General features: G+C 64.4%; 106 protein-coding genes, 3 tRNA genes and 1 pseudogene (1 of these 110 cut by a window edge). 33 read left to right on the top strand and 77 right to left on the bottom strand.

The features are described from left to right. Nucleotides 1-17 precede the first annotated feature (17 nt). The 5 genes from JQ591_RS22360 to JQ591_RS22340 form a co-directional block, all read right to left on the bottom strand. Nucleotides 18-2495: a caspase family protein gene (locus JQ591_RS22360; RefSeq protein ID WP_211398132.1), complete on the bottom strand. Its 2478-nt coding sequence runs from the start codon at nt 2493-2495 to the stop codon at nt 18-20. A 247-nt stretch (nt 2496-2742) separates the two neighbouring features. Further along, nucleotides 2743-3483 (bottom strand): carbonic anhydrase, encoded by a 741-nt coding sequence (locus JQ591_RS22355; protein ID WP_211398131.1) that lies wholly within the window; start codon nt 3481-3483, stop codon nt 2743-2745. 59 nt (nt 3484-3542) lie between these two features. Beyond that, a complete protein-coding gene (locus JQ591_RS22350) occupies nt 3543-4031 on the bottom strand; it encodes a DUF2846 domain-containing protein (RefSeq protein ID WP_283817879.1) in 489 nt (162 codons plus the stop codon). Between the two features lie 132 nt (nt 4032-4163). Further along, entirely contained in the window at nt 4164-7667 is a 3504-nt protein-coding gene (dnaE, locus tag JQ591_RS22345) for a DNA polymerase III subunit alpha (RefSeq protein ID WP_211398129.1), read from the bottom strand. A gap of 488 nt (nt 7668-8155) precedes the next feature. Next, nucleotides 8156-8878 carry an outer membrane protein gene (locus tag JQ591_RS22340; protein WP_211398128.1) on the bottom strand — a complete coding sequence of 241 codons (723 nt, stop codon included), beginning with the start codon at nt 8876-8878 and terminating at the stop codon, nt 8156-8158. A 252-nt stretch (nt 8879-9130) separates the two neighbouring features. Between JQ591_RS22340 and JQ591_RS22335 the strand changes: the two genes are divergently transcribed. The 3 genes from JQ591_RS22335 (at nt 9131) to JQ591_RS22325 (ending at nt 11238) form a co-directional block, all read left to right on the top strand. Continuing rightward, nucleotides 9131-9448: a DUF3551 domain-containing protein gene (locus JQ591_RS22335; RefSeq protein ID WP_211398127.1), complete on the top strand. Its 318-nt coding sequence runs from the start codon at nt 9131-9133 to the stop codon at nt 9446-9448. Between the two features lies 1 nt (nt 9449). Beyond that, nucleotides 9450-9698: a DUF3551 domain-containing protein gene (locus tag JQ591_RS22330; RefSeq protein ID WP_211398126.1), complete on the top strand. Its 249-nt coding sequence runs from the start codon at nt 9450-9452 to the stop codon at nt 9696-9698. Nucleotides 9699-9843: 145 nt separating this feature from the next. Next, nucleotides 9844-11238, top strand: coding sequence for an MFS transporter (locus JQ591_RS22325; protein ID WP_211398125.1), 1395 nt, complete (start codon nt 9844-9846; stop codon nt 11236-11238). Between the two features lie 9 nt (nt 11239-11247). On the opposite strand, the gene map is transcribed toward JQ591_RS22325, so the two are convergent. Both map and JQ591_RS22315 read right to left on the bottom strand, forming a co-directional pair. Then, nucleotides 11248-11997: a type I methionyl aminopeptidase gene (gene map / locus JQ591_RS22320; protein ID WP_211398124.1), complete on the bottom strand. Its 750-nt coding sequence runs from the start codon at nt 11995-11997 to the stop codon at nt 11248-11250. A gap of 80 nt (nt 11998-12077) precedes the next feature. Beyond that, entirely contained in the window at nt 12078-15227 is a 3150-nt protein-coding gene (locus tag JQ591_RS22315; protein ID WP_211398123.1) for a GAF domain-containing protein, read from the bottom strand. Nucleotides 15228-15557: 330 nt separating this feature from the next. Between JQ591_RS22315 and JQ591_RS22310 the strand changes: the two genes are divergently transcribed. After that, complete coding sequence (locus JQ591_RS22310; protein WP_211398122.1) at nt 15558-16859, top strand: hypothetical protein; 1302 nt, start codon at nt 15558-15560, stop codon at nt 16857-16859. Between the two features lie 106 nt (nt 16860-16965). On the opposite strand, the gene JQ591_RS22305 is transcribed toward JQ591_RS22310, so the two are convergent. Together JQ591_RS22305 and JQ591_RS22300 are read right to left on the bottom strand one after the other, a co-directional pair. Further along, nucleotides 16966-17208, bottom strand: coding sequence for a hypothetical protein (locus tag JQ591_RS22305; RefSeq protein WP_211398121.1), 243 nt, complete (start codon nt 17206-17208; stop codon nt 16966-16968). A gap of 388 nt (nt 17209-17596) precedes the next feature. Continuing rightward, nucleotides 17597-18394 carry a helix-turn-helix transcriptional regulator gene (locus tag JQ591_RS22300; protein ID WP_211398120.1) on the bottom strand — a complete coding sequence of 266 codons (798 nt, stop codon included), beginning with the start codon at nt 18392-18394 and terminating at the stop codon, nt 17597-17599. Nucleotides 18395-18502: 108 nt separating this feature from the next. On the opposite strand from JQ591_RS22300, the gene JQ591_RS22295 reads away from it, so the two are divergent. Then, nucleotides 18503-19582 (top strand): quinone oxidoreductase family protein, encoded by a 1080-nt coding sequence (locus tag JQ591_RS22295; RefSeq protein WP_211398119.1) that lies wholly within the window; start codon nt 18503-18505, stop codon nt 19580-19582. Nucleotides 19583-19708: 126 nt separating this feature from the next. On the opposite strand, the gene JQ591_RS22290 is transcribed toward JQ591_RS22295, so the two are convergent. The 10 genes from JQ591_RS22290 to JQ591_RS22245 all read right to left on the bottom strand — a co-directional run bounded on the left by JQ591_RS22290 (nt 19709) and on the right by JQ591_RS22245 (nt 30514). After that, complete coding sequence (locus JQ591_RS22290) at nt 19709-20410, bottom strand: ABC transporter ATP-binding protein (protein ID WP_211398118.1); 702 nt, start codon at nt 20408-20410, stop codon at nt 19709-19711. A 7-nt stretch (nt 20411-20417) separates the two neighbouring features. Beyond that, complete coding sequence (locus JQ591_RS22285) at nt 20418-21698, bottom strand: lipoprotein-releasing ABC transporter permease subunit (RefSeq protein WP_211398117.1); 1281 nt, start codon at nt 21696-21698, stop codon at nt 20418-20420. A gap of 72 nt (nt 21699-21770) precedes the next feature. Then, complete coding sequence (gene proS, locus JQ591_RS22280; RefSeq protein WP_211398116.1) at nt 21771-23090, bottom strand: proline--tRNA ligase; 1320 nt, start codon at nt 23088-23090, stop codon at nt 21771-21773. Between the two features lie 153 nt (nt 23091-23243). Then, nucleotides 23244-24812, bottom strand: coding sequence for a copper resistance CopC/CopD family protein (locus JQ591_RS22275; RefSeq protein ID WP_211398115.1), 1569 nt, complete (start codon nt 24810-24812; stop codon nt 23244-23246). Then, nucleotides 24812-25330 (bottom strand): YcnI family copper-binding membrane protein, encoded by a 519-nt coding sequence (locus JQ591_RS22270; RefSeq protein WP_211398114.1) that lies wholly within the window; start codon nt 25328-25330, stop codon nt 24812-24814. Before JQ591_RS22270 ends, JQ591_RS22275 begins: the two co-directional genes overlap by 1 nt. A 32-nt stretch (nt 25331-25362) precedes the next feature. After that, nucleotides 25363-25884, bottom strand: a complete 522-nt coding sequence (locus tag JQ591_RS22265) for a copper chaperone PCu(A)C (RefSeq protein WP_211398113.1) — start codon at nt 25882-25884, stop codon at nt 25363-25365. Nucleotides 25885-25911: 27 nt separating this feature from the next. Continuing rightward, complete coding sequence (locus tag JQ591_RS22260) at nt 25912-26409, bottom strand: TlpA disulfide reductase family protein (RefSeq protein WP_211398112.1); 498 nt, start codon at nt 26407-26409, stop codon at nt 25912-25914. Beyond that, nucleotides 26406-27617 (bottom strand): sialidase family protein, encoded by a 1212-nt coding sequence (locus JQ591_RS22255; RefSeq protein WP_211398111.1) that lies wholly within the window; start codon nt 27615-27617, stop codon nt 26406-26408. Before JQ591_RS22255 ends, JQ591_RS22260 begins: the two co-directional genes overlap by 4 nt. A 26-nt stretch (nt 27618-27643) precedes the next feature. Then, a complete protein-coding gene (locus JQ591_RS22250; RefSeq protein ID WP_211398110.1) occupies nt 27644-30043 on the bottom strand; it encodes a TonB-dependent receptor family protein in 2400 nt (799 codons plus the stop codon). 84 nt (nt 30044-30127) lie between these two features. After that, a complete protein-coding gene (locus JQ591_RS22245; RefSeq protein WP_211398109.1) occupies nt 30128-30514 on the bottom strand; it encodes a DUF2946 family protein in 387 nt (128 codons plus the stop codon). Between the two features lie 469 nt (nt 30515-30983). Between JQ591_RS22245 and JQ591_RS22240 the strand changes: the two genes are divergently transcribed. From JQ591_RS22240 to JQ591_RS22225, 4 genes are all read left to right on the top strand, one after another. Beyond that, nucleotides 30984-31388 (top strand): globin, encoded by a 405-nt coding sequence (locus JQ591_RS22240; RefSeq protein ID WP_211398108.1) that lies wholly within the window; start codon nt 30984-30986, stop codon nt 31386-31388. Between the two features lie 141 nt (nt 31389-31529). Beyond that, complete coding sequence (locus tag JQ591_RS22235; RefSeq protein WP_211398107.1) at nt 31530-32552, top strand: sugar ABC transporter substrate-binding protein; 1023 nt, start codon at nt 31530-31532, stop codon at nt 32550-32552. Nucleotides 32553-32558: 6 nt separating this feature from the next. Further along, complete coding sequence (locus JQ591_RS22230) at nt 32559-34061, top strand: sugar ABC transporter ATP-binding protein (RefSeq protein WP_211398106.1); 1503 nt, start codon at nt 32559-32561, stop codon at nt 34059-34061. A gap of 12 nt (nt 34062-34073) precedes the next feature. Continuing rightward, on the top strand, nt 34074-35102 hold the full coding sequence (locus JQ591_RS22225) for an ABC transporter permease (protein WP_211398105.1): 1029 nt from the start codon (nt 34074-34076) through the stop codon (nt 35100-35102). A gap of 321 nt (nt 35103-35423) precedes the next feature. On the opposite strand, the gene JQ591_RS22220 is transcribed toward JQ591_RS22225, so the two are convergent. Beyond that, on the bottom strand, nt 35424-36128 hold the full coding sequence (locus tag JQ591_RS22220; RefSeq protein ID WP_211398104.1) for an L-2-amino-thiazoline-4-carboxylic acid hydrolase: 705 nt from the start codon (nt 36126-36128) through the stop codon (nt 35424-35426). Between the two features lie 47 nt (nt 36129-36175). Further along, complete coding sequence (locus JQ591_RS22215; RefSeq protein ID WP_211398103.1) at nt 36176-36568, bottom strand: RidA family protein; 393 nt, start codon at nt 36566-36568, stop codon at nt 36176-36178. Between the two features lie 129 nt (nt 36569-36697). On the opposite strand from JQ591_RS22215, the gene JQ591_RS22210 reads away from it, so the two are divergent. Then, nucleotides 36698-37327: a LysR family transcriptional regulator gene (locus JQ591_RS22210; protein WP_211398102.1), complete on the top strand. Its 630-nt coding sequence runs from the start codon at nt 36698-36700 to the stop codon at nt 37325-37327. A gap of 270 nt (nt 37328-37597) precedes the next feature. Further along, nucleotides 37598-38725, top strand: a complete 1128-nt coding sequence (locus tag JQ591_RS22205; RefSeq protein WP_211398101.1) for a serine hydrolase domain-containing protein — start codon at nt 37598-37600, stop codon at nt 38723-38725. A 15-nt stretch (nt 38726-38740) separates the two neighbouring features. On the opposite strand, the gene JQ591_RS22200 is transcribed toward JQ591_RS22205, so the two are convergent. The 29 genes from JQ591_RS22200 to JQ591_RS22060 all read right to left on the bottom strand — a co-directional run bounded on the left by JQ591_RS22200 (nt 38741) and on the right by JQ591_RS22060 (nt 68397). After that, nucleotides 38741-39793: an ABC transporter ATP-binding protein gene (locus JQ591_RS22200; RefSeq protein ID WP_211398100.1), complete on the bottom strand. Its 1053-nt coding sequence runs from the start codon at nt 39791-39793 to the stop codon at nt 38741-38743. Then, nucleotides 39786-40766: an ABC transporter ATP-binding protein gene (locus JQ591_RS22195; RefSeq protein ID WP_211398099.1), complete on the bottom strand. Its 981-nt coding sequence runs from the start codon at nt 40764-40766 to the stop codon at nt 39786-39788. Before JQ591_RS22195 ends, JQ591_RS22200 begins: the two co-directional genes overlap by 8 nt. Next, nucleotides 40763-41584 carry an ABC transporter permease gene (locus JQ591_RS22190; RefSeq protein WP_211398098.1) on the bottom strand — a complete coding sequence of 274 codons (822 nt, stop codon included), beginning with the start codon at nt 41582-41584 and terminating at the stop codon, nt 40763-40765. The genes JQ591_RS22195 and JQ591_RS22190 overlap by 4 nt, the downstream gene beginning before the upstream one ends. Next, nucleotides 41581-42504 (bottom strand): ABC transporter permease, encoded by a 924-nt coding sequence (locus JQ591_RS22185; protein WP_211398204.1) that lies wholly within the window; start codon nt 42502-42504, stop codon nt 41581-41583. The genes JQ591_RS22190 and JQ591_RS22185 overlap by 4 nt, the downstream gene beginning before the upstream one ends. 60 nt (nt 42505-42564) lie before the next feature. Continuing rightward, complete coding sequence (locus JQ591_RS22180; RefSeq protein ID WP_211398097.1) at nt 42565-44154, bottom strand: ABC transporter substrate-binding protein; 1590 nt, start codon at nt 44152-44154, stop codon at nt 42565-42567. Between the two features lie 131 nt (nt 44155-44285). Next, nucleotides 44286-45575, bottom strand: coding sequence for an S-methyl-5-thioribose kinase (mtnK, locus tag JQ591_RS22175; RefSeq protein WP_211398096.1), 1290 nt, complete (start codon nt 45573-45575; stop codon nt 44286-44288). 65 nt (nt 45576-45640) lie between these two features. Further along, the gene (locus tag JQ591_RS22170) at nt 45641-45988 is read right to left on the bottom strand and encodes a hypothetical protein (protein WP_151649938.1); all 348 of its coding nucleotides are present in this window, start codon (nt 45986-45988) and stop codon (nt 45641-45643) included. Nucleotides 45989-46019: 31 nt separating this feature from the next. After that, entirely contained in the window at nt 46020-46295 is a 276-nt protein-coding gene (locus JQ591_RS22165) for a DUF1467 family protein (protein ID WP_211398095.1), read from the bottom strand. A gap of 10 nt (nt 46296-46305) precedes the next feature. Then, complete coding sequence (gene mce / locus JQ591_RS22160; protein WP_007603572.1) at nt 46306-46710, bottom strand: methylmalonyl-CoA epimerase; 405 nt, start codon at nt 46708-46710, stop codon at nt 46306-46308. A gap of 12 nt (nt 46711-46722) precedes the next feature. Continuing rightward, nucleotides 46723-48393, bottom strand: coding sequence for a ribonuclease J (locus JQ591_RS22155; RefSeq protein ID WP_211398094.1), 1671 nt, complete (start codon nt 48391-48393; stop codon nt 46723-46725). Then, a complete protein-coding gene (locus JQ591_RS22150) occupies nt 48393-49199 on the bottom strand; it encodes a biotin--[acetyl-CoA-carboxylase] ligase (protein ID WP_211398093.1) in 807 nt (268 codons plus the stop codon). The genes JQ591_RS22155 and JQ591_RS22150 overlap by 1 nt, the downstream gene beginning before the upstream one ends. A 1-nt stretch (nt 49200) precedes the next feature. Continuing rightward, nucleotides 49201-50637 carry an NADH-quinone oxidoreductase subunit NuoN gene (nuoN, locus tag JQ591_RS22145; RefSeq protein WP_211398092.1) on the bottom strand — a complete coding sequence of 479 codons (1437 nt, stop codon included), beginning with the start codon at nt 50635-50637 and terminating at the stop codon, nt 49201-49203. A 22-nt stretch (nt 50638-50659) separates the two neighbouring features. After that, nucleotides 50660-52168, bottom strand: a complete 1509-nt coding sequence (locus JQ591_RS22140; RefSeq protein WP_211398091.1) for an NADH-quinone oxidoreductase subunit M — start codon at nt 52166-52168, stop codon at nt 50660-50662. Continuing rightward, nucleotides 52169-54256 (bottom strand): NADH-quinone oxidoreductase subunit L, encoded by a 2088-nt coding sequence (gene nuoL, locus JQ591_RS22135; RefSeq protein WP_211398090.1) that lies wholly within the window; start codon nt 54254-54256, stop codon nt 52169-52171. 8 nt (nt 54257-54264) lie between these two features. Continuing rightward, nucleotides 54265-54573 (bottom strand): NADH-quinone oxidoreductase subunit NuoK, encoded by a 309-nt coding sequence (gene nuoK / locus JQ591_RS22130; RefSeq protein WP_008547737.1) that lies wholly within the window; start codon nt 54571-54573, stop codon nt 54265-54267. Then, nucleotides 54570-55208, bottom strand: a complete 639-nt coding sequence (locus JQ591_RS22125; RefSeq protein WP_211398089.1) for an NADH-quinone oxidoreductase subunit J — start codon at nt 55206-55208, stop codon at nt 54570-54572. The genes nuoK and JQ591_RS22125 overlap by 4 nt, the downstream gene beginning before the upstream one ends. A gap of 9 nt (nt 55209-55217) precedes the next feature. Then, nucleotides 55218-55706: an NADH-quinone oxidoreductase subunit NuoI gene (gene nuoI / locus JQ591_RS22120; RefSeq protein ID WP_026232873.1), complete on the bottom strand. Its 489-nt coding sequence runs from the start codon at nt 55704-55706 to the stop codon at nt 55218-55220. Nucleotides 55707-55720: 14 nt separating this feature from the next. Continuing rightward, nucleotides 55721-56788 carry an NADH-quinone oxidoreductase subunit NuoH gene (nuoH, locus tag JQ591_RS22115; RefSeq protein ID WP_106944955.1) on the bottom strand — a complete coding sequence of 356 codons (1068 nt, stop codon included), beginning with the start codon at nt 56786-56788 and terminating at the stop codon, nt 55721-55723. Between the two features lie 4 nt (nt 56789-56792). Then, entirely contained in the window at nt 56793-58868 is a 2076-nt protein-coding gene (gene nuoG, locus JQ591_RS22110; RefSeq protein ID WP_211398088.1) for an NADH-quinone oxidoreductase subunit NuoG, read from the bottom strand. Between the two features lie 5 nt (nt 58869-58873). Beyond that, the gene (nuoF, locus tag JQ591_RS22105; protein WP_211398087.1) at nt 58874-60199 is read right to left on the bottom strand and encodes an NADH-quinone oxidoreductase subunit NuoF; all 1326 of its coding nucleotides are present in this window, start codon (nt 60197-60199) and stop codon (nt 58874-58876) included. Between the two features lie 15 nt (nt 60200-60214). Next, the gene (locus JQ591_RS22100; protein ID WP_211398086.1) at nt 60215-60421 is read right to left on the bottom strand and encodes a hypothetical protein; all 207 of its coding nucleotides are present in this window, start codon (nt 60419-60421) and stop codon (nt 60215-60217) included. Then, a complete protein-coding gene (gene nuoE, locus JQ591_RS22095) occupies nt 60421-61032 on the bottom strand; it encodes an NADH-quinone oxidoreductase subunit NuoE (RefSeq protein ID WP_211398085.1) in 612 nt (203 codons plus the stop codon). The genes JQ591_RS22100 and nuoE overlap by 1 nt, the downstream gene beginning before the upstream one ends. A gap of 12 nt (nt 61033-61044) precedes the next feature. Then, on the bottom strand, nt 61045-62007 hold the full coding sequence (locus tag JQ591_RS22090) for an FkbM family methyltransferase (protein ID WP_211398084.1): 963 nt from the start codon (nt 62005-62007) through the stop codon (nt 61045-61047). After that, the gene (locus JQ591_RS22085; protein ID WP_211398083.1) at nt 62007-63203 is read right to left on the bottom strand and encodes an NADH-quinone oxidoreductase subunit D; all 1197 of its coding nucleotides are present in this window, start codon (nt 63201-63203) and stop codon (nt 62007-62009) included. Before JQ591_RS22085 ends, JQ591_RS22090 begins: the two co-directional genes overlap by 1 nt. Nucleotides 63204-63205: 2 nt before the next feature. Next, nucleotides 63206-63820: an NADH-quinone oxidoreductase subunit C gene (locus tag JQ591_RS22080; RefSeq protein WP_211398082.1), complete on the bottom strand. Its 615-nt coding sequence runs from the start codon at nt 63818-63820 to the stop codon at nt 63206-63208. A gap of 11 nt (nt 63821-63831) precedes the next feature. Then, nucleotides 63832-64419, bottom strand: a complete 588-nt coding sequence (locus JQ591_RS22075) for a NuoB/complex I 20 kDa subunit family protein (RefSeq protein ID WP_211398081.1) — start codon at nt 64417-64419, stop codon at nt 63832-63834. Further along, complete coding sequence (locus JQ591_RS22070; protein ID WP_008136158.1) at nt 64410-64775, bottom strand: NADH-quinone oxidoreductase subunit A; 366 nt, start codon at nt 64773-64775, stop codon at nt 64410-64412. The genes JQ591_RS22075 and JQ591_RS22070 overlap by 10 nt, the downstream gene beginning before the upstream one ends. Before the next feature lie 679 nt (nt 64776-65454). After that, nucleotides 65455-67704 carry a TonB-dependent siderophore receptor gene (locus JQ591_RS22065; protein ID WP_211398080.1) on the bottom strand — a complete coding sequence of 750 codons (2250 nt, stop codon included), beginning with the start codon at nt 67702-67704 and terminating at the stop codon, nt 65455-65457. Nucleotides 67705-67881: 177 nt separating this feature from the next. After that, nucleotides 67882-68397 carry a MarR family winged helix-turn-helix transcriptional regulator gene (locus tag JQ591_RS22060; protein ID WP_211398079.1) on the bottom strand — a complete coding sequence of 172 codons (516 nt, stop codon included), beginning with the start codon at nt 68395-68397 and terminating at the stop codon, nt 67882-67884. Nucleotides 68398-68641: 244 nt separating this feature from the next. On the opposite strand from JQ591_RS22060, the gene JQ591_RS22055 reads away from it, so the two are divergent. The 3 genes from JQ591_RS22055 to JQ591_RS22045 all read left to right on the top strand — a co-directional run bounded on the left by JQ591_RS22055 (nt 68642) and on the right by JQ591_RS22045 (nt 71536). Further along, entirely contained in the window at nt 68642-69832 is a 1191-nt protein-coding gene (locus tag JQ591_RS22055) for an aromatic ring-hydroxylating dioxygenase subunit alpha (RefSeq protein WP_211398078.1), read from the top strand. Between the two features lie 61 nt (nt 69833-69893). Further along, entirely contained in the window at nt 69894-71189 is a 1296-nt protein-coding gene (locus JQ591_RS22050; protein ID WP_211398077.1) for a spinster family MFS transporter, read from the top strand. Nucleotides 71190-71332: 143 nt separating this feature from the next. After that, nucleotides 71333-71536 (top strand): hypothetical protein, encoded by a 204-nt coding sequence (locus JQ591_RS22045; RefSeq protein ID WP_211398076.1) that lies wholly within the window; start codon nt 71333-71335, stop codon nt 71534-71536. A 169-nt stretch (nt 71537-71705) separates the two neighbouring features. Here the strand turns inward: JQ591_RS22045 and JQ591_RS22040 are convergent, their stop codons facing one another. Both JQ591_RS22040 and JQ591_RS22035 read right to left on the bottom strand, forming a co-directional pair. After that, a complete protein-coding gene (locus JQ591_RS22040; protein ID WP_211398075.1) occupies nt 71706-72539 on the bottom strand; it encodes an FkbM family methyltransferase in 834 nt (277 codons plus the stop codon). Between the two features lie 191 nt (nt 72540-72730). Continuing rightward, nucleotides 72731-72807 (bottom strand) — tRNA-Asp (locus JQ591_RS22035). 236 nt (nt 72808-73043) lie between these two features. Here JQ591_RS22035 and JQ591_RS22030 point away from each other — a divergent pair. Together JQ591_RS22030 and pepT are read left to right on the top strand one after the other, a co-directional pair. Continuing rightward, on the top strand, nt 73044-73373 hold the full coding sequence (locus JQ591_RS22030) for an HU family DNA-binding protein (RefSeq protein ID WP_211398074.1): 330 nt from the start codon (nt 73044-73046) through the stop codon (nt 73371-73373). Between the two features lie 102 nt (nt 73374-73475). Then, the gene (pepT, locus tag JQ591_RS22025; RefSeq protein ID WP_211398073.1) at nt 73476-74726 is read left to right on the top strand and encodes a peptidase T; all 1251 of its coding nucleotides are present in this window, start codon (nt 73476-73478) and stop codon (nt 74724-74726) included. A gap of 52 nt (nt 74727-74778) precedes the next feature. Here pepT and JQ591_RS22020 read toward each other — a convergent pair whose 3' ends face one another. Beyond that, a complete protein-coding gene (locus JQ591_RS22020) occupies nt 74779-75672 on the bottom strand; it encodes a hypothetical protein (protein ID WP_211398072.1) in 894 nt (297 codons plus the stop codon). A 354-nt stretch (nt 75673-76026) separates the two neighbouring features. On the opposite strand from JQ591_RS22020, the gene JQ591_RS22015 reads away from it, so the two are divergent. The 6 genes from JQ591_RS22015 to JQ591_RS21990 all read left to right on the top strand — a co-directional run bounded on the left by JQ591_RS22015 (nt 76027) and on the right by JQ591_RS21990 (nt 83221). Next, nucleotides 76027-76239 carry a hypothetical protein gene (locus JQ591_RS22015; RefSeq protein ID WP_249137455.1) on the top strand — a complete coding sequence of 71 codons (213 nt, stop codon included), beginning with the start codon at nt 76027-76029 and terminating at the stop codon, nt 76237-76239. A 140-nt stretch (nt 76240-76379) separates the two neighbouring features. Then, the gene (locus JQ591_RS22010) at nt 76380-76742 is read left to right on the top strand and encodes a hypothetical protein (protein WP_211398071.1); all 363 of its coding nucleotides are present in this window, start codon (nt 76380-76382) and stop codon (nt 76740-76742) included. 57 nt (nt 76743-76799) lie between these two features. Then, the gene (gene ihpA, locus JQ591_RS22005; protein WP_211398070.1) at nt 76800-78074 is read left to right on the top strand and encodes a divalent metal ion exporter subunit IhpA; all 1275 of its coding nucleotides are present in this window, start codon (nt 76800-76802) and stop codon (nt 78072-78074) included. Then, the gene (gene ihpB / locus JQ591_RS22000; RefSeq protein WP_211398069.1) at nt 78071-79048 is read left to right on the top strand and encodes a divalent metal ion exporter adaptor subunit IhpB; all 978 of its coding nucleotides are present in this window, start codon (nt 78071-78073) and stop codon (nt 79046-79048) included. The genes ihpA and ihpB overlap by 4 nt, the downstream gene beginning before the upstream one ends. Continuing rightward, nucleotides 79041-82250, top strand: coding sequence for a divalent metal ion exporter subunit IhpC (gene ihpC, locus JQ591_RS21995; protein WP_211398068.1), 3210 nt, complete (start codon nt 79041-79043; stop codon nt 82248-82250). The genes ihpB and ihpC overlap by 8 nt, the downstream gene beginning before the upstream one ends. A gap of 2 nt (nt 82251-82252) precedes the next feature. Continuing rightward, a complete protein-coding gene (locus JQ591_RS21990; protein ID WP_211398067.1) occupies nt 82253-83221 on the top strand; it encodes a cation diffusion facilitator family transporter in 969 nt (322 codons plus the stop codon). A 211-nt stretch (nt 83222-83432) separates the two neighbouring features. Here JQ591_RS21990 and JQ591_RS21985 read toward each other — a convergent pair whose 3' ends face one another. Then, nucleotides 83433-84293 (bottom strand): class I SAM-dependent methyltransferase, encoded by an 861-nt coding sequence (locus tag JQ591_RS21985; RefSeq protein WP_211398066.1) that lies wholly within the window; start codon nt 84291-84293, stop codon nt 83433-83435. A gap of 132 nt (nt 84294-84425) precedes the next feature. On the opposite strand from JQ591_RS21985, the gene JQ591_RS21980 reads away from it, so the two are divergent. Further along, nucleotides 84426-84502, top strand: a tRNA-Val gene (locus tag JQ591_RS21980). 91 nt (nt 84503-84593) lie between these two features. Here the strand turns inward: JQ591_RS21980 and JQ591_RS21975 are convergent. The 6 genes from JQ591_RS21975 to JQ591_RS21950 form a co-directional block, all read right to left on the bottom strand. Continuing rightward, nucleotides 84594-84998, bottom strand: a complete 405-nt coding sequence (locus tag JQ591_RS21975; RefSeq protein WP_211398065.1) for a GFA family protein — start codon at nt 84996-84998, stop codon at nt 84594-84596. A 73-nt stretch (nt 84999-85071) separates the two neighbouring features. Further along, nucleotides 85072-87495: an endopeptidase La gene (gene lon / locus JQ591_RS21970; RefSeq protein WP_211398064.1), complete on the bottom strand. Its 2424-nt coding sequence runs from the start codon at nt 87493-87495 to the stop codon at nt 85072-85074. 323 nt (nt 87496-87818) lie between these two features. Next, nucleotides 87819-89090, bottom strand: a complete 1272-nt coding sequence (gene clpX, locus JQ591_RS21965) for an ATP-dependent Clp protease ATP-binding subunit ClpX (protein WP_007603503.1) — start codon at nt 89088-89090, stop codon at nt 87819-87821. Nucleotides 89091-89532: 442 nt separating this feature from the next. Then, complete coding sequence (locus JQ591_RS21960; protein WP_211398063.1) at nt 89533-90168, bottom strand: ATP-dependent Clp protease proteolytic subunit; 636 nt, start codon at nt 90166-90168, stop codon at nt 89533-89535. Between the two features lie 306 nt (nt 90169-90474). Further along, nucleotides 90475-91836: a trigger factor gene (gene tig, locus JQ591_RS21955; protein WP_211398062.1), complete on the bottom strand. Its 1362-nt coding sequence runs from the start codon at nt 91834-91836 to the stop codon at nt 90475-90477. A 173-nt stretch (nt 91837-92009) separates the two neighbouring features. After that, nucleotides 92010-92094: transfer RNA gene (locus tag JQ591_RS21950), tRNA-Leu, on the bottom strand. A gap of 153 nt (nt 92095-92247) precedes the next feature. Between JQ591_RS21950 and JQ591_RS21945 the strand changes: the two genes are divergently transcribed. Beyond that, nucleotides 92248-93564, top strand: coding sequence for a multicopper oxidase family protein (locus JQ591_RS21945; RefSeq protein WP_211398061.1), 1317 nt, complete (start codon nt 92248-92250; stop codon nt 93562-93564). A gap of 7 nt (nt 93565-93571) precedes the next feature. Here JQ591_RS21945 and JQ591_RS21940 read toward each other — a convergent pair whose 3' ends face one another. The 4 genes and pseudogenes from JQ591_RS21940 to JQ591_RS21925 form a co-directional block, all read right to left on the bottom strand. Continuing rightward, a complete protein-coding gene (locus tag JQ591_RS21940; RefSeq protein WP_211398060.1) occupies nt 93572-93859 on the bottom strand; it encodes an addiction module antidote protein in 288 nt (95 codons plus the stop codon). A 1-nt stretch (nt 93860) separates the two neighbouring features. Beyond that, on the bottom strand, nt 93861-94157 hold the full coding sequence (locus JQ591_RS21935) for a type II toxin-antitoxin system RelE/ParE family toxin (RefSeq protein WP_211398059.1): 297 nt from the start codon (nt 94155-94157) through the stop codon (nt 93861-93863). 9 nt (nt 94158-94166) lie between these two features. Next, nucleotides 94167-94630 (bottom strand): annotated as a pseudogene (locus tag JQ591_RS21930) (GNAT family N-acetyltransferase). Next, on the bottom strand, nt 94630-96129 hold the full coding sequence (locus JQ591_RS21925) for an NAD(P)H-hydrate dehydratase (RefSeq protein WP_211398058.1): 1500 nt from the start codon (nt 96127-96129) through the stop codon (nt 94630-94632). The pseudogene JQ591_RS21930 and the gene JQ591_RS21925 overlap by 1 nt, the downstream one beginning before the upstream one ends. Before the next feature lie 381 nt (nt 96130-96510). On the opposite strand from JQ591_RS21925, the gene JQ591_RS21920 reads away from it, so the two are divergent. Both JQ591_RS21920 and glnA read left to right on the top strand, forming a co-directional pair. Then, nucleotides 96511-96849: a P-II family nitrogen regulator gene (locus JQ591_RS21920; RefSeq protein ID WP_007603495.1), complete on the top strand. Its 339-nt coding sequence runs from the start codon at nt 96511-96513 to the stop codon at nt 96847-96849. 149 nt (nt 96850-96998) lie between these two features. Beyond that, on the top strand, nt 96999-98408 hold the full coding sequence (glnA, locus tag JQ591_RS21915) for a type I glutamate--ammonia ligase (RefSeq protein WP_211398057.1): 1410 nt from the start codon (nt 96999-97001) through the stop codon (nt 98406-98408). A 127-nt stretch (nt 98409-98535) separates the two neighbouring features. On the opposite strand, the gene JQ591_RS21910 is transcribed toward glnA, so the two are convergent. The 3 genes from JQ591_RS21910 to JQ591_RS21900 are packed head-to-tail and all read right to left on the bottom strand — an operon-like array spanning nt 98536 to nt 99612. Further along, nucleotides 98536-98913 (bottom strand): helix-turn-helix domain-containing protein, encoded by a 378-nt coding sequence (locus JQ591_RS21910; protein ID WP_211398056.1) that lies wholly within the window; start codon nt 98911-98913, stop codon nt 98536-98538. Nucleotides 98914-98923: 10 nt separating this feature from the next. After that, the gene (locus JQ591_RS21905; protein WP_249137453.1) at nt 98924-99307 is read right to left on the bottom strand and encodes a type II toxin-antitoxin system HigB family toxin; all 384 of its coding nucleotides are present in this window, start codon (nt 99305-99307) and stop codon (nt 98924-98926) included. 41 nt (nt 99308-99348) lie between these two features. Beyond that, on the bottom strand, nt 99349-99612 hold the full coding sequence (locus JQ591_RS21900; protein ID WP_106944924.1) for a tautomerase family protein: 264 nt from the start codon (nt 99610-99612) through the stop codon (nt 99349-99351). A gap of 153 nt (nt 99613-99765) precedes the next feature. Between JQ591_RS21900 and JQ591_RS21895 the strand changes: the two genes are divergently transcribed. Next, a complete protein-coding gene (locus JQ591_RS21895) occupies nt 99766-100743 on the top strand; it encodes a GlxA family transcriptional regulator (RefSeq protein ID WP_211398055.1) in 978 nt (325 codons plus the stop codon). A gap of 36 nt (nt 100744-100779) precedes the next feature. Here the strand turns inward: JQ591_RS21895 and JQ591_RS21890 are convergent, their stop codons facing one another. Next, nucleotides 100780-101391, bottom strand: coding sequence for a hypothetical protein (locus JQ591_RS21890; RefSeq protein ID WP_211398054.1), 612 nt, complete (start codon nt 101389-101391; stop codon nt 100780-100782). A gap of 247 nt (nt 101392-101638) precedes the next feature. Then, nucleotides 101639-102412: a gamma-glutamyl-gamma-aminobutyrate hydrolase family protein gene (locus JQ591_RS21885; RefSeq protein WP_211398053.1), complete on the bottom strand. Its 774-nt coding sequence runs from the start codon at nt 102410-102412 to the stop codon at nt 101639-101641. A gap of 258 nt (nt 102413-102670) precedes the next feature. Between JQ591_RS21885 and JQ591_RS21880 the strand changes: the two genes are divergently transcribed. Then, nucleotides 102671-103804 (top strand): AI-2E family transporter, encoded by a 1134-nt coding sequence (locus JQ591_RS21880; protein WP_211398052.1) that lies wholly within the window; start codon nt 102671-102673, stop codon nt 103802-103804. A gap of 6 nt (nt 103805-103810) precedes the next feature. Here JQ591_RS21880 and JQ591_RS21875 read toward each other — a convergent pair whose 3' ends face one another. The 6 genes from JQ591_RS21875 to JQ591_RS21850 all read right to left on the bottom strand — a co-directional run bounded on the left by JQ591_RS21875 (nt 103811) and on the right by JQ591_RS21850 (nt 107498). Next, nucleotides 103811-104107 carry an antibiotic biosynthesis monooxygenase family protein gene (locus tag JQ591_RS21875; protein ID WP_211398051.1) on the bottom strand — a complete coding sequence of 99 codons (297 nt, stop codon included), beginning with the start codon at nt 104105-104107 and terminating at the stop codon, nt 103811-103813. A gap of 102 nt (nt 104108-104209) precedes the next feature. Continuing rightward, nucleotides 104210-104446, bottom strand: coding sequence for a hypothetical protein (locus JQ591_RS21870; RefSeq protein ID WP_211398050.1), 237 nt, complete (start codon nt 104444-104446; stop codon nt 104210-104212). A 57-nt stretch (nt 104447-104503) separates the two neighbouring features. Next, entirely contained in the window at nt 104504-105736 is a 1233-nt protein-coding gene (locus tag JQ591_RS21865; protein ID WP_211398049.1) for a GGDEF domain-containing protein, read from the bottom strand. 229 nt (nt 105737-105965) lie between these two features. Then, nucleotides 105966-106445, bottom strand: coding sequence for a 30S ribosomal protein S9 (gene rpsI / locus JQ591_RS21860; protein WP_007611021.1), 480 nt, complete (start codon nt 106443-106445; stop codon nt 105966-105968). A gap of 1 nt (nt 106446) precedes the next feature. Then, entirely contained in the window at nt 106447-106911 is a 465-nt protein-coding gene (gene rplM / locus JQ591_RS21855; protein ID WP_007603484.1) for a 50S ribosomal protein L13, read from the bottom strand. 158 nt (nt 106912-107069) lie between these two features. Further along, complete coding sequence (locus JQ591_RS21850) at nt 107070-107498, bottom strand: PaaI family thioesterase (protein ID WP_211398048.1); 429 nt, start codon at nt 107496-107498, stop codon at nt 107070-107072. A gap of 86 nt (nt 107499-107584) precedes the next feature. Here JQ591_RS21850 and JQ591_RS21845 point away from each other — a divergent pair, with 86 nt between their 5' ends. The 4 genes from JQ591_RS21845 to JQ591_RS21830 all read left to right on the top strand — a co-directional run bounded on the left by JQ591_RS21845 (nt 107585) and on the right by JQ591_RS21830 (nt 110987). Continuing rightward, a complete protein-coding gene (locus JQ591_RS21845; protein ID WP_211398047.1) occupies nt 107585-108409 on the top strand; it encodes an enoyl-CoA hydratase in 825 nt (274 codons plus the stop codon). Nucleotides 108410-108441: 32 nt separating this feature from the next. Continuing rightward, nucleotides 108442-109026 carry a CoA-binding protein gene (locus tag JQ591_RS21840; protein ID WP_211398046.1) on the top strand — a complete coding sequence of 195 codons (585 nt, stop codon included), beginning with the start codon at nt 108442-108444 and terminating at the stop codon, nt 109024-109026. Nucleotides 109027-109164: 138 nt separating this feature from the next. After that, nucleotides 109165-110445: an O-acetylhomoserine aminocarboxypropyltransferase gene (locus tag JQ591_RS21835; protein ID WP_211398045.1), complete on the top strand. Its 1281-nt coding sequence runs from the start codon at nt 109165-109167 to the stop codon at nt 110443-110445. A gap of 197 nt (nt 110446-110642) precedes the next feature. Further along, nucleotides 110643-110987, top strand: coding sequence for a hypothetical protein (locus tag JQ591_RS21830; protein WP_211398044.1), 345 nt, complete (start codon nt 110643-110645; stop codon nt 110985-110987). Nucleotides 110988-111006: 19 nt separating this feature from the next. Here the strand turns inward: JQ591_RS21830 and JQ591_RS21825 are convergent, their stop codons facing one another. Further along, nucleotides 111007-112089, bottom strand: a complete 1083-nt coding sequence (locus JQ591_RS21825; RefSeq protein ID WP_211398043.1) for a COX15/CtaA family protein — start codon at nt 112087-112089, stop codon at nt 111007-111009. 94 nt (nt 112090-112183) lie between these two features. Between JQ591_RS21825 and JQ591_RS21820 the strand changes: the two genes are divergently transcribed. After that, on the top strand, nt 112184-112405 hold the full coding sequence (locus JQ591_RS21820; protein WP_007603477.1) for a DUF2842 domain-containing protein: 222 nt from the start codon (nt 112184-112186) through the stop codon (nt 112403-112405). Between the two features lie 5 nt (nt 112406-112410). Here the strand turns inward: JQ591_RS21820 and JQ591_RS21815 are convergent, their stop codons facing one another. Next, a protein-coding gene (locus tag JQ591_RS21815) for a polysaccharide deacetylase family protein (RefSeq protein WP_211398042.1) crosses the window boundary here: on the bottom strand, nt 112411-112540 show its 3' portion. Its footprint extends 914 nt past the window's final position; the window shows 130 of its 1044 coding nt (coding positions 915-1044); the start codon falls outside the window, past its right edge; the stop codon is at nt 112411-112413.

The raw sequence follows: 112540 nt of genomic DNA, 5'->3' as shown, positions 1-112540 counted from the left end.
TGCGCCCTAGCACCTGCCTAGCATCTGGGCTGGTTCGGCGGGCACTTCTTTGCCGCCGGCGGCGGCGCCGCGGGACGCGGCGGAGGTGCTGCCGGGCGCGGCGGAGGCGGTGGCGCGACGGCCATCCGGGGCGGCGGCGGTGGCGCCGGCCGGGCTACCGGCGGCGGCGGCGCGGGTCGCGCCATTGGCGGCGGCGCCGGCCGAGCGACCGCGGCGGGCGGAGCCACCCGCGCCGGTGGCGGCGGTGCGATACGCGGCGGAGGCGGAGGGGTCGGCCTCGCCACGGCCTGAGGCCGCGGTGGTGGCGCCGACGGCCGGGCAGCCTGGGCGGGAGCAGCGGTCGGCTGATGCTGCGGCCTGATCGGCTCGCGCGCCGCCGAGGGCGGCGGCGTGACCGGTCGTCCAGCTGCGCCAGGAGGCGTGCGGGCAGCAGGCGGCGAGCCAGCCGGCTCGCGAGTCGCGGACTTGCCATGGTCCCCAGGCCCGGTCCCGGGCGGGGTCTGGGCCACCGGCGGCTTCGGCGGTTGGCCGGGCACACCGGCCGGGTTTGTTGCCGTGGGCGCGGTCGCCGGCGCGGCGGTGGTTGGCGCACCGGGACGAGCCGGCAGCGTGGTGCCGGGAGCAGCAGTCGTCGGCGCCCCCGGATGGGCCGGCGGCGGTGCGCCGGGTGCAGTGGCCGTCGGCAGCCCGGGTCTTCCGCCCGGCAGAGGCCCGGTCCCCGCTGGCGGTACAGGTGGACCGCCATGGGTGCCGGGAACCGGCAGCGTGTTGGCTTGGGGCAGCCTGGCCGGTGGCGTGCCAGGTGGCGTGGTCGTTGGCGTACCGGTCGGCGCGACATTGGCCGGCGTCGCCGGAAGCGTTCCTGGCCTCGCCGTCGGCTGCATCGTCGCGCTCGGCGGCATCGGCGCCTTGCCCTGCTGAATCAGGGCGGCGCGCTGCGCGACCGCCTGCGGCACGGCAGGACCGGCCGGATTGGCACGGCCGGCAACGGCCGGCGCGAGATTGCCCGGTCCAGGCCCCGGCCCCGCACCCGGCGGCGGCGCCGGCGGCCGGTTGATCACCGTGTTGATCACCGTCGTATTATGGATGTTCTGATAGATGATGTTGTTCGGCGGCGGTGCGACATAGACCGGCGGCCTGAAGAACACAGGGATCGGCACGAACATCGGCTGCGGCAGCACGAACAGGCCCACCACAGGCATCGGCGGCTCCAGCACGATGAAGTCCGGCGGCGGCGGCGGCAGATAGTAGACCGACGGCGGCGGTGGCGGCGCGAAGCCAAAATCCGGATCGCTGAAATACAACACGGGACGGTCGACATAGACCACCTCCTCCGGCGGCGGTGGCAGCACGTCGTAGTCGATCATCGCGAAGCTCGGCGGCGGCTCGGCAGGCGCGGTGAGAATCGCCAGGCGCCGGCGCGCATCCGCCCCGTGCGGACCGTGCGGATAGCGACGCAGATACGACCAATAGGCTTCCGGCGTGTCGGCGCGATAGGTCCGCCGCCAGGTGATGGCCTCGCGGCGCGCCGCGGCGATCACCATCACACGCTTCGACAGCGGGTCACCGGGATAGGCGGCGAGAAACTCTTCGTAGGCCGGCAGCGTGTCGCGCGTGAGCGCGGCGGCATAGGCATCCTGCACGCCGAGATCGCGGATCGGCTTGTTGCGGATCGCGGCGACCTGGTCCGGCGCGGTCTCCGGCGGCGGAGCGTCGGGCCCGCGCTCGAAGAACGAGAACTGCGCCGATATCTTCTGCTCGTTCCAGGGCACCTGCGCGCCCTTGCTGGCCTCGTTGACGCGCAGGCGAACGCGGTCGAACACATCAGGCAGCGGCAGGCCGCCGGTGCGGATCATCTCGGCCAGCGACTGCGCGTAGATACCGTAAGGTCCGGGCTCCTCGGAGGCCACCGTGCCGGGGGCGGCGTTGAACGCGATCAGCATGTTGGCGTCGGGCTCGACCAGCGCGAGTCCGCTCGCGATCTGCTGGCCGCCCTCCACGAAGGGCTGCGCCCGCGCGGCGTCGAGCACGATGATGTTGGCCTTGAGCGGAACGGAAGCGAGCTGGCGCGCATAGTCGCTGATGCGCAGGCCCTCGGTTGGAATGTCGGTGTCGCGGGTAATGTTGGAATCGACCGGGATGAAATAGTTCTCACCCGCAAGCTGCACGCCGTAGCCGGCGAGATAGATCATCGCGACGGTGCCGGGGCCGGAGGCCTGCGCCTTCTGGATGAAATCGCGAAAACTCTTGCGCAGCGTGTCGCCGTCGAGATCGCGGGCGCCGACGACGTCGAAGCCCGCCGCTTGCAGCGTCTGCGCGATCAGCCCGGCGTCGTTTGCGGTCGTCGCCAGCGGCGACTTGGCATAGGCGCCGTTGCCGACCACGAGCGCGATACGCTTTTCCTGCTGCTGCGCACGCGCCGGAACCGGCGCGCCCGCGGCAAGGACCGCGATCGGCAGGAGAAGGCAGATGAAGACTCTGAGCGTCCCACGCATGGCTTGCTTGCCCGCTTTTGTTGTTGAGGTGCCGCCACGCATCAGGCGCGCGGCCAGCTGAATGGCACTTGAACGAAAGGCTTCGACACGAAAGGGCCTGGATAACGAAAGGCTTGGATAACGAAGGCCTAAATAACGAAAGGCTCGGATTGAGGCGGTGGCATGGCGCCCGGCACCGACGCCAGACGCCTGCGTCAGACTCGCATCAGCCTCGCGACGACGGATCGGCGCGAGCCGATCCAGTTCGTCAGATCTGCGCGATCAGGTCGACCGTTCCCGTCGTGAGCCGGTAGATGCCGCCGACGACCTTCAGCTTGCCCTGCTCCGCGGCCGCATTGAGGATCGGCGCTGCCGACTTCAGCTTCGCGACGTTGTCGATCACATTCTGCCGGATCGCCTTGTCGAGGACATTCCCACCCTGCTGCATCGCAGTCCTGGCGGCGGGCGCGATCGCATCGACCAGCGAGGGGATATGGCCCGGCGGCGGCTTGTCGTCCTTGATCGCCTTCAGCGTCGCATCGACGGCACCGCAAGCATCATGGCCGAGCACGAGGATCAGCGGCGTATTCAGCACGGCCACCGCGTATTCCATGCTGGCGATGGTCTCGGTGCCGGCGAAATTTCCGGCGACGCGGCAGACGAACAGATCGCCGCGGCCGGTGTCGAAGGCATATTCCGGCGCGATGCGCGAATCGGCACAGCTCAGCACGGCCGCGAACGGATTCTGTCCGCCGGCCAGCGCCTCCCGCTCGTGCTTGAAATCGTGCCGCCGCGACACCCCGTCGACATAGCGCGCATTGCCTTCGGTCAGGCGCTTCAATGATGCGTCGGGCGACAGCACGTTCTGCGGCTTGGGCGGCGCCTTGGTCTCCTTGGCAAAGGCGGCTCCACCCAAGGCCAGCCCGAGCGCGGAGACAGACAAGTGGATGAGCGACCTCCGCGAAGGCCCGATGCGGGCACCGCGATCACTGACGCAATTCTCGCACATGCTTTGCTCCTCCGCACCCGGCCGCCGTCGTCGATGTCGCGGCAGCCTTGCCGCGCATCCTAGTCGATGGCTTGCAACTCGGCGAGCTTTGTTCGCGCGGTCGCCTCGTCCAGCGGGACAAGTTCGGCCGGCCCGGGATTCGCCTCGCCAGCGGTCGCGACGGAAACGATCGCAAGCCCGGCGAGGCCGCCGAGGACCGCTCCGCCCGTCGCTGCATCGTGCCTGGGACTGCTCTTGATGAGGTAAAAGTGCGTCCGGCCGGATTCCATCACGATCTCGCGCTTGGTGTCGCCGGGAAACATCAGCTCGGTCACAAGCACTTCGTGACGGCCGGCCGGACGATCGGCATAGGCATATTTTCCGGCGACGACCTTCCCGAGCGGCGCACCGTCAAGCTTCACCTCGCAGGCGCAGATTGCCATGCTCAGGCCCTGCCTCTTGTCCTGCAAGAAAACCGCGCGCGACTGCCCTGCACGCGGAGGACCGACCTTCCGTGACACAGAAGCAAAGTCGGTTCCGACCTGATCACTGACACACCCCGTCAGCATTGCACCAACGGCAAACAACAACGCGCCCCATCGCAGCATCACATGCCCCAGTCCATTCCCCGGGTGTATGCTAGCCAGAATCAGCGCAAGGTTGCAACGCTCTTCTGGCAATGATGATCGCCAGACCGGCGGTTAGAGCTGCTGCACGTCCACGACGCCCGCGACCGCCTTGATGGCGCCGGCGATCTGCGGCGAGACCTTGAAGCGGCCGGGCAGCTTCATCTCGACCTCGGTCTCGAGGTCGAGCATCATGACCAGCGAGACCTCGCCGTCGCCGTTGGAGCGCGGCGCGATGCCGGGACTGCCGACTTTCGGCGCGGCGCCGTTGGAAGCGGCCATGTCGGGGCCGGCGAGACGCTTGGCGATCGATTCAAGCGGCTTGGTGTCGCGCACGAAGATGCGCAGGCCCTTCTGCGTCTTGGCCGCGGCCTCGTCCAGCGGCTCGGCGTGGAGCACGCGCGCGCGGACGTCCTCGCCCTGGAGCTCGGCGCCGAGCTGGAGCAGCACCGCGGCGCCCGGCTCCAACACGTCGCGATATTGCGCGAGGCCTTCGGAGAACAGCACCGCCTCAAAGTGGCCCGTGGGATCAGAGAGCCCCATGATGCCCATCTTGTTGCCGGTCTTGGTGCGCCGCTCCATGCGCGACACCACGGTGGCAGCGACCTTGCCGGCGGTGGCGCCGGTCTTCACCGCGCGCGAGAACTCGGCCCAGGACTGTACGCGCAGCCGCTTCAGCACGGTTGCGTAATCGTCGAGCGGATGTCCCGACAGGAAGAAGCCGATCGCGTCATATTCGCGGCGCAGCCGCTCGGCCGGCAACCAGGGCTCGATCTGCGGCAGCATGATGGTCGGCGCGTCGGCCGAGCTGCCGAACATGTCGTTCTGGCCGATGGTTGCAGCTTCGTTCGCCCGCTGGCATGCGGCGAGAATCGAGTCCGCGCCGGCGAAGACCCGCGCCCTGTTCGGCTCCAGCGTGTCGAAGGCGCCCGCGGCGGCGAGGCTTTCGATGATGCGCTTGTTGATCGCGCGCGGCGACACCCGCGCGGCAAAGTCGGCGAGCGAGGTGAACAGGCCGTTTTTGGTCCGCTCCGCGATGATCTGCTCGACGGCCGCAATGCCGACGCCCTTCAGCGCCGCGAGCGCATAGTAGATGGTCTTGTCGCCGACCTCGAAAGTCGCGCCGGAGCGGTTGACGTTGGGCGGCTCGACCTTGATGCCGAGGCGCTGCGCCTCGGAGCGGAATTCGGAGAGCTTGTCGGTATTGTTGAGATCGAGCGTCATCGACGCCGCGATGAACTCCACCGGGTAGTGCGCCTTCATGTAGGCGGTGTGGTAGGACACCAGCGCATAGGCCGCCGCGTGGCTCTTGTTGAAGCCGTAGTCGGCGAATTTCGCCAGCAGCTCGAAGATGGTGTCGGCCTGCCCCTTCGGCACGCCGTTCTTCACCGCGCCCGCGACGAAGATCTCGCGCTGCTTCTCCATCTCGGCGCGGATCTTCTTGCCCATGGCGCGGCGCAGCAGGTCGGCGTCGCCGAGCGAATAGCCCGACATCACCTGCGCGATCTGCATCACCTGTTCCTGGTAGATGATGACGCCGAAGGTCTCTTTGAGAATCGGCTCCAGCACGGGGTGCAGATATTCCGGCTCCTCGTCGCCGTGCTTGCGCAAACAATAGGTCGGGATGTTCGCCATCGGACCCGGGCGATAGAGCGCGACCAGCGCGATGATGTCCTCGAAACGGTCGGGGCGCATGTCGACCAGCGCGCGCCGCATGCCCTGGCTTTCAACCTGGAACACGCCGACCACCTCGCCGCGCGCCAGCATCTGGTAGCTTTCGGCATCGTCGATCGGCAGCGTGGCGAGATCGACATGGATGTCGCGCGGCTTGAGCAGTTTGCACGCGACGTCGAGCACGGTCAGCGTCTTCAGACCGAGGAAGTCGAATTTGACGAGACCGGCCGGCTCGACCCATTTCATGTTGAACTGGGTCACCGGCATGTCCGACTTGGGATCGCGGTACATCGGCACGAGTTCGCTCAGGGGGCGATCGCCGATCACGATGCCGGCCGCGTGCGTCGAGGCGTGGCGTGTCAGGCCTTCGAGGCGCTGTGCGATGTCGAAGGCGCGCGCCACCACCGGGTCTTCATCGCGGAAGGCCTGAAGCTTCGGCTCGCTCTCGATCGCAGCCGCCAGCGTCACCGGTGCGGCCGGATTCTGCGGCACCAGTTTGGTCAGCTTGTCGACCTGGCCGTAGGGCATTTGCAGCACGCGCCCGACGTCGCGCAGCACGCCGCGCGCCTGCAGCGTACCGAAGGTGATGATCTGCGCGACCTGGTCGCGGCCGTAGCGCTCCTGGACGTATTTGATCACCTCGCCGCGGCGGTCCTGGCAGAAGTCGATGTCGAAGTCCGGCATCGAGACGCGTTCCGGATTGAGGAAGCGCTCGAACAGCAGGCCGAACTTGATCGGGTCGAGGTCGGTGATGGTCAGCGCCCACGCAACCAGCGAGCCTGCGCCGGAACCGCGGCCTGGGCCGACCGGGATGCCCTGCCCCTTCGCCCATTTGATGAAGTCGGAGACGATCAGGAAGTAGCCCGCGTATTTCATCCGCATGATGACGTCGAGCTCGAACGCAAGCCGGGCGTTGTAATCTTCTTCCGTCGTGCCTTGCGACAGTCCGTGCACGCGCAGGCGATTGGCAAGCCCCTCTTCCGCCTGCCGCTTCAATTCGGCCGCCTCGACCGCAGCGGCATCGGAGCTTGCGGCAGCGCCGACCGTGAAGAACGGCAGGATCGGCTTGCGCGTCATCGGCCGGAACGAGCAGCGCTCGGCGATCTCCACCGTCGAGGCCAGCGCCTCCGGAATGTCGGCGAACAGCACCGCCATTTCGGCGCGGGTCTTGAAGCGGTGATCGGGTGTGAGCTGCTCGCGCTCGGTCTCCGCGATCAGCCGCCCGCCGGCGATGCAGAGCAGCGCGTCATGGGCTTCGTAATCGTCCGTCGCGGCGAAATACGGCTCGTTGGTCGCAACCAGCGGCAGGCCCTTGGTGTAGGCAATGTCGATCAGGCCGCTTTCGACCCGCCGCTCCTTCTCGGTGTTGTGGCGCTGCAATTCGATGTAGAGGCGGTCCCCGAACAGGCTGGCCAGACGCTCGCAGCGCGCCGCCGCGAGCTCGGCATAACCGCCGGCAAGCGCCAGCGAGATCGGCCCGTCCGGACCGCCCGTCAGCGCGATCAGGCCTTCGGTCTCGCCTTCGAGCCAGTCGAACTTGATGTGGGGAGCATGGGTGTCGGGCGTCTCCAGGAACGCGCGCGAGTTCAGCCGCATCAGGCTGCGATAGCCGCGCTCCTGCGCAGCCAGCAGCACCACGCGCGAGGGCAGAAGCGCGTTGCGCGCATTGGGATCCTGGTCGCCGAAATCGATCGCGAGCTCGCAGCCGACGATCGGCTGGATGCCGGAGCCCGCCATCTTGTCGGAGAACTCCAGCGCACCGAACATGTTGTCGGTGTCGGTCAGCGCCAGCGCGGGCTGATGGTCTTTCTTCGCAAGCTCGGCGAGCTTGGCGATCTTGATCGAGCCCTTGAGCAGCGAATAGGCCGAGTGAACGTGAAGGTGGACAAATCCGGCGCTCGGCATGGTCGCGTGACGGCCTCTTGCAGATGAGATGGAGCGGTCACCGGCACCGCAGGCATCCTGCGCTCGCCCGGCCGACTCGCCTCACAATGGTGAGGCGTCACGCTGCCAGAGTCCACGCCGGAGCGGCCGATCGGCCGCGTCGTCCCGGTTTTCCCCAAGCACTGAAGATGGGCGCTGAAGGTGGGCACTGGGCCCCCTCGCGCCTAGAGCTGCGGGAGCACCTGGGCCCAGATCGCGATCATCCCGACAAACAGCGCGATCGACGCCAGTGCGGCGGCTTCTTCCACGAAAATCCTGAACATGGCTTACTCCATCGCTAGAACGTATGAAGAACATTGTTCTCATTTCGTTCTCAGGAGTCAAGCCATCTCCGCCATCTCGAAACGGAATGGTTAACCTGCTGAAGTCGAACAACAAAAAAGCCCCGGCCGATGGCCGGGGCTTTCGCCGACCGCTCGAAGTCGAGCGATCGATATCAGTCTTTTTACTCAGTAACGGCCGATCATCGGGCCGCCGAACTTGTAGTTCAGGCGGACGAGGCCCATGTCGACGTCCTGACGGATGCGGTCGGTCGAGGGCACCAGAGCGAAGGTGACGTCCTTGTCCTGCAGGAAGATGTGGTTGTACTCGACGCCAACCGACCAGTTCGGTGCGAAACCGTACTCGAGGCCGGCACCGATCGTGCCACCCCAACGGGTCTGGTCGTTCGAGGACAGCAGCGCGCCCGTGGCGGTGCTGGAGACGTCGTACTTGCCGCCGACCACTGCAGCGCCGCCCTTGGCGTAGACCAGGACGTTGTTCCAGGCGTAGCCGACCTGACCGGTGATCAGACCGAACGAATCGATCTTCGAGCGGTTGCGCGTCGCGAACAGCGCGCTGACGTTGTCGCCCGAGAAATCAGCCCAGTTGCCCTGACCTTCGATGCCGAACACCCATTGGCCCGACTGCATGCGGTAGCCGATCTGACCACCGACGGTGCCACCGGTGGCATCGTGCGAACCCTCGCGGCCACCGCCGACGAGATCCCAGGTCGAATGGGCGGAACCACCGCCGCCGTTGACGCCGATGTAGAAGCCGCTCCAGTCGTAGATCGCGGCAACCATCGCCGGCGCCTTGGTGTAAGGCCGCGCAGCGAGGTCAGCAGCCACCGCCGGTGCGGTCGCGCCGAGCGCGACAAGGCTCACAGCAGCAAGCAACAGATTCTTGTTCATTTGATTCCCGTTCCAGTTTCGTCGTTAGGCCCCCGGGCCGTGGCGTCGTCATACCAGCGCTCGACGGAATTGCTGTAACCTCGACGCCACAGTTCGCGCCAAAGGATCGCGCTTCATTAATGAAGATTTACCAGCGCGCGCTGGAAACCCTTTGAAACAAGTGTTTTCATGAGTTCCATTGTCGACTACACGACATATGCAGCATGCGCGCGTAACAACGTCGCGCGCACGTTCGCGTGATTGGAGAATCGAATGCGCAGACGAATTGCTCTCCCCATTATCGCCACATTTTCGCTCGCACTCGCCACATTTGCGCTCACGCTCGACGCAAGCACGCCGGCGCGCGCGTTCGGAACTCACCATGCCTTCTGTCTCACCGGCGATGAATGGCCGGGGCTCAGCAATTGCACCTTCGACAGTTACGCGCAGTGTCAGGCGAGCTCGTCGGGCCGCGCCCTCACCTGCATCGCCAATCCGTATTTCGCAGGCCAAAGCGATGATCCCTACGCCTATCAGAACAGGCCGCGCGCACAGACGCCCGGTTATCCGCCGGGCTATTTCCTGCGCTGAGATGCGCCGCGCTCGTCTCGCGCTTGTGGCGATCGGCCTGCTCCTGGCGGGCGCGCCCGCGCACGCGCAGACCTACGATCCGAGTTATCCGGTCTGCATGCAGATCTACGGCCCCGTCGGCTATTTCGATTGCCGCTACACCTCGCTCGAGCAGTGCAAATATTTAGCCGTCGGGCGTTCGGCGACGTGCGTCGCGAACCCGTATTTCGCGCAGACGAAGCCCCCTCACCGCTCGAGGCGCGTCAATTAGATCGGGACGCTGATATGCGGCCTGCCTTGCGTTGAGCTTCCGGTGTTGACGCCGACCGATCCGGGTTTAAGTACGACAGAGAAATCTTGCAGGGGTGGCGACGTTCGCTGGGCTGGTTCCCGTTGACGCCACCATTGCAGGACATATGACGACATCGCAGCCAGCGACCTCGCCCCGCGCGACCGCAGCCTCCGCGCCCCCTCATCTCGCCATCGTCCTGTTCTCGCTCGCGATGGGCGGCTTTGCGATCGGGACCACCGAATTCGCATCGATGAGCCTGTTGCCGTTCTTCGCCGCCGACCTCGGGATCGACGAGCCGACCGCGGGACATGCGATCAGCGCCTACGCGCTCGGCGTCGTGCTCGGCGCGCCGCTGATCACCGTGCTTGGCGCGCGGTTGGCGCGACGCACGCAGCTATTGGCCCTGATGGCCGTGTTCGCGCTCGGCAACGCCCTCACCGCGCTGGCGCCGGGCTTTGGCTCAATGATCGCGGCGCGTTTTCTCTCGGGATTGCCGCATGGCGCCTATTTCGGCATCGCCGCGCTGGTCGCGGCCTCCCTCGTTCCTCAACATCGTCGCTCGCAGGCGATCGGCCAGGTGATGCTCGGCCTGACCACTGCCACGATCATCGGCGTGCCCCTCGCCAATCTGATTGGGCAGGCGATCGGCTGGCGCGCGAGCTTCGGCCTCGTGTCGGTGCTGGCGTTGCTCACGGTGCTGCTGTGCGCCCTGTTCGCGCCGCGCGACCAGGCTGGCCGGTCCGATCCCCTGCGAGAGCTCGGAGCGCTGCGAAGCGGCCGCGTCTGGATCACGCTGGCGATCGGCGCCATCGGCTTCGGCGGCATGTTCGCTGTTTACACTTATCTGGCGACGACGCTGATGGAGGTGACCAAGGTCAGCCCCGCGGTCATTCCGTTTTTTCTGGCCGTGTTCGGCATCGGCGCCACGCTCGGCAATCTGTTCGTGCCGCGCTTTGCCGACCGTGCGCTGATGCCGACGGCGGGCGTCATCCTGCTGTTCTCAGCGGTCGCGCTGCTGGCGTTTCCGCTTGCCGCCGGCAATCCTTGGGCGCTGGCGGCGGACGTCTTCGCCATCGGCGCCAGCGTCTCGCTCGGCGCCATCCTCCAGACGCGGCTGATGGACGTCGCCGGAGATGCGCAGGCGCTCGCCGCCGCACTCAACCATTCGGCGTTCAATACCGCCAATGCGCTCGGCCCGTTCCTCGGCGGCCTCGCCATTCGCGAGGGGCTGGGGTGGACCTCCACGGGTCCCGTCGGCGCCGCGCTGGCGGTTCTGGGTTTCCTGATCTGGATCGTCGCCTATCGCGACGCCAAATCTGCTGACGCCAAGCCTGTTGACGCCAAGTCTGCTGACACCAGGTCTACTGAAGCCAAGTCTGCTGACGCCAGGTCTGCTCCGGTCGATGTCAGCTCAGCAACCAACGCAACTCAATTGGAGAATACGCCGGCGAGACCGGCGTCGCCGCTGGCGCCGGATGATCGAAGCCGTTCGGACGCTGCAAGAGATCCGGTGGCATGAGAACGCCTCTCAACCGGCCAGCGTAACGATCAAAGGTCCGCTTCGGGTGGCGATCACGGTGTGCTCGTATTGAACGGTCGGCGCTTCGGGGCTGCTGTAGAGCGTCCACGGGTCATCGCCATCCTGTGCCCATTCGGCGCCAAGGGACAGGAACGGCTCGACGGTGAACACGAGGCCTTCGCTCATGATACGGCGTTCGGAGCGGTCGGGCCATGTCGCGATCTCCGTCGGCTCCTCATGGAGCGACAGGCCGACGCCGTGACTGGCAAGGTTCCTGACCAGGCTGTAGCCGTTCTTCCGCGCAAACGTCCCGATGGCCTTGCCGATGCCGGCAATCGGCTTGCCGGCGCCGACCTGCTGCAGGCCAGTCCACATCGCGCGGCGGCCATCCCTGCAAAGACGTTCGACCGCGCGGGTGACGGGCGGAACGGCGAACGACGCTCCCGTATCGGCAAAGAACCCGTTCTTCTCGGCCGACACGTCGATGTTGACGAGGTCGCCGCCCGCGATCCGCCGATCGCCCGGGATGCCATGAGCGATCTCCTCGTTCACGCTGATGCAGGTCGCCCCGGGAAAGTCGTAGGCCAGCTCCGGCGCCGAACGTGCGCCGGCGGTCTCCAGCAGTGCTCGCCCGATCTGGTCGAGCTCGGAGGTGGTCATGCCCGGCTCGAGCGCCTTCCCCATGGCCTCCAGGGTATTGGCGACGATACGCCCGATCTCCTTCAGGCGCGCGAGGTCGTTGTCATCAGAGATCGTCATGTCAGGCTCTTCCGAAAGCCGGGACATAGCGCTTGTGAAGGCGGCTTGCAAACGGGAGAGGCCGTTTCCAAAAAATGCCTTCAGATCTCGTCGAGCAAGCTGCGGACTTTGGCAGCCAGGTCTTCGATAGCGAAGGGCTTGGGAAGCAGATGCTTGCCGGCATCGAGCATGCCATTGTGAACGATTGCACTGCGCGTGTAGCCGGTGGTGAACAGCACTTTCAGCTCCGGGTATCGTTTCGACAGCTCGGCCGCAAGCTCGGCGCCGGTCATGTCGGGCATGACGACATCCGTGAACAGCAGGTCTGGAACAAAACCATTTTCGATCGTCCTGATCGCCTCTTTGGCGCTGGCTGCTTCGACGACGGTGTAGCCAAGTTCGCGCAGGCTTTCGGAAGACATGCTGCGGACGCGCTCGTCGTCTTCTACGACGAGAATGGTCTCGTTCTGATGGCTTGCACCGCCAGGTATCTCTCCCTGCGACCGATCTGAGCTCGCCTCCTCGCCGGCGAAGCGTGGAAGGTAGATCTTCACGGTCGTGCCAACATCGACTTCCGAGTAGATTTTGACATGGCCGCCCGACTGCCGCACGAAACCGTAGACCTGACTGAGGCCGAGGCCGGTGCCCTTGCCCACGACCTTGGTCGTGAAAAACGGATCGAACACCTTGCCCAGCACATCGGCCGGAATTCCCGTGCCGTTGTCCGTCACGGCCACGAGAACGTACTGTCCGGGTGCCAGCGCGTACTCGCGAGCATACTTTCGATCTATCGAGGCGTTGCTGGTTTCTATCGTCAGCCTGCCGCCCTTTGGCATGGCATCGCGCGCGTTGACCGCGAGATTGATCACAGCGCTTTCCAGCTGGGCCGGGTCTGCCTTGACCCGCCAGAGGCCAGCCGCCAGCACCGTCTCGAGGCGGATCAGCTCGCCAAGTGATCGCTCGAGCAGCTCGCTCATCCCGCCGACCATCTTGTTGATGTCCACGACCTCAGGCGCGAGAGGCTGTTGGCGCGAGAACGCGAGCAGCCTCTGCGTCAACGTGGCCGCGCGATTTGCACCGTCGATGGCGCCCTCGATAAATCGGTCTATGCTGACCTCTCCCCTGCCGAGCCGCCGCTTGGCAAGGTTCAAGCTGCCGAGAATCACGGCCAGCATATTGTTGAAGTCGTGGGCAATACCTCCGGTCAATTGCCCGACGGCTTCCATCTTCTGGGATTGCCGGAGTTGCTCTTCAGCTTTCATGCGCTCGGCAATTTCGTCGGCAACACGTTGCTCCAATCCGGCATTGAGCGCCTCGAGCCGGGTCAAGAGCTGGGCGTTGTCGATAGCGGTGGCGGCATGGCCCGCAATGCCAAGCAATGCGGCCTCATGCTCTGCCTGGAATTTACCCGTCTCGGCGTGACCGAAGAAGAGTCCGCCGAGGACTTCGCCGGTTCGCGAGATCACAGGGACCGCCAGGTAGGATCGAACCGGAAGATGGCCCTCGGGCATGCCTTTCCGCGGCGCGTTCTTGCCATAGCGGGGGTCCTGCAGGATGTCGTCGGACCTCACCACGCCAGAGCCCTGGAAGGTCGGGCCAAAGACGGCGGTGTTGCGGGGCATCGGAAATTGTTCAAACGCGGATCGCGGCGCACCGGACAGCGAATACAGCATGTAGCTGCCGCCCTCCGGCGCCAGAACGTTGTAGAAAAAGGCACCGAATTGAGCACCCGAGAGTCCGACGCCGGCATCCGTCACGATCTGGACGATCTTCTCGAGGTCGCGTTCGCGAGAGACCGAAGCCCCGGTATCATTCAGTATTCTGAGATGACGTTCGGTTTTCTTTTGCGCGGTGATATCCAGAACCGTGCCGATGAACCGAACAGCCCGGCCGTTGGCAAAGATGGCTTGACCAGTCGCGGCGATCCAGCGTTCGACGCCGTCCTCGATGCCCACGGTTCGGTATTCCATACTGTAATTCGTCGGAGAATGCGGCGTCAGGGCTGCCGACACGGCCTCGTGGGCGCGCTGCCTGTCTTCGGGATGAAGGCCCTTCAGGAACGACCCTTCATAGCTTACGTCGGCGTCCGGCGACAAACCGAACACCGCTTTGCAGCGGCTGTCCCATCCAAGAACGTCGTTGACCGGGTCGTAGTCCCAGGTGCCGATGCCAGCCGCCTTGTTCGCAAGCGTCAGTCGTTCGGCAGCCTCCCGCGCTGCCTGTTCCGATCGGACGCGCTCGATGTGGGCCCACGATCGCTCCGTCACCTCGGTGAGCAAGGCGAGTTCGCGCGGCGTCCACTGGTGCGGGCCCCGGTGATGAATCGCCATCAAGGCCGTGAGCTGCCCTTCTTTGACCAAGGGCACGCAAATCGTCGAACCTATCCCGATGTTTTGGAAAGTGGCGGCTTCCTCAGGCGCCAGCTCCTTCAAATTGTCATTGATGATGAGGGGCCTGCCGGCGCCCAGCTCTCGCACCGCCTTTTTGCCGAAGTCAGCCAGGCTGTAGTGACCAAGGATATGCACCGCACCGGGCGCCGCCCAATCCCCGCGGATGGTGAAGCCGTCCTGGTCGGGATCCATGTCGGCATAGGCGCAGCTCGAGACGTCGAGATGCTCGCCAAGCATCCTGGTCGTGACCGCCATCACGCCGTCGGCATCGCGGGTCTTGGCCGTTTCCTTGTTGAGTGCGTCCAGGAAAAGAAGCCGGGCTTCGTTCTCCCGCACCGCCGTCTCCGCACGCCGACGCTCCACGGCGGTGCGCGTGCGCTCGGCAACATCGCGGATAAGCTCCAGCTCGTCGGGGCTCCATTCGCGCGACGCGGCATTGTTCAGATACAGCAGCGCGACAACTCCGCCGGGCTCCGAGATCGGCATGTTGACGAGCGCGCGCGCGGAGATCGCCTCGAGAGCCTCGGCACGATCGCCGACGCGAGGATCTTTTTCCGCATCGGCACAGATGACGGTCTCGCCCCGCTTTAGGTCTTCGATGTAGCTGCCATAGTCGCGGAAGCGCAGCACGCCTGCGAGGCTCAGGATGCCCGGTGCGTTCCAGTCGCGGACAATGGTGATGGTCTCGGCTGATGTGTCGACCGTGCCATAGCCTGCCCTGCTGACGTTCAGGCTGCGGCCAAGCAGCTCCGCCGCAGCATAGGCGAGATCGTCGGGATTGCTGATCTCGCGGATGTAGTCGCCGAGTGTGGCTAAGACGGAATTGCGATCGGCCGAGCGGACCCCGGTCGCTGTCGTCATTGGTCTTCCCCTGCCACTTCCCTATCTCCACGAGGAGCCAATCGGATTGATCGTCCCGCTGCCGTTCGCTTCGACCAGAGGTGAGCCCGCCTGACCTTCGCGTGATGCAGGCAGACGCAAGCTGTCTGCGCTTTAACCGCATGATGGCATTTAGGTTCCCGCTCGAAGCTCCGACTGAGACTCAGGCACTGCACCGGCATGTCGACCAGGAGCGCCGGTGCGGACGTCGGCGAAACAAAAGCTGCGCCGACATGCCACCGCAAGTTGTGGCCGCGCCGATCATCGTATAGCGTCCGTTCCGGCTTTTCACCGCGCCTGGTCGATCGCTTCATGCTCGCTCGGATTTTGTCTCTCGTAGCCTCGCTCTTGCTCTCCGGCGCATTGCATGCCGAAGGGACGCCGGCCGAGAAAGCCGGATTTGCGTCCAGGCTGACGATCTATCTTGCCAAGGGGTCACCTGACGCGTGCGGGCCGGGCTGCGACCGCTGGATCGCCATCGAGGGCGATATCGACCAGGACGCCGCGCCGCGCATTCGCCGCTTCCTTGCCGGCGTCAAGGACATGCAGCGTCCGATCTACCTCTATTCACCCGGCGGAAACATGGAGCAGTCCTATGTCATCGGGCGGCTGTTGCGCAGCCGCAAGGCGATCGCCCGGGTTGGCCGGACCATCGCGACGGCGTGCGCCGCGGGCACGCAGGTGGACGCCGCGTGCCAGAAAATCAAGAACGCCGGCGGCGAGGTGGAAGCCGAACTCACCACGTACCATGCGATGTGCAACTCGGCTTGCGGTTACCTGTTTCTCGGCGCGACATCGCGCGAGGTTGCCCCTGATGCCGCGCTGGCGGTCCATAACTCCAGGCTGGTCCTTGCCTTTCACGGGCACCCGGCTCCGGCGGCGGTCGCGGAATACAGACAGCGCCGGATGGCGACGGCCGATCGCGATCGTGCTGCGTTCATCGCGGCGATGGGGATCAGCCGCGAACTTGATGATCTGATCCGGACAGTGAAGTTCGAAAACCTGCACATGCTGACGCGAGCCGAGCTCCATCGTTTCGGCATCGACACCCGTTCGCTTGCCGAAACGGCGTGGAAACTGGAGAAGGAAACGCGCCCCTTCGTCCGCAAGATCGCGATGCTGAAGAAAGAGAACGGCGCTTCGTTCCGGCCCATGGAATGGCGCCTGTCCTGCGAAAGCGGGAAACGCGTGCCGCTGACATTCGCGGGCGAGATCGACGAGACAGCCGTCGGCAAGAGCACCATCCTGGTGACGGCGGACGCCGACACGGACAAGGCGGCCGAAGGGTCGGCGCTGCGGGCCGGAAAATACGAAGTCTGGCGCGGCAGCATCGATCCTGACATGGTCAAGGCGATCCTGGCGTCCCGCTCCCTGCATGTCCGCGAAACCACGCTGATGCCGGACGACAAGGCGGACATCACGAAATTCGACATCGACTTGACGGGCCTGACGTCAGTTTGGACACAGCTTGTCGCGGCATGCGCGTCGGTGGCATCGGCTCCGAAAAGCCCTTGGCCGGCGGTCCCCTGGCAATCGACTCCTTGGCGGGCGGGCCCCACAGCCGGCCCCCAGCCGAACGTCAGCGCAACGCCTTCGGCCGCGCCGTCGCCATAAGCGCAAGGGGCAGGCCCGTTGATCAACCTTCAGAGCTGACTCGGCCCGCCGCCAATCTCACGCTCTGGCCGGCATAGCCATCGGAAATCGCGAGCTGGGTCACGGATTACTTCAGCGCCAGGCTGGTGCAGTACCAGGTGATTTCGCGGCTTTGCCAGCCCAGCAACATTCCGGTGCCCGTGCACTCGGCGTAGGTCTTGAAATGGTAGATGTTCCTGCACGTTGACGACAACGCGGGCCAGCCGGAAGACGAGCATCCGCGCCAGGGCGCATTGCCGGTCCTGAAGCTCGTCTGGCAACCGTCGACACAACTGCCGGAGATGCTTTCGAGCTTTGCGAGCTTGGTCATGACCGACGTCGGCGCCGCCAATGTTGCGGTCAGCGACGTTTCAGTGGTCGGCGATGACTGGCGCGGCACGGCCCTGCGGGCAACAGCTGGGTGCCGGATCGGCTTGCTGCGCCTCGGTGTCTGGCTCGGTGCGTCCACCGTGACGGCGGGAAGCGTCGTGGAAGAACTGGTCGCCGACGTCGCAGCTTGCGAGGCGGCTATGCCGCCTGGGCCGCACGTCAACAGCGCAACGCAGGAGCAGGCAAGAGCCAGGCGAGACAAAGACCTCATGACGACGTCCTCGCAATACAGAGCCAACTCACCCTACCCGCCCGCTCTCAATTTACAAGAGTATCGCGGGCGCCGCACACGCGGAATTGTCGTCATGTCAGATTCGTGTCAGCCAAAGTTAAATCACGGGCGAGGCGACATCCTGCACCGGCGTGTAGATCACAAGCTTCAGCGCGGGATCGTCGTTGGCCTGGAAGCTCGTGTGCTCGAACCGGAGCACACCCTTGATCGGATGGTTCATGATCTTGAGGCCCGCGGCGGTGCTGCGGATCTCGTGCGCTTCCCACCATTTGACGAATTCCGGACTGCCCTGGCGCAGCCGCGTCAGCAATTCCGTGAAGGCAGGATCGCCGGCCCAGACGTCGTGGGTGGTGCGGAACATCGCGACCATGCGCTTGGCCACATCGGCCCAGCCCGCGCCGTAGGATTTTCGCGTGCGCTTGTTGGTCATCATCAAGAGCAGCGTGTTGCGATCCTCCTCGGGCAACCGGCCAAATGCGAAGACCTCCTCGGCGGCGGCGTTCCAGGCCAGCACGTCCCAGCGCCGCCCGGTGATGTAGGCCGGATGCGGCAGGCTCTCGACCAGGCGCCGTATCGGCGGCGGCACGATTTCGCGCGTAAACGCGCGCTTGTCGCCGTCGCGTGCCAGCGCCTTGAGATGGGCGTGCTCGGTCTTGCTGAGACGCAGTGCACGCGCCAGCGCATCGACGGTGGTCACCGACGGGCTGACGGTGCGGCCCTGCTCGAGGCGGATGTACCAGTCCACGCCGATGCCGGCGAGCTGGGCGACCTCCTCGCGGCGCAGGCCCGCGGTGCGGCGCCGGCGGCCGGCGGGCAGCCCGACGGTCTTCGGTGACAGCTTTTCGCGGCGGGACCTGAGGAAGTCGCCGAATTCGATGCGACGGGGATCGGCCATGGTGACGTGCCTCGATGGAGGGCCTAGGCAATACTAGGATAATACCAGGCCTTCTCGGGCCTGGAAAGGCGGCGCATATGGGCTTCACCCGAACATGAGGTGACCACCATGAAAGCCGCCGTACTCAAATCCTTCGGATCGCCGCTGGTGATCGAGAATGCCCCCGAACCGGTGCTCGGCACCGGCGAGGTCATCGTCGAAATCGTCGCCACGCGCGTGCTGTCCTACATGAACGAGGTCTTCAGCGGGATGCGCAACTATGCACTCGATTTGCCGATCATCCCGGGCCCCGGCGGCATCGGCCGGGTGCGTGCGATCGGCCCGGACGCGACCAAGCTTGCGATCGGCGACTGGGTGTTCTGCGACCCGACAGTGCGTTCGCGCGACGACGCCGTTGCGCCCGACATCGCCCTGCAAGGACTCACCGCCGCCGGTGCGGGCGGCATGCGCCTGCAAAAGCATTTTCGCCACGGCTCGTTCGCCGAGCAGATGCGGGTGCCGACGGAAAACGTCAAACGTCTCGGCCAGATCACGTCGGAGGAAGCAACGCGATGGTGCGCGCTGGGGACGCTGCTGGTGCCCTATGGCGGCTTCCTCGCCGCCGATCTGCAACCGGGCGAGACCGTGCTGGTGAGCGGAGCCACCGGCAACTTTGGTAGCGCGGCGGTGTCGGTTGCGCTGGCGATGGGTGCGGCCTGCGTGGTGACGCCCGGCCGCAACGAAAAGATCCTCGCCGACCTCGTCCGCCGCTTCGGCAGCCGCGTGAAGCCGGTCAAGCTCACCGGCAACGAGGACGACGATCGCGAAGCGATGAAGCGCGCGGCGCCCGGGCCGATCGACTGCGTGTTCGACATCATGCCGCCCTCGGTGAGCCCAAATGTGGTGCGCGCGGCGATCATGACGGTGCGCTCCTATGGCCGCGTCGTGCTGATGGGCGGTGTCGGCATGGCCGGCGGCGCGGGCCTTGAGCTGCCCTATCCCTGGATCATGCGCAACTGCATCAGCATCCACGGCGTCTGGATGTATCCGCCGGATGCCGCAGGCCGCCTGATCGGGCTGGTGCGCGCGGGACTGCTCAGGCTGGAGGAGTACGAGACCACCGCCTTCGACCTCGACCACGCCAATGAGGCGGTGGAACATGCCGCCGCCAATGCCGGACCGTTCAAATTGACGGTGATCCGGCCATAATCGGCCTCCGCTAGAGCGATGCGCCGCCGCGTCTGGTTTGCCTGATATGTCAGATAGCTGGGAGACGTCACCCCGATCGTAGCCGGCCCAGGCCGGCTACTGTGCATGGGGTTGTTTTCGCGTTTTTTATTCGAGCTCGATCACCTGGCCGTTCGACAACGACACGCGGCGGTCCATGCGGCCGGCGAGCTCCATGTTGTGGGTCGCGATCAGCATGGAGACCTTGGTCGCCTTGACGAGCTGCATCAGGGCCTGGAAGACGTGGTCCGCGGTGTGCGGATCGAGGTTGCCGGTCGGCTCGTCCGCAAACAGCACCCGCGGTGCATTCGCCACCGCGCGCGCGATCGCGACGCGCTGCTGCTCGCCGCCCGACAGCTCGGAGGGGCGGTGCGTGATGCGCTCGCCGAGGCCGAGATAGCCGAGAATCTCCTTGGCGCGCTTGACGCTCTCGGACTTCTTGAGGCCGCGGATCATCTGCGGCATCATCACGTTCTCCAGTGCCGAGAACTCCGGCAGCAGCCGGTGGGACTGGTAGACGAAGCCGATGTCGGTGCGGCGAAGCTGGGTGCGCTCGATGTCGGGCAGTTGCGAGGTCGGCGCGCCATTGACGTAGACCTCGCCGGAATCGGGCGCTTCCAACAGCCCCGCAATGTGCAGCAGCGTCGACTTGCCCGAACCGGATGGCGCCACCAGCGCGACGGACTGGCCCGCCCACAGCGCCAGCTTGGCGCCGTCGAGGATCGTCAGCGGCACCTCGCCCTGCAAGTACTGCCGCTTTATCTCGTGGAGATAAATGACCGGTACATCTTCCGCCCCCTGCTGCTCCATCAGCCCCTCACTCGTACCGCAGCGCTTCGACGGGATCGAGGCGTGCGGCGCGCCAGGACGGATACAGCGTCGCCAGGAACGACAGCGTCAGCGCCATGATGACGACGGCCGAGGTCTCGCCGATGTCGATCTCGGCGGGCAGCTTCGACAGGAAATAGAGCTCCGGCGAAAACAGCTCGGTGCTGGTCAGCCAGGACAGGAATTGCCTGATCGACTCGATGTTGAGGCAGATCACCAGCCCGACGAAGAAGCCGACCATCGTACCGACCACGCCGATCGAGGCGCCCGTGATCAGGAAGATGCGCATGATCGAGCCTTGCGAGGCCCCCATCGTGCGCAGGATCGCGATGTCGCTGCCCTTGTCCTTCACCAGCATGATCAGGCCGGAAACGATGTTGAGCGCAGCGACCAGCACGATCATGGTGAGGATCAGGAACATCACGTTGCGCTCGACCTGGAGCGCGTTGAAGAAGGTCGAGTTGCGCTGGCGCCAGTCCACCAGGAACACCGGCCGGCCCGCCGCCTCCGTCACCGCCTGACGGAACGCGACGATCTGATCCGGATTGGTGGTGAAGACCTCGATCGAGGTGACGTCGTTGCTGCGGTTGAAATAGGCCTGCGCCTCCGCGAGCGGCATGAACACGAAGCCGAGATCATACTCGGACATGCCGATCTCGAACACCGCCGCGATCTTGTACGGCTTGATGCGCGGCGTCGTGCCCATCGGCGTGACTGCGCCTTTCGGCGCCACCAGCGTGATGCTGTCGCCGGCGTGCAGCGACAGCTGGTCAGCGAGGCGCCGCCCGATCGCGACCCCCTGCCCGTCGTCAAAGCCCTCGAGCGAGCCCTGCTTGATGTTCTTGGCGATCGAGGTGAGGTTGTTGAGGTCGTCGGAGCGGATGCCGCGCACCAGGACACCGGAAGCGTTCCACGGCGATGACGCCAGCGCCTGGCCGTCCACCACGGGAGCTGCGAGCCGGATGCCCTGGACCTGGCTGAGGCGGTCGGCGACGTCCTTCCAGTCGGTCAGCGGCGATTCCAGCGGCTGGACCAGGATGTGGCCGTTGAGCCCGAGTATCTTGTCGAGCAGCTCCTTGCGGAAGCCGTTCATGACAGCCATGACGATGATCAGCGTCGCCACGCCCAGCATGATGCCGAGGAACGAGAACCCGGCGATGACCGAGATGAATCCCTCCTTGCGGCGCGCGCGCAGATAGCGCGCCGACAGCATCCACTCGAAGGGCGCAAAAGGCGCGGTTGGCTTGGTCTCGGTCATGGTTTCATCCATCGCTTGATAATCCCATGATTCGGGGTCAATTGTGGCCGGATTGCCGGCCCATTATCGCGCGATGAACACTATTCAGCCGACCAGCCGAGCAACCACGTCCGCAGGCGACAGATTCTCGCGCGAGCCGTCGGCGCGCCGCTTGAGCTCGATCTTGCCGTCGGCGAGGCCCTTCGGGCCGATCATGATCTGCCAGGGGATGCCGATCAGGTCGGCGGCAGCGAATTTGGCGCCAGCGCGCTGGTCGGTGTCGTCGTAGAGCACGTCCACGCCCTTGGCGGTGAGCTCCGCATAGAGCTTCTCGCAGGCCGCGTCGACCGCGGCATCGCCCTGCTTGAGGTTGAGCACCACCGCGCGGAACGGGGCCACCGCCTCCGGCCATTTGATGCCGGCATCGTCATGGCAGGCCTCGATGATGGCACCGAGCAGGCGCGAGACGCCGACGCCGTAGGAGCCGCCGTGGATCGGCACGTCGACCCCGTCGGGGCCCGCCACCAGCGCCTTCATCGCGTCGGAATACTTCGTGCCGAAATAGAAGATCTGCCCGACCTCGATACCGCGGGTGTTCACCCGCTTGTCCGCGGGCACTTCCTGCTCGAAGCGCGCGGCGTCGTGAACGTCTTCCGTCGCCGCATAGACCGAGGTCCATTGCTTGATGATCGGCGTCAAATCGCTCTCATAATCGACGTCCTCGCCCGGCACCGGCAGGTCCAGCACGTCGCGATTGATGAAAACGCCGGATTCGCCGGTGTCGGCGAGCACAATGAACTCGTGACTGAGATCGCCGCCGATCGGGCCGGTCTCGGCGCGCATCGGGATCGCCTTCAGCCCCATCCGCGCGAAGGTGCGCAAATAGGCGACGAACATCTTGTTGTAGGCGACGCGCGCCGCGGCCTCGTTGAGGTCGAAGGAATAGGCGTCCTTCATCAGGAACTCGCGGCCGCGCATCACGCCGAAGCGCGGACGCTGCTCGTCGCGGAATTTCCATTGAATATGATAGAGGTTCAGCGGCAGGCTCTTGTAGGACTTCACGTAGGCGCGGAAGATCTCGGTGATCATTTCCTCGTTGGTCGGCCCATACAGTAGCTCGCGCTTGTGGCGGTCGGCGATGCGCAGCATCTCGGGGCCATAGGCATCGTAGCGGCCGCTCTCGCGCCAGAGGTCGGCAAGCTGGAGCGTCGGCATCAACAGCTCCAGCGCGCCGGAGCGGTCCTGCTCCTCACGCACGATCTGCTCGATCTTCTTCAAGACGCGGAAGCCGAGCGGCAGCCAGGCATAGATGCCGGCGGCCTCCTGCCGGATCATGCCGGCGCGCAGCATCAGCCGATGCGAGACGATCTCGGCCTCTTTCGGATTTTCCTTCAGGATGGGCAGAAAGAACCGCGACAACCGCATGGCAATACTCGAGGAATCAGTGACGGCTTGCAGTGAAACCGGATTGGGAGCCAAAACACAAGACCGGGAATGAGGAAAAGCCGCTAACACAGCGGAATTCCTGTCATTTTTCCGTCGACTTCAGGTTCAACGTGATGTGCCGGAGAGCCGGGTTCAGGGCGCCGCCACCTCGAGCTCGTCCTCCAGCGTGATCTTCTCGAAATCGGTCACCAGCGCGTCGATCCGCACATGCCAGCGGCCGGCAAAGGGTAGCTCGACCTTGCGCACGTGCCAGTAGCTGTCCGGCCCGAGCGAGGCGTTCCGCTCCATCGGCTCAATGCCGCGTTCGGGCAGGCTCAGCGTCAACGTCACCTCCTTGGCCACGAGCACCGCCCCCTCGCCAGTCATGAGCTGCAGCACGAAATCGTCGATACCCGCCTTACCCGGCGAGACCAGGACCTGGAACATCGCCTTGTCGGTATGGATGTGGATCGCCAGCGGCGTCTCCGGAATAATCGTTCGCGGCGGTGGCGTGAAGCGCCAGCCGGCGACGACGGCGAAGATGCCGAACGCGATGGCGCATTCGAGCAAAATCGAGCGCTTCAGGGCCGGCGCGGCCTTGCGATCCCCCGCGAGCGCTGGGGTCAGGCGAAAGCGGTTGAGCCCGGCAAGCGCCAGCAGCACGAGGACCAGCGCGAGCTTGATCGAGAGAATGAGTCCGTAGCGGGTCTCGACCAATGCAGACGGCTTTTCAAGCTGGACGATGGCGAGTGCGAGGCCGGTCAATGCAAGAACGCCAACGACCGGCGCGGCGATGCGGGAGAAGCGATTCAAGACAGGCAATGCCGCGGCTGGCGACTTCGACAACAGGGCGACCAGCGGCGCGAGCGCCCCAATCCAGAAGGCGACACCGAGACCATGGAGAAAGATTGCCGGCCGGGTCAGCAGTTCGGGCGGTGCCGTAGCGGCGTGCCCGGTCATGGCCAGCGACAAGCCGACGCCGACAAAGGCAATGATTGCCAGAGCGCGCGCACACCACGTGTTGCTTAGCGCCAGCAGCGCGAACAGCATTGCAGCGATGTCCACGAGCAAGGCTGGGCCCGCACTAGTCCCAGATGCGACTTTCCAGGGAGCAACCGTCGCGAGAGCCGATAGCGGTAGCCCGAGGAGATCAAGCCCCAACACACCAAGGGACACCACCGCGCTCGGGAGGCCGATGGCGAGCGCCACGCGCGGAACGGCTATGCCGGTCATCGACCACGCAACCCAGCGCGCAAAGAACACGCCGCCGACGCCGACGAACAGGCCAAGATAGAGACCGACCCGCGCCAGCCAGATCAGCACGTTCAATCCGCTATCCGCGTTTGCGTTTGCGGGAGGTTGCGTCCCCGTCGGCATGCCGATCGAGAAGATCACCGATCCCGCGACGGGATGGCCGTCCTGCGAGATCACGCGATAGCTGACGACCGCCGTGCCCTGCGGCATGTCCGCCGGCATCGCGACCGAGATGGTCTCGCCCGATGTGTTGACGCGCACATCATCCCGCGCCCTGCCCGCGCCGTCGATCAATTGGATCGCGCCCGGCGTGACCGCCTCGTTGAAGCGGAGCTCCACCACCTTCGGCGCGCTCGCGAGCATGCTGCCGCTCGGCGGCTCGACCGCGACGAGTGTCGCGTGCGCCGAGGCGCCGGTCGCGAAGCCGACAAACAGGAGCAGCGTCGCAAGCGCGGCGAGCAGGCGCATCAGGGTTTTGGCAGGAGTTTTACGCCCGGCGCCGGTGACTTGCCCTCGTGCGAATGCCGCGCCCCCTCCGCGGGAATCTCGATCCAGCGGCTAACGCCGGTCTCGCATTCCTGGACGACGGGGAAGTACAGAATCGTGTTCGGCTTGAGCGTCTCGGTCAGGGCCGTGTGCATGACGAACTCGTCATAGTTCTTGTCCGGCAGCTTGCCACCGGACCAGGTCACCTCCTTGACGCCGGAGGACAGCTTGTTGCCGTGATAGTCGTATTCGCCGGCGTATTTGCCCTCGACCACGTCAACACTCCAGCCTGCCTTCGGCATCGGTTTCACCGCGATCACGCCTTCCGGGATCTGCACCCGGATTTTCACCGTGGGCGAGCCCGCGCAACCGTGCGGGACGGCGAAGACGGCCTTGTACGATCCCCCCACTGTCGCCTGCTTGCCTTCGAGGAAGACGTGCGCAGTCGCTGGCGTTGCCGCAAATACACCCAGAAAGATCAGCCAGGTTCGCTTCGACATGTTCGGTCTCCCGAAGGTCCAGATCATGCTCGTCACATCTTCATTCCCGAATGATCAGGCATTTTCTTCATCATGTGTCCGCTATCGCCGGGCGCCTGCGCGCCGACGCCCTGGACATCGAGGGAGACGGCGACCTTGCCGGCCTTCTCGAACTGAAGCGTCACCGGCACCTTGTCGCCCTGCTTGAAGGGGCCCTTCAGTTCCTGGAGCATGAGGTGGTAGCCGCCGGGGGCGAACTTCACCGTCTTGCCCGGATCAATCACGAGGCCCTTGTCGAGCAGGCGCATCTTCATCACACCATTGTCCATCGCCATCTCGTGAACCTCAGCCTTCCCCGCGATTTCGGCGGAGACGCTGACCAGCTTGTCAGCCACTGTGCCCTTGTTCTCGATGGTCAGATAGCCGCCGGCGACCTTGGCGCCGCCCGGTGTCGCCCGGCTCCACGCCTGCGAGATGACGAGATCGCCCGCCTTGACGTCGTCGGCCGCCGCTGGTGCCGTGCAGAGCGCGAGAGCGAACGCCGCGAACAGCACATCTTTCAACATCGTCTTCATATCGGTATTCCCGTTTGCAGATTGACTTCAGTGTGTGGCGAGCTGCTGGCCCGACCATTTTTCGAGATCGACCATCTCGGCCGAGCCTTCGATCGTGGAGATGGTCCCGTCCCGGGAGATCAGCATCGTCCGGGGAATGTCGCCCTGCCAAGCGGGGTCGATCTCGAACCTCAAACGCTCGACGAAGCCGTCGTTGAAGATGAAGTTTTCGGTCGACGACAGCCCCGCCTTGTCGAGCATCGATTGCGTCGCCGCCGGCAGGTTCGGCACGAGATCGGCGCTGATCGTGACGACGTCGATCCCGGGATGATCCTTCGCAAACTGCCCGAGCAGCGGCAGCTCGACCTTGCAGGGCCCGCAGGTCACCCCCCAGAAGTGGACCAGCGTCGGGCGACCCGCATGTCCCCTAAGCACGCTTTGCCACGTGCCGCGTTCGAACGGTTTCAGGACCGGCGCCGCTCCGAGCGCGGCTACCGATGCGATCAGGATACCCAGTCCCAGAAGGCCTGCAAGTCGACGTTTCATGGTTGCTCCTCGATCGCTGTGAGCCGATAGCCATCCGCCTTCGTCATCCATGACAGATAGCTCTGCCGGCCGTTAGAAACGAGCAAGGGATGGTCGGAAGTGTCGGTCGTGCTTGATATCGTCTTCGGTGCCGACCACGTCTCGCCATCGTCCCGTGAGATCGTCATTTGCACCGAGGTCTTCTCGCCATCGAACTCCTTCCAGACCATCACCGTTCCCGCCGGGCCCGCGAGCACGAACGGGCGTGTCGGATTGCGGCCCGGCTGCCCGATCGCCATGGGCGCGGAGAAGGTGCGACCTTCGTCGCGCGAGTGAGCGTAGAACAACCCCTTCCGCGCCTTTCCGTTGGTGTACCAGGCGACGTGATAGGTTCCGTTCAGCGCAACCGTGAGGCTGGGGCCGTGGTGCGGGCAGGCGTTGATCTGCCAGTCGTCGTTGCTGACGCGATGGATCTCACCTGGCGTCGAGATGTCGGTGAAAGTCATCACCGCATGATCGCGCACGCCGCCGTCAAAAATGTTTCTGAAGATCACGACCGGCCGGCCGGCGGCCGCGAACGTCAGCCCCAGTCGGCAACATTCGCAGGTGTTGTCACGCGCGAGACCGGCCTCGGCGTAGGCGGCGCCGCCATCGCGCGACGAGGCAAAGAACAGCCCTGCCCCGTCGTACTTCCGTCCGGCCTCCTTCGCCGGGACGCGATTGCGCTTGTCGAGCCAGGCCGCGAAGACAGTGCCATCCTGATCGAGCGCGAGCGCCTCAAAACGCTGGCTCTCGTTGTTTGCGGTGATCGGCTTCAGCTCCGCAAAGCTCTTCCCGCCGTCGGACGAGCGCGTGTAGAGCACCTGGCCGTTGAAGGCCTCATCCCCGAAGATCGAGAACGCCAGCGCGATGCCCCCTTTGCGATCGACCACGATCTTCGGCCGGGCATCCGGCCCCCAATCGAGGTTGAGCCGCTTCGTCGTGACCTGAGTGGGGGTCGAAAAAGTGCGCCCTGCATCCCGCGAACTTGCAACAGAGACCCGCCCGCCCGCCATCCAGGCGAGCCACAGTGTTCCGTCCGGACCGAATGCGGGGGTCGCCTTGGTTGCGCAGCGCAGCGTCGGCTCGTCACAAGCCGCTTCCGACGCATGCTGACCGTGCATCTGCGCGAACGCCGCACCTTGCAGGAACGCAAGAGCGACCATCCCGAGCAAACCGCTTCGGATCATGGCCCTACTCCCATTGAGAGCCCAAATCATTTGAACGCCACCTTCATACCCGCAACGAACGTGCGCGGCGAGCCCGCGTAGATCGATCCCGTCGTGTTTGCGAGCGCGCTCGCAGAGTCGGGAACACCGGCCGTCGAGACTGTGTTGGCAATATTGTTTGCCGAGGCAACATAGGTGCGGTCGAACACGTTTCTGACCTCAAGAAACAAGTTCAGCGACCGGAAGGTGTCGGACACCAGATCGGTCTTGTAGTGAGCGTTGACGTTGACCAGCTCGTAACCGGGTGCCTTCAACAAATTTGCATTGTCCATGTAGAAAGAGTCCTTCCACTGGACCTCGACGAAGCCTCCGAGACCTGCCAGCGGCCCGGCAAACTCGTCGTAGCCGATCCTCGCCGTCAGCTCGTTGGGTGAGATGCCGGGGATCTTGTTGCCAGCCCGGTTGAAGTGGAACACGGTCCCTTTGGTGATATCCTCGACATACTCGGTGTAAACTTCGTCGAGATAGGTGTACGCTGCCATGAAGCGCCAACCCGGATAGAACTTCCAGTCGGCGGCAAGCTCGATGCCCCGATGCTCCGATCGCGGTGCATTGAACGAATAGGTTACGCCAGTGACCTGAGTCGCCTGAGTGACGATCTCGTTGCGGAAGAATTCGTAGAAGCCGGTCGCGCTGAGCTTGAGTGTGTTATTCGGCGTCCAATCAAAACCGAGATCGTAGCCGACATTCTTCTGGGTCTGGAGCTGGGTGTTGTTACCCGCCGCCCCGCTCTGAACAATAAACAGATTCGAAACCTGCGGAGTGCCGTACCCCGTAGCGACCCGCCCCCGGACCAGCCATTCGCTGTTGACCGTATAGAGCAGGGCCAGTTCAGGCGCCGTGTTCTGAAATTGCCTGTCACCAGCCGTAACCTTCAGAGGATCCAGGACGCCCGTCGGACCGGTGTAGCTGTAGGCCGTGTTGATTCCCTTCAGCACGGTCTGCTCCCAGCCGATGCCGGCAACGGCAAGCAACGCCGGTGTCAGCCTCACTTCCTCCCGCGCGCGCACGCCGTAATTAGACGTTTCGCTGTAGAGGTTGTTCGTGATCCTGCCGAGCGTCGCATTGCCGCCAGGCATCACGCTCCGCGTATCGCTCGAGGCCGTCAGGGTGTTGTAGAAGGCGCCGAAGAACGTGGTCGACTCAAGGCCGAAAATCTCGCCGCGCTTGGTCAGATCGCTCATGTAGTTGTACGAGGGAAAATCTCCGATCGCGCTGGTCGTGCCGGTCGGCTGGCTGATGTTCCTGTCGTCGAACACGAACTGGTTGCGCCAGGTCGTGCTGTTGTCGAAATCATGCTCCCACCGGCCGCCGACGATGGTGCGGCGGTCGTTGCGGCCGAGCCCGGCCTGCACGGCTGTCTCCTTGTCGGTTCCGGCGGTCGCGTTGAAGCCGTTGTTGTTCAGCGTGACCGTGCCGCATCCTGCTGCTGCCGAGACACCCGTCGCGCAGCCCTGCTGAAAGGGATTTTGATAATACTGGTTCAGCGACTGGCGGATCGGCAGCCGCGCGCTGAGGTCGTTGTTGATGATCTTGACCGTGAAACGGTCGTCTGGTGTCGCCTTGAGCGTGCCGAGGAAATTGACGGTCTGCGTATTGAACCAGCTATTGCCGATGTAGCCGTCGCCTCGCGTGTCGCTTGCGAACAGCGAGCCCTCGAAATTCCCGACCTTCTTGCCGGCGGCCAGGTAGTTGTTGAGATAGCCGTAGCTGCCGCCGTCGACGCCATATTCGACGCCGTCGATCGAGCCGCCCGGCCGCGTCCGGAAATTGAGCGCGCCGCCGGTCGCGTAATTGCCGTAGAGCGCCGACGAGGGACCGCGGACCACGTCGATCGCGCCATAGGCATGGGGATCGATCAGATCGCTGCGCGACAGGCCATCCGGCTGCGTTACCGGAAAACCGTCGTCGAAGATCACGAGATTGCGGATGCCAAAACCGTTCCGGGCGTTGGATCCGCGAATCGAGATGCCGAAATCGCGTGGGCCGTTGCCCTGCTTGATCGAAATGCCCGGACTGTCCCGCAGGACGTCGCTGACCGAAAACGACGGGCGATTGTCGAACTGGCCGCGATCGATGGTCGTCGCGGTCTGTCCGGCAGGCGACTGATTGAGACCATCTCGGGCTGCACCGGCAGACCTGCTTTCGGTCGGAGCGCTGACGTTCGTGTTCGGCGTAACGGGCCTCGCGGCGCGGCCTGTCGAAGCAGAGCGTAGTCGCGATGGCCGGGTTACCGCTGGTTTGGGACGGGCGGCCTGCGGCGCTTCGACGGTCACCGCCGGCAACTCCGTATTGCTGCTTTGGGCAAAGGCTCCGCTCGACGATGCGAGCAGCGCGGCCTGAACGGCAACGATGCTCACGCCACGGCGGGCATGACAACGTAACATTGGGGCATTCCTGACGCCGGCCTTCTTTCCCGGCTGTTTGACAGCATCAGTCGCCAGCGGACGAACCGCGGCGACACTGGGTCGTCAGGAAAATTGAGGCGGCGCGCGCGCCTGGGCGTTTGTGCCTTTATGGGCCGCGCCGGCGGATACCTCAGCCGCGTGCCACACCACGCGCTCGGCGTGGCGGAAGGGAATGGAGAGCGCGACGTGCGGCGGCGAATCGAGTGACGCGCCCACCTGCGCCAGGCAGCACAGCGCGCAGGCGCCACCATGTGTGGACGGTGCACCGTTCTGGTCGTTCAGACCACCCTGCTCGCTCGCGCTGTGGCAGATGACGGCAGCAGAAAGCGGATCGGCCACGGCCTGGCCGGCCGCCAGACAGGCGGCAATCGGCGCCAGCACCTGCATCACCAAAGCGAGCAGGACCAGGGGTAGGAATCTTTGCAGCCGTGCGCGCATCCGCCGAACCATTCGTTCGTCTACTAACTAAACACCGCGCAGCTGGCCGAGTCGAGGCCGGTTCCGCCGCCTTCTTGGTCCAGCGCAAATTTCTCGAAAATTGTGGTCCCACCGCCCCGCGGGAGGGGACCTTCGGCATTCGAGGCAGTTGTGCAATCAGGTCCCATCCACAGATTTCTTATATTTGTCATATGCTTACAAGGCCAAAAGCCCGATCATTTCGTCAATTGCTCGAATTTTGAACATTCGTTGCCGAAAATGATGACAAGTGAGAAAAGTTGATCTAGCATCCCCCTTGCTCAGGCTGGCCGCGAGGTCGAAGTCTGGTGGTCCAAGTCTCGGGAGGAGCCCCTGACGCGCAAAACGCAGCGTCGCCCCGCCAATCAAGATCAAATCTTAGAATCGGGGATAATAGGGTCGACACAATTTTCGAGCGGGGCTAGGGCCCCGCTCTTTTTTTGTCTGCATGGCCACAGCGCCGATGAATGCCTCCTCTAATCCGATCGAACAGAGCTTTGAACTTGCGGCCTCGCGCTGCGCGGATCTCACGCCGCTCGTCTATCAACGGCTCTTCGAACAGCATCCCGAAACGCGGGCGATGTTCCGCACGCAAGGCAGCGAGCTCGTGATGGGATCGATGCTCGCACTCACCATCGAGGCGATTCTCGACTTCGCCGGGATGCGTCGTGGGCATTTCCGGCTGATCGCGTGCGAGGTCGCCTCGCACGATGGCTACGGCACGCCGCGCGAGCTGTTCACCGCCTTCTTCGCCGTCATCAGGGACACGCTGCGCGATCTCCTCCGCGATGAATGGTCGCCGGACATCGCGCAGGCCTGGGATCGACTGCTCATCGAGATCGACGCGTTCGCGAGCGTCTCGGCCTGACGCTTTGCGCTGCACCAACGCAGCTTGCGGCGATCCCACCGTTGATTGCAGATTGAGTGCCACCAACTCTTGTGAGACACTTTCGGACATCGGTCGCGCAATCAATGACGCGCCGAAGATAAAATTGTATGGGAGCGAGCGATGTCCGGGACGAAAGATTTCTCGACGACGAGGCGCGATCTTCTTCAGGCGGCAGCGACCGCCGGCGCCGCGACTGCCATCCTCGGCAGCATGGGCATAAACCCGGCCCTTGCAGCCGAAGTCGGACGAAGCGAGAAGCCGCTGAAAGCGGCATTCTCCAACGCAGGCCTCCAGGCGACCTGGTGCGCGCAAGGCAAGCAGGCCGCGGAATTCTGGGGCAAGCTGTTCAATGTCGAGGTCACCTGGTTCGACGGCCAGCTCGATGCCGTGAAGCAGCGCGCGGCGATCGACAACATGGCCTCGCAGAAATGGGATTTCGTCGCGATCCAGGCTTTTGGCATCGGCACCCTCACCCAGCCCGTGCAGAAGATGATCGACGCCGGCACGCCCGTGATCGACATGGACACGCTGATTGCGCCGCTCGACCAGATCAACGTCCACTCCTTCCTCGCCCCCGACAACGAGTTCATGGGCGCCTCCGTGACGCAGGCGCTGTGCAACGCCATGGGCGGCAAAGGCAAGATCATCATGACCCAGGGCGCGCTCGGCCACACCGGCGCGCAGGGCCGCGCCAAGGGCTTCACCACGGTCGTCCAGCAATTTCCTGGTATCGAGGTGCTCGACACCCAGCCGGCCGATTGGGATGTGTCGAAGACCGCACGTCTCTGGGAAACCTACCTGACCAAGTACCCGCAGATCGACGCGGCGTTCTTCCACAATGACGACATGGCGCTCGCCGCCGCCAACATCATGAAGGCGCGGGGCCGCACCAACATCCTGATCGGCGGCGTCGATGCGATGCCGCCGGCGATCCAGGCGGTCAGCGAAGGCCGCATGTTCGCAACCGTCCGCAATCCGTCCTGCCGGATTCATGGCGGCGCCATCATCGCGGGCGTTTCCGCGGTGGTCGGCGGCGAAAAGAGCGGACAGGGCATCCCCAAGAACGTCGTCACCGACGGTCCGGTCGTGACCAAGGCCAACGCTGCCGGAATGCAGTGGATGCAGGATCACTTCCTGATCTGAGCCTCCATGCGAGAGGACCGTTCGCCCATCCTGGAACTGCAGGACATCACGAAGAGCTTCGGCGGCGTCGAGGCGCTTCGTGGTGTCGACTTCGCGCTCTCACCCGGCGAGATCCATGGTCTCGTCGGCGAGAACGGCGCGGGAAAAAGCACGCTGATGAAGATCATCGCCGGCGTGCACACCGAATTCTCCGGCCGCTTCCTGATCGACGGACAGGAGACGCATTTCCGCTCGGCCCGCGACGCGCACACCGCCGGCATCGCCATGGTGCACCAGGAGCTGTCTGTCGCGCCCGACCTCACGGTCGCCGAGAACGTGTTTCTGGGCAACCAGCCGACCAACCGGCTTGGTCTCGTGCAATGGCGGCGGATGGCGCGCGAGGCCGGCGAGCAGCTCGCCCGCTTCGGCATCGACGTCGATCCGATGAGCAGGCTCGGCGACCTCCCTATCGGGCTCCAGCAACTGATCGAGATCGCGCGCGTGCTGTTCTCCGGCGCGCGCATCGTCATCCTGGACGAGCCGACCTCCGCCCTCTCCCCGCCCGAGGTCGAGCGGTTGTTTGCGACGCTACGGCGCCTGCGCGAGGAAGGCACGGCCATCGTCTTCATCTCGCATTTCATCGAGGACATCTTGCGCGTGTCCGACACCGTGACCGTGTTCCGCAACGGGCGGAAGGTCACGGAGACGGCAAGTGCTGCGACCAGCAAGGGCGCGCTGATCGAGGCCATGATCGGCCGCGGCGGCGAAGCGCTCGAGCACAGCTATAGCGACGATCTGATGCTGCCGCGGCCGAGCGACAGCTCGGTGGTCCTGAAGGTCGACCAGCTGTCGCTGGCCCGCAGCCTGAAGGACATCTCCTTCGAGGCCCGCGCCGGCGAAGTGCTCGGCATCTACGGCTTCATGGGCTGCGGCCAGCAGGAGCTGTCGCGCATATTGTTCGGCAAGCTGAAGCCGGACGGCGGCACGCTCGCGGTCGAGGGCAAGCCCAAAACCTTCGCCAGCACGGCCGCGGCGCGGCGGGCCGGCGTGGCGCTGGTGCCGGAGAGCCGGCGCGCCATGCTGTTCCACCAGGAGCCGGTCTACAAGAACATCTCGATCAGCATTCTCGATCGCATCTCGGCGTTGCTGCTCAAGCCGGCACGGGAGCGCGACATCGCCCAGCGCCAGGTCGAGCAGCTCCAGATCAGGCCGCCGGTGGTCGGCCTCGATCTCGGCATGCTCTCCGGCGGCAACCAGCAGAAGGTCGCGCTGGCGAAATGGCTGACCTATCCGCCCAAACTGCTGGTGCTGTGCGAGCCGACCCGCGGCATGGATGTCGGCGCCAAGAACGACGTCATCAACATCGTCCGCGATCTCCGCGCCAGGGGGCTCGCGATCATCGTGCTGTCGACCGAGCCGGAAACGGTGCTGTCGCTGGCCGACCGCATCCTCGTGCTCAAGCGCGGCGCATTGGTGCGTGAGTTCAAGAACGAGCCGGTCAGCAAGGACCGCCTGCTGGAAGCGGCGTGACGGAGAAGCACCATGGCGAGCAGTGACACGGCACCAGCGGCGGCGCAACGGGCACGCGGGTTAGCGCCGTTCCTGCGCTCGCAGATGCGCAACATCGCGCCATTCCTGACTCTGATCTTCCTGTCCGGCTTCTTTGCCCTCGCCAGCCCCTCCTTCGCGACGCTGGACAATCTCGGCAACATCCTCACGCAAGTGTCGGTCACAGGCATCATCGCCGTCGGACTCACCTTCGTGATCCTCTGCGCGGAGATCGACCTCTCGATCGCCAGCATCGCCAACGTCACGGGCATCGCGGTCGCCTACTTCACGCTCCAGGAATCCTACGTCAACATTCCCAACATTCCCCTCCCCGGCGCCGCGGCGATCCTGATGGCTATCCTGCTCTGCGCGTTGCTTGGCCTCGTCAATGCGCTGGGGCTGACGGTGATCGGCATCCCCTCCTTCATCATGACGCTGGCGATGATGCAGATCGCAGCCGGCATCTCGGCTCTGCTGGTGCGCGGCCAGATCGCCTACAAGGTGCCCGGCGTGATCACCACGCTCGGCTCCGGCTCGATCGGCGGCGTCCCCTGGATCGTCATCGTCGCCGCCATCATGCTGCTCTTGGGACATCTGGTGCTGACCTACACGCGCTTCGGCCGCTACGTCTACATGGTCGGCGGCAACCGCGAGGCGGCCGAATATTCCGGCCTCAACGTCAAGCTCATCCTCGGCGCGGTGATGGTGATTTCGGCGGTGTGCTCCGGCATCGGCGGCATGCTGGGCGTGGCCCATTTCGGCAGCGCGCAGCAGAACGAGTTCGATACCTACCTGCTCGACTCCATCGCCGCCGTCGTGGTCGGCGGCACCAGCCTGTTCGGCGGCCGCGGCGGCATCGGCAACACCATCGTCGGGCTCTTCGTTCTCGGAGTTCTCAACAACGGCCTCGACCACGTCAATATCGACAGCTTCCTGAAGATCCTGATCCGCGGCCTGATCCTGCTGGCGGCGCTGGTGATCAACGTCTACGCGCAGCGCCTGCGCGAGAAGGCGGTGGAATAGACGACCCTCAAAACAAAAAACGCGAAAACAACCCCATGCACAGTAGAGACTTTGAGGTAATTCAACGACTTACAAGAACCCGAAATTGTGCAGCTGCGACCGCGGCGGCGTTTGACTCGTCGGGCAAAACAGGAGCAGGATGTCATCATGGCGGTGTGCGCGGGTCGGCTCCGGACAGCGCCCCAACCTCCGTCATTGCGAGCGCAGCGAAGCAATCCAGACTGCCGCCGCGGAACGATTCTGGATTGCTTCGCTGCGCTCGCAATGACGAGGTGACAGCAGGGGCAATCCAGCCTCAATCGCAGAGCATGAGAGGGCGGCCTAACTCTCCGCCTTCTCATCCGGCGGGAGCCGCGAGAACCGGAAATTGCAGTGGCTCGCGCCGCCCGCTAACGTCTGCGTCCTTTCCAGGTGGATGCCTCGCGCTGCGTAGGCGACGAAATCGAGCCCGCAGATGTTCGGCAGAATGTCCTTGTCGCCGTGGCGCGCCGCGAGCTTGCAGAAGCCGCAGGCCTTGTAGTTGATCCCGAACTCGAACTTGTCGTCCGTATCAGGCTCGACGAAATCGTAGGCGAAATCTTCCGGAAACTCCTTCTGATGGCTGTCAGTCATGCTCTTGGCCGCCTGCTCGCGCAGCAAAGCCTGGTTCTCCGGCGACATGAATTGACGCCCTGAGGCAAGACGCTCCGCTTCAGGCGCGGTCAGCAACTGCGCCTTGTAGGTTTCCCGCTCGATCTCGCCGATCACAGGCACCGGCACGCCGTGTCGTCGCAGCACCCGGCTGATGGCCGTGAAGCCCATCAGACGCATGAAGAAATCGCTCATGCGGCTTGCCGCACCACCGACATAGGGCATCTGGGCGAGCACGATCTCGAATTCGTCCATCACCTCCCGCCTGATCCCGTCGATCGCGGTGAGATGCGCGCGCTCGTGCAACATCGCTTCGGCCAAGTCGAGCCGATGGCGCATGGCGGCTTCCATTGCGCCCCGATGCGTCTCGTAGAAGGGATGAATGCTCTCAGCCATTGGACACCTGATTTGGTTGGCTCATTGCAGGGACGGCGGAACCGGTTTCACTCCGCGGCGATCGCCTCGATCTCCAGCAGCCATTTGCTGTCGACGGTCTCGACGATCACGACCGTCAGCGCGGGCTGGTGGTCCCCGAGCATCGCGCGACGAATGGTGCGGTTGGTCACGAGTTGATTGCGGTTCGTCAGGAACGTGGTGACCTTCACCAGATGCTCGACGCGCAGGCCGGCGGCGGCGAGCACCTCCATCACGTTGCGCCAGGCCTGCTCGCATTGCGCCTCGAAACCTTCGGGCACGGTGCCGTCGGGTCTCTCGGGCACCTGGCCGCTGACGAACAGCAGGCGGCGATGCTGCGTCAATTCAAGTCCCATGCAGTAGCCGCCGGCGGGAGCGTGGACCGTTGCGGGATTGTGGCTGACGATGTGAGCTGGGGGCATAGGGTTTCTCCGGATTGCGGGGCTGACCGTATCCGGCCCCATCACCGCTTCGCAAAGCATCATTGCTGCGGTTCAGCGCAAGAAAATCTATTGCAAGGCGACGGCCCATCAGTGTCAAAATGGTGCGCAATGACCTACGCCCTTCCCCCACTCAACGCGCTCCGCGCTTTTGAGGCCGCCGCCCGGCATCTCAGCTTCAAGCTCGCCGCACACGAACTGCACGTGACGCCCGCCGCCGTGGGACAGCAGGTGAAGGCGCTGGAGGCGCGCCTCGGCGTGCAGCTGTTCGAGCGGCTGCATAAGCAGCTCATCCTCACAGTCGCCGGTCAGGCCTATCTGCCCGGGGTCTCCGAAGGCTTTCGCCACATTGCAGAGGCGACCTCGCAATTGAAACCGGCAGGTGCGGTGCTGCTACAGCTAGGCGTCCATGGCAGCTTCGACCTCCGCCGCCTCGAATTGGCGGCGTTTCGCAGCGCGCATGCGGAGATCGGCTTGCGGGTGCTGCACCCAGCCGGCCTGCACGAATTGGTCGAGGGCAAGGTCGACCTGCTGATCGCCCGGGGCCTCAGCCACCATCCGGGCTATCGCTGCGACCGGATCGATGAGGGATCGGGTTTGGGTGATTGGCTGGTTGCGCCTGAAGGCACCGCGGATTGTCCGGAGATCGTCGGTTTTCGCGCGTGGTTGCGCGCCCTGCCGGCCAAGAACGCGCTCACAAACCGACACCGCCCTCGTCTGGTAGGTGTCAGCGGAAGTTGAGGCGAGATCGAAGCGGCCGTGCGTTTCATTCAGTTCCAGCAGCAGATAGATGATCTGGGCGCGGGTCGAGGTATCGAGACAAAGCGAAAACAACCCCATGCCAACTAGAGATCATCCAGCAATTTGGCGCCGAGTGGCTTGAGCCTTCCGCTACGACCAAGTTTGACTTGCCGGATAAAACAGGGGCAGATTTCACAGAGATCGATAGCGCATCCGTTGAGCGTTTGGCTCAAGCTGAGGGCGCGGACTTCTCATTTTGGAGACATTCGCATGACCGCAATTGATCGGCGGGCCCTGCTTATGGGTGGAGGGGCGCTTCTCATGAGCGCAGGTTCGCTTGTCTCGGCTCCGTTCGACTGGCAATCGATGACGCCATCCGAGGCAGGCTTTATACCGGATCTCGATGCGCGGCTCGACAAACTGATTGCCGACAATCGTGCATGGGGTCTGCATGGTGTCTTCGTCACGCGGGCGGGCATGATCGTGCTCGAACGCTATTTCGCCGGCGAGGACGAATCCTGGGGCGCTCCTCTCGGCCGGGTCGCCTTCGGTCCTGACACCCTGCACGACCTGCGCTCTGTCACGAAGAGCGTTCTAGGCCTGCTCTACGGAATCGCGCTCGATCTCGGAAAGGTGCCTGCGCCGGATCAACCGCTGATCGCGCAATTTCCCGATTATGCCGATGTCGTAACCGATGGCCGCCTAAAGCGTCTGACCGTCGCGCACGCGCTCACCATGACCCTGGGGTTCGACTGGAACGAGGACATTCCCTACCAGGACCCTAATAACAGCGAAATCCAGATGGAGCGCGCGCCCGATCGTTTGCGCTACATTTTCAGCCGACCGTTCATCTCCGATCCAGGAGCGCGCTGGATCTACGGCGCTGCTGGAACCGAGCTCATCGGCAATCTGCTGGTAAAAGGCGTCGGCCAGTCGCTACCCGACTTTGCACGCACACAACTGTTCGATCCCATCGGGGTTGGCCCGACCGAATGGTCCAAAGGATTCAACGGCCAACCCGCACCCGCATCCGGCCTGCGCATGACGCCGCGCGACCTTGCGCGCGTTGGGCAATTGGTCCTCAACCGTGGCCAGTGGGATGGACGCCAGATCGTTTCGTCGGAATGGCTCGCGAAATCGTTCCAGCCCTACGTCCCGTGCGACGAGCAGCGTCAATACGGCTACTTTTGGTACAGCGGCAACTTCCAGTACGGCCATCCGCCGAACCGGCCCATCACGCATTGGATCGGCGGCTTCGGTTACGGTGGTCAGCGGTTGTTCGCGATGCCCGACCTCGATATCGTGGTGGCCATCACCTGCGGAAATTACGCCGACGAGAGGCAATGGATGCCGTCCATACGGGTGGTCCGTGACGTCGTGTTGGCTGGACTGAAGTGAACCTTGCCTTCCACCCTAGAGCGGCTGGCCCTCAGGAGGGGCCACCGTCGCCCTCCCCGCAATCTCCTCACTCCGCCAACACCTCACCGCGTGCCCGTCCACCCGCGTCTCCAGCACCGGCCCCGGCTCGCCCCGACACACAGCTTCCGCATAACGGCACCGTGGGCTGAACGCGCATCCGTTCGGCGGATTGAGCGGATTGGGAAGATCGCCGCCTGTCGTCGCCAGCGGTGCATGGTGCAGCGGGTCGGGAATGGCGGCGATCAAGGCTTGCGTGTACGGGTGCGCCGGCCTCTCGAAAATCTCGCGCCAGTCGCCGTTCTCGACGATGCGGCCGAGATACATGACGGCGACCTTGTCGCTCATGTGCTCGACGACGCCCAGGTCGTGGCTGATCATGATGTAGGAGAGACCGAGCGTTTCCTTCAGTTCCAGCAGCAGATTGATGATCTGGGCCCGGATCGAGACGTCCAGCGCCGACACGGGCTCGTCGCAGATGACGATCTTGGGATTGAGGATCAGGGCGCGGGCAATGCCGATACGCTGACGCTGGCCACCGGAGAATTCGTGCGGGTAGCGGTCGGCCTGTTCGGGGCGCAGGCCGACATGGCGCAGCATGGTCGCGACGCGGTCCTCGATCTCGCTCTTTGCGGCCACGCCGTGCACGCGCAGGGGATCCTCTAACGTGCGACGCACGGTCTGGCGCGGATTGAGCGAGGCGTAGGGATCCTGAAACACGATTTGCACGGTGCGGGCCAGTGCCTTTCGATCGCCCGATTGCCTGACGGTCACGACCTGTCCGTCCAGCACGATGCGGCCGCGCGTTGGCGTCAAGAGACCAAGGATCGACAATGCGACCGTCGACTTGCCTGAGCCGGACTCGCCGACGAGGCCGAGGCATTCGCCCCGCTTCAGCCTGAGGTCGACCCCGTCCACGGCCCGAAGCAACCGCCGCTCGCGACCCAGCAAGCCGCCGCCCATCGGGAAATGAACCGCGAGATCCTCGACGCTGAGAATGACATCGTCATCCGGCTTCGCCCTATCCAGCAGGTCTTGCGGCTCATGCATGGTGGTGACACCTCACCAGACCACCGGCCTCCAGCAAATCGATCTGCGGCGCGGCTGTCCGGCAAATGTCAGTCGCCTGTGCGCAGCGCGGATTGAACCTGCAGCCATCGGGGAAATTCGTGATCGCCGGAACGACGCCCGCGATCTCCATCAGCCGAGTGCGGCCAAGCGCGGCGCGGCTGCCCAGCCGCGGCAGCGAGGCGACCAGGCCTCGCGTATAGGGATGCGAGGGCGCGCGGAAGATGTCGGCCGAGCCGCGCTCCTCGACAATGCGGCCGGCATACATGACGGCCACGCGGCGGCAGACATTGGCAACCAGGCCGAGATCGTGGCTGATCATCAGGATTGCCGTCCCCCGCTCGGCGCACAGATTCCGCATCAGCTCGATGATTTCGGCTTGCACGGTGACGTCGAGCGCGGTGGTCGGCTCGTCGGCGATCAGGAGATCCGGACCGCAGGCGAGTGCGATGGCGATCATCACGCGCTGGCGCATGCCGCCGGAGAGCTGGTGCGGGTAGTCGTTGACGCGCCGCTCCGGCGCGGGGACGCGGACGCTGGCCAGCGCCTCGACCGCCAGCTGGTTGGCTTCCCGCCAGCTCTTGCCCTTGTGCAGCACGAACATCTCGGCGATCTGCCGGCCCACCGGCGAGACCGGGTTGAGCGCCGTCATCGGCTCCTGGAAGATCATCGCAATGCGATTGCCGCGCAGCTCCCGTTGCTTGCCGGCTGAAAGGTGCTGGATCTCCCGCCCCTCAAACCGGATGGCGCCGCCGCCGATCGACAGCGGCTGCCGCAACAGGCCGATCAAGGCGAGCGCCGTGATGCTCTTGCCGCAGCCGGATTCGCCGACCAGGCCGAACGTCTCGCCGCGATCGATGCGGAATGAAATGCCCTCCGCCGCCGCAACGCGCCGTGATCCATCGTCGAGATCGATCCGCAAATCCTCGACCTCGATCAGCGGCGCGCCGGTCATGTGCGCCGGCTCCGCGATTGCGGATCGAGGATGTCGCGCAGGCCGTCCCCGAGCAGATTGAGGCCGAGCACCGTCAGGAAGATGGCAAGGCCGGGAAACACCGAGAGCCACGGTGCCGTCGTGATCTGGTCGCGGGCATCCGACAACATGCTGCCCCAGCTCGGAAAAGGCGGGCGGACGCCGAGGCCGAGGAACGACAAGGCGGCTTCGGACAGGACCGCGCTGCCCATGCCGAGCGTGCCGATGACGACGATCGGCCCGAGCATGTTCGGCAGCAGCTGCGTGATCATGATGCGCAGATCGCCGTAGCCGAGCACGGTTGCCGCCTGCACATAGCCCTGGCTCCTCAGCGACAGCGCCGATGCCCTTGCGATCCGGCACGTGAAGGACCAGTTGGTCAGGCCGAGTGCGATCAGCAGGCTGGTCAGCCCGGGGCCGAGCACCGCCATGATGGCCAACGCGAAGATCAGCGAGGGGATCGCGAGCATGAGATTGGTCAGGCCGTTGACGACATCGTCCCACCAGCCGCCCCAATAGCCGGCGCTCAGGCCCAGCGCCACGCCGATCACGCTGTTGATGAGCTGCGAGACGATGCCGACCGTCAGCGAAACGCGCGCGCCATAGACGACGCGGGAATAGATGTCGCGGCCCTGGTCGTCAGTGCCGAACCACCAGGTCCAGCTCGGAGGCTCTTCCGCATTCAGCAAATTGGCGTCCAGGACAGGATCGGTATGCGCCAGCCAGGGCGCGAGCAGGCCGACGAAGATCGCAAGCGCGAACAACGCGCCACCGATGATGAGATTGGCGCGGAGCTTCATGCGTATCTGATCCTGGGATCGATCACGCCGTAGAGCACGTCGATCAGCAAATTGATCGCGAGAAAGGCCAGCACCACGACGAGAATGGAGCCCTGGACGGCCGGAATGTCGCGCTGCAAGACACTGTCGACGAGCAGCGAGCCGATGCCCGGCCAGGAGAACAGTTTCTCGACCACGACCGCCTGCCCCATCAGCGCGCCGAACTGCAGGCCGACGGTGGTGAGAATGATGACAAGCGCGTTGCGCATCACATGCCACCTCACGACTCGTGTCTCGCTCATGCCCTTGGAGCGCGCGGTGCGGACGAAATCGGCCGTCATGATCTCGAGGACCGCGGCGCGCGTGGTCCGGGCGAACAGCGCCATCGGCGAGACGCCGAGCGTCACGGCCGGAAGGATCAGGTATTTCAGGCCGCCGTCGCCATAGCCGAAACTCGGCAGCCAGCCGAGCTTCAACGCAAACAAGTACATCAGCACCAGTCCGAGCCAGAATTTGGCGATCGAAAGTCCTGATACCGCCACGACCATTGCCAGCGTGTCGACAATTCCCCCGGGCTTCAGCGCGGCGATGAAACCCAAGGGAACACCGATCACGACAGAAAACGCCATGGCTGCGAAGATGAGCTGTAGCGTCGGCCATGCCCGTTTGGCGATCATGGTCGTGACCGGCTCGCGCGTCCGGAACGAGGTGCCGAAATCACCCGTCGCGAGCTTGGCGACGTAGGAACCGAAGCGCAGATAGACGGGCTGGTCGAGGCCGAGCTGCTTCTTCAAGCGCATCTCGATCTGCGGATCGGCATCATCGCTCATGGACGAGACGATGCTGCCGGGAACGACACTGAACAGCACGAACACCAGCAGCACGACGGCAAGCACGGTCGGAATGGTTTGCAGGAGGCGGCGGAACAGGAAGGAGAGCATCGGCACTTTTCCTCTCTCCCTCCATCGTTCATGGCGATGGAGGGAGCGCGAGAGCGCATGTCACTTCGCGGGCGAGGTCTCGTCGACCCAGAGGTCCTCGACGTTCTGGTGGGTCAGCTCGGTCGCGTTCAGCTGAATCCCCTTGAGCCAGGGCTGCACGGCCATCACCGCCTTGTTGTAATTGAAGAACCAGACCGGCGCCTCTTCGTAAAGCAGCGCATTGGCCTTTTGCAGCAGCTGGGTGCGCTTGGCGGGATCGTCGGCCTGCCCGGCTTCATCGACCATCTTGTCGAAGTCGGCATTCTTGAAGTTCATGTAGTTGCAGGCTGGTTGCGGCGTCGCCGAGTGGAAGCATTTGAGGGCGGCCTGCGGATCCGGGCCGCTCGCCTGGGAATAGATGAAGGCGTGGTAGTCGCCGCTGCGAACCACCTCCGCCAGCACCGCGGTCTCGACCTGCTTGACCTTCGCCTTGATGCCGACCCTGTCCAGCATCGGGATCACGGCCGAGACGATCGGCAGGCCCCAGCTCTCGTTCTGGCTGGTGGTCCATTCGAATTCGAAGCCTGAGGGATAGCCGGCGTCAGCGAGCAGCTGCTTGGCCTTGGCGGGATCGAAGGCGTAGGGCTTCATCGCCTTGTCGTAAGCGGGCGAGGTCAGCGGCAGCCAGCTGGTGGCGCGATAGGCCTTGCCCTTGACCAGCTTGTTGATGATCAGGTCGGTGTCGATCGCGTAGTTGATCGCCTGCCGCACGCGCTTGTCGGCGAACGGCTTGAACGCGGGATTCATCCCCATGTAGCGGGTGAAGACCTCGGCGACTTCGACGACGGTGCCCTTGAGGTCGGCGTCGTTCTGATAGGCGACATATTGCGCAGGTCCCAGCACCGAGGTGTCGATCTCCTTGTTGCGGAAGGCGACGTCGCGTGCCGCGGCCTCGCCCATGACCGCCACGATGATCTTGTCAGCGTAGGGCTTGCCGGGCTTGTAGAACCGGTCCCACCGCTCCAGAACGATGCGCGATCCCGGCACGTGCTCGACGAATTTGAAGGGGCCAAGACCGATCGGCTTCTGGAGAAAGCTTTCCTTGGCGGCTTCGTCGGCGGGATAGATCGAAGTTATCGCGTTCCAGAAGTAGAAACCTGGATCGACTTTCTCGGTCAGCTTCATCTCGATGGTGAAGTCGTCGATTTTCTTCAGGCCGGAGATTTCCTTGGCCTGGCCCTTCTCGACCGCCGCCGCGCCCTCGATCACGCGGACATAGCGCGCGCCGGGATAGGCCTTGGTGCCGTCCATGATGTGATTGTAGGTCCAGATGACGTCGTCGGCGGTCATCTTGCGGCCGTTGTGGAAATAGGCATCGTCGCGCAGCTTGAAGGTGTGAACGAGGCCTCCGCCGGAGATGACGTCCTCCCTGGCGAGCTCCAGAACCGGTTTGCCTTCCGCGGAATTCCAGATGTAGAGCGACCGGTGCAGAGCCTTGGCGTAGATCTCGTCCTGGGCGCGCTGTGTCGTAAGAATATCCAGGCTGGTGAAACTCGAGCCATAGGGCGCGGTCATGCGGATGGTTCCGCCCTTGCGCGGTGTCTGGGCCTCCGCCGTGGCGGCCAGTGCCAGCCCCAAACCAGCGACGATCGCCACAATCCTGAACATCATGTTCCCTCCGACCATGCAGGCATGCTCCGGTCTGAGAGTTGACCATCCACGGCACGTCGAGCGCAAGCGCCTTGAAGGGGTGACATATGCGAGCACAGCGCTCGGGCCCCGCCGATTTGTCAGAACGCGCCCTAGCCGGCCGCGAACTCCGGCTGCCAGTCGCGCAATTTTCGTGCTGCGCCGGTGACGTCGGCGATGGTCGGAAACGCCCCCGCCTCCAGCATCATCGCCCGCGCCAACCGCACGGCCCGGGCTTCGCTGATCGCCCGCCTCTTCGGATCCTCGATCAGCTCGAAATCGATGTTGTGCGCGAGGCCGAAGATACGGCGGATGGTTTTTGCCGCGGCAAAACCGACGGTGTCGGCGAACAACCGCTGCATGTAGGCCTGTCGCTCGGCCTCCAGGCGTGCCGCGCCCTTCTCGCCGGCGAAGAGTGAGGCGGGATAAGCATCGCCGGCGGCGCCAGCGCGCCAGAGATCGAGGAATTTGCGCGCGAACTCGGTCCAGACCTGCTCGACCGTCTCCAGCACCCAGGCCTCGAACGCACGCCGCTCGCCCGGCAAGCGCTCATGGCCGGCGGAGGCAAAATAGGCCATCAGCAGGTTGGCGAGGACAGCACCGACATCGAACCCCATCGGGCCATAGAACGCGAATTCGGGGTCGATCACCCGCGTCTGGCTGTCCGTGACCATGATCGAGCCGGTGTGAAGGTCGCCGTGGAGCAGCGCCTCAGGGCTTGCCATGAACTTCAGCTTCAGCCGGGAGATCGCGACATGCAGGTCCATGTCGTCGCGCAGATCTGCGGCGAGCGCATCGAGATACGGCGCGGTCCAGCGGTTCTGCTCGGCGATGCGGTAGGGATCGGTGAAGATCAGATCCTCGGTGATCTTGCACAGCGCATGGTTGCCGGCGAAGGCTGCGATGCCTTGCTTCTTTTCGGCCGCCGACAGCGCGAGGTCGGAGGTGAAGAACAAGGTCCGCGCCATGAAGGTGGTGATGTCATCGACAAAGCGCGGGTATTGAGTCCCCGCGACCATCCCCTTGCGCATGATGATGTGGGGCTCGAGCAGCTCCATCACCGTCAGCGCCAAGGCCTCGTTGTGATGCCGCAGGGCCGGCACGAGGCCGGGTGCGAGCTGGGCTTGTTTCGACAGGGACAGATATTCGTAGTGGGCCCGCGACAGCGGCAGCGGCCAGCTCTCGCCGACGAGGCGGACATAGGGCAGCGCCTGCTTCACGGCGACGCCGCCGCGGTCGCCCTTGACGATGAAGACCAGATTGAGATTGCCGTCGCCCACCTCGGTGATCGACCAGGACACCGGCTCGGCGCCGAGGAGCGTCACGAGATCCGGCTGCTCCGCGAGATAGTCCCGCAAGGCCGCCTCATGCAGAATCCGGTAGTCCCCCTGCCCCTCGGCCATGACGATCCCATCCCATGCTTGGCACGCCCATGTTTGGCATGCCCATGTTTGGCATGGCCGGATCGTTACTCCCGTTCCAGGAAGCTCGAGCCGATCTCGGCCTTTCTTTTGATCGGATCGTAATCGCAATAGACGCCGTCCGCCACCAGCGTGTAGCTGGCGCTGACGTTGTATTTGTCCAGCTTGACCGAGTTCAGGCCGATCACCGAGGTGCTCTTGCCGCCGTTCCATTTGAACGGAGTCGAGCTCTTGGCCTGCTCACAGGCCATCACGGCCTCGTTGAAGACGTAGCCCTCCACGAACGCCTTCAGCGTCCGCACCTGCACGGCCATCTTCCACTCGAAATAGCCAATGGCGCCAAGGCCGGCGACGATCAGGACCAGAAGCGCAATGACGATCCGCTGAAAAGTCATTCGTCCCCCCAACAAAGACAACCAAGAAATCTTAAAACGGCATTCCCATCAATCTCGACAGGCGTTCGATCGAGAGATAGCCGGCGTGATAGGCCGCTATGCCGATCCCGTAGATGACCGCCGAGATGATGGTGGTCCAGATCAGCTTGCGCCGCATGCCGGTCAGGATCGGCGCGCCGGGGTCCGTCCCCGGCGCTCCCACGCCGTCCTCGTGCTGGCTGCGCACGCCGAACGGCAGCGTCAGAAACAGCGCGACCCACCAGATGACGAAGTAAATCGCGAGCGCGGTCGAGAGCTGAATGGCCATGGCTTCGGCCTTACGCCTGCTCGATTTCGACCAGCGCGCCGGAAAAATCCTTCGGGTGCAGGAACAACACCGGCTTGCCGTGGGCGCCGATCTTCGGCACGCCGTCGCCGAGCACTCTTGCGCCCTCCTTCACCAGCGTGTCGCGCGAGGCGATGATGTCGACCACCTCGTAGCAGACATGGTGGATGCCGCCGTCGGCGTTGCGATCGAGAAACTTTGCGATCGGCGAGGCCTCGCCGAGCGGCTCGATGAACTCGATCTTGGTGTTGGGCAGCGTCGCGAACACGGTGGTGACGCCATGCTCGGGCAGCGCAACGGCCTCCGAGATCTGGGCCCCAAATGCGGCGCCATAGATTTTGGCGGCCTTAACGGCGTCCTTGGTCGCGATCGCGACATGGTTGAGCCGGCCCAGCATGTTTCTCTCCCGTTACACTGTCAGGACATGTACCAGACAGGGGGGCTTTTTACCCCAATGTTCGTTGATGACAGACCGGACAGCCCGTCGTACCGACTCAGCCAGCGCATCGGCGTCGCGACGGCGCGCCTTCGGCAGGCCTTCGACGGTGGAGACCACGGCGTCGAAAACGATGTCGTCGAAGGGCTCGCCCGCCTTGTTCTTCTCGGGGATGCCGACGAGATCGACCGCGGGATCGTCGGCAAGCTCGCCCTGCTCCGTCATGGCGATGGCGATGAAGGCGCAGCCGGAGAAGGCCATGCGGCGCCGCTCGACCACCGCGCGGGACTTGGAGTCCTCGAGAATCGTGCCGTCCTTGTAGAGACGGCCCGCAGGCACTTGCCCAATGATGCCGGGATCGCCGGGACCGAGCTTGACGAGATCGCCGTTGCGGCAGACCAGCACGCGCGGCACGCCGGCGGCACGCGCGAGCTTGGCGTGCTCGTTCAGGTGCAGCGCCTCGCCATGGACGGGGATCAGGAGCTGCGGCCTGGTCCAGGCGATCATGTCGCGCAATTCGTCGCGGCGCGGATGACCGGAGACATGGACCAGCTGGTCGCGGTCAGTGATGACCTCCACACCCTGTAGAACCAGGCCATTGATAATTGCGCCGACCGCCTTCTCGTTGCCGGGAATGGTGCGCGAGGAGAAGATGACGCTGTCGCCGCGGTTGAGCGTGATCTCGGGATGGTCGTCATTGGCGATGCGCGCCAACGCGGCACGCGGCTCGCCCTGGCTGCCGGTGCAGAGCGCCAGCACCTTGTCCTGCGGCAGATGACCGTAAACGTCGGGGGAGCGGAAGCTCTGCACGCCGTCGAGATAGCCGGTCTCGCGCGCGACCTGCACCACGCGTTCCATGGCGCGGCCGACCACGACGACCTCTCGGTCGGCGGCCTTCGCAGCGATGGCGACGGCCTTGAGGCGCGCGACGTTGGAGGCAAAGGTCGTGACCGCGACGCGGCCCTTGGCGGCCTTGACGAGTTCGGTGATGGATCTGGCGACCTCGGCTTCCGAGGGCGAGCGGCCGTCGCGCACGGCGTTGGTGGAATCGCCGATCAGGGCGAGCAGGCCCGCATCGCCGAGCTCCCGCAGCCGCTTTTCGTCAGTCGGGCGGCCGATGATCGGGGTCGGATCGATCTTCCAGTCGCCGGTGTGCAGCACCGTGCCGACTTCGGTGTGGATCGCCAACGCATGGGACTCCGGAATCGAATGCGCGACCGGGATGAACTCGACGTTGAACGGGCCGATATCGACGCGCCCGCCCGACGGCACCACCGTCACCGGGATCTTCGGCGCATTGCGCTCGGCGGCGCACTTGGCCTCGAACAGCGCGGCGCTGAACTGCGTCGCGTAGATCGGGCATTTCAGCTTCGGCCACAGGTCGATGATGGCGCCGAAATGGTCCTCATGGGCGTGGGTCAGCACCAGCCCCATCAGGTTCTTGCGTTCCTTCTCCAGGAAGCTGACGTCGGGCATGATCAGGTCGATGCCCGGCAGATGCTCCTCGTCGCCGAAGGAGACGCCGAGATCGATCGCCAGCCAGGCGCGCTGTTGGCGGTTGCCGAGGCCGTAGATCGACAGGTTCATGCCGATCTCGCCGACCCCGCCGAGCGGTGCAAATACCAGTTCGTCAGGCTTCGCCATCACGCAGCTCCCACGGAGGCGGCCGTGCCGAAGAACACCTCGCCCGCGGCAACCGGCACGCGCCGGCCCTCCGCGGTGCGGACGATCAGGCAGCCGGTGTCGTCGATCGTGTCAAAAATGCCTTCCAGCGTCATCACTCCCGTGTGGATCGCGACCCGCTCGCCGAGGCCGGCGGCGCGCTCCAGCCACAGCTTGCGGATCTCGGCAAAGCCGCGGCCATTGTCCCAGATACCGCGGAACTCCACCCAGGCATCGGAGAGCGCCGAGAACAGCTCCTCCGCACTGATCTGGACGCCGAGCGCGGCGAGCGACACCGCCGGCGTGGGCGTGCCCTCGGGCGCGGCGACGACGTTGGTGCCGATGCCGACGACGATGGCAAGACGCTCACCGATGGCTTCGGCCTCCAGGCCGATACCGACCAGCTTCTTGCCGCCGGCCAGCACGTCGTTCGGCCATTTCAGGGCGTAGCGGGGACGGCCCTCGCCGAGGCGCAGCGCAGCCTCCAGGCTGACCTTCTCCAGGGCGGCCTCCTCGGCCAGCCCGGCCGCAAAGCCGATCGTCGCGGCGACGGAAGGGGCGACGTCCAGGACTTCGAGGACGCTGGCTGCAAGGTTACCCCGCGGCGCGATCCAGGCGCGCTGGCGGCGGCCACGGCCGGCGGTCTGCTCCGACGTCACGAACCACATCGGGCCGCGTTCGCCACGCCTCGCGTGCTCGATCGCCTCGGTATTGGTCGAGCCGGTCCGTTCGAAAGCTGCGAGCTTGTAGCCCGCCGACGATGCGCGAGGACCGAGCGCGAATGCCATCCTAAAACAGCGACTTTGCCGCGGCGGAGGCGACGCTCACCACCGGGCCTGCGAACAGCGCGAACAGGATGGTGAACAGGCCCGCAACCGCCAGCACCGTCTTGACTTCGACGCGCATCGGATCGACCTGACCGGCCGGCTCGTCGAAATACATCGTCTTGACGATGGTGAGGTAGTAGTAGGCGCCCACGACGCTGGAGAGCACGCCGATCACGGCGAGCGTGAACAGGTTCGCCTTGATGGCGGCGACAAAGACGTACCATTTGGCAAAGAAGCCGGCGAGCGGCGGAATGCCGGCGAGCGAGAACAGCAGCATCGCGAACATGAAGGCGAGCAGTGGATTGGTCCGCGACAGGCCGGCGAAATCGCTGATCTGCTCGACGGGCTGGCCGTTGCGCTTCATGGCGAGGATGACAGAGAACGAGCCGAGCGTCATCGCGACATAGATCACGATGTACATCAGCACGCCCTGCGCGCCCTCGACGGTACCGGCAGCGAGGCCGACCAGGGCAAAGCCCATGTGGCCGATCGAGGAATAGGCCATCAGGCGCTTGATGTTGCTCTGTCCGATCGCAGCAAAGGAGCCGAGCACCATCGAGGCAATCGCCACGAACACCAGGATCTGCTGCCACTGCGAGACGATGCCGGGGAATGCGGTGAGCGTGACGCGGGTGAAGACCGCGAGCGCGGCGACCTTCGGCGCCGAGGCGAAGAAGGCGGTGACCGGGGTCGGTGCGCCCTCGTAGACGTCAGGCGTCCACATGTGGAACGGCACCGCCGAGACCTTGAAGCAGAGGCCGGCGAGCAGGAACACCAGGCCGAACACCAGGCCGACATTGGAGACGGTCGCGGCCGCCGCGATGCCGGTGAAGGCGACCGTGCCGGTGAAGCCGTAGATCAGCGAGGAGCCGTAGAGCAGCATGCCCGACGACAGCGCGCCGAGCACGAAGTACTTCAGGCCGGCTTCGGTCGACTTGGCGTTGTCGCGGTTGGAGGCCGCCACGACGTAGAGCGCGAGCGACATCAATTCGAGGCCGAGATAAAGCGAGATCAGATCGCCGGCCGAGATCAGCACCATCATGCCGAGCGTCGAGAGCAGCACCAGGATCGCGTATTCGAAGATGCGGCGCGACGGATCCGACAGGAACTCGGTCGACAGCACCAGCGTCGCCGCCGAACCGATCAGGGCCAGGATCTTCATGAAGCGGGCAAAATCATCGACGATGAAGCTGCCGCCGAAGGTGACCTGCTTGCCCGCGGGCAGCATGTATTCGAGCACGCCGACCACGATCAGGAGCAGCACCGCAAGCGTCGTGACCGTCTTGGTGGTCTCCTGCCCGCGATAGGCGCCGAGCATCAGGAGTGCCATGGCCCCGATCGCGAGCACGAGCTCGGGCAGCACCGGCGCCAGTTGATAACCTGCAGTCTCAAAGCTCATGGCGATATCCTGACCTGCCCGCTCACTGGAGCAGTGCGGCGGCCTTCACGGCCGTCACAGCGGTGTTGTAATTGTTGACGAGTTGCTGGACCGAGGCGGCCGACATGTCGAGCACCGGCTTCGGATAGATGCCGAACAGGATCGTCAGCGCGATCAGCGGGAATAGCGTCAGGCACTCCCGGAAGGTGAGATCCTTCATGCTCGCCAGCGACGGCTTGACCAGCGCTCCGAATACGACCTTGCGGTAGAGCCAGAGCGCATAGCAGGCCGACAGGATCACGCCGAAGGTGGCGAAGAAGGCGGTCGGGATCGAGACCTTGAAGGTGCCGAGCAGCGTCATGAACTCGCCGACGAAGCCGGAGGTGCCGGGCAGACCGACATTGGCCATGGTGAAGACCATGAAGGTCAGCGCGTAGAGCGGCATCCGGTTGACGAGGCCGCCATAGGCCGCGATGTCGCGGGTGTGCATGCGGTCGTAGACGATGCCGACGCAGAGGAACAGCGCGCCGGAGACGATGCCATGCGAGATCATCTGGAACACGCCGCCGGCGACGCCCTGCATGGTGCCGGCGAAGATGCCCATGGTGACGAAGCCCATATGCGCCACCGAGGAGTACGCAATCAGCTTCTTCATGTCCTCCTGCATCAGGGCCACCAGCGAGGTGTAGATGATAGCGATGGCCGAAAGCGTGAAGATCAGCGGCGCGAAGTCGTGCGAGGCCAGCGGGAACATCGGCAGCGAGAAGCGCAGGAAGCCGTAGCCGCCCATCTTCAGGAGGATCGCGGCGAGAACCACGGAGCCTGCCGTCGGCGCCTCGACGTGTGCGTCGGGGAGCCAGGTGTGCACGGGCCACATCGGCATCTTCACCGCGAACGAGGCGAAGAAGGCAAGCCAGGCCCAGGTCTGCAACGAGCGCGGCACGGCGGTGTGCATCAGGGTCGGGATGTCGGTGGTGCCGCCGTTCCAGTACAGCGCCATGATGGCGAGCAGCATCAGGACCGAGCCGAGCAGCGTGTAGAGGAAGAACTTGAAGGACGCGTAGACCCGGCGCGGACCGCCCCAGACGCCGATGATCAGGAACATCGGGATCAGGCCGCCTTCGAAGAACAGGTAGAACAGCACGAGATCGAGCGCCGAGAAGGTGCCGATCATCAGCGTTTCCAGGATCAGGAACGCCATCATGTATTCACGGACGCGGTTGGTGATCGATTTCCAGCTCGCGATGATGCAGAACGGCATGATGGCGGTGGTCAGGATCACCAGCGGAAGCGAAATACCGTCCACGCCCATGTGGTAGGTGATGCCGGTGGCGAGCCAGTTCGCCTTCTCGACGAACTGGAAGTCGGCGTTCGACGCATCGAACCGCATCACCAGGATCACCGACACCGCGAAGGTGATCAGCGTGGTCCACAGCGCGATCCAGCGCGAGTTACGCCGGGCCGCCTCGTCATCGCCGCGGCTGAGATAGACGATCAGCGCGCCGACCAGCGGCAGGAACGTCGTGACGGATAGAATTGGCCAGGTCGTCATTTACTGGCCTCCAAAGCCGAACATGAACCAGGTGATCAGGCCGGCGGCACCGATCAGCATGGCGAACGCGTAGTGGTAGAGATAGCCGGTCTGGATCTTCACGACGTTGCGGGTGACATCCAGCACGCGGGCCGAGATGCCGTCGGGGCCGAGGCCGTCGATGATGAAGCCGTCGCCCTTCTTCCAGAGCTGATAGCCGATCCACTTCGCCGGACGGACGAAGATGATCTCGTAGAGCTCGTCGAAGTACCATTTGTTGAGCAGGAACTTGTACAGCATGGGCTGCGTGTTCGCGAGCTCGACCGGCAGATAGGGCCGGCGGATGTAGAACAGGTACGACACCAGGAAGCCCAGCACCATCATCACCGTCGGCAGCAAGGCGATGGTCTCGGGGATATGGTGCATCTCCTCGATGATGTGCGGGTTCATCTTCACGGACTCGCGGAAGAACTCCTCGATGCCGTGACCGGCGAACAGCTCCTTGAACGGGAAGCCGGCCAAGATGGAGCCGACCGCGAGCACACCGATCGGGATCAGCATCCAGATCGGAGCCTCATGCGCGGCCTCGTAGTGGTGATCGTCATGCGGCTCGCCGTGGAAGGTCTTGAAGATCAGGCGCCAGGAATAGAACGAGGTCAGGCCGGCGGCGACCACCGTCATCAGGAAGCCGTAGATCGCGAACGGATTGTGCGAGGCGTAGGCCGCTTCGATGATGGCGTCCTTGGAGAAGTAGCCGGCGGTCAGCGGGAAGCCGGTGAGCGCGAGCGTGCCGACCACCATCACCGCGTAGGTGTAGGGGATCTTGCGCCAGAGGCCGCCCATGTTGCGGATGTCCTGCTCGTGGTGCATCGCGTAGATCACCGAGCCGGAGCCCAAGAACAACAGCGCCTTGAAGAAGGCGTGCGTGAACAGGTGGAACATGCCGACCGAATAGGCCCCTGCTCCCATCGCCACGAACATGTAGCCGAGCTGCGAACAGGTCGAGTAGGCGACGATGCGCTTGATGTCGTTCTGGACGAGGCCGATGGTCGCCGCGAAGAACGCCGTGGTGGCGCCGAAGAACATCACGACGGCCTGCGCGTTCGGCGCGAGCTCGAACAGCGGCGACAGGCGCGCCACCATGAAGACGCCGGCGGTGACCATGGTCGCGGCGTGGATCAGCGCCGACACCGGGGTCGGGCCTTCCATCGCGTCCGGCAACCAGGTGTGCAGCAGGAACTGCGCCGATTTGCCCATGGCGCCCATGAACAGCAACAAGCAGGTCAAGGTCAGCGCGTCGGCATGCCAGCCGAGAAAGTCGATGGTCTTGCCGGTCAGGCCGGGCGCAGCGTGGAAGATGGTCTCAAAATCGGTCGAGCCGGCCAGCACGAAGATCGCGAAAATGCCGAGCGCGAAGCCGAAATCGCCGACCCGGTTGACCACGAAGGCCTTGATCGCGGCGGCGTTCGCCGACGGCTTCTGGTACCAGAAGCCGATCAAGAGGTAGCTCGCCAGACCGACGCCTTCCCAGCCGAAGAACAGCTGCACCAGGTTGTCCGCGGTCACCAGCATCAGCATGGCGAAGGTGAACAGCGAGAGATAGCCGAAGAAGCGCGGCCGGTTCGGGTCTTCGTCCATGTAGCCGATGGAATAGAGGTGCACGAGCGAGGACACGGTGGTCACCACCACCAGCATCACGGCGGTGAGCGTGTCGACCCGCAGCGTCCAGTAGACCTGGAGATCGCCGGAGAGGATCCACGGCAACAGCGGAATCCGCATGTCGTGGTGCATGAAGCCGACGTCGACCAGCGTCATCCAGGACAGCGCCGCCGACACGAACAAGAACGCCGTGGTGATCAGCTCCGCGCCGCGCGAACCCGCAGCCGCAGGCTCGACCGGGCCGTGGTCGTCGTGCGCGTGATCGTCGTGGCCATGGTCGTCATGGCCATGGTCGTCATGGGCGGCCGCCGCATGGGCGTCGCCATGACCGTGATCATCGTGATGCTCGACCGTGTCGCCCGAGGGGTTGCGGGCATGCGCGCCGAACAGCGCGATCAGGCCGGCCAGAATGGCGCCCAGCAGAGGCAGAAAGACGATTGCCTGGACCATGACTGAGCTCAGCCCTTCATCAGATTGACGTCCTCAACCGCGATCGAGCCGCGGTTGCGGAAATAGACCACCAGGATGGCGAGACCGATCGCGGCTTCAGCGGCCGCGACGGTGAGCACCAGAAGCGCGAAGACCTGCCCGACGATGTCGCCGAGGAAGGTCGAGAACGCCACGAGGTTGATGTTGACCGAGAGCAGGATCAGCTCGATCGACATCAGGATGACGATGATGTTCTTGCGATTCAGGAAGATGCCGAGGATCCCGAGCGTGAACAGGATCGCGCCGACCGCAAGATAGTGTCCGAGCCCGATCGTCATTTCACCCACTCCGCCGCGTCAGAGTCCTGGAGCCCCTGCCCCGGCGCCACCTTGCGCATCGCCATCGCCATATCAGGCGTGCGCGCGTTCTGAACGTTGATGTCCTGCCGCTTCACGCTCGCCTTGTGCCGCAGCGTCAGCACGATGGCGCCGATCATCGCGACCAGGAGCACCATGCCCGAGAGCTGGAAGTAGTGGATGTACTTCGTATAGAGCACCAGGCCCAGCGCCTCGGTATTGGAGACGTTGGTCGGGATCGCCGCAGTGATCGTCTTGGCGACGCCGGGGTTGATGACCCAGAAGCCGACGGTGAGCAGCAGCTCGAACAGGAAGATGCCGCCGATCACGAGGCCGACCGGCAGGTACTCGATGAAGCCCTCGCGCAGTTCGAGGAAGTCGACGTCGAGCATCATGATCACGAACAGGAACAGCACCGCGACGGCGCCGACATAGACGACGATCAGGATCATCGCCAGGAATTCGGCGCCCATCAGCACGAACAGACCGGAGGCGTTGACGAAGGCCAGGATCAGGTACAGCACGGAGTGCACGGGATTGCGCGAGACAATCACCATCACCGCCGAGGCGACACAGACGCCGGCGAACAGATAGAAGAACAGCGCGGGAAGGATCATGCTCTCATCTCACCGGTACGGCGCGTCGAGTTCGATCGCTTTCGCGATCTCGCGTTCCCAGCGGTCGCCGTTGGCGAGCAGCTTGGCCTTGTCATAGAACAGTTCCTCGCGGGTCTCGGTCGCGAACTCGAAATTCGGTCCTTCGACGATGGCGTCGACCGGACAGGCTTCCTGGCAGAGGCCGCAATAGATGCACTTCACCATGTCGATGTCGTAGCGCACGGTGCGGCGGGTGCCGTCGTTGCGGCGCGGGCCGGCTTCGATGGTGATGGCCTGCGCCGGGCAGACCGCTTCGCACAGCTTGCAGGCGATGCAGCGTTCCTCGCCGTTCGGATAGCGGCGCAGCGCATGCTCGCCGCGGAAGCGCGGCGAGATCGGGCCCTTCTCGAAGGGATAGTTCAGCGTCGGCTTCGGCTGGAAGAAATAGCGCATGGCGAGGAAGAACGCCGAGACGAATTCCGACAGCAGAAGCGAGCGTGCAGTGGCGTTGATGTTGATACCCATGACGGCCCTCACTTCGGCGCGATGTCGGCGAAGTGCAGTACGCCGGCCACCACGATCACCATCGCCAGCGACAGCGGCAGGAAAACCTTCCAGCCGAGGCGCATCAGTTGATCGTAGCGGTAGCGCGGCACGATCGCCTTGGCCATCGCGAACAGGAAGAACATGAAGAACAGTTTCAGCGAGAACCAGATGATCCCCGGCACCCAGTTGAAGGGCGGCAGGTCCACCGGCGGCAGCCAGCCTCCGAGGAACAGGATCGTCGCCATCGCGCACATCGTGGCAATCGCGACATACTCGCCGAGCATGAACAGAAGATACGGCGTCGAGCCGTACTCGACCATGAAGCCGGCGACGAGCTCGGATTCCGCTTCGACGAGGTCGAACGGCGGGCGGTTGGTTTCCGCCAGCGCCGAGACGTAGAAGATCACGAACATCGGGAACAGCGGCCAGACGTACCAGTTCAGGATGGTGAGCTGCGGCAACCCGATCAAGCTGGCCAGGCCGCGGACATGCTGCGCCTCGACCACGGCCGAGAGGTTCAGCGTGCCGGCGCAGAGCAGCACCGTGATGATGACGAAGCCGATCGAGACTTCGTAGGACACCATCTGCGCCGCCGAGCGCAGCGCCGCCAGGAACGGATATTTCGAGTTCGACGACCAGCCGGCCATGATGATGCCGTAGATCGACAGCGACGAAATCGCGAAGATGAAGAGAACGCCGACATTGATGTCGGAGATCACCCAGCCGAGATTGGTCGGGATCACCGCCCAGGCCGCGAGCGCGAGCACGCATGAGACCAAGGGAGCAAGGAGAAACACGCCCTTGTTGGCGCCGGACGGGATGATCGGCTCCTTCAGCACGAACTTCAGGAGGTCGGCGAAGGATTGCAGCAGGCCCCACGGCCCGACCACGTTCGGGCCGCGGCGGATCTGCACCGCCGCCCAGATCTTGCGGTCGGCGAGCAGGATGTAGGCGATCGCCACGAGCAGGACGACCAGCACCAGGACGCTCTCCGCGATCATGATGATCAGCGGCCAGAGGAACCCGGTCCAGAATGCGCTTTCGAAGAATTCCATCAGCTCACTCCGCTGCGGTCAGCATCTGCCCGGAGGCAAGCCGCGAACACTCCGCCATCACGGCGGACGCACGCGCGATTGGGTTGGTCAAATAGAAGTCGTCGACGAGCGGCTTGAACGGGGCCTTCTCCGTCGTGCCGCCCTTCCCCGCGAGCTTCTTGATCTGATCGGCCGAGCCGGCCTCGATCTGGTCGAGACGGATCAGATGCGGCACAGCCTTGAAGATCGCCTGGCGCAGGGCCGAAAGCGAGTCGTAGCCAAGCTTCTTGCCGAGCGCCTCCGACAGCGCGCGGACAATCGCCCAATCCTCGCGGGCCTCGCCCGGCGGGAATGCGGCCCGTCCGGTCATCTGCACGCGGCCTTCGGTGTTGACGTAGATCGCCGACTTCTCGGTATAGGCGGCTGCCGGCAGGATCACGTCGGCGCGATGGGCGCCGCGGTCGCCGTGGGTGCCGATATAGACGACGAAGGTGCCGTCCGACGGCTTGATCTCGTCCGCGCCGAGCAGGAACAGCAGATCGAGCGTCCCGAACGTCGTCATCTGCGCTGCGTTCAGCCCGCCCTGACCGGCGACAAAGCCGATATCGAGCGCACCGACGCGCGAAGCGCTCTCATGCAGCACGCCAAAGCCGTTCCAGCCGTCCTTGAGCGCGCCGACGTCGAGCGCGAGCTTGGCGGCGGCGGCGAGAATGGCGGCGCCGTCATGGCGCGAGGCGGCGCCCGCACCGACCAGGATGATCGGATTCTTGGCGTTCTTGAGCACGTCCATGAAGGAGTGCTTGCCGGCCGCGAGCTCACCGAGCGTCTCGGTGCCTGCGCCGAGATGGTCATAATCGTAGGTGAGGTCGGCCTTGGCGCCGATCACGCCGACCTTGAAGCCGCCGGCGCGCCAGCGCTTGCGGATGCGGGCGTTGAACACGGCCGCCTCTTTCCGCGGATTGGCGCCGACGATGAGCAGCGCATCGGCCTGCTCGACGCCGACGAGCGTCGGATTGAAGATGTAGGAGCCGCGGCCGAGCGCGGGATCGAAGGCGTCGCCGCCCTGCACTGCCAGATTGGCCGAGCCGTATTTGGCCAGCAAATCCTTCAGCGCGAACATCTCCTCGACGCCGGCGAGGTCGCCCGCGATCGCGCCGATGCGCTTGCCGTCGGTGCGGGCCGCTTTCGCGGCGATCGCAGCGAAGGCCTCGGGCCAGCTCGCCGCGCGCAGCTTGCCGGCTTCGCGGATATAGGGCCGGTCGAGGCGCTGGGTGCGCAGGCCGTCGACGACGTGACGGGTCTTGTCGGAGATCCACTCCTCGTTCACGGCCTCGTTGATGCGCGGCAGCACGCGCATCACCTCACGGCCGCGGGTGTCGACGCGGATCGCAGAGCCCACGCCGTCCATCACGTCGATCGACTGGGTCTTGCCGAGCTCCCACGGGCGCGCGGCGAAGGCATAAGGCTTCGAGGTCAGCGCACCGACCGGGCAGATGTCGACGAGATTGCCCTGCAATTCCGAGGTCAGCGCGTGCTGGAGATAGGTCGTGATCTCCATGTCCTCGCCGCGGCCGGTCGCGCCCATCTCGGGAGCGCCGGCCACTTCCGCCGAGAAGCGGACGCAGCGGGTGCACTGGATGCAGCGGTTCATCGAGGTCTTGACCAGCGCGCCGAGATATTTGTCCTCGACCGCGCGCTTGTTCTCGGCGAAGCGGCTGGTGTCGACACCGTAGCCCATCGCCTGGTCCTGGAGGTCGCACTCGCCGCCCTGGTCGCAGATCGGGCAGTCCAGCGGATGGTTGATGAGAAGGAATTCCATCACGCCTTCGCGCGCCTTCTTCACCATCGGCGAACGGGTGGAGATTTCCGGCGGCTCGCCCTTGGGACCCGGACGGCAATCGCGCACGCCCCAGGCGCAGCTCGCGACCGGCTTCGGGCCGCCCTTCACCTCGACCAGGCACATCCGGCAATTGCCGGCGATCGACAGCCGCTCGTGGTAGCAGAAGCGCGGAATCTCCGCGCCGGCCGCCTCGCACGCCTGAAGCAGCGTGTATTCGGCGGGGACATCGATCTCTTTGCCGTCGATGATGAGCTTGGTCATTGTCTCTACTCCGCCGCGACCATGTTCACGGGATCGCGGACGCCGATATCGTCGATGTCGGACTTGTGCGAATATTCGTCGATGCGCGCTTCGATCTCATGACGGAAGTGCGCGATCAGGCCCTGGATCGGCCACGCCGCCGCGTCGCCGAGCGCGCAGATGGTGTGGCCTTCGACCTGCTTGGTGACTTCCAGCAGCATGTCGATTTCGCGCTTGTGGGCGCGACCGTCGGCCATGCGGGTCAAGACGCGCCACATCCAGCCGGTGCCCTCGCGGCACGGCGTGCACTGGCCGCAGCTCTCATGCTTGTAGAAATAGGAGATGCGGGCGATGGCGCGGATCAAATCGGTCGACTTGTCCATCACGATCACGGCCGCGGTGCCGAGGCCCGAGCGCAGCTTGCTCAGGCTGTCGAAATCCATCGGAGTGTCGATGATCTGCTCGGCCGGCACCATGCGCACGGAGGAGCCGCCGGGGATCACGGCCTTGAGGTTGTCCCAGCCGCCGCGGATGCCGCCGCAATGCTTCTCGATCAGCTCACGGAACGGAATGCCCATGGCCTCTTCGACGTTGCAGGGCCGCTCGACATGGCCGGAGATGCAGAACAGCTTGGTGCCGACATTGTTCGGACGGCCGATGCCGGCGAACCACGCTGCGCCACGGCGCAGAATGTCCGGCGCGACCGCGATCGACTCGACATTGTTGACGGTGGTCGGGCAGCCGTACAGGCCGACATTGGCCGGGAACGGCGGCTTCAGACGCGGCTGGCCCTTCTTGCCTTCGAGGCTCTCGAGCAGCGCGGTTTCCTCGCCGCAGATATAGGCGCCGGCGCCGTGGGCGACGTAGATGTCGAACGGCCAGCCGTTGACGTTGTCCTTGCCGACCAGCTTGGCCTCATAGGCCTGGTCGATCGCCGCCTGGAGATGCTCGCGCTCGCGGATGAACTCGCCGCGGACATAGATGTAGCAGGCGTGCGCGTTCATCGCGCAGCTCGCGATCAGGCAGCCCTCGATCAGGAGATGCGGATCGTGCCGCATGATCTCGCGATCCTTGCAGGTACCGGGCTCGGATTCGTCGGCGTTGACGACGAGATAGCTCGGCCGGCCGTCGGTCGATTCCTTCGGCATGAACGACCATTTCAGGCCGGTCGGGAAGCCGGCGCCACCGCGGCCGCGCAGCCCCGACGCTTTCATCTCGTTGATGATCCAGTCACGGCCCTTGTCGATGATGTTCTTCGTACCATCCCAGGCGCCGCGGCGCCGCGCGCCCTCGAGCCCCCAATCGTGGAGGCCGTAGAGGTTCTTGAAGATGCGGTCCTTGTCCTCGAGCATGTCAGTGCTTTCCGATCAACGGTTGGCTTGCTTGTAGGCAAGCCCGGCGGCGCAGACGGCGAAGGTCAGCGCCCAGAGCAGACTGGATTCCAGCGACGCGTTCAGGGCGAAGCGCTGAAGCAGGAAAATGAATGTGGCCGCCACGGCGGAATGCATTGCGATGAAGCCCCACTTCTTCACAACACTGCTCCCCTCAACTGTTGGCGACGAGAGATCACGCATCAGGTGCTCTCCTTCAGCGTGGTCGGCCCACCGGTCGGCGCCGAGAACTGGCGGCCGTTCTGCGGGCCGGGCTTGGGCGGATTGCCCGAGGCAAAACCGTCGAGCACCTTGCCAAAGCTTTCCTTGGTCAGATCCTCATAAGTGTCCTTGCCGATCAGCACCATCGGCGCGTTCACGCAGGCACCGAGGCACTCCACCTCTTCCCAGCTGAAATTGCCGTCCTTGGAGAGATGGAAGGGCTCGTGATGGATGCGGTGCTCGCAGACGTGGATCAGATCCTCGGCGCCGCGCAGGCGGCACGGCGTGGTGCCGCAGACCTGGACGTGGGCCTTCTTGCCGACCGGGGCCAGCTGGAACATGGTGTAGAAGGTCGCGACCTCGAGCACGCGGATATAGGGCATCTCGAGCATGTCGGCGATGACGCGGATCGCGGCTTCCGAAACCCAACCGTCGTGCTGCTCCTGCGCCCGCCAGAGGATGGCGATGACGGCCGAAGCCTGGCGTCCGGCGGGATATTTCGCGATCTGCTGCTTGGCGAACGCGAGGTTCTCCTGCGTGAACGCAAAGCTCGCGGGCTGGACTTCCTTCGGTGCTAATCGGCGAACGGACATCTCTTCAATCTCTCACTGCATGCGGCGCGCGGTTTTCGCATTCAGGGCATCGATCCTGTCCTGCCAGAATGCGCTTGCGGTGCCGAAAACGTTGTAGCCGACGTGGGTCGAGACCTTGATGCGGTCGAGGATCGACAGCTCGGTCACCGTTTCCATACGCCTTGTGCTGGGATCGTAGACGATCAGCTTCAGCGGGGTGTGTTCGAGGATGTAACGCGACACAGCGTGGCTGCGGTCGCTGCCGTGCTCCTCGCACATGATGACGCTGTCGGCCTGGAGCAGCCGGGCGCCGCCCTTGATCGCCTCGATCTCGACGCCCTCGACGTCGAGCTTGATCAGGTACTTGCCGCTGCCTGCGATCTTGCCGTCGTCGACCAGATTATCGAGCGCAATGACCGGCACGTCCTCGCCGCCCATCGACGCATCGCCGGCGATGCTGAAGGCCTCGTGCTTGGTGCCTGACAGCCGGGCGGTGCCGCGGGCCGCGCCGATCGCGCATTTCATGGTCTCGAAGCGGCTGCCGTTGATGCGGGCGTTGTTGGCGAGCTTCGGATAGTTCTGTCCCGACGGCTCGATCGCGATCGCCTTGTGGACGCCGAACGGCTTGCTCGACACCAGCACCGACCAATAGCCGTAATTGGCGCCGCAATCGAGCAGCGTATAGTCGACGTCGATGGAGTCGGCGAACAACAGCTCCAGCTCGTCCTCGTAATTGTAGGACCGGTTGAGCAGCTTGCTCCAATAGCCGTCGCCGTAAGGAAATTCGAACACGGCGTCGGGGTTGAGCTTGATCGCGATGTTGCGCTCGGGCAGCGTCTTCCGCAGCAAATTGGCGCAGGCGATGTAGCCCATATGCGAGAAGTGCGAGGAGATCTTCGATCCCGTCACCAACGCCAAGGCAGCCGTCCGCTCCCACAGGTTGGCCCCTTCAAGGGCCCCCGAGGCACGGTCAAACTGGATTGGCGCCTGCGCCATCACCGATCGACCTCTCCAAACACGATGTCGAGCGAGCCGAGGATCGCCGAGACGTCGGCGAGCAGATGGCCGCGGCAGATGTGGTCCATGGCCTGGAGATGGGCAAAGCCCGGCGCGCGGATCTTGCACTTGTAGGGCTTGTTGCTGCCGTCGGAGACGAGATAGACGCCGAACTCGCCCTTCGGCGCCTCGACTGCGGCGTAGACCTCGCCGGCAGGCACGTGGACGCCTTCGGTGTAGAGCTTGAAGTGATGGATCAGCGCTTCCATCGAGCGCTTCATCTCGCCACGGCGCGGCGGCGCGACCTTGTTGTCCTCGACGACGACGGGGCCCTTCCCTTCGGCTGCGTTCAGCTTCTGGATGCACTGCCTCATGATGCGCACGGACTGGCGCATCTCTTCCATGCGGATCAGATAGCGGTCGTAGCAGTCGCCGTTCTTGCCGATCGGGATGTCGAAATCCATCTCGGCGTAGCACTCATAGGGCTGCGATTTGCGCAAATCCCAGGCCGCGCCCGAACCGCGCACCATCACGCCGGAGAAGCCCCACTCCCAGGCCTCCTTCAGCGACACCACGCCGATGTCGACGTTGCGCTGCTTGAAGATGCGGTTGGCGGTGAGCAGCCGGTCGAGATCCTCGACCACTTTCAGGAACGGTTCGCACCAGGCGTCGATGTCGTCGACCAGCTTCTGCGGCAGGTCCTGATGCACGCCGCCGACGCGGAAGTAGGCTGCGTGCATGCGGCTGCCGGAGGCGCGCTCGTAGAACACCATCAGCTTTTCGCGCTCTTCAAAACCCCACAGCGGCGGGGTCAGCGCGCCGACGTCCATCGCCTGCGTGGTGACGTTGAGCAGGTGCGACAGGATGCGGCCGATCTCGCAATAGAGCACGCGGATCAACTGTGCGCGGCGCGGCACCTCGATGCCGAGCAGCTTTTCTGCAGCCATGCAGAAGGCATGCTCCTGGTTCATCGGCGCGACGTAGTCGAGGCGGTCGAAATAAGGGATCGCCTGGAGATAGGTCTTCTGCTCGATCAGCTTTTCGGTGCCGCGGTGAAGCAGGCCGATATGCGGGTCGACGCGGGCGACGACCTCGCCGTCAAGCTCCAGCACCAGGCGCAGCACGCCGTGCGCGGCCGGATGCTGCGGACCGAAGTTGATGGTGAAGTTGCGAAGGTTTTCGGGTTGCTCGTTCATGTTCAGACCTTCGGCCCTGCTTTTTCATCACCCGGAAGGACCGGATAGTCGGCGCCTTCCCACGGAGACAAAAAGTCGAACTTGCGGAATTCCTGGTTGAGCCTGACCGGCTCGTACACCACCCGCTTCTCCTGGTCGTCGTAGCGGACCTCGACGAAACCGGTGGTCGGGAAGTCCTTGCGCAGCGGATGGCCTTCGAAACCGTAATCGGTCAGGAGGCGGCGCATGTCGGGATGGCCGACGAAGAACACGCCATAGAGGTCGTAAGCCTCGCGCTCGAACCAGTCGGCGCCGGGGAACACTTCGATCAGCGACGGCACCTGCGTGGTCTCGTCGGCCTGGGCCTTGAGCCGGATCCGCGCGTTCAGGGTCGGTGACAGGAAGTGATAGATCACGTCGAAGCGCTTCTCACGCGAGGGATAGTCCACCGCCGTGATGTCGGTGAAGTTGACGAAGCGGCAGTTCGGGTCGTCGCGGAGGTACTTGACCACCTCGACGATCTTGCTGGCCTCGACATCGACCGTGAGCTGGTTGAAGGCCACCGAATGACCGAAGGCGGCGCCCGGAAGCGCGCTAACGATCGTCTGCCCCAGGGCGTCGAGCTTGGCGTCGTCCATGACGTAAAACCTTAGCGTTCGATGGTGCCGGTGCGGCGGATCTTCTTCTGCAGCAGCAGCACCCCGTAGAGCAGCGCTTCCGCCGTGGGCGGGCAGCCCGGCACGTAGATGTCGATCGGCACGATACGGTCGCAACCGCGCACGACCGAGTATGAATAGTGATAATAGCCGCCGCCATTGGCGCAGGAGCCCATCGAGATGACGTAACGCGGCTCGGGCATCTGGTCGTAGACCTTGCGCAGCGCAGGCGCCATCTTGTTGGTCAGGGTCCCGGCGACGATCATCACGTCCGACTGACGCGGCGAGGCACGCGGCGCGAAGCCAAAGCGCTCGACGTCGTAGCGCGGCATCGAGACCTGCATCATCTCGACCGCGCAGCAGGCGAGACCGAACGTCATCCACATCAGCGAGCCGGTGCGCGCCCAGGTGATGAGGTCGTCGGTCGCGGCGACGAAGAAGCCTTTGTCGGACAGCTCCGAATTGACCTCGAGGAAGAACGGATCATTGGCCCCGACCGGCCTGCCGGTCGACGGATCCAGGATGCCCTTGGGGGCCGGCGCGAGAACCGGACCGGCGGACGACGTAGGGTTCAATCCCATTCCAGTGCGCCTTTCTTCCATTCATAGGCGAACCCGACCGTCAGCACGGCGAGGAACACCACCATGGACCAGAAGCCGGTCGCGCCAAGCTTGCCGAACGCCACCGCCCAGGGAAACAGGAACGCCACCTCGAGGTCGAAGATGATGAAGAGGATGGCGACCAGATAGAAGCGGACGTCGAACTTCATGCGGGCGTCGTCGAAGGCGTTGAAACCGCACTCATACGCCGACAGCTTTTCCGGGTCCGGCTGCTGGAACGCCACGATGAACGGCGCGATCAGCAGCACCAGGCCAATGAGGCCCGCTACCCCTATGAAGACGACGAGTGGAAGATAGTTCTGCAGAATGCCGCTCATTGACGAGCCCTTTTTCCCGCAGCCTCGGGACAGCCACGGATTCGTCCAGTTTGGAATTGTTCTGAGCCTTAGCGCAGTGCACCAATGGGCGCAAGACACGCTCTTTTTAGGCCCTTTGTCGCCCTCAGAACGGTGGAAATCCCGGAATCACCCCGCGGCTGGTATGGAGCAGATCGACCGCCCCAGCAAGGGCGCCCCGATCAGTCCACGCACGCTGGGCCGTGACGTCCGTTGTTGGGAAGGCTCACTTTATCGAGGCCGCGACGCAGCAAAGGCCGGATTACAACGAGGACCGGCGCTCCCACCGTCACCAGAACGACATCCTTGGCGACCGGGCTCCAGAGCAAAGCAGCTAGCAGGCCGGTGATGGTCGCCGCCGCGAACAGGATAGATGCAGCAAAGACACGTATCCACAGGCGAGCGATCCGGGAGCCATGCATCACGATCGGACCCGGGCTCGTCTGGCGAATGCGTCGGTCGGGCGGGCACCCGCTTCCGCCGCCGCGCAAATCGGTGGCGAGCGCGGCGGCGACGTGCTGGGTCGTCGCGCGGGCCGCGCTCGCATGAGCTTCGGGCCGGGGGGCATAGCCCGCAAGCTCATCGTTCTCGTGGTGGAAGCCAGTGACGAGCCGGTCAGGCTCTCACGATGGCCTTCCCTCGCCTGTTCTTGTCATTTGCCTCACCATTTGTAGGAGACGCTGGCGGTGACGCGCCGGCGGTCGCCGTAGAAGCAGGATGACGCCGCCGCGCAGCTCGCGACGTAGATCTTGTCGGTCAAATTGATCACGTTGAGGGCGGTGCGCCAGTTCTGCCATTCGTAGTGGAGCGCGAGATCGCCGAGCACGACCGCGGGAACCTCGAGGGTGTTGGCGGTATCCGCCCACGACGAACCGACATAGCGGACACCGCCGCCGAAGCCGAACCCTGCGAGCGGCCCGTCCTTGAAGGTGTAGTCCGCCCAGCCGGACGCCAGCATCTGCGGCGTGTTGGTCGGCGTCTTGCCGACCAGCGCCGGATCGAGGTCCTTGCTGTTGAAGATGTGATAGCTGGTGAAGGCGCCAATCAGTTTCAGCTCCCGCGTGACGTTCGCCACCGCCTCCAGCTCGATACCGCGCGAGGTCACCTCGCCGGTCTGGTTCTGCAGCAGCGGGAAGAGCGGATTGGACGTCAGCGCATTCTGGCGCTTCAGATCGAACGCGGCGACCGTGAAGTAGCCGTCGAACCCGCGAGGCTGCACCTTCAAGCCGACCTCGGTCTGCTGGCCGGTTTCCGGCAAAAGCAGCTGGTTGGAGGCATTGAGGCCGACGACGGGATTGTAGCTCGTGGCATAGGACACATAGGGCGCGATGCCGTTGTCGAAATTGTAGATCAGCCCGGCGCGTCCGCTGAACCTGCTGTCGTCGCGGCTGGCGACCGTGGCGCCCGTACCGCGATCGTCCTGCGTCGTCTCGACCCAATCGTTGCGGCCGCTCAACACCAGCGTGAAGTTGCCGAGCTTCATCTGGTCCTGAAGATAGGTGCCAGCCTGCTTCTGCGTGATCTTGAAGTTGCGGAAAGGAGCGGTCGGTAACGGAACCTCGGCCGCCCCATAGGCGGGATTGAAAACGTTGACCGAGGGCACGCCGAACCCGAAGGCCTGATAGTCGTCGATCTGGTAGCCCTTCAGATCCAGCCCGAACAGCATGGTGTGCTTCACGGGGCCGGTGTCGAAGCGATACTCCAGCTGGTTGTCGAGATCGGCCTGGTTGGCGGTATTCTTCGCATACCAATTGTAGCGATTGAGAGTGGCAGTCGCCGCGTTGCCCCAATCGTTGCCGACGTAGCCGCGATAGGTCACGTCGACATGCGCAAAGCGCGCATTCTGCCGGAACGTCAGGTCGTCGGTGAGGTTGCGCTCGAACTGATAGCCGAGCATCTCCTGCTCGCGCGTGAACTTGTCGACGCTGGGATCGCCCGCGAAAAAGCTGGTCGGAATCTTGCCGAACGGCGCGTTGGTCACTGTGCCCTGATAGGGCAGGAAGTTGATGCCGCGCGTTTCCTGCCGCGAGGCCGACGCCAGCACCGTGAACGTCGTATCGGCATCCGGCTTCCAGGTCACCGACGGCGCGATGAAGTAGTTGTTGTCGGGTGTGAAGTTGACCTGGGTGTTGCCGTTCTGGACCTGGCCAACGACGCGGTAGAACAGCTTGCCGTTTTCGGGCTGCGTCGCGACCGGGCCGCCGACATCGAAGCCGACATAGGCGTTGCCGAAATTGTTCACGCCGGTCTCGATGAAACGCACGGGCTCCGCGGGCGGCAGCTTGCTGATGACGTTGACGATGCCGCTCGGGCTCGATCCGCCATAGAGCACGGCCGACGGACCGCGCAGCACCTCGACGCGCTCCATGTTGGGAGTCTGGAGCTTCCAGCTCGCATAGGATGTGTAGAACAGCTGCATGCCGTCGAGGAACAGCCCGACGTCGTCGGACTTGAAGCCGCGGATCAGCCACCAGTCGTTGCGCGTGTCCGCGCCGAAGGTCCCGGCGCGGACGCCGGCGGTATAGCGCAGGACCTCGTCGAGCTTGTTCGCCTTCTGGTCGCGGATCTGCTCCGCGCCAATCACCGACACCGCCTGCGGCGTCTCCATGATCGGGGTGTTGGTCTTGGTGCCGGACGAGCTGCGGCCGGCGACGTAGCCGTGCACCGGGCCGCGCGGGGTCTCGACGAAACCGACATTGCGCGGTGGCTGCGGTTTGCTTCGGTCGGCGGCCTGCTGGGATGATCGCAGCGCGCGGCGCTGGGTGGAGGTGGCCCGGCGGCGCGCTTCCGGCGCGGCGACGGTCACCGACGGAATGTTCTGCGCGCCGCTCTGCGCGGGAGATTGTGCAAGCGATGCCTGCGGCACCAAAACCCAAGCGGATGCGGTCGCCAATACGGCCGACCGCAGCATTCCAAGACTGTTCAACGCGCCACCCCAAAACTGCGTGTTTTGATTGCGCATACCGTCAGTCCCGTGACGGCATGCGCTTGCGGTGACGCTTATGGGAGCGCGCGCGAATTCCCTAATTGAAAGCTTCTTAGAGCGGCTCTTAGAAACGATCCAACATTTCCAGGGATTGCCGGCACGTCAGCGTGAGACTTTTTCGGCTTCGAGCATCTCGGCGGCGATCGCCGTCAACTGATCGACCTGCTGCAGCAGCATCTCGAACTCGGCCTCACTCAGATGTTCGCGCAAACGCCGATTGCGCTCCTGCGCACCGGCGACGATCGCATCATGTGCAGCAAGGCCCGTTGCGGTCAGCGACACCAGCACCTCGCGGCTGTCTTTCGGGTTCGCCGATTTCGCGATCAACTTGCGCGAGACGAGTTCCGCAAGCGCGCGGCTGATCTGGCCCTTGTCCTGGCCGACGGCTTCGGCCAGCCGGGCCACACTCATCGGCGGCCGCCGGCCGAGCGAGGCGACAAGGCCGAACTCGACCGATGACAAGCCGGCGAGGCGCTTGTAGCGCAGGATGGCGCCGCGCTTGAGCAAATTGGCCAGTACCATCAGCCGTGACGACAGCATCGCGGTGATCGGCGCCGGTGGCTCGCTTTCGTCCGCTTCGGGCGACATCGACCCGCCCCTGCTCTCGGTCTGGCTCATGATCCACCTCTGCCAAGAAAGCCGGGGCCTGCCAAGCCCAGGCGGGGCCTGCCAAGCCCAGGCGGGCCTCCCAAGCCTAGGCGGGGCCTTGCCAAGACCAAGGCGACCTCCGCTGGCCCGCCCCGTCAAATGCGACTAAGACGCATTCGAAATATCGTTGACATTGTCATCGATCTACCCTTCACTGCGTCCAAAGGCATCAAAAAAGGGCCCGGCCAGCATGGCCGACAGCGGGAGGATCAGCATGACCATCACCCAGCGGGATCGCGATCTCGGAACGGCCTATGCGATGAAGCCGGCGCACGCGCGCGCCGAGCTCACCTCGGTCGTGCGCGGCACGCCGATGGGCGAACTGCTCCGCCGCTACTGGCATCCGGTCGGGCTCACCAGCGACGCCACCGACACCCCGAAGAAGGTTCGCGCGCTGGGCGAGGATCTGGTGCTGTTCCGCGACAAGCAAGGCCGCGCCGGCCTGCTGCACGCCCGCTGCTGCCACCGCGGCACCACGCTCTATTATGGCAAGGTCGAGGAGGACGGCATCCGCTGCTGCTATCACGGCTGGAAGTTCGACACCGAAGGTCACTGCCTGGAGCAGCCCTGCGAGCCCAACGGCGCCCAGTTCAAGGACAAGGTGCGCCAGCCCTGGTATCCGGTCGAGGAACGCTACGGACTGATCTTCGCCTATATGGGTCCGGCCGAGAAACGCCCGGTGCTGCCGGCCTATGAATGCCTGGAGACCATGGACGACGGCGAGTTCGTCGAGGCGGACGATTCCTCGATCGGTGGCGGTGGTCCCGCGATCATCCCCTGCAACTGGCTCCAGCATTTCGAGAACGTGGTCGATCCCTACCATGTGCCGGTGCTGCACGGCTCGTTCTCGGGTCCGCAATTCACCGACATGATGGCTTCGATGCCGGAGGTGACGTTCGACAAGACGCCGCGCGGGATCGCCGTGCGCTCGATCCGCAAGCAGGATGACGGCAAGGTGTTTTACCGCGTCACCGAGGCGGCGCTCCCCACCTTGCGCGTCGTGCCAAACCCGCGCGTGGCGCAATTCGCCCGCGTCGAGTCGATCGGCTGGACGCTGCCGATCGACGACACCTCGTTCCGCATCTACGTCGCAGGCCGCGTCAAGAACGCTGGCGACATCGGCCGCATGCGCTCCAAATTCAACGGAAAATTCTGGTGGGACATGACCGAGGCCGAGCACCAGCAATTCCCCGGCGATTACGAGGCTCAGGTCGGCCAGGGCCCGCAGACCGTCCATTCCGAGGAGCATTTCGGCCAGAGCGACCGCGGCATCCTGTTGATCAGGCGCATGCTAAGCGAGCAGATCGAAGCGATGGACGCAGATCGCGACCCCATTGGCATCTGCTTTGACGCAAGCGCACCGCCAGTCGAATTCGAAGCGGGGAACTACATCCGCGACGCGTGAAGCAGCCAGCTCCAATCAAAGCTGGACCGACAACGATAACAAAGACTAATTGGGGGAAGCGATGGTCGATGTGACGTCACAAATGTCGGTGCAAACGGCCGCCACGGCAAAGCCCTCGGCGCGGCGCTATTACGTGCTGGGCCTGCTCACAATCATCTACGCGCTGAACTTCCTCGACCGCACGATCTTCAACGTGCTGATCGAGCCGATCAAGAAGGAGTTCCAGCTCAGCGACACCATGATGGGCTTGCTCGCGGGCTTCGGCTTCGCCCTGTTCTATTCCCTGCTCGGCATTCCCATCGCGCGCGTCGCCGACCGGCTCAACCGACGCAACATCGTCGCCGTCGCCTTTGCGTTCTGGAGCGCGATGACGGCGTTGTGCGGCGCCGCTTCGAGCGTCGCCTCGCTGGCGCTGGCGAGGATCGGCGTCGGCATCGGCGAATCCGCGGGGTCTCCCGCCTCGCAATCGATCGTCGCCGACCTCTTCGCCAAGAACGAGCGTCCGCGCGCGCTCGGCATCTACGCCGTCGGCACCTATCTCGGCGTCTTCCTCGGCTATTTCGTCGGCGGCTACGTCAACCAGCACTATGGCTGGCGGATGGCGTTCTACGTCGCGGGCCTGCCCGGCATCCTGCTCGCATTGATCCTGTGGCTGACGATCTCCGAGCCGAAGCGCGGCGCCATGCAGGAGAGTTTCGTGCCTGAGCCGCTCGGGCCGACCCTGCGCTTCCTGGCCTCGCAGCAAAGCTTCCTCATCGTGCTGATCGGCTTCTGCCTCACCACCTACACGAACTACGCGACCGCGGCCTGGATCCCGCCGTTCCTGGCCCGGGTGCACCATCTGTCGAGCGCCGAGATCGGCACCTATGCCGGCACGTTCAAGGGGCTCGCCGGCATGGCCGGCACCCTGCTCGGCGGCTTCGTGGTGGCGCAGATCAGCCGCCGCGACGACCGCTGGAAGCTGTGGGCGCCTGCGATCACCTCAGGGCTCGCCGGCCCGGTGTTCGCGCTGTGCATGCTGACGCAGGACTTCAAGATGATGGTGGCCATGCTGGCGTTGACCTCGTTTCTAGTCGGCTTCCATCTCGGGCCGATCTTCGCGATCGCGCAGACCGTGGCAAAGCCGAGCATGCGGGCGCTCGCCTCCGCCCTCATCGCGCTCACCGCGACCTGCTTCGGCCAGGGCGTTGGCCCGCTCGCCGTGGGCGTGGTCAACGATGCCCTGAAGGGCGCTTACGGCGCCGACGCCGTGCGCTATTCCCTGCTCTCGGCGGCGGTCACGACCACGCTGGGGGCGCTCCTGTTCGTCTGGGCGGCCCGGTCGATCCGGGCAGATATCGGCCGGGCCGCAGCCTGAGGCCGGCTCGGGACGCCTCCGCCCGGCGAAACCCGCCGGTCGGGGAGATGAAACCATTTTGCGGAACCCGCGAAACCATCCGGAAACAGACGGTCCTTACAACAAGAGCCATAGACGGCGGCAAAGCCCGTCGGGAGGCTCAGATGAACCACTCAATCCACTCTGCTGATCGTGCGACCCACCTGAAGATCGTTGTGGTGGCGCTGGTGGCCGGCATCACGGTGGCCGCCTTCGGAATCGCAGCCCGCAGCAATGCCGATTACAGCCAGACCGCCCAGTCCGCGCACGTGATCAAGGCCGGCAAGCCGGTCGTGGTGACCAGCGCCGGGACGTCAGAGATCCGCTGAGGACGAAAAAGGTCCGGTTTGACACCAAACGGCCGCCTTCGGGCGGCCTTTTTGATTCAGGCGACGGGTAAGGACGTCCTATCAATCGCCCGGCAGGCGCAAAGGGCAGCAATTCGACGTTCTCTCCCCGAAAGAGATCGGTACATCGCGCGCGCCAACATGAATCGGGTCAATAGCTGCCGCAACAGTGCTTGAATTTCTCGCCCGAACCGCAGGGACAGGGATCATTGCGGCCGACATTGCTCTGCCCATAACGCAGCCGGTTGAGGGCCTTCTTGTTCTGCTCAAGGATCATCTTGCGGCGCGTCTCCTGCACGCCGATCACAGCAGCATTGTCGCCGGCATCCCAGAACGCCTGCGGCTTGAGATGGGCGAGCTTGCCGCTGACATAGACCGGGTAGAACCAGCCGAGCGTTCCGTCGCGCAGGCGCTGCAGCGTCGTCAGGTCGTAGAGAAAAAAACCCGCATCGACCAGCATCGCGTTGATGTCCTGGAAGTCGTCAACGTCGGTCTCGCAGACGACCACGCTGCAATTCTCGAGCACGTAGCGTGCGCCCGTCAGCGCGGCCTCTTCCGCGCCCTGCACATCGAGCTTGAGCAGGAACGGCGGCTTGAGCGACAACTCCTTGACCAGCGCATCAAGCGTTGTCGCCGGCACCTTCACCTTGCTGGTGATCAGGTCGTTGACCCGCGACCAGTAGACGTCGCCTGCGGGGCGCAGCGATGACCAGTAAGGATGCACCGACTCGGTGATCTCGATCTCGCCCTCGTGGTCGGTGATCGCGCAAATGCGATAGTGCCCGCCAAGCGCCTCCTTGATCGCCTTGAGGGAGTCCTCATAGATCCGATTGGCGTCGACGTTCAGTGGCACCGCACCTTCGAGGCACGACAGATGGTTGAGCACGAAGTGCCCATCGGCGCAGCCCAGATCGATGACGGTCCCGTAGCGCACGCCCTTCGCGAACAAATTTTGCAACGTCGCGCTGAAATCGGCTGCCTGCATGAAATCGATCCGAACAATCCCGGATTGAGCGGTACCATGTGATCAACGGCGCGATCAACTCGAGCGGCTGTCGCGCGGGCGAGGTGCGCAGGTCGAAGACCAAAAAGCATGCGGGAATTGGGTCGGGCGGGACCCGGGGATCGAAGCAAGTTAAGAATTTTCAGGTAAGGGTCTGAAAGGATTGCCAAAAATGGCGCGAGAGACGGGGCTCGAACCCGCGACCTCCGGCGTGACAGGCCGGCGCTCTAACCAACTGAGCTACTCCCGCGTGACACGCAAATGTCTGCGGAACGAGGGGGGACTTAAAGGCCGGACCTGTTGAAGTCAAGGATGTTGCGTCCACAGCCGCAACGATCGGATTTCCGTCGAGGGCGCGCACGAATGTGACCCCCGGCCGCGCCGCCCGACGTAGTCAGTCCAGTCCCGAATCGTCTACGCCTCCGGGAACTTGCTGGGTTCAGGGGCCGTCTCCCCGACCACCGGCAAGAATCGAGGAGGCCAGACATGGCGAAAAAGGATTCGGCGAAGAAGGATCCGGCGAAGAAGGCAGCCGCTCCTGCCACCATCACGCTCAAGCACCTCGCCGCCGACATCGCCGAGAGCCAGGATCTGTCGAAAAAGCGCGCCGAAGCGGTTCTGACCGACATGGTCGACCTGATCACCAAGCACCTGAAGAAGGGCGACCGCGTCCGCATCGTCGGGCTTGGCATCCTCCAGGTCCGCAAGCGCGCCGCCCGCACCGGCCGCAATCCCGCGACCGGCGAGCCCATCCACATCAAGGCCAGCAAGAAGGTCGCCTTCCGCCCGGTCAAGGAACTGAAAGAGGCGATCTAACCACTCACGTTTCGTTAAGCCTGATCAGCGTCGTCCGGCCTCACCGCGCCCTGCTTTTCTGGTATACCGCCTCTCTCCCCTGACCCGGCGGTTTGACCAGAAATGTCCTCCCTCACCTTTTCGCACACCGTGACCGAGCGCTTCCTGCGCTACGTCACCATCGACACCCAGTCCGATCCTGAATCCCCGGCCTCGCCGTCCACCGAGAAGCAGAAAGATCTCGGCCGCGTGCTCGCCGCCGAGCTTAGGGACATGGGCGTTGAGGACGCCCATCTCGACGATTACGGCTACGTCTATGGAACGATCCCGGCGAACACGACCAAGAAGGTGCCGGTGATCTGCTTCTGCTCGCACATGGACACCTCGCCCGACTGCTCGGGCAAGAACGTCAAGCCGAAGATGGTCAACAACTATCGCGGCGGCGATATCACCCTCTCAGGCGACACCAGCCAGGTGATCCGCTTCGCCGAGCATCCGGCGCTGAAGAACCAGATCGGCAACGACATCATCACCACCGACGGCACCACGCTGCTCGGCGCCGACAACAAGGCCGGCGTCGCCGAGATCATGGATGCCGCGCATTTCTTCATCAACAATCCCGACGTGAAGCACGGCACCATCAAGATCCTGTTCACGCCGGACGAGGAGATCGGCCGCGGCGTCGACAATGTCGACCTGAACAAGCTGGGCGCCGAGTTCGCCTACACCATGGACGGCGAGAGCGCGGGCTGCGTCGAGGACGAGACCTTCTCGGCGGACGGCGCCACCATCACCATCAATGGCGTCAGCGCCCATCCTGGTTATGCCAAGGGCAAGATGGAGCACGCGATCAAGATCGCCGCCGCCATCGTCGAGCGCCTGCCCAGGGAAGGCTGCTCGCCCGAGACGACGTCAGGCAAGCAGGGCTTTCTGCATCCGATCGGCATCGAGGGTGCGCTGGAGCAGGCGACGCTCTCCTTCATCGTGCGCGACTTCACCGAGGAAGGGCTGAAGGAGAAGGAGATCCTGCTCGAGAACATCGTCAAGGATGTGATGAAGGATTTTCCGCGCTCGACCTACAAGTTCGAGGTGCGCGAGCAGTACCGCAACATGAAGCAGGTGATCGATCGTCACCCGCACATTCTCGAATACGCCATCGAAGCGATCCGCCGCGCCGGCCTGCGCCCGATCCGCACCGCGATCCGCGGCGGCACCGACGGCTCCCGCCTGTCCTTCATGGGCCTGCCCTGCCCCAACATCTTCGCCGGCGAGCACGCATTTCACTCCCGGCTCGAATGGGTCAGCCGGCAGGACATGGAGAAGGCGGTGCAGACGATCGTCCACCTCGCCATGATCTGGGAGGAGAAGGCCTAGCGCCTTTCGGAGAGGCACCGGCCGGGCTTGCGCCCGGCCACGAGTTTGCCGGCTAAGGCACCTGCCTCACCCGGGGATTGCGCTGGAATTGATCCGAGCTCGTCATCCAGTTCGGCAAGGGCTCTCCGTCGCGGTGCCGCCCCCCGGCAACGGCGGCAGCCCAAGCGACAACGGCGCCGAGCAGCGTCGCGACTGCGACCGAAAAAGCCACGATGATCGAATTGCGCCGCGCGCGATTGATCGCCGTGCGCGAATCCGCGATCGCCGCATCGACCCGTCGCTCGGAGTCGGGCGCTGCTGCTCCCGTCAACGCCGCGACTTGTTGCACCAGATAAGTTCGATCGTCGCTGCTGATGCCGCTGTGGCTCGATGACGTCATGAGGATGCGTCCGGCTTCGGCGCGGGCTTCCCGCATGTCGGTGTTGGGAGCCCGCCGCGGCGCGCGGAACAGCTTGTCGAGCTCATAGCTCAGCGTGGGCTCGGCGGAGCTCGCACTGCCAGCCGAGCTCCGCATCGGCGAGCGGTCGATCGCAGACGCGCCAAGGATGGTCAGCAGAGCGGCTCCCATCAGCACGGCAAGCGCCCATGACATCAGGCCATGGAGCCCGTCCCGCCGCTCGCCATCGTCATTGACGGCCGAAACTGAGGCCGCCCGACGCGTGGTACGGCCCGCGATATAGCCGCCGAAGCCAAAACTGGCGACCGCCTGCAAAATCAAATACAAACCCGAAAGAAGCGCCAAAGCCGCTGATGCGTCGCGCCATGTCGGCGACGTCGAGCTGACGCCGAGCCCGACAGCGACGCCAAAGCTCACCAGGATGAAGGCCAACGCGGCGGCGGCGAATGCGCCTGCGACGATAGAACTCCATTGGATGCTCCAGCGGTCTTCCGCGACCGGCAGACCACTTTCAATGACTTCTTCCTGCACGAGAGCTTCGATGGTCATCTTCAGCTCTCTCAACGCAGGCCGAACAATGACAAGACCGCCATGATCACCACAATCAAGCCGACGAGATAAATCAGTCCGTTCATAGTCCGTCCTCCTCAATTTCTCCTGCGCGCTAATGAGGGGGAACGCCGAAGGTTCCTAATTCTTGCTGCCGACGGGAGCGAACTTGCCGGAGCCGGGTTGGGTACACGGAGCCCCGAGAATGGAGTTCGCGAGCACGAGGCCCCAGCCGGTCAACACTGGACTTGGGGCCTCTGTTTTGGGCCGCGCTCCCTGTCTTATGTTAACGACGCCGGCTCTCCGATCATCAAGGATGCGCTCGGGGCGGGACCTCCGGATCGGGAGAGCCGCGTGGATCGCAGAACCGCGTGCCTTCATCAGGCAGATGCATTCCGGGAAAAGGCGATCGCCGATCCCGAGCAGCACGACAAATGGATCGATGAAGCCATCAACTGGCTGGAGCGGGCGATGGAAGCCGGCCGTTGCGCCGGCATCACGGTCGAAGCCGGCGACACCGGCGATTTCCGGAGCTGGCACGCGGAGCGGCAGCCGATGCTCAGCTGAGCCTGATCACGCGCCAATGAGAAGAGCTGGCGTCTCCGCCATCGCTGCGGCAATTGCACCAGGGACGTAACAATGTTGCGGGTCGACACTGTTCACGCCCCCATGCTAGGCCGGACGCAGACCGCAACCAGAGTGACGTCGTGCTCGCGAACCGCCAGCCCTCAGGAACTTGCCGGCCGCGCAACTGGCGCGGGCTGCTGGCTGTGCTGATCGCTGTTGTCTATCTGCTCGCGGGAGCGCTGCACGGCCTGCACGACATCGACGTCACCACGCCCGGTGGCGGCTCGGAGATCAGTGTGGTCCTTGACGGCTCCGCGGATCACAACGACCACAAGGCAATCGGCGGGCATCATTGCCATGGCTGCTTCTCGGTGACGGTGGCGCAGCCGGCGCCACCGGCCGTATCGATCGGGCTCGTGTCCGCATCGCGCCCGCAACGCGCACCCGGGCTCGCCGGCATTGTCCCCGAGACCGACTCCCCGCCTCCCAAACATATTGCCTGAACGGATTGGTCGGGCGCGCCCTGCGCCCATTAGGTTCATCCTTCACAGGTCGGTTTCATGTTTTGCAGGGGAATGGCCGCGCGCATGGCGTGCGCGGCAGCGTGTCTGATTGCCGGATTGGCGCTTGCGCCGTCTCACGCCCAGACTCTGACGATGCGGAGCGCGCTCTCGCGCGCGCTGGCCACGAGCCCGCGGCTGACCGCGGCGGAGCGCGACGTCGGCATCGCCACGGGCCAGCGCATCCAGGCGGGTGCGCTTCTCAATCCGGAGCTGACCTACGAACAGGACAATTCGTTGGGGTCCGGCATCTATCGCGGCACGCGATCGGCCGAGACCACGCTCCAGATCAGCCAGGCCTTCGAGCTGTTCGGCAAGCGCGACGCGCGGATTGCCGCGGGCGTCGCCGGCATCGAGGTCGCCGCGATCCAGCGCAAGGCCGTCAGGCTGGAGGTGCTGTCGGAGACCGCAATCGCCTTCCTCAGCGTGCTCGGCGCACAGCGGCGCATCCAGATCCTCGACGAGCAGATCACCGCCATTGACCGGCTGACGCCGCTTTTGCGCCGCCGCGTCGAGGCCGGTGCCTCCTCGCCGGCCGAGACCGGCCGTGCGGAAGTGGCGTCCGCACTGGTGAAGGCCGACCGCGAGCGCTTCAAGGCGACGCTGGCCAGCGCCCGGCGCGAGCTCGCGGTCTTGATGGGCGACGCGGCACCGAAATTCGGCGAGGTCTCCGGACGGCTCGACACCATGGGGCGGCCGCCGACATTCCAGTCGGTCGTCGCCGCGATCGATGCCAACCCGCAGCTGGTGCGCTGGACCGCGATCTATGCCCAGCGCAATGCCGAGCTGTTGCTGGCGCGGCTCAGGCCATATCCCGACGTGCGGATCGCCGCCGGCTGGCGCCATTTCAACGAGACCAATGACGACGCGGCGCGCCTCACTGTCTCGGTGCCGATCCCCGTGTTCGACCAGAACCAGGGCAATATCCTCTCGGCGCAGGAAAGCCTCGCCAAGACCAAGGCCGAGCGCGAGGCCAACCGCAACACGCTGATCGTGGTCGCCGGCCGCGCCTACGATTCGCTCCAGGGCTCGCTGCGCGAGCTCGCGGTGCTGCGCGAGAGCGCCATTCCCAAGGCCACCGAAGCCTCGGAAGCAATCGCGCAAGGCTACGGCCAGGGCCGCTTCAGCCTGCTCGAAGTGCTCGACGCCCAGGCGAGCGTCACCCAGGCGCGGCTGCGCGAGCAGGAGGCGCTACAGAATTTCCATGCGGGGGTGGCGACCATCGAAGGCCTCGTCGGCAATCCCTTCACGCTGGCGCGGGAGAGCGCACGATGAAGACGTCCTCCACCATCCTCGTCGCGATCGTTGCCACCGCACTCGGCGCTTACGGCTATTCCCTGCTCGGCCCGGCCAGGGTCGAGCATGCCGAGCACGCCGCAGACAAGAAGCCGGAGAAGCCGAACGATCATGTCGAGCAGGACGAGCACGGCGCCGACCGCATCCGCATCTCCGACGTCAAGCTTGCAGCCGCGGGCGTGACGCTGGCGGAAGCCGCGAGCGTCACGCTGACCGACACCCTCGCCTTCAACGGCATCCTGCGCGCCAACCAGGAAGCCGTGGTGCAAGTGACGCCGCGCTTTCCGGGCGTTGCCAAATCGATCCAGAAGCGCATCGGCGACAAGGTCGGCAAGGACGATCTGCTCGCCGCGATCGAGAGCAACCAGAGCCTCACCGTCTACGAGCTCAAGGCGCCGATCGCCGGCACCATCATCGAGCGGCAGATCTCGCTCGGCGAATACGCCTCCGAGCAGAAGCCGGCCTTCGTCGTCGCCGACCTCTCCACCATCTGGGTCGATCTGTCGATCTATCGGCAGGATCTGCGGCGCGTTCGCCTCAACGACGAGGTGCTGATTGATCCCGACGACGGCCGCGGCGAGATCAAGGGCACCATCTCCTACATGGCCCCGATCGGCAGCAGCGAGACCCAGACCGCACTGGCGCGCGTGGTGCTGCCAAATCCGGACGGACGCTTGCGTCCCGGCCTGTTCGTCACGGCACGGCTGATCCTCGCCGCACGCAACGTCGCGGTCGCGGTGCGCCGAAGCGCGATCCAGACGCTGGAGAACAGAACCATCGTGTTCGTCCGCGAGGATGGCGACAAGATCGAGGCACGCCCGGTGGAGCTCGGCGACTCCGACCCGCGCCATGTCGAGATCAGGGCCGGTCTATCGGCCGGCGAGCATTACGTCGCGGAAAACAGCTTCGTCGTGAAGGCGGAGATGGGCAAAGGCGAGGCCGAGCATGATTGAGCGTCTCATCGCGATCTCGCTGCAGCAGCGCTGGCTGGTCCTGCTGTTCGCGCTCGCAGCCGGCGGCTTCGGCGCCTGGAATTTCACGCGCCTGCCGATCGACGCCGTCCCTGACGTCACCAACGTCCAAGTCCAGATCAACACCCGCGCGCCGGGCCTGTCGCCGCTCGAATCCGAGCAGCGCATCACCTTCCCGATCGAGACGGCGATGGGCGGTCTTCCGAAGCTCGACTATACCCGCTCGATCTCGCGCTACGGTCTGAGCCAGGTCACCGTCGTGTTCCAGGACGGCACCGATATCTATTTCGCCCGGCAGCTCGTCAACGAGCGCATCCAGCAGGCGAAGGACCAGTTGCCTGTCGGCACCGAGGTCGCGATGGGTCCGATCTCGACCGGGCTCGGCGAGATCTATGTCTACTCCGTCGAGGCCAAACCCGGCGCGAAATCGCCTGCAGGCACCGAGTTCACACCGACGGAGCTGCGCACCATCCAGGACTGGATCATCAAGCCGCAGCTACGCACCATTCCCGGCGTGGTCGAGGTCAACTCGATCGGCGGCTATGAGCGGCAATTCCACGTGCTGCCGATCCCCGGCCGGCTGATGGCCTACAAGCTCGGCTTCCGCGACATCATGACGGCGCTGGCCGCCAACAATGCCAACGTCGGCGCCGGCTATATCGAGCGCAACGGTGAGCAATATCTGGTACGCGCACCCGGCCAGGTCGCCAATATCGGAGAGATCCGCGACGTCGTGATCGGCTCGCGCGGCGGCGTGCCGGTGCGCATCCGCGACGTCGCCGACGTCCAGGAAGGTCAGGACCTGCGCTCAGGCGCAGCCTTGGCCAACGGCACGGAGACGGTGCTCGGCACCGCCATGCTCCTGATCGGCGAGAACAGCCGCAGCGTGGCGCAACGCGTGAAGGCGAAGCTTACGGAGATCGCGAAATCACTGCCCGACGGCGTGATCGCGCGCGCGGTCTACGACCGCACGCATCTGGTGGAAGCTACCATTCAGACCGTCGAGAAGAACCTCATTGAGGGCGCGGCGCTGGTGATCGCGGTGCTGTTCCTGATCCTCGGCAACATCCGCGCCGCGCTGATCACGGCCTGCGTCATCCCGTTGTCGATGCTGTTCACGATCACGGGCATGGTCGAGAGCAAGGTCAGCGCCAATCTGATGAGTCTGGGCGCGATCGACTTCGGCATCATCGTCGACGGCGCCGTCATCATCGTCGAGAACTGCCTGCGGCTGCTCGCCGCCGAGCAGCACCGGCGCGGCCGGCTGCTGACGCTGGAGGAGCGGATGGAGACGATCCGCGCCGGCAGCAGCGAGGTCATCAAGCCGAGCCTGTTCGGCACGCTCATCATCGCCGTGGTCTATTTGCCGGTCCTGACCCTGACGGGGACCGAGGGCAAGATGTTCACACCGATGGCGCTGACCGTGCTGATGGCGCTCGCGGGAGCGGCGCTGTTGTCGATCACCTTCGTTCCGGCTGCGGTGGCGATCTTTGTCACCGGCAAAGTCTCGGAGAAAGAGAACGTGTTCATGCGGGCGGCCAGGCGGTTCTATGTGCCGCTGCTCGAGCGCGCCATCCGCTACCGCGGCAGCGTCGCGTTCGGTGCCGTGCTGATCGTCGCCGGCAGCATCTTCGCCGCGACGCGCATGGGCGGCGAGTTCATCCCGAGCCTGGATGAAGGCGACATCACCATCGAGACCATCCGGATTCCCGGCACCAGCCTGACCCAGAGCGTCGACATGCAGCTGCGGCTGGAGAAGGCGGTCAACCAGGTTCCGGAGGTCGCGACCATCTTTTCCAAGATCGGCACCGCCGAGATTGCCAATGATCCGATGCCGCCGAACGTCGCCGACACCTACGTCACGCTGAAGCCGCGCGACGAATGGCCCGATCCCGCCAAGCCGAAGAATGAGGTGATCGAGGAGATCGAACGCGCCGCCAACACCCTGCCCGGCACCGCCTATGGCATGACCCAGCCGATTCAGATGCGCTTCAACGAGCTGATCGCCGGCATTCGCAGCGACGTCGGCGTGAAGATCTTCGGCGACGATCTCGACGTGCTCGCCGGCATTGCCCAGCAGGTCAACGGCGTGGTCCGCGCCATCGAGGGCGCCGCCGACGTCAAGACCGAGCAGGTCGCGGGCCTGCCGATCCTCACCGTCAAGCTCGATCGCCAGGCGCTGTCGCGCTACGGCCTCAGCATCAGCGAGGTGCAGAACCTGGTCGAGATCGCGATCGGCGGCAAGCCAGTGGGCAAGTTGTTCGAGGGCGATCGCCGCTTCGACATCGTGGTGCGGCTGCCGGAAAACCTGCGGGCCAACCCCGACACGATCAAGTCGCTGCCGATCCCGCTGCCGCCGGGTGAGGATGTGGCGGCCGTCACGAAAACCGCCTGGCCGGGCGCAAACGCGCCGTTGCGGTACGTCCCCCTGTCCTCTGTCGCAACGATCGAGATCGCGCCCGGCCCCAACCAGATCAGCCGCGAGAACGGCAAGCGCCGCGTAGTGGTCATGGCCAACGTTCGCGGGCGCGACCTGCGCTCCTTCGTCGCCGAGGCCCAGGAGGCGGTGGCCGAGAAGGTCAAGCTGCCGCCGGGCTACTGGATCGGCTGGGGCGGCCAGTTCGAACAGCTGGTCTCCGCGACCAAGCGGCTGACGATCGTGGTGCCGGTGGCGCTGCTGCTGGTGTTCCTGCTGCTGTTCATGGGCATGGGATCGGCGGCGGATGCGGCGCTGGTGTTCTCCGGCGTGCCGCTGGCATTGACCGGCGGCGTCGCGGCGCTGCTGCTGCGCGGCATTCCCCTGTCCATCAGCGCCGGCGTCGGCTTCATCGCGCTGTCGGGCGTGGCCGTGCTCAACGGGCTCGTCATCATCGCCTTCATCGAGCGGCTGCGCAGCGAAGGGCACCCCGTCTCGGATGCGGTGCGCGAGGGCGCGCTGACACGCCTGCGGCCGGTGCTGATGACCGCGCTGGTGGCGTCGCTCGGCTTCGTGCCGATGGCGCTCGCCACCGGCGCCGGCGCCGAAGTGCAGCGGCCGCTCGCAACCGTGGTGATCGGCGGCATCATCTCCTCGACCATCCTGACGCTGCTGGTGCTGCCGGCGCTCTACGTGCTGTTCCGCCGTGACGTGGCAAACGAAACGCCTACAATGGCGCCTGATTTGGCGGCGTCCGGGGAGCGATAGATTTGGGCGGGCACGACCATCACGATCATCACCACCAGGGCCATGCCGGCCACGGTCATGACCACGAGCACGGGGGGGGCCACGCGCATGCCCATGCGCCCGCCAGTTTCGGCAAGGCGTTCGCGATCGGCATCACGCTCAACACCGTGCTGGTCGTGGCCGAGGCGGTCTATGGCTATATCGGCAACTCCACCGCCCTGCTCGCGGACGCCGGCCACAACCTCTCCGACGTGCTCGGCCTGGTCGTTGCCTGGGGCGCCTCGATCGCAGCGCGGCGCGCGCCGAGCGGCCGCTTCACCTATGGTTTCCGCGCCTCCACCATCCTGGCGGCGCTGGCGAACGCGGTGTTCCTGCTGGTCGCGACCGGTGCGATCGGCTGGGAAGCATTTTTGCGCCTGCGCGAACCGGAGCCTGTCGCGGGCATCACCGTGATGGTGGTCGCCGGCATCGGCATCCTCATCAACGGTTTTACGGCATTGCTGTTCGCCAGCGGCCGCAAGGACGACATCAATATCGAGGGCGCTTACCTGCACATGGCCGCGGATGCCGCGGTCTCGCTCGGCGTCGTGGTCTCGGCGGCGCTGATCATCTGGACCGGCTGGCTCTGGCTAGATCCCGTCACCAGCCTCGTCATCTGCGTCACCATTCTCTGGAGCACCACCAGCCTGCTGCGCGGCTCCATCGACATGTCGATGGCGGCGGCGCCCAAGGGCACCGACCTCACCGCGATCAGGGTGCTCCTGCTGGAACGGCCCGGCGTGTCCGCGATCCACGATCTCCACGTCTGGCCGATCTCGACCACCGAGACGGCGCTGACCTGCCATCTCGTCATGCCTACCGGCGCCGGCGACGCATTTCTGATGGAAACCGCGCAGATGCTGAAGACCTCCTTCCGCATCGGTCACACCACGCTTCAGATCGAGACGCATCGGGACAACGGCTGCGCACTGGCGCCGGATGATGTGGTGTGAGGGCGCATTTGCGCCGTCGCCCCAATCTCCGATGTCGTCCCGGACAAGCGCGCCTCAAGCGCGCGCAGATCCGGGACCCATAACCACAGGGAGAAGTTTGGCTGAGACTCGGAGTTGTCAGCTTCGCGCCACAACTGCTCCCTGTGGTTATGGGTCCCGGCCTTCGCCGGGACGACACCGAGTATTAACGGCGATGCTTGAACAGCGACGCCTACGCCGCCTTCGCGGTCACGATCCAGATCGCGCCCTGCAGCGCGACCGACTGCCCCTTCAGGAACGGCGCGAGCATCTCGCGGATCGAGGCTTTTGCGGCAGCATACGTCTCCGGCGGATGGCCCTGCAGCGCACGGCTGGCCGGGCCGATCTGGAGCGAGCCCTCGACCGCGGCATCGAGCCCGCCACCGATCGCAACATCCATCGCGAGATTGTGCGGCTCCATCGCGACGTCGACGAAGCCGGCCCCCTTCAGGATGCGCGTCACGCGCTCCTCTGATGCAAAGGCAAACGGGCCCGGCTCTTCCGGCCCGACCGGCGGCATCTTGGGGACGTGTTTGTAGACCGCCATCAACGGCGCCATCATCCAGGGATTTTCCTTCGGCTCGCGCCAGCAGGCAAACGCCAGCCGCCCGGTCGGCTTCAGCGCGCGGCGGAGGTTGGTGAAAGACGCGATCGGGTCAGCGAAGAACATCACACCGAACCGCGAGGCCAGCAGGTCAAAACTCGCCGGCTCGAACGGATGCACCGTCGCATCCGCCAGCACGAAATCGAGCGGCAGCCCCTTTGGCGCAAACGCACGCGCCTGCGACAGCATCGGATCGGAGACGTCGAGGCCGAGCGCAAAGCCATTCGGGGCCACCGCTTTCGCGAACGCGAACGTCGTCGCGCCGGAGCCGCAGCCGACGTCCAGGACGCGCTCGCCCGGCCTCGGCCTGGCGCGGTCGATCAGCACCTCGGCGATGGGTCCCAGCAGGCTCTCCTGCGCCGCATGGCGATCGGCCCAGCGTTGCCCGCTGGGTCCGTTCCAATAGGCGATCTGGTCGGCGTTCTCTGCGTGTCCGCTGGGTTCTTGCATCGGGGTCCTCGATCGCTTTGACGGGCGGTGATATCACGTCGAGAGCCGCTCAAGCGGTCACAATGAGCCTGACTTACCATGCCACCGGCCCCCTTGCTCCGGCCCCCGCTGGAGGGCTAAAGAGGCGCCGTGGGGCGGTTAGCTCAGCTGGTTAGAGCATCTCGTTTACACCGAGAGGGTCCGCGGTTCGAATCCGTGACCGCCCACCAGCCTGCGCTCGCGTAGCGAAGCAGGCTGCCACGCCGAAGCCACTTGGCGAAGGCGGGCTGTTCCCCGCGAGCTTCGGCTTGGCAAGCCAGCCTAATCTCCCGGCCGCCCCGGCAACAGTGGCACCGCGTCGATCCACACCGCTGCCGACTGACACCAGATCTGCCTGACCGGGCGCAATTTGTCGCGCTGGCGGATGCTGCCCCAGCGGATGCCCCAATCGTCGGCCTGGTCGCCCTCGCCGCTCGTGAACAGCGGGGAACCGCAGTCGGCACAGAAGTGCTGGAAGCGCATCCGGCCGTTGTCGCCGCGCTTGCCGTAGATTTTTGGTGTGCCGCCGGTCAGACGGACATGGGTGCCGGAACAGACGGCCGTCACCCGGAACGGCGAGCCGGTCAGCGTCTGGCAATCGGTGCAGTGGCAGACCGAGACCGTCTCCGGGTCGACCTCGGCTTCAAAGGTGATCTGGCCGCAATGGCATTGCCCGTCGATGTGCATTGTCGTCATCCGCTGCCCCAAACAAAAACGGCGCCCGAAGGCGCCGTTTTATCATCTTTTTCGAGCTGCGATCTCAGTGAGCGGTCAGGCCGCCGGCGGCTTCGTCGCCGTCCGGCTTCACCGTCACCTTGGTGTCCTCTTCCCAGACGATCGGCACCGGCTTCTTCACCAGCGCCCTGGCGACGACGTCGTCGAGGCGCGAGACCGGGATGATCTCCATGCCGCCCTTGATCGCATCGGAAATCTCCGTGAGATCCTTGGCGTTGTCTTCGGGGATCAGCACCGTCTTGATGCCGCCGCGGGCAGCAGCCAGCAGCTTCTCCTTCAGGCCGCCGATCGGCAGCACGCGGCCGCGCAGCGTGATCTCGCCGGTCATCGCGACATCGTGGCGGACCGGGATGCCGGTCATGACCGAGATGATCGCGGTGGCCATCGCCACGCCCGCCGACGGACCGTCCTTCGGCGTCGCACCTTCCGGCACGTGCACGTGGATGTCGCGGCGGTCGAACAGCGGCGGCTCGATGCCGTAGACGATCGCGCGCGAGCGGACGTAGGACGCCGCCGCCGAAATCGACTCCTTCATCACGTCGCGCAGATTGCCCGTGACCGTCATCTTGCCCTTGCCGGGCATCATGACGCCTTCGATGGTCAGCAGCTCGCCGCCGACATCGGTCCAGGCAAGTCCAGTGACGATGCCGACCTGCGGCTCGCTCTCGATCTCGCCGTAGCGGTACTTCGGCACGCCCAGAAGCTCTTCGAGAGTCTTCTCGGTGATCTTGACCGACTTCTTCTTGGAGATCATCAGCTCCTTCACCGCCTTGCGGGCGAGTGTGGAGAGCTCACGCTCCAGGTTACGCACGCCCGCTTCGCGGGTGTAGCGGCGGATCAGAAGCAGCAGCGCGTCGTCGTCGATCGAGAACTCCTTGGAGTCCAGGCCGTGCTTGGACACCGCGGTCGGGATCAAGTGCTTGCGCGCGATCTCGACCTTCTCGTTCTCGGTGTAGCCCGCGATCCGGATGATCTCCATGCGGTCCATCAGCGGTCCCGGAATATTGAGCGTATTCGCGGTCGTGATGAACATCACGTTGGAGAGATCGTAGTCGACCTCGAGATAGTGGTCGTTGAAGGTCGCGTTCTGCTCGGGGTCGAGGACCTCGAGCAGCGCCGAGGACGGATCGCCGCGGAAGTCGGCGCCCATCTTGTCGATCTCGTCCAGCAGGAACAGCGGATTGGACGACTTCGCCTTCCGCATCGACTGGATGATCTTGCCGGGCATCGAGCCGATATAGGTGCGGCGGTGACCGCGGATCTCGGCCTCGTCGCGCACGCCGCCGAGCGAGACGCGCACGAATTCGCGCCCCGTCGCCTTCGCGATCGACTTGCCGAGCGAGGTCTTGCCGACACCGGGGGGGCCGACGAGGCACAGGATCGGGCCCGTCAGCTTGTTGGCGCGCGACTGCACGGCGAGATACTCGACGATGCGGTCCTTGACCTTCTCCAGCCCGTAGTGATCGGCATCCAGAACCGCCTGCGCGGCTTCCAGATCCTTCTTCACCTTGGACTTCTTGTTCCACGGAATCGACAGCAGCCAATCCAGGTAGTTGCGCACGACGGTCGCTTCCGCGGACATCGGCGACATCTGGCGCAGCTTCTTCAATTCATGCTGCGCCTTCTCGCGCGCTTCCTTGGAGAGCTTGGTCTTGGAGATCTTCTCTTCGAGATCGGCGAGTTCGTCACGACCGTCGTCGTCGCCGAGCTCCTTCTGGATCGCCTTCATCTGCTCGTTGAGATAGTACTCGCGCTGGGTCTTCTCCATCTGGCGCTTGACGCGCGAGCGGATGCGCTTCTCGACCTGGAGCACCGAGATCTCGCTCTCCATCAGGCCCAGCACCTTCTCCAGGCGCTGCGTGACCGACAGCGTCTCCAGGATGCCCTGGCGATCCGCGATCTTGACGGCGAGATGCGAGGCGACGGTGTCGGCGAGCTTGGCGAAATCGGTGATCGCCTGCACGACGCCGACGACCTCGGCCGAGATCTTCTTGTTGAGCTTCACATAGCTCTCGAAGTCGGACACGACCGAGCGCGCCATGGCCTCGGCCTCGACCGACTTCGCATCGGTGTCGGCGAGCGCAATCGCGGTCGCTTCGTAATAGTCGGCGCGATCGGTGTACTTCTGCACGCGCGCACGCTCGAGCCCTTCGACCAGCACCTTCACGGTGCCGTCCGGAAGCTTCAAGAGCTGGAGCACGCTGGCAAGCGTACCGGTCTCGTAAATGGAATCGGGTGCCGGATCATCGTCGGACGCGTTCTTCTGGGTCGCGAGCATGATCAGCGCGTCGTTCTTCATCACCTCTTCGAGCGCGCGGATCGACTTCTCGCGGCCGACGAAGAGCGGAACGATCATGTGCGGGAAGACGACGATGTCGCGCAGGGGCAGCACGGGATAGGCGTGCGTTTCGCCATGGACGATGGTTGGCCTGGGTTTTGGATTGGTCATGGCCTTTTCCTTTTGCTTTGCCCCCTTGCACGCAGCCCGCCATGCTCATGCGCAACCGCCACAAGGTGCCGAGGTGATCCGCAGAACCGGTCGGTCCTTTTCAAGTTGGACCGGCTTGCCAGATCGGAACTGAGGCGAATCTTGAAGAGAATTCTCGCTCGCCGCCGACATTAGGTGGCTATCGACCCGGGGGGTGTCAAGTCATTGAAAGACGCGCGCCATCAGGCGCTTACGCACGCAAATAAGCGACGCAACACCGGCTGCGGAGATATTTTCCGCAGCCCTCACTTGAGGAGACGATTGGAGCGTTCCAGCGCCGCAAATCAGGCGCTGGCGTTCTCGACGGCGCGATCGGACCGATCGGCGTAGATGTAGAGCGGACGCGCCGTGCCTTCCACGACTTCGCGGGAAATCACGACTTCTTCCACACCTTCGAGGCCCGGCAGGTCGAACATGGTCTCGAGGAGGATCGCCTCAAGGATCGAGCGCAGTCCGCGCGCACCGGTCTTGCGCTCGATCGCCCTACGGGCAACCGCGCCAAGTGCCTCGTCGGCGAAGGTCAGCTCGATGTTCTCCATCTCGAACAGCCGCTGGTACTGCTTCACCAGCGCGTTCTTCGGCTCGACCAGGATCTTCTTGAGCGAAGCCTCGTCCAAATCCTCCAGCGTCGCCACGACGGGCAGACGGCCGACGAATTCCGGGATCAGGCCGTACTTCAGGAGATCCTCCGGCTCGACGTGACGGAAGATTTCGCCGGTGCGGCGGTCTTCCGGCGCCAGCACCTGAGCGGCGAAACCAATCGAGGTCGAACGTCCGCGTGCCGAAATGATCTTCTCGAGGCCCGAGAACGCACCACCGCAGATGAACAGGATGTTGGTGGTGTCCACCTGCAGGAATTCTTGCTGCGGATGCTTGCGGCCGCCCTGCGGCGGGACCGAAGCCACCGTGCCTTCCATGATCTTCAGCAGCGCCTGCTGCACGCCCTCACCCGACACGTCGCGCGTGATCGAGGGATTGTCGGACTTGCGGCTGATCTTGTCGATTTCGTCGATATAAACGATTCCGCGCTGGGCACGCTCGACGTTGTAGTCGGCGGCCTGGAGCAGCTTCAGGATGATGTTCTCGACGTCCTCGCCGACATAGCCGGCTTCGGTCAGCGTCGTCGCATCCGCCATCGTGAACGGCACGTCCAGGATGCGGGCGAGCGTCTGCGCGAGCAGCGTCTTGCCCGAGCCGGTCGGACCGATCAGCAGGATGTTCGACTTCGCAAGCTCGACGTCGTTGTGCTTGGTCTGGTGGTTGAGGCGCTTGTAGTGATTGTGCACCGCGACCGACAGGACCTTCTTCGCATGGTTCTGGCCGATCACGTAATCGTCCAGCACCTTGCAGATTTCCTTCGGCGTCGGAATCCCGTCGCGCGACTTCACCAGCGAGGATTTGTTCTCCTCGCGAATGATGTCCATGCAGAGCTCGACGCACTCGTCGCAAATGAAGACCGTGGGACCCGCGATCAGTTTGCGAACTTCGTGCTGGCTCTTGCCGCAGAACGAGCAATACAGCGTGTTCTTGGAGTCGCTCGTGCCGACCTTACTCATTCATGTCTCCGTCCGCGGTTCGATCCCGTCCGCTCGATCGCCCTATTCCGGCACGACAGCCGGTACAGTCCTTCAAATAGAGCAAATTCCGTACCAAAAAAGACCCTACGCGTTACATCCCGTGCGAATCACGGTCACTCGATTCTCCGCGATCATAGCCGATCAGTCGTAGCGAACCATGCTGTCACCCGACTATCAAGAATTCGCTAATCGGGGATCGCCGGCTACCCGTGACAATACCGTGATTTCCGGTCTTGGCACGGGCGAAGTGATCGAAATCACCCCGGCGTTGCTGGATTGCCACGAAAAACAAGCACGAAAGCGGAACTTTCTGCCTGCCGCAGGGCGCAAAACTGGGTTTTGCGACGCGCGCACGTGTCCTTAACGTGAACGCCACCCTGATGGTACCAGCGATCCCAGCGGGATCGCCGGCACAGTAGTGCTACGGGGTCTTCGCCGACGCGGTTTCCTCGGCGCGCTTGTCGATGACCTTGTCGACCAGGCCGAACTCCTTGGCGTCGCTCGCGGTCAGGAACTTGTCGCGTTCCAGCGCGTCCTCGATCGCCTTGTAGGTCTGGCCGGTGTGCTTCACGTAGATCTCGTTGAGCCGCTTCTTCAAGTTCAGGATTTCCTGGGCGTGCAGCATGATGTCGGTGGCCTGGCCCTGGAAGCCGCCGGAGGGCTGATGCACCATGATGCGCGCGTTCGGCAGCGAGAAGCGCATGTCCTTCTCGCCGGCGCAGAGCAGCAGCGAGCCCATCGAGGCGGCCTGACCCGTGCACAGCGTCGAGACCGGCGGACGAATGAACTGCATGGTGTCGTAGATCGCGAGGCCCGACGTCACCACGCCGCCCGGCGAGTTGATGTACATCGAGATTTCCTTCTTCGGATTTTCCGCCTCAAGGAACAACAGCTGCGCGACGATCAGCGTCGACATGCCGTCCTCGACCGGCCCGGTCAGGAAGATGATGCGCTCTTTCAGAAGGCGCGAGAAAATGTCGTAGGCGCGCTCGCCACGGTTGGTCTGCTCGACCACCATGGGCACGAGGTTCATGTAGGTTTCAACCGGATCGCGCATGAGTCACCTAGGGTTTTTAAGAGGCGGACATCGCCAGTCCCGGCTGCCAGTCGGGGCTGGATCTGCCGGAGGGCCGATGGTCGTCCCGTGATGCAGGAACTTGGTAGAAGAACTTGGTAGAAGCAGAAGGCGTAGCGACAGATATAGCCCAATTCGCGCCTGACAAGTGCGGAGCGAATTAAGGCTTAATCCGTGAGGCAGTTGAAGCTGATTCGTGCAAAGAGGCCCAGCCGGCCACCTGGCTAGCTCGACCTCTTCGCTGATCATCCTTAATGGAAGGCTCGCCTAAAGGCGCTCCTGGAGCCCTCAGGCAGCGGTCTTTTCCGCCTCGTCGTCCTTGTAGAGGTCGTCGCGCGAGACCTTCTTCTCGGTCACGTTGGCGAGCTCGAGGATGTAGTCGACGACCTTGTCCTCATAGATCGGTGCACGAAGCTGGGCCAACGCTTGGGCGTTGCTGCGGTAATAGTCCCAGACCTCCTTCTCGCGGCCGGGCATCGAGCGCGCCCGCTCGATCACCGCGCGACCGACCTCATCGTCGGTCACCGAGATCTTGTTCTTCTCGCCGATCTCGGAGAGCACGAGGCCAAGCCGCACGCGGCGGTCGGCGATCTTGCGGTACTCTTCCTTGGCGGCGTCTTCAGTGGTGTCCTCGTCGGCGAAGGTCTTGCCGGCGGAGTCCATCTCGGCCTTCACCGAGTTCCACATCAGATTGAACTCCTCGTCGACCAGCGAGGGCGGAGCCTCGAAGCGATGGGCCTCGTCGAGGCGGTCGAGCAGCGCACGCTTGACGCGCTGGCGCGTCGCGGTCGCGAACTCGGCGACCAGCCGCTCGCGCGCCGCTTCCTTCAGCTTGTCCAGCGATTCGAGGCCGAGCGTCTTGGCGAACTCGTCGTCGATCGCGAGATCCTGCGGCGCCTCGATCAGCGTCGCGGTGGTCTCGAACTCGGCCGGCTGGCCGGCGAGCTTGTCGTTCATGTAGTTCTTGGGGAACGCCACCTTCAGCGTGCGGGTCTCGTTGGTGGCGATGCCGGTGAGCTGCTCTTCGAAGCCGGGGATGAAGGTGTTGGATCCGATCACGACCTGGATGCCCTCGCCGGCGCCGCCTTCGAAGGCCTCGCCGTTGATGGTGCCCTTGAAGGCGACGGTGACGCGATCACCCGACTCGGCCTTGGCGCCCTCGCCCTTCGCGGCATAGCCGCGGTTCGAATCGGCGATGCGCTTGATCGCCTCGTCGACGTCGGCGTCGGCGACTTCGGCGACGGGCTTCTCGACCTCGAAGGTCTTGAAGTCGGCGAGCGCGATCGACGGCACCACCTCGATCGCAACCGTGTAGGTCAGATCGGTTTTGCCGTTGAGCAGCTCCTCGACCTCGGCCTGCTCGGTCGGCATGGTGATCTTCGGTTCGGTCGCAAGGCGGAAGCCGCGCTCGGAGAACAGCTGCGTGTTGGTGTCGCGGATGGTCTGGTCGATGGTCTCGGCCATCACCGAGCGGCCATAGACCTTCTTGAGGTGCGTGACCGGCACCTTGCCGGGACGGAAGCCGTTGATTTTGACCTTGTCCTTGAGGTCGACGAGCTTGGCACCGGCCTTGGCGTCGAGATCAGACGCGGGAACGCTGATCTTGAACTCGCGCTTCAAACCTTCCGAGAGGGTTTCTGTGACCTGCATGGTGTCCAATCTTCTTCTCGTTCGGTCCCGGCGCGCATGCGTCGGGACGCTGTCATTAATCGATCCGGCGCGAGGCGAACGCCTCAACGCCGGTGGTTCATCGGACCGGCTTCCGGCGGACAAACATCCGCGCGGGAGCAGATCGCGTAATCCGTGCAAACGCTGAAAGCGCTTGGTGCGGGCGGAGGGACTCGAACCCCCACAACTTTCGTCACTGGAACCTAAATCCAGCGCGTCTACCAGTTCCGCCACGCCCGCGTAAATTTGCATCAAGACCGGCCGCGATGCCGCGGGCGGCGGGCTTATAGCATGTGCCCGCCTGTTCGCAGCAAAAAAATGGCCTGATAGAGGCAGCCTTCAACTAGGCACGACCGCTGGACTTATCCAGCACGGCGTGGTCCGGATCGGCCCATGAAAACGCGGATCTTCGACCCGACGAGGCGCGAGGTTTTGGCCGGGATTGGACTCGGCGTTGGAGCCTCTGCGGCCGGGCTGATTGCGGGCGGCGCGGTCCCGCTCGTGACCGCCCAGCTTGCGCTTCAGGCAAGGCCGGCGACGCTGGCTCTGCGGCCGGATCAGCCGCCTACACCCGTCTGGGAGCTGGCCGCCGTCAGCCACCTAGGGGATGTCCGTCTCAAACGGGGCGACCGCTGCGAGGTCGTCTTCCGCAACGACCTGCCTGTCCCGCTTGCACCAGTCTGGTACGGCCTCAATGGCCCGGCCGCGGCCGACCCGCTTCGGGGACGCGCCCCGACGGCACCGGCCGCGACGGAAACATCAATTATTTCAGTGCCAAACGCCGGAACCCTGCTGGCCGACTTCCGGCTCTTCGAGGACGGCCTGAAGCAACCCGCGCGCCCGCTTCCGATCATCGCCGCCGAGACCAACCCGGTCGCCGTCGATCGTGACGTGGTCCTCTTGATCGAGGAATGGCGGTTGCGGCCGGATGGGACCGCGCTTCCCCCGGGCCGGAACCCGAAGGACACATCCGCGCTCTATACGATCAACGGCAGGACTTCATTCGAACTCTCAGCTTCGGCCAATGAGCGGCTGCGGCTGCGCTTTATCAACGGCTCCCAACGTTCTGTTCTGGCGATCAAATTGGAAAGCCACGAGATCCAGATGGTGGCCCTGGACGGACAGCCGGCTGAGCCGTTCCCAGCCCGCAACGGTGCCCTGGTGCTGGCCCCCGGCGCACGCGCCGACGCCTTTGTGGATACGGCCACATCGGCCCCATTCCTGCTGCACGACGGCAAGGAGGCGCACCAGGTCGGCCGCCTGACGGTCTCAGGCAAGCTGGAGCGGCGCGCGCCGCTGTTGCCGCCACAGCCGCTCCCTCCGAATGAGCTGCCCGACCGGCTCGATCTGAGAAGCGCCCTGCGATTCGATGTCGCGCTCGGGGCACCCGACGCCGGGTGGATACGGCCGGCAAATTTCTCGACGTCCTCCGCCCCCGCCTTCCGCGCCAAGGCCGGCCGCACCGCCGTGCTGGCCCTCAAGAACCCCGCAGCCGTCACCACCGTCTTCCATCTCCACGGCCACCATTTCCGCCTGCTGGACAAGCTCGACGACGGCTGGAAGCCCTATTGGCTCGACACGCTCGCGATCGAGCCCGGCCAGACCCAGCGCATCGCCTTCGAGGCCAGTGGCCCCGGCCGATGGCTGATCGAATCCGTTCTAACCGATTGGGCCGCGCCGCGGCTGGTGCGCTGGTATTGGGTGGAGTGAGGGCCGGCTAGGTATGCGGCTTGGCCGTGAGCTCGATCCCAAGTGCCTTCATCACCGCGATTGTTGTCTTGAGCGTCGGATTGCCGTTCGTGCTGAACGAGCGATAGAGCTGCTCGCGAGAAAGGCCTGTGTCCTTGGCAATCTGCGTCATTCCCTTGGCCCGGGCGACAACACCAAGGGCATGCGCGATATAAGCCGCATCCTCGGTCTTGAAAGCTTCTTCCATGAACACGGCCATGGCCTCATCGGACTGAAGATCTTCAGCCGGATCATAGGTCGACAGCTTCTCGCCCATCTCATCCACTCCAGGTCTCGGCAAATCGCTTTGCCGTCTTGATGTCTTTCGCCTGCGTGCGCTTGTCGCCGCCACAAAGCAGAACGATGATTGTGTTGCCCCGCTTCTGAAAATAGACGCGATAGCCGGGGCCGTAATGGATACGCAGTTCACTGATCCCGTCGCCCACGGGCTCAGCATCGCCAGCATGTCCCTGCGCGAGCCGATCCAAGCGCGAAGCAATCAGCGCTCTGGCGCGCTCATCCCTGAGACGCAATCGCCACTTTCGAAACGTCTCAGTCTGCCTGAGTTCAATCACATGTAGTTTTTAGACTACATTGGATTGCAGATCAAGCCGATCGCTCGTCCACAGGTAGCGAGCGTCGGGCTCTTTCTCCTCGTTTCGGGTCCCGTTGGTCTGCTCGATCAGCATGAACCCGCGCGCTTCGTAGAAGCGCCGCGCCAACGCGTTGCGCTGGAAGGTCCAGAGCTCCAGCCGATCGCAGGCATGCTTGGCGACATCGAGGAGTTCGGTGCCGACGCCGCGCCCTTGAACAGCAGGAAGCACGTAAAGCTGCTCGACCCAGCCGTCACGGAAAGCGATGATCCCGCTCAGTACATCGCCGTCGAAGCGTCCGCACCACGGCACGTCGGGAAGACATGCTCACGGTAGAACCAGCGGTCCTCGTCCGGCGTATGCAGCCCAACGAGCCAAGGCATCGCATGGTCGAATGCAGCCCGGTGAACTTGCGCCGCCGCGCCCATATCGGCGCGCGCGAGCTGCCTTAGCACTAGTACTCGATCCCCAGCACATTATAGATCCGCCGGTGCACGGCCGGCAGCGTCTCGGTGAGGTCTTCCGCGATCAGCCCCGGCCCGGCCTCGCTTGCCGCTTCGCCATGCATCCACACGCCGATGCTGGCGGCTTCGAATGCCGGCACGCCTTGCGCCAGCAGCCCTGCGATGATGCCGGCGAGCACGTCGCCGGCGCCTGCGGTGGCGAGCCAGGGCGGTGCGTTGGCGGCGATGGTGGCGCGGCCGTCGGGCGCGGCGATCGTGGTGTCCGGGCCCTTCAGCAGCACGACGGCGCCGGAGCGTTCGGCGGCGGCGCGCACGCGCTCGATCTTCGAGCGGCCCGGATATTTGTTGCTGAGGTCGGAGAACAGACGTGGGAACTCGCCCTCGTGCGGCGTCAGCACCACCGCCTTGTCCTGCGACGTCTTGATCGATTCAAACAGGCGCTCGGGATTCGCGGCAAAGCTCGTCAGCGCATCCGCGTCCAGCACCAGATGCCGCTGCGCGTTGAGCGCCGTGTGGACGAGATCACAGGTGCGCTCGCCGACGCCGGCGCCGGGGCCGATGATGCAGGTGTTGTAGCGCTTGTCGCCAAGCAGCTCGCCGAATTCGATTGCGGTGTCGACTGGGCGAACCATCACCGCGGTGAGCGCAGCCGCATTGATCGCGAGCGCATCACGCGGGGTGGCCAAAGTCACCAGGCCCGCACCGGCGCGCAGCGCACCGCGCGCGGCGAGCCGCGCTGCACCGGTCGCCGCCGCATCGCCCGAGACCGCGAGCACATGACCTCGCGCGTATTTATGGCCGTCGATGCGCGGCACCGGAAAGGCGGCGCCCCAAAAGTCCGGATCGTTCTCGAAAATCCGCGGCGCGATTTCGTCCAGCACCTGCGCGTCGATGCCGATGTCGGCGACACGGACGTGGCCGCAATGCATGCGCCCCGGCAGCAGCAGATGCGCCGGCTTCTTGCGGAAGAAGGTGACGGTCTCGGTGGCGTTCACCGCCACGCCCAGCACGGCCGCGCTGGTGCCGTTGATGCCGCTCGGCAGGTCGACCGCGAGCACTGGCGCACCGTTGGCGTTGATCGCCTCGATCATCTCACGCGCCTCGCCGTCGACGGGACGGCTGAGGCCCGCGCCGAACAGCGCATCGATGATCAGCGCTGGTCGTCCGATCGCCTGCGGGTTGAACGGGAGCACCGGGTGCTTCCAGCCGCGCGCGGCCGAGGCCGCGTCGCCCTGGAGCTGGTCGCGCTCGCACATCAGGATCACCGAGACCTCGCGGCCCTGGGCGGCAAGCTCGGCGGCTGCGACAAAACCGTCACCGCCATTGTTGCCCGGGCCGGCCACGATCAGGATCGGCCCCTCCTCCACCAGCGCGTTGGCGGCCTCCGCGACCGCCTGGCCGGCGCTGAGCATCAGCTTGAAGCCGGGGGTACCTGCCGCAATGCTGAGCTGGTCGGCGCGCTGCATTTCGGCGTTGGTCAGAACTTCCATGCCACTTCCCTGGTCCAAACGCCTGTTCAAGAGGCACGTTCCGCGTCGGCCCATCCGACGGAACAACGATCTGCACAGATATTGAACCGTTTGCCTATTTCGTAGTCTGAGGTATTTTGTGCGGGTCGGCGCCACCTATCAGAGCTGCACGTTAAAAGGCTGATAACGCTCCAATAATCAGGGCATTTGCAACTTGGCATAGACCCTGCTTTCGCGGAAGTCGCTTCGGTTCGTCGTGCTCACTGGCATTATCAGGGTGTGGCCGGCCGTTGTTGCCGGACTGGTCAGGTATTCCGGCATAGCGAAGACAAGATCATGCGTTAAGAAAAGCGCATCCTGACGAAGAAGTTGCTATTTGTTCGAAAGGCCGGGAGGCGCGCAGTGAAGAAAATCGAAGCCATCATCAAGCCATTCAAGCTCGACGAGGTGAAGGAAGCGCTTCAGGAAGTCGGCCTTCAGGGCATCACCGTCACCGAAGCCAAGGGCTTTGGCCGACAGAAGGGTCACGCCGAGCTCTACCGCGGCGCAGAATACATCGTCGACTTCCTGCCCAAGGTGAAGATCGAGATCGTGATCGGCGACGATCTGGTCGAGCGCGCCATCGACGCGATCCGCCGCGCCGCGCAAACCGGGCGTATCGGCGACGGCAAGATCTTCGTCTCCAACATCGAAGAGGCGATCCGCATCCGAACCGGCGAATCCGGGCTGGACGCTATCTGAGCCGGGTGCTATCCCGCATTTTGCGACATTCTGACAAGAAATAGGCTGCTTCGGCGGCCTCATTTTGTTTGTGCCTCGCGCGCCTCAAGAAGCGTGAACACGGTCGCTTGAAGCTTGGAAACCGACCCGCAGAGCCAAAAGGGGTATGCATGAAGACCGCCAAAGACGTCCTGAAATCGATCAAGGACAACGACGTCAAATACGTCGACCTGCGCTTCACCGATCCGCGCGGCAAGTGGCAGCACGTCACGTTCGACATCAGCATGATCGATGAAGACATTTTCGCCGAAGGAACGATGTTCGACGGCTCCTCGATCGCCGGCTGGAAGGCGATCAACGAGTCCGACATGTGCCTGATGCCCGATCCGGTGACCGCGACGATCGATCCATTCTTCGCCGAGACCACCATGGTCATCACCTGCGACGTGCTCGAGCCCACCACCGGCGAGCCCTACAACCGCGACCCCCGTGGCATCGCCAAGAAGGCCGAGGCGATGGTGAAGTCGATGGGCGTTGGCGATACCGTGTTCGTAGGCCCCGAAGCCGAGTTCTTCGTGTTCGACGACGTGCGCTTCTCCGCCAATCCCTACAACACCGGCTTCCGCCTCGACTCCTCGGAGCTGCCGACCAACTCCGACACCGAATACGAAGGCGGCAATCTCGGCCATCGTGTCCGTACCAAGGGCGGCTACTTCCCGGTGCCGCCGCAGGACTCCGTGCAGGACATGCGCTCGGAGATGCTCGGCGCCATGGCCAAGATGGGCGTCAAGGTCGAGAAGCACCATCACGAAGTCGCTTCCGCCCAGCACGAACTGGGCATGAAGTTCGACACGCTGACGCTGATGGCCGACCACATGCAGATCTACAAATACTGCATCCACCAGGTCGCCCACATCTACGGCAAGACCGCTACCTTCATGCCGAAGCCGGTGTTCGGCGACAACGGCTCGGGCATGCACGTGCACCAGTCGATCTGGAAGGACGGCAAGCCGGTGTTCGCCGGCAACAAATATGCCGACCTGTCGGAGACCTGCCTCCACTACATCGGCGGCATCATCAAGCACGCCAAGGCGATCAACGCCTTCACCAACCCGTCGACCAACTCCTACAAGCGTCTGGTCCCGGGCTATGAGGCTCCCGTGCTGCTCGCCTATTCCGCGCGCAACCGCTCGGCCTCCTGCCGCATTCCCTACACCTCTTCGCCGAAGGCCAAGCGTGTCGAAGTGCGCTTCCCCGATCCGCTCGCCAATCCCTATCTCGGCTTCGCCGCGATGCTGATGGCCGGCCTCGACGGCATCAAGAACAAGATCGATCCGGGTCCGGCGATGGACAAGGACCTCTACGATTTGCCGAAGGAAGAACTGAAGCAGATCCCGACGGTGTGCGGCAGCTTGCGCGAGGCGCTCGAAAACCTCGACAAGGACCGCGGCTTCCTCAAGAACGGCGGCGTGTTCGACGACGACTTCATCGACGCTTATATCGAGCTGAAGATGACCGAAGTCGCCCGCTTCGAGATGACCCCGCACCCGGTCGAGTTCGAAATGTACTATTCGGGCTAAGCGGCCCGAAGTTCATGCGACAAGCAAAAGGCGCTTCCGAAAGGAGGCGCCTTTTCGTTTGTGAGACGGGGGCCGTCGCCTCGCAAGAGAAGGACGGGCTTCGCTGAAGCGAGGACCATCCCAAATGCTAAGCGGCATTCAACCGATACGGCTTGACCAGGAGTTCGGCAGGCACCTTCCAGGCCTCGCTGATCCGAAAGATCATCTCGACCGTCAGCGCGCGTCTTCTGTTCAAGATCTCGGACGCACGCGAGCGCGAACCCAAAAGCTCCGCGAGTTCTGCTTGAGTGTGTCCGCCTTCGTCGATCAGATAGTTCAGCATATCGATCGGGTCGAGACGCGAAACATCGATCGGCCAATGTGAGGTCTCGTACTTCTCGACGAGCGTTGCGAGTATATCAAGCTTGTCGCCATCATCGGTCCCGGGCTCCGCCCCCCAGAGCCGTTCGATTTCAGCGACAGCAGCATCATAATCCGCCTCTGTCCGAATGGGATGGATCTCCATGGTTCTTCCCTCAGCACATCGCAACCGTCATCGCATCGATCTTGTCGTATGCCGCATGCGTACCGATGAATTTGATCAACGCAATCTGGTGCTTGAACGCGAATGCCACGATCAGGCGAAAATTGCAGCCCGCGATTTCAAAACGCGCCCGCTCGCCGTTCAGAACGACCGCTCCTGGTACGGTCGTCTGGATCTCATTCATCGAAGCCCATCCGGCGGCCCTGACGAGCTTGACCCATCGGACGATCGCGGGCTTCGCCTTGGGGTTTGCCGCGGCGAATTTGGCCAGCGTGGATTGTTTGATGATCCGCACGGAATGATGTTCCCATATTGGGAACATCACATCAAGACCGCGCCCGCGGCTGCTGGCGCGGCATCGCAAGACGAAGTCCATGCAGCCTTAACACCCGCATGGACTTCGCCTCACCCTCTCGGCTACGCCTTCGACGTCGCGATCCGCACCCCGTCCGTCCCGATCGCGCCGAACGTGCCGGCGATGATCTCTGGCGTCGGCTGCATGCCGCCGAGCGACCAATGCGAGGGCTCCTGCTCCTCGATCCTGACCCAGACGTTGCGGCGGAATTCCGGGTTGCCCTGCCCTTCGACCTCGACCAGGAGGTCGGTGACGCGCTCGAGCAGCGCCTTCTTCTGCGCGACATCCAGGATGCCGCGGACGGTGGAAATGGTGACGTAAGGCATGTCTCTCTCCAAGCAGGTCGTGTGCCGACGGTTGAGAGATTGAACCGGACCTGCCGGAGACGGCAGTGGCGGATAAGACAGAGATCGGGCAATTTCCGCCATGGCGCGCGCGCGCCGATCGGCTAGGATCGCCGCATCCCGTCTGGAGGTCCCATGAAGCTCGCAATACTGGCGCTGGAAGGCTGCATGCATTCGGCAATCTCAGGCGTCGCCGACATCCTGTCGCTCGCCAACCACGTGATGCAGCAGAGCGGCGCCAAACCCGGCTTCGCCTGGCAGACGCTTTCGCTCGACGGCAAGGCCGTGCGCGCCGGCGGCGGCCAGATGGTCGCGGTCGACGGCGCCATTGGCAAACGCGGTCGCTTTGACGCGATCCTCGTCCCCGGCAATCTCGTCGATCACGTCACGGCCGAGCGCCTGCAACCGCAATATGCCCGGGCCGGCGCCTGGCTGCGACAGCAGCACGCGAACGGAGGGCTGATCGGCGCGTTTTGCAGCGGCGTGTTCCTGCTTGCCGGCGCCGGCCTGCTCGACAACCGCCGCGCCACCATCACCTGGTGGCTGCAAAGCGAGTTGAGGCAGCGTCATCCCGCCATCGACCTCGCCGCCGACGCCGTCATCACCACCGCCGACCGCATCGTCTGCGCGGCCGGACCGATGTCGTGGGTCGACCTCCTGCTCAGGCTGATCGAGATGGTCGACGGCAAGGACATCGCAAAACTGTGCGCGGACTACGTCGTCATCGACACCGCGCAGCGCAGCCAGTCGATCTTCATGCCCGTCGGCTATTTGCTCTCGCAGGACCCGCTGCTGACCCAGGCCGACCTGCTGGTGCGACGCACCGGAAAGCGTCCGATGACCGTCAAGCGTCTCGCCGACGCGCTCGGCCTCAGCGAGCGCACGCTGAACCGGAAGTTTCAGGAGCTCACCCACGAGCCGCCGCAGGCCTTCATCATGCGTCGCCGCGTCGAGCACGCCCGCACGCTGCTGGAGACGACGATGCAGCCGGTCAAGACCATCGCGCGCGCGGCCGGCTACGAGGACGAGAGCAGCTTTCGCAAGGCGTTCCGCAAGCTCACCCTGATGTCGCCGCAGGCCTATCGCGCGCGGCGCATGGAACGGGCGGCGTAGCAGGCTGGAACGCCGCTCTCCTCATTCGCCGCGGCTTCACTTGTCCGGAAAGTTCACCCCGATCTCCGTCACCACCGGCGCCCACTTCACCAGTGCCGCGTTGTCGGATGCCGCCTTCACGCCGTCACCCATCAGCGATTTCGGCGCGCCGGCATTCTTGCCGAAGCGGATCGTGACGGTGCAGCCGCCTTGCAGCGGCCGGCTGAGTACGCCGCCCTTCCAGTCGGTGACGAAGCCGCCATAGTCCCATTCGAACCCGCTGACCAGGAACGGCTTGCCGTTGGCCTTCTGCAGGTCGGCAAGGCTCGATCCGATCGTGACCCCATTGACGCTCCAGAGGCTGGTCTTGCCGGCGTCGCGCAAGGTCAAGCCGGAGGCGCGCATGGCCTTGTCGTCGGTGAAGGCGACCTCGATGCGGCGGTCCTTCGTCTTCGGAAACAGGACGAGCCCCCGGTATTTTTCGCCTTCGGCGCCCGGCAGGTCCCGCACCACGGCGTCCTTGCCGAAGCGCTGTTTCAGGCTTCGCTCGGTATCATCAGGCGCAATCGGCGAAGCGCAGGTGATCGGGCCTTCCTGCGGCGGGGAAGATTGGGCGAATGCGGGGGACGCGAGCAGGATGAGGGTCGTGGTGACGACGGTGCGTATCATCGGGATGAAATTTCCAATTTCGAAAACGAACTGGACCGTATCGTGCCCGGAGGATCCGCCACAACTCGAAAGACTTGGAGAAAATGTACGATAGTTGCCGCAACGCGGGATCTGAGTTTGAGAATGGTGCCGCTCCTCCTCTGTCATTGCGAGCGCAGCGAAGCAATCCAAACTGCCGACGCGGAAAGATTCTGGATTGCTTCGCTGTGCTCGCAATGAAGGCGCGGTGAGAGCGCGCTCCCGCCGCTTACGCCGCCGCGCGTTGGCGTTCGACCATCGCTTCGCCAAAAGCCTCGAACAGCTTTCGGTTGATCGGATTGTGCTGCGGGTCGTATTCGGCGTGCCATTGCACCCCGAGCGCAAAGGTCTTGGCTTCCGCGATGCGGATCGCTTCGATGGTGCCGTCCTCGGCAATGCCCTCGATCAGCACGCGTTTGCCGGGATCGAGGATCCCCTGGCCGTGCAGCGAATTGACCCTGATCTTGTCACAGCCGAGCAATTCTGCGAACGCGCCGCCCGGCGTCAGGTCGACATCGTGACGATCGGCGAACACCACTGTCGGATCGGGATGGATCTCGCCGTTCTCGAGCCTCGGCATGCGATGGTTCATGCGGCCGGGGATTTCGCGGATCTCGGGATGCAGCGAGCCGCCGAAGGCGACGTTCATCTCCTGGAGGCCCCGGCAGATGCCGAACAGCGGGATACCGCGGGCAACGCAGGCGACCGAGAGCGCCAGCGCGACCTCGTCGCGGTGGATGTCGTAGGGCTCGTGCCTTTCGCAGGGATCGACGTTGAAGCGGGTCGGGTGCACGTTGGCGCGGGCGCCGGTGAGCACGATGCCGTCGACGGTGTCGAGCAGCGCGCCGATATCGGTGATGTCGGGCGAGCCCGCGAACATCACCGGCAGGCCGCCGGAAACCTCGGCCACGGCGCGCAGATTACGCTCGCCGACCATCTGGACCTGAAATCGATTTTCAACGCGATGGGCGTTCCCGATCACGCCGACGACCGGCTTTCTCATCTCCCGTTCAGACCTCTCGCCGAAGAAGATTCTCCAAACATGCCCCCGAGGTGGAACAAATTCAACAGAAGGGTACGCGGGACGGCAATGCTATTTTCGCGCAAATGGCCGGCCGGAGGACGGGCGTGGCTCCCTCTCGCACCGGCGGCGCAGGCCCGCGAGACCAAGGACGCGTCAAATCGCGCCAGAGCTTAGCTTGATCCGAGGGCGGATTTCGCGAAAGAGTGCCCCGCCCGCCGCCCTCGAATAGGAGCCGATGTGACCATTCCCGCAGATGAACGGCCCCGGACCCGCACCGATCTGGCCTGGTCGATCTCGGTCGGGGGCATCGGAATCGTGCTGTTCACGGTCATGCTGGTCTTCACCTGGTATTTTGCCGCCACCCTGCTCCTGATCTTCACCGGCATGCTGCTGGGCGTCGGCCTCAACGCGCTGACCAACGCGCTTGGCCGCCGCGTGCACCTGCCCCATGCGGTCCGGCTCGCGATCGTCTGTGCCGCGCTGGCCGTGATGCTCGCAGGCGTTGCCTATCTCGGCGGCGCCACCATCGCGGAGCAGGCTTCGCTGCTCAGCAAGACGATCAAGTCACAGATCACCAACGTCCGGTCCTTCCTCGAAAACCACGGTATCGACACCAGCTTCTTCGATCTCGGCAACGCTGCACCCGCTGCCTCCACCGATGCGACGCCGACGCCCGCCCCGAATTCCGGCTCTCACGGCGGATTGCCGGGCGCGGGTGCGCTGGCCTCGAGCGGCGGGGCGATCGTGAGCCAGACCTTCAAGCTGCTGCTCGGCACCATCAGCGCGGTCGGCAACATCTTCATCGTGCTGTTCCTGGGGCTCGCCTTCGCCGCCCAGCCCAGCGTCTATCACGACGGTCTGTTGTTTCTCGCGCCGGCCAGGCATCGTGCCCGCATCACCCTCATCATCGACGGCATCGGCGAGACGCTGGAGCGCTGGCTGATCGCGCAGATCATCGTGATGCTTGCGGTCGGCGTGGTGACCTGGATCGGACTCGTCATCATCGGCATTCCCGGCTCGTTCATCCTGGGGATTCAGGCAGGCCTGCTCGCCTTCATCCCGACCGTCGGCGCCATCATCGCCGGCGTCGTGGTCGTGCTGGCGAGCCTCGCCTCGGGCTGGATTCCGGCGCTGTCGGCCTTTCTCCTCTTCATGGGCGTGCACGCCATGGAGAGCTATGTGCTGACGCCGATCCTTCAGCGGCAGGCACTGGACATTCCGCCGGCCACGCTGTTCGCGTTCCAGATCCTGCTCGGCGTCGTGTTCGGAATCTGGGGGCTGGCGCTGGCGCTGCCGCTGGTCGCCATCGCCAAGGTCGTGATCGACCATTTCAAGACGTATGAAGCGCCCTCACGGGCGGAGGCGGCCTGACGCAGCTCAGGTCGTCAGCACCGTCTCGGTGTGCTCGACTTCGGGCGGCGCCGCAAAATACTGGCCGACGAGGCCGCGCCATTCGGTGAAATTCTCGGAGCCGCGGAAATCGACGGTATGGCTCTCGAGCGTCTCCCACTTCACCATCAGTCGGTAGCGCTGCGGCTTCTCGATCGACTTGTGCAGCTCGAAACCATGAAAGCCCTTGGAGCGGCCGAAAGCGGCCTTGGCCTTGGTGACGGCGGCTTCGAAATCCTTCTCGCTGCCCGGCTTGACGTCGATTTGCGCGATCTCGGTGATCATCTGTTTCCACCCATTTTTGTTCGACGGGCGTGTCTACCGCAGCCGGCGACAAAGAAAAAGGCGCCGAAACGGCGCCCTGCCCGGTCCAAAAATGCAGATCACTCAGGCGAGCAGCAGAACGGTGCCCGCCACCAAGAGCGCACAACCGGCGAACAGCACGAGCGGCCAGTAGCTGCGGCCTTGCGTGTAGCGCCCCTGGGCGCGGCGCTCGATGATCAGCGCGCGCTCGTATTCGTCCGCGGTCGAGAACAGGCAGGCGAAGCCGCTGCGTGCCGAGGCCGCAGCGGCTTCGAGCGACATCAGGGCAGCCTGCGGATTCTGTCGACGGATCGATTCCATGACCGCAATGATAGGGATCGAATGGTAAACAGGGGCTTACCGCAAGGCCTCCTTTGCCTAGGCCGTCGCCGGCTGCGCCTTGGATTGTGTGTTGGGCACGCCAATCCGCGCGGCGCTCTGGCGGCGCCAGTTCTCCAGCGACAGCGGCAGCTCCTCCGCCGCCTCGACGCGGTTACGGCCGCCGCGCTTGGCCTGGTAGAGCGCGGTATCGGCCGAGGCCAGCAGCACTTCGAGCTCGGTTCCGGCCGGACCGCCCGCGACGCCGATGCTGACGGTGGTGTCGACCGGCCCCTCATCGACGACGACGCCGGAGGTCTCGAAGGCCTCGCGCACGCGCTCGGCGACCAGCACGCCCTCCTCCAGCGAACACGGCAGCAGGGCTGCGAACTCCTCGCCGCCGATGCGGCCCGACATGTCGGTGATGCGCAGATTGCTGACGACGACGGTCGAGAACAGTTTCAGCATCTCGTCGCCGGCGGGATGGCCGAAGCGGTCGTTGATCGACTTGAAATGATCGATGTCGAAGATCATCACGGTCACGGGACGGCCGGCCTTGGCCTCGCGCTCGATCACGCGTCCGCAGGCTTCCGAGAAGCCGCGGCGGTTGAGCATGCCGGTCAGCGGATCGGTGGACGCGGCGGTCCGGTGCGCGGTGACCGTGCGCTCGGACACCAGCATGAAGATCACGAACACGGTGCCGACGGCATAAAGCACGAGCTCAACCGCGAACACGGTGACCCAGATGCTGGTGGAGAAGCCGGCATCGTTCGGGCGCAGGAAGCTGCCGAGCAGGATCGGCAGCATCAAGACGCAGCCGTGCATCACCGGAACCACGAAGGCCGGCCAGCGCCGTTGCAGGCTCTTGCGCCGCTCGACCCAGAGCTCGCTCGCGGTCAGCGCCGCATAGACCGAGACGATGCCGGCGCCGATGATCATGCGCAGCATGGACGCTGTCGGATCGAGCAGCGTGGCGGCGGCGGCCCAGGCGAGCGCGCCGACCAGGAGACCCGGCCAGTTCGGCTTGCGGCCGTGGAAGACGCGCGCCGCATTCCACACCATGCCGCAGGCGACGAAGCCGACCGCGTTCAGCGCAAGGTAAAGATGCGGCCCCAGCTTGTCGCCGGCCGCCGTCCAGAGCGCCACCGATGCGGCGCCGAGGAGATACGCGGTGCCCCACCATTTCAGCGCGGGGCTGTTCTCCTGCCTTCCGAAAAATACCATCATGGCGCCGAGCAGTGCGGCAACCATGGTGGCGACCAAATAGAGCGTGATGCTATCGAGCGACATCATGTCGGCCCCCTTCTAGACATAGCAGTTACGCGATCGGCTCAGCCGATTTGCGCGCCCTTCCGACTGCGACGCTATGTCCCGCGGGTTCCATTCAGGTTTTCATGCGGGCCCAAGTTTTCAGGAAACACGCCATCAATTTGCATACAAACGAACAACAAAAAGGGCGCTGAAATCAGCGCCCTTTTGCATCTCATTGAAGCCGCTTTCGCGGCGAATGCGACCGAAGCGATTAACGCTTCGAGAACTGGAAGGACCGGCGGGCCTTGGCCTTGCCGTACTTCTTGCGCTCGACCACGCGGGAGTCGCGGGTGAGGAAGCCGCCCTTCTTGAGCACGGTGCGCAGTTCCGGTTCGAAATAGGTCAGCGCCTTGGAGATGCCGTGACGGACGGCACCGGCCTGGCCGGACAGACCGCCGCCGGCGACGGTGCAGATCACGTCATACTGGCCGGAACGCGCGGCCACCGAGAAGGGCTGCTCGATCATCATGCGCAGCACGGGACGGGCGAAATAGACCTCGACCTCGCGCGAGTTGACCGTGACCTTGCCGGCGCCCGGCTTGATCCAGACGCGGGCGACCGCGTCCTTGCGCTTGCCGGTGGCGTAGGCGCGGTTGAACTTGTCGACCTTCTTCTCGTGCTTGGGCGCGTCGGGCGCGGCCGCCGTCTTGAGCTGCGAGAGCTGGTCGAGCGACTGGATGGATTCGGCCATGTTATGCGGCCCTCGTGTTCTTGCGGTTCAACTTGGCGATGTCGATCTTCTCGGGCGTCTGGGCCTCGTGCGGATGATCGGCGCCGCCATAGACGCGGAGGTTGCCCATCTGGACGCGGCCGAGCGGACCACGCGGGATCATGCGCTCGACGGCCTTCTCGAGCACGCGCTCGGGATGCTTGCCCTCGAGGATCTGGCGCGCCGTGCGCTCCTTGATGTGGCCGACATAGCCGGTGTGCTTGTAATAGGTCTTCTGCTCGCGCTTGCGGCCGGTGAGAACCGCATACTGCGCGTTGATGATGATGATGTTGTCGCCGCAATCAACGTGCGGGGTGTAGGTCGGGAGGTGCTTGCCGCGCAGGCGCATGGCGACGATGGTGGCGAGACGGCCGACGACCAGACCCTTGGCGTCGATCAGTACCCACTTCTTCGTCACCTCAGCCGGCTTTGCCGAAAAGGTTTTCATGTCAGAGTTTCCGTGGACGGGGAGCATCGGCGCGAACACCGCACCGGACTGGGCGGTTTTCTAAAGAACAGGGGCGCCGCGGTCAATGCCAAAAAGTTGAATTTATACGTTCAATATCAATTACTTACAAATATGGTACTAAGATACCCGTAAAAAGCTCAAACGTTTGGAATGGAATAGGTCGAGGTGACGTGCGCAATCGGATCGGGCGAGGTGCCGGACAACAGGTTCACCTCACCCACTGCCAGCCGCTTGCCGAGCTTGAGCAACCTCGCCTCCGCCAGCACGTCCTGCCCGGGCTGCCCCTTGCGCAGGAAGTTGATGTTGAGATTGGTGGTCACGGCGAGCCCGATCGGGCCGATCGCGGACAACAGCACCACGTACATCGCGAAATCGGCGAGCGCCATCAGTGTCGGGCCGGACACGGTTCCGCCCGGCCGCAGCATCCTTTCGCTGTAGCGCTGACGCAAAAGGCAGGCCTGACCGTCGGCGCTCTCGATCGTGATGTCGTCGCCGCTGAAGGCCTGGGGAAACTCGTTGCGGAGAAACTGCTCGAGCTCCGCCACGCTCATTTTCGCTAACGCCATGCTACCCCTCACCCTCGCTTCACGTCCCCTGTTACATTAAGTTATCTGCGTCATCCAATCGCAATAATCCAACCGGAAACGCTTTGATGTCCGTCCAGGCCGCCCGCGCCCCCTCCCCGCAACCACCGATCCTGCTGCGCGAGACCGTAGGCGCCATCGCGGTCCTGACCCTCAACCGCCCGGCCGCCCGCAACAGCCTGTCGGAGACGATGATCGCAAGCCTGCATGCCGAGCTCAACGAGATCCGCGACGACAAGGCCGTCCGCGGCGTCGTGATCGCGGCCAACGGTCCCGCCTTCTCCGCCGGCCACGACATGAAGGAGCTGACTGCGCGCCGCACTGACCCGGATCGCGGCCGTGCCTTCTTCGCCGAGATGATGACCGCCTGCAGCGCGATGATGCAGGCGATCGTGCACCTGCCCAAGCCCGTGGTCGCATCCGTCCAGGGCATCGCGACCGCCGCCGGCTGCCAGCTCGTGGCAAGCTGCGATCTCGCGATCGCCTCGGAAGCGGCGAGCTTCGCCACCCCCGGCGTCGACATCGGCCTGTTCTGCTCGACGCCGATGGTGGCGCTGTCGCGCAACGTGCCGCGCAAGCAGGCGATGGAGATGTTGCTGACGGGTGAGCCGATCCCGGCCGCACGCGCCCGCGAGATCGGGCTTGTCAATCGTGTCGTCGCCGCCGGCACCGAGCGCGACGCCGCCATTGCGCTCGCCGAACAGGTCGCGCTGAAATCCGCCTACACCGTCAAGCTCGGCAAGGAGGCGTTCTACCGCCAGGCCGAGATGAGCCTTGCAGACGCCTATCGCTATGCGGCAGAGGTGATGACCGAGAACATGATGGCGCGAGACGCCGAGGAAGGCATCGGCGCTTTCATCGAGAAGCGCACGCCGACATGGCGGGATGAGTGATCGCTCGCAATGACACCAAGAAAAGACAAGAGATGAACCACGACGCCTATCCCGACAATTACATCCGGGGCATCCTCAACAGCGTGAAGTCGATCGCGATGGTCGGCGCCTCGCCGGTCAACGTGCGGCCGAGCTATTTCGCGTTCAAATATCTGGCCCAGCGCGGCTACGACATGATCCCGGTCAATCCCGGCCATGTCGGCAAGGAGTTGCTCGGAAAACCCTTCGTCGCCTCGCTGTCCGACATCGGCCGTCCCGTCGACATGATCGACATTTTCCGCAACTCCAGTCACATCATGCCGGTGGTCGAGGAAGCCCTCACGCTCGATCCGCTGCCGATGGTGATCTGGATGCAGTTAGGCGGGCGCGACGATGCGGCGGCGCTGAAGGCGGAATCGGTCGGTATCAAGGTGGTGATGAACCGCTGCCCCAAGATCGAATATGGCCGTCTATCTTCGGAGATCTCCTGGATGGGCGTCAATTCGCGCACGCTGAGCTCCAAACGGCAGCCGGCGCCGACGCAGGGCATGCGGTTATCCCTCAATCGGATGAGCGTCGGCGGCGGCGACACCGCGGCATCGGATCGCGCCGCCAAAAACAAGACCGAGCAAAGCTGACGCAATTGCGAAGGTTTCATTTCGCAAACGCGACAATGCGTAGCACGATCGTTCTGATGTGAAGCCGCGCCTTGACGACAGCCGCGGCGCCAATCAGCATGCCGCGCGATTTCAGACCACGAGAACAGGACGCCCTCAATGAGCGATCGCCTTCCGGGATTTTCGACCCTCGCCGTGCATGCGGGTGCACAGCCCGATCCCACCACCGGTGCGCGCGCGACTCCGATCTATCAAACGACGTCGTTCGTCTTCAACGACGCCGACCACGCCGCCTCTCTGTTCGGCCTGCAGGCGTTCGGCAACATCTATACCCGCATCGGCAATCCCACCAACGCGGTGCTGGAAGAGCGCGTCGCGGCGCTCGAAGGCGGCACGGCCGCGCTTGCGGTGGCGTCGGGCCATGCCGCGCAGGTCGTGGTGTTGCAGCAATTGCTCCAGCCCGGCGACGAGTTCATCGCCGCGCGAAAGCTCTATGGCGGCTCGATCAACCAGTTCACACATGCGTTCAAGAGCTTTGGCTGGAACGTGGTGTGGGCCGATCCCGACGACATCGCGAGCTTCGAACGTGCGGTCACGCCACGCACGAAAGCGATCTTCATCGAGTCCATCGCCAATCCCGCCGGCAGCATCACCGATATCGAGGCGATCTCGACGGTGGCGCGCAAGGCCGGCGTACCGCTGATCGTCGACAACACGTTGGCCTCGCCCTATCTGATCCGCCCGATCGATCACGGCGCCGACATCGTCGTGCACTCGCTGACGAAATTTCTCGGCGGCCATGGCAATTCGCTCGGCGGCATCATCGTCGATGCCGGCACTTTCGATTGGTCGACCGGCGGTAAATATCCGATGCTCTCCGAGCCGCGGCCCGAGTATCACGGCATCCGACTCCAGGAGACATTTGGCAATTTCGCCTTCGCTATCGCCTGCCGCGTGCTCGGCCTGCGCGACCTAGGCCCCGCGCTGTCGCCGTTCAACGCCTTCATGATCCTCACAGGCATCGAGACATTGCCGCTGCGCATGCAGAAGCACTGCGACAATGCGAAAGCGGTCGCCGAATTCCTCGCCGGCCATCCGGCGGTGGCCTCGGTGAACTATGCGGGCCTTGCAAGCGACAAGTACAACCGGCTCGCGCGCAAATACGCGCCGAAGGGTGCCGGCGCCGTGTTCACCTTCAGCCTGAAGGGCGGCTACGATGCCGGCGTCAGCCTGGTGTCGAAGTTGCAGCTGTTCTCGCATCTGGCCAATGTCGGCGACACCCGCTCGCTCGTCATCCATCCGGCCTCGACCACGCACAGCCAGCTCGACGATGCCGCCAAGGTCAAGTCCGGCGCCGGCCCCGACGTGGTGCGGCTCTCGGTCGGCATCGAGGACAAGGAAGATTTGATCGCCGATCTGGAACAGGCGCTGGGCGCGTAGCATCACCGTCATTCCGGGGCGCGCGACAGCGCGAACCCGGAATCTCGACGTCGCATCATAAGCTCTAGATTCCGGGTTCGGTGCTTCGCACCGCCCCGGAATGACGGCAGCCGTTTTGGCCGCCGCCAGTTAACGGTCATTAACCATATCTGCCGCATACATCGTCACTGGATCGCCCTTTTGATTCGGAGCCGACGATGCTGCGCTGGATGGTGCCTGCCCTTGCGGCGATGCTGACGGTCTCAGCTGCGATTGCCGCCGATTTGCCGGCCACGCCGAAGCGGCGGGCCGCCGCTCCGCCGCCGGAGCCGCCGAAGGTCTATGTCGAGACCGATCCGGACGCGCTGATCTCGCCGGCCTATGGCATCGGCAGCTACATTCGCAACCTGCCGGGTACGCCCCTGCTGCCGGGCGCCCATACGCTGCCGGGCTATTACGGCCGGCCGTGGGATTACGATTATCAGGGCTCGTACTACGGCGGGAAGCAGGTCGATTATTTCTGGCGCCTGCCCTACTCGTGCGGCATCTACGGCTATTGCTGATCAGCTGGGCTGATAGTGATCAGCCGACCTGACCGACGGGAACCGCGCGCGGCTGCGCTTCGGTTGAGCCACGCGTCACGAGCCGCTCTGTCTGCATCACCGCAAGCGTCAGCACCACGATCGCGACCGCCTGATGCGCGAGCGCGAGATCAATCGGCACCTGGTTGAGCAGCGTGAGGATGCCGAGCACTCCTTGCAGGCTTACCGCGCCCAACAGCAAAAGCGCGCCGCTTGCCGCAGGCCCTGCGCGTGAGCGGACCGCATCGAACGCGTGCCACGCCGCCAGCGCGAACAGCGCATAAGCCGTCATGCGGTGCTCGAACTGCACCGTCAGCACGTTGTCGAACATGTTGCGCCACCACGGCGTCTCGAACCACAGCCGCTCCACTGAGGGAATGAACGCGCCGTCGATCTGCGGCCAGGTGTTGTATGCGCGGCCGGCGCGCAGGCCCGCAACCAGCGCACCGAAATAGATCTGGATAAAGGTCACGACGAGGAGCAAGGCGCTCGTGAAGCGCAGCCGCGCAGATGCTGCGATCTGCGGACGCTCGCCGAGCCGCCGCACCGTCCAGACGATGCCGGCGAAGATCAGGAGCGCGAGCACAAGATGCGTCGCCAGCCGATATTGCGACACCTCGACACGTTCAGACAGCCCCGAGGCCACCATCCACCAGCCCACCGCGCCCTGGAGCCCGCCGAGCCCGAACAACAGCCACAGCCGCCGCTTCAACTCACCGGACAGGCCGCCGCGCCAGAGGAAGAACAGGAACGGCAACAGATAGGCCGCGCCAATGAAACGGCCGAGCAGCCGGTGGCTCCATTCCCACCAGAATATCTCCTTGAACTCGGACAGGCTCATGCCCGCGTTGAGCTCGCGATATTGCGGGATCTTCTTGTAGGCCTCGAAGGCCGCCGTCCACTGCGCTTCCGAGAGTGGCGGCACGCTGCCCGTGACCGGCTTCCATTCGACGATCGAGAGCCCGGATTCCGTCAGCCGCGTCGCGCCGCCGACCAGGACCATCAGCGCGATCAGCGCAGCGACGGAGATCAACCACCAGCGCACGGCGCGATGCGGCTCGGACGGGGCGGAAATCGTCGTCATTCGAGGCAAAAACCAGAGCTTGAACCGGACTGCGTGCCCCTTATAGTCCCCCGCTCCCGCAGCGCAAGTTACGCGAAAGCCGCAGTATTCCGTCATGACGATCCGCACCCGCAAGTTCCTCGGCACCATCCTGCTCCTGGTGCTCGCCACCGTCTGGGCCCTGCTCGGCATGGCGCTGGCGCAGATGCCGTGGATCGCCGAGTCCGGCTGGCGGCAGGCGATCTACTACGTGGTGGTCGGCATGGGCTGGGTGCTGCCGGCGATGCCGATCGTGAGCTGGATGCAGCGGCCCGACCGGGCCAAGTCGAGTTCGTAGCGCTTCTAGTTCGTAGCAGTGCCGGTCGGCTTCACCGGCGCAAAGGCCGTGCCCGACACCAGCACCCGCATCATGCGCAGCGAGCGCACCCGGCCATCCCAGGAAATGCGCGGCAGCGCGCGCAGATTGGTGCGT

The sequence above is a fragment of the Bradyrhizobium canariense genome, assembly GCF_018130465.1.
Lineage (GTDB): Bacteria > Pseudomonadota > Alphaproteobacteria > Rhizobiales > Xanthobacteraceae > Bradyrhizobium > Bradyrhizobium canariense_C.
Note: the sequence above shows the minus strand (reverse complement) of the source record. Positions and strands in the feature narration are given on the sequence as shown.

Bases quoted from the DNA above. Each gene is read 5' to 3' on its own strand.
- JQ591_RS22360 (WP_211398132.1), bottom strand. From the start codon at position 2,495: ATGCGTGGGACGCTCAGAGTCTTCATCTGCCTTCTCCTGCCGATCGCG.
- JQ591_RS22355 (WP_211398131.1), bottom strand. From the start codon at position 3,483: ATGTGCGAGAATTGCGTCAGTGATCGCGGTGCCCGCATCGGGCCTTCG.
- JQ591_RS22350 (WP_283817879.1), bottom strand. From the start codon at position 4,031: ATGCTGACGGGGTGTGTCAGTGATCAGGTCGGAACCGACTTTGCTTCT.
- dnaE (WP_211398129.1), bottom strand. From the start codon at position 7,667: ATGCCGAGCGCCGGATTTGTCCACCTTCACGTTCACTCGGCCTATTCG.
- JQ591_RS22340 (WP_211398128.1), bottom strand. From the start codon at position 8,878: ATGAACAAGAATCTGTTGCTTGCTGCTGTGAGCCTTGTCGCGCTCGGC.
- JQ591_RS22335 (WP_211398127.1), top strand. From the start codon at position 9,131: ATGCGCAGACGAATTGCTCTCCCCATTATCGCCACATTTTCGCTCGCA.
- JQ591_RS22330 (WP_211398126.1), top strand. From the start codon at position 9,450: ATGCGCCGCGCTCGTCTCGCGCTTGTGGCGATCGGCCTGCTCCTGGCG.
- JQ591_RS22325 (WP_211398125.1), top strand. From the start codon at position 9,844: ATGACGACATCGCAGCCAGCGACCTCGCCCCGCGCGACCGCAGCCTCC.
- map (WP_211398124.1), bottom strand. From the start codon at position 11,997: ATGACGATCTCTGATGACAACGACCTCGCGCGCCTGAAGGAGATCGGG.
- JQ591_RS22315 (WP_211398123.1), bottom strand. From the start codon at position 15,227: ATGACGACAGCGACCGGGGTCCGCTCGGCCGATCGCAATTCCGTCTTA.
- JQ591_RS22310 (WP_211398122.1), top strand. From the start codon at position 15,558: ATGCTCGCTCGGATTTTGTCTCTCGTAGCCTCGCTCTTGCTCTCCGGC.
- JQ591_RS22305 (WP_211398121.1), bottom strand. From the start codon at position 17,208: ATGACCAAGCTCGCAAAGCTCGAAAGCATCTCCGGCAGTTGTGTCGAC.
- JQ591_RS22300 (WP_211398120.1), bottom strand. From the start codon at position 18,394: ATGGCCGATCCCCGTCGCATCGAATTCGGCGACTTCCTCAGGTCCCGC.
- JQ591_RS22295 (WP_211398119.1), top strand. From the start codon at position 18,503: ATGAAAGCCGCCGTACTCAAATCCTTCGGATCGCCGCTGGTGATCGAG.
- JQ591_RS22290 (WP_211398118.1), bottom strand. From the start codon at position 20,410: ATGGAGCAGCAGGGGGCGGAAGATGTACCGGTCATTTATCTCCACGAG.
- JQ591_RS22285 (WP_211398117.1), bottom strand. From the start codon at position 21,698: ATGGATGAAACCATGACCGAGACCAAGCCAACCGCGCCTTTTGCGCCC.
- proS (WP_211398116.1), bottom strand. From the start codon at position 23,090: ATGCGGTTGTCGCGGTTCTTTCTGCCCATCCTGAAGGAAAATCCGAAA.
- JQ591_RS22275 (WP_211398115.1), bottom strand. From the start codon at position 24,812: ATGCGCCTGCTCGCCGCGCTTGCGACGCTGCTCCTGTTTGTCGGCTTC.
- JQ591_RS22270 (WP_211398114.1), bottom strand. From the start codon at position 25,330: ATGTCGAAGCGAACCTGGCTGATCTTTCTGGGTGTATTTGCGGCAACG.
- JQ591_RS22265 (WP_211398113.1), bottom strand. From the start codon at position 25,884: ATGAAGACGATGTTGAAAGATGTGCTGTTCGCGGCGTTCGCTCTCGCG.
- JQ591_RS22260 (WP_211398112.1), bottom strand. From the start codon at position 26,409: ATGAAACGTCGACTTGCAGGCCTTCTGGGACTGGGTATCCTGATCGCA.
- JQ591_RS22255 (WP_211398111.1), bottom strand. From the start codon at position 27,617: ATGATCCGAAGCGGTTTGCTCGGGATGGTCGCTCTTGCGTTCCTGCAA.
- JQ591_RS22250 (WP_211398110.1), bottom strand. From the start codon at position 30,043: ATGTTACGTTGTCATGCCCGCCGTGGCGTGAGCATCGTTGCCGTTCAG.
- JQ591_RS22245 (WP_211398109.1), bottom strand. From the start codon at position 30,514: ATGGTTCGGCGGATGCGCGCACGGCTGCAAAGATTCCTACCCCTGGTC.
- JQ591_RS22240 (WP_211398108.1), top strand. From the start codon at position 30,984: ATGAATGCCTCCTCTAATCCGATCGAACAGAGCTTTGAACTTGCGGCC.
- JQ591_RS22235 (WP_211398107.1), top strand. From the start codon at position 31,530: ATGTCCGGGACGAAAGATTTCTCGACGACGAGGCGCGATCTTCTTCAG.
- JQ591_RS22230 (WP_211398106.1), top strand. From the start codon at position 32,559: ATGCGAGAGGACCGTTCGCCCATCCTGGAACTGCAGGACATCACGAAG.
- JQ591_RS22225 (WP_211398105.1), top strand. From the start codon at position 34,074: ATGGCGAGCAGTGACACGGCACCAGCGGCGGCGCAACGGGCACGCGGG.
- JQ591_RS22220 (WP_211398104.1), bottom strand. From the start codon at position 36,128: ATGGCTGAGAGCATTCATCCCTTCTACGAGACGCATCGGGGCGCAATG.
- JQ591_RS22215 (WP_211398103.1), bottom strand. From the start codon at position 36,568: ATGCCCCCAGCTCACATCGTCAGCCACAATCCCGCAACGGTCCACGCT.
- JQ591_RS22210 (WP_211398102.1), top strand. From the start codon at position 36,698: ATGACCTACGCCCTTCCCCCACTCAACGCGCTCCGCGCTTTTGAGGCC.
- JQ591_RS22205 (WP_211398101.1), top strand. From the start codon at position 37,598: ATGACCGCAATTGATCGGCGGGCCCTGCTTATGGGTGGAGGGGCGCTT.
- JQ591_RS22200 (WP_211398100.1), bottom strand. From the start codon at position 39,793: ATGCATGAGCCGCAAGACCTGCTGGATAGGGCGAAGCCGGATGACGAT.
- JQ591_RS22195 (WP_211398099.1), bottom strand. From the start codon at position 40,766: ATGACCGGCGCGCCGCTGATCGAGGTCGAGGATTTGCGGATCGATCTC.
- JQ591_RS22190 (WP_211398098.1), bottom strand. From the start codon at position 41,584: ATGAAGCTCCGCGCCAATCTCATCATCGGTGGCGCGTTGTTCGCGCTT.
- JQ591_RS22185 (WP_211398204.1), bottom strand. From the start codon at position 42,504: ATGCTCTCCTTCCTGTTCCGCCGCCTCCTGCAAACCATTCCGACCGTG.
- JQ591_RS22180 (WP_211398097.1), bottom strand. From the start codon at position 44,154: ATGATGTTCAGGATTGTGGCGATCGTCGCTGGTTTGGGGCTGGCACTG.
- mtnK (WP_211398096.1), bottom strand. From the start codon at position 45,575: ATGGCCGAGGGGCAGGGGGACTACCGGATTCTGCATGAGGCGGCCTTG.
- JQ591_RS22170 (WP_151649938.1), bottom strand. From the start codon at position 45,988: ATGACTTTTCAGCGGATCGTCATTGCGCTTCTGGTCCTGATCGTCGCC.
- JQ591_RS22165 (WP_211398095.1), bottom strand. From the start codon at position 46,295: ATGGCCATTCAGCTCTCGACCGCGCTCGCGATTTACTTCGTCATCTGG.
- mce (WP_007603572.1), bottom strand. From the start codon at position 46,710: ATGCTGGGCCGGCTCAACCATGTCGCGATCGCGACCAAGGACGCCGTT.
- JQ591_RS22155 (WP_211398094.1), bottom strand. From the start codon at position 48,393: ATGGCGAAGCCTGACGAACTGGTATTTGCACCGCTCGGCGGGGTCGGC.
- JQ591_RS22150 (WP_211398093.1), bottom strand. From the start codon at position 49,199: ATGGCATTCGCGCTCGGTCCTCGCGCATCGTCGGCGGGCTACAAGCTC.
- nuoN (WP_211398092.1), bottom strand. From the start codon at position 50,637: ATGAGCTTTGAGACTGCAGGTTATCAACTGGCGCCGGTGCTGCCCGAG.
- JQ591_RS22140 (WP_211398091.1), bottom strand. From the start codon at position 52,168: ATGACGACCTGGCCAATTCTATCCGTCACGACGTTCCTGCCGCTGGTC.
- nuoL (WP_211398090.1), bottom strand. From the start codon at position 54,256: ATGGTCCAGGCAATCGTCTTTCTGCCTCTGCTGGGCGCCATTCTGGCC.
- nuoK (WP_008547737.1), bottom strand. From the start codon at position 54,573: ATGACGATCGGGCTCGGACACTATCTTGCGGTCGGCGCGATCCTGTTC.
- JQ591_RS22125 (WP_211398089.1), bottom strand. From the start codon at position 55,208: ATGATCCTTCCCGCGCTGTTCTTCTATCTGTTCGCCGGCGTCTGTGTC.
- nuoH (WP_106944955.1), bottom strand. From the start codon at position 56,788: ATGGAATTCTTCGAAAGCGCATTCTGGACCGGGTTCCTCTGGCCGCTG.
- nuoG (WP_211398088.1), bottom strand. From the start codon at position 58,868: ATGACCAAGCTCATCATCGACGGCAAAGAGATCGATGTCCCCGCCGAA.
- nuoF (WP_211398087.1), bottom strand. From the start codon at position 60,199: ATGCTCGAGGACAAGGACCGCATCTTCAAGAACCTCTACGGCCTCCAC.
- JQ591_RS22100 (WP_211398086.1), bottom strand. From the start codon at position 60,421: ATGCGTGATCTCTCGTCGCCAACAGTTGAGGGGAGCAGTGTTGTGAAG.
- nuoE (WP_211398085.1), bottom strand. From the start codon at position 61,032: ATGTCCGTTCGCCGATTAGCACCGAAGGAAGTCCAGCCCGCGAGCTTT.
- JQ591_RS22090 (WP_211398084.1), bottom strand. From the start codon at position 62,007: ATGGCGCAGGCGCCAATCCAGTTTGACCGTGCCTCGGGGGCCCTTGAA.
- JQ591_RS22085 (WP_211398083.1), bottom strand. From the start codon at position 63,203: ATGAACGAGCAACCCGAAAACCTTCGCAACTTCACCATCAACTTCGGT.
- JQ591_RS22080 (WP_211398082.1), bottom strand. From the start codon at position 63,820: ATGGACGACGCCAAGCTCGACGCCCTGGGGCAGACGATCGTTAGCGCG.
- JQ591_RS22075 (WP_211398081.1), bottom strand. From the start codon at position 64,419: ATGGGATTGAACCCTACGTCGTCCGCCGGTCCGGTTCTCGCGCCGGCC.
- JQ591_RS22070 (WP_008136158.1), bottom strand. From the start codon at position 64,775: ATGAGCGGCATTCTGCAGAACTATCTTCCACTCGTCGTCTTCATAGGG.
- JQ591_RS22065 (WP_211398080.1), bottom strand. From the start codon at position 67,704: ATGCTGCGGTCGGCCGTATTGGCGACCGCATCCGCTTGGGTTTTGGTG.
- JQ591_RS22060 (WP_211398079.1), bottom strand. From the start codon at position 68,397: ATGAGCCAGACCGAGAGCAGGGGCGGGTCGATGTCGCCCGAAGCGGAC.
- JQ591_RS22055 (WP_211398078.1), top strand. From the start codon at position 68,642: ATGACCATCACCCAGCGGGATCGCGATCTCGGAACGGCCTATGCGATG.
- JQ591_RS22050 (WP_211398077.1), top strand. From the start codon at position 69,894: ATGGTCGATGTGACGTCACAAATGTCGGTGCAAACGGCCGCCACGGCA.
- JQ591_RS22045 (WP_211398076.1), top strand. From the start codon at position 71,333: ATGAACCACTCAATCCACTCTGCTGATCGTGCGACCCACCTGAAGATC.
- JQ591_RS22040 (WP_211398075.1), bottom strand. From the start codon at position 72,539: ATGCAGGCAGCCGATTTCAGCGCGACGTTGCAAAATTTGTTCGCGAAG.
- JQ591_RS22030 (WP_211398074.1), top strand. From the start codon at position 73,044: ATGGCGAAAAAGGATTCGGCGAAGAAGGATCCGGCGAAGAAGGCAGCC.
- pepT (WP_211398073.1), top strand. From the start codon at position 73,476: ATGTCCTCCCTCACCTTTTCGCACACCGTGACCGAGCGCTTCCTGCGC.
- JQ591_RS22020 (WP_211398072.1), bottom strand. From the start codon at position 75,672: ATGACCATCGAAGCTCTCGTGCAGGAAGAAGTCATTGAAAGTGGTCTG.
- ihpA (WP_211398070.1), top strand. From the start codon at position 76,800: ATGTTTTGCAGGGGAATGGCCGCGCGCATGGCGTGCGCGGCAGCGTGT.
- ihpB (WP_211398069.1), top strand. From the start codon at position 78,071: ATGAAGACGTCCTCCACCATCCTCGTCGCGATCGTTGCCACCGCACTC.
- ihpC (WP_211398068.1), top strand. From the start codon at position 79,041: ATGATTGAGCGTCTCATCGCGATCTCGCTGCAGCAGCGCTGGCTGGTC.
- JQ591_RS21985 (WP_211398066.1), bottom strand. From the start codon at position 84,293: ATGCAAGAACCCAGCGGACACGCAGAGAACGCCGACCAGATCGCCTAT.
- JQ591_RS21975 (WP_211398065.1), bottom strand. From the start codon at position 84,998: ATGCACATCGACGGGCAATGCCATTGCGGCCAGATCACCTTTGAAGCC.
- lon (WP_211398064.1), bottom strand. From the start codon at position 87,495: ATGACCAATCCAAAACCCAGGCCAACCATCGTCCATGGCGAAACGCAC.
- clpX (WP_007603503.1), bottom strand. From the start codon at position 89,090: ATGAGTAAGGTCGGCACGAGCGACTCCAAGAACACGCTGTATTGCTCG.
- JQ591_RS21960 (WP_211398063.1), bottom strand. From the start codon at position 90,168: ATGCGCGATCCGGTTGAAACCTACATGAACCTCGTGCCCATGGTGGTC.
- tig (WP_211398062.1), bottom strand. From the start codon at position 91,836: ATGCAGGTCACAGAAACCCTCTCGGAAGGTTTGAAGCGCGAGTTCAAG.
- JQ591_RS21945 (WP_211398061.1), top strand. From the start codon at position 92,248: ATGAAAACGCGGATCTTCGACCCGACGAGGCGCGAGGTTTTGGCCGGG.
- JQ591_RS21940 (WP_211398060.1), bottom strand. From the start codon at position 93,859: ATGGGCGAGAAGCTGTCGACCTATGATCCGGCTGAAGATCTTCAGTCC.
- JQ591_RS21925 (WP_211398058.1), bottom strand. From the start codon at position 96,129: ATGGAAGTTCTGACCAACGCCGAAATGCAGCGCGCCGACCAGCTCAGC.
- glnA (WP_211398057.1), top strand. From the start codon at position 96,999: ATGAAGACCGCCAAAGACGTCCTGAAATCGATCAAGGACAACGACGTC.
- JQ591_RS21910 (WP_211398056.1), bottom strand. From the start codon at position 98,913: ATGGAGATCCATCCCATTCGGACAGAGGCGGATTATGATGCTGCTGTC.
- JQ591_RS21905 (WP_249137453.1), bottom strand. From the start codon at position 99,307: ATGGACTTCGTCTTGCGATGCCGCGCCAGCAGCCGCGGGCGCGGTCTT.
- JQ591_RS21900 (WP_106944924.1), bottom strand. From the start codon at position 99,612: ATGCCTTACGTCACCATTTCCACCGTCCGCGGCATCCTGGATGTCGCG.
- JQ591_RS21895 (WP_211398055.1), top strand. From the start codon at position 99,766: ATGAAGCTCGCAATACTGGCGCTGGAAGGCTGCATGCATTCGGCAATC.
- JQ591_RS21890 (WP_211398054.1), bottom strand. From the start codon at position 101,391: ATGATACGCACCGTCGTCACCACGACCCTCATCCTGCTCGCGTCCCCC.
- JQ591_RS21885 (WP_211398053.1), bottom strand. From the start codon at position 102,412: ATGAGAAAGCCGGTCGTCGGCGTGATCGGGAACGCCCATCGCGTTGAA.
- JQ591_RS21875 (WP_211398051.1), bottom strand. From the start codon at position 104,107: ATGATCACCGAGATCGCGCAAATCGACGTCAAGCCGGGCAGCGAGAAG.
- JQ591_RS21870 (WP_211398050.1), bottom strand. From the start codon at position 104,446: ATGGAATCGATCCGTCGACAGAATCCGCAGGCTGCCCTGATGTCGCTC.
- JQ591_RS21865 (WP_211398049.1), bottom strand. From the start codon at position 105,736: ATGATGTCGCTCGATAGCATCACGCTCTATTTGGTCGCCACCATGGTT.
- rpsI (WP_007611021.1), bottom strand. From the start codon at position 106,445: ATGGCCGAATCCATCCAGTCGCTCGACCAGCTCTCGCAGCTCAAGACG.
- rplM (WP_007603484.1), bottom strand. From the start codon at position 106,911: ATGAAAACCTTTTCGGCAAAGCCGGCTGAGGTGACGAAGAAGTGGGTA.
- JQ591_RS21850 (WP_211398048.1), bottom strand. From the start codon at position 107,498: ATGGCGTTAGCGAAAATGAGCGTGGCGGAGCTCGAGCAGTTTCTCCGC.
- JQ591_RS21845 (WP_211398047.1), top strand. From the start codon at position 107,585: ATGTCCGTCCAGGCCGCCCGCGCCCCCTCCCCGCAACCACCGATCCTG.
- JQ591_RS21840 (WP_211398046.1), top strand. From the start codon at position 108,442: ATGAACCACGACGCCTATCCCGACAATTACATCCGGGGCATCCTCAAC.
- JQ591_RS21835 (WP_211398045.1), top strand. From the start codon at position 109,165: ATGAGCGATCGCCTTCCGGGATTTTCGACCCTCGCCGTGCATGCGGGT.
- JQ591_RS21830 (WP_211398044.1), top strand. From the start codon at position 110,643: ATGCTGCGCTGGATGGTGCCTGCCCTTGCGGCGATGCTGACGGTCTCA.
- JQ591_RS21825 (WP_211398043.1), bottom strand. From the start codon at position 112,089: ATGACGACGATTTCCGCCCCGTCCGAGCCGCATCGCGCCGTGCGCTGG.
- JQ591_RS21820 (WP_007603477.1), top strand. From the start codon at position 112,184: ATGACGATCCGCACCCGCAAGTTCCTCGGCACCATCCTGCTCCTGGTG.